This window comes from Streptomyces sp. NPDC050528 (assembly GCF_044457795.1).
GTDB lineage: Bacteria > Actinomycetota > Actinomycetes > Streptomycetales > Streptomycetaceae > Streptomyces.
The window spans coordinates 1-112,146 of sequence record NZ_JBITHH010000013.1; the positions used below are offsets into that span (position 1 = coordinate 1).

At 69.3% G+C, this 112,146-nt stretch carries 106 protein-coding genes and 2 pseudogenes (1 of these 108 only partly in view); 40 read left to right on the top strand and 68 right to left on the bottom strand.

Annotated elements, in window-relative coordinates; all coding sequences use genetic code 11:
• Window positions 1-361, bottom strand: a 361-nt coding sequence (locus tag ACIBK4_RS37275; protein ID WP_399002217.1) for a cation-transporting P-type ATPase, incomplete at its 3' end; no start/stop codon positions are given.
• A 472-nt stretch (window positions 362-833) separates the two neighbouring features.
• Here ACIBK4_RS37275 and ACIBK4_RS37280 point away from each other — a divergent pair.
• Both ACIBK4_RS37280 and ACIBK4_RS37285 read left to right on the top strand, forming a co-directional pair.
• Window positions 834-1,082, top strand: a pseudogene (locus ACIBK4_RS37280) (hypothetical protein); the annotation flags it as partial.
• Between the two features lies 1 nt (window position 1,083).
• Window positions 1,084-1,986, top strand: a complete 903-nt coding sequence (locus ACIBK4_RS37285; protein WP_399002219.1) for an AraC family transcriptional regulator — start codon at window positions 1,084-1,086, stop codon at window positions 1,984-1,986.
• Window positions 1,987-2,090: 104 nt separating this feature from the next.
• Here the strand turns inward: ACIBK4_RS37285 and ACIBK4_RS37290 are convergent, their stop codons facing one another.
• Entirely contained in the window at window positions 2,091-2,309 is a 219-nt protein-coding gene (locus tag ACIBK4_RS37290; protein WP_399002221.1) for a hypothetical protein, read from the bottom strand.
• A gap of 315 nt (window positions 2,310-2,624) precedes the next feature.
• Here ACIBK4_RS37290 and ACIBK4_RS37295 point away from each other — a divergent pair, with 315 nt between their 5' ends.
• Together ACIBK4_RS37295 and ACIBK4_RS37300 are read left to right on the top strand one after the other, a co-directional pair.
• Entirely contained in the window at window positions 2,625-2,759 is a 135-nt protein-coding gene (locus tag ACIBK4_RS37295) for a hypothetical protein (RefSeq protein ID WP_399002223.1), read from the top strand.
• Window positions 2,760-2,837: 78 nt separating this feature from the next.
• Window positions 2,838-5,144, top strand: a complete 2,307-nt coding sequence (locus ACIBK4_RS37300; protein ID WP_399002225.1) for an ATP-binding protein — start codon at window positions 2,838-2,840, stop codon at window positions 5,142-5,144.
• Between the two features lie 70 nt (window positions 5,145-5,214).
• Here the strand turns inward: ACIBK4_RS37300 and ACIBK4_RS37305 are convergent, their stop codons facing one another.
• The gene (locus tag ACIBK4_RS37305) at window positions 5,215-7,146 is read right to left on the bottom strand and encodes a pectinesterase family protein (protein WP_399002227.1); all 1,932 of its coding nucleotides are present in this window, start codon (window positions 7,144-7,146) and stop codon (window positions 5,215-5,217) included.
• A 531-nt stretch (window positions 7,147-7,677) separates the two neighbouring features.
• Here ACIBK4_RS37305 and ACIBK4_RS37310 point away from each other — a divergent pair.
• Window positions 7,678-7,884 (top strand): hypothetical protein, encoded by a 207-nt coding sequence (locus ACIBK4_RS37310; RefSeq protein ID WP_399002229.1) that lies wholly within the window; start codon window positions 7,678-7,680, stop codon window positions 7,882-7,884.
• Window positions 7,885-8,128: 244 nt separating this feature from the next.
• Here the strand turns inward: ACIBK4_RS37310 and ACIBK4_RS37315 are convergent, their stop codons facing one another.
• From ACIBK4_RS37315 to ACIBK4_RS37325, 3 genes are read right to left on the bottom strand one after another with little or no spacing between them, the layout of a single operon-like run.
• Window positions 8,129-8,530: a nuclear transport factor 2 family protein gene (locus tag ACIBK4_RS37315; RefSeq protein WP_399002231.1), complete on the bottom strand. Its 402-nt coding sequence runs from the start codon at window positions 8,528-8,530 to the stop codon at window positions 8,129-8,131.
• Between the two features lie 20 nt (window positions 8,531-8,550).
• Window positions 8,551-9,300 carry a TetR/AcrR family transcriptional regulator gene (locus ACIBK4_RS37320; RefSeq protein WP_399002233.1) on the bottom strand — a complete coding sequence of 250 codons (750 nt, stop codon included), beginning with the start codon at window positions 9,298-9,300 and terminating at the stop codon, window positions 8,551-8,553.
• Between the two features lie 49 nt (window positions 9,301-9,349).
• Entirely contained in the window at window positions 9,350-10,576 is a 1,227-nt protein-coding gene (locus tag ACIBK4_RS37325) for an FAD-dependent monooxygenase (RefSeq protein ID WP_399002235.1), read from the bottom strand.
• Between the two features lie 147 nt (window positions 10,577-10,723).
• On the opposite strand from ACIBK4_RS37325, the gene ACIBK4_RS37330 reads away from it, so the two are divergent.
• The gene (locus ACIBK4_RS37330; protein ID WP_399002922.1) at window positions 10,724-11,098 is read left to right on the top strand and encodes an IS3 family transposase; all 375 of its coding nucleotides are present in this window, start codon (window positions 10,724-10,726) and stop codon (window positions 11,096-11,098) included.
• 84 nt (window positions 11,099-11,182) lie between these two features.
• On the opposite strand, the gene ACIBK4_RS37335 is transcribed toward ACIBK4_RS37330, so the two are convergent.
• From ACIBK4_RS37335 to ACIBK4_RS37355, 5 genes are all read right to left on the bottom strand, one after another.
• Complete coding sequence (locus tag ACIBK4_RS37335; protein ID WP_399002237.1) at window positions 11,183-12,073, bottom strand: NADP-dependent oxidoreductase; 891 nt, start codon at window positions 12,071-12,073, stop codon at window positions 11,183-11,185.
• A gap of 92 nt (window positions 12,074-12,165) precedes the next feature.
• Window positions 12,166-12,567: a nuclear transport factor 2 family protein gene (locus tag ACIBK4_RS37340; protein WP_399002239.1), complete on the bottom strand. Its 402-nt coding sequence runs from the start codon at window positions 12,565-12,567 to the stop codon at window positions 12,166-12,168.
• A gap of 240 nt (window positions 12,568-12,807) precedes the next feature.
• Window positions 12,808-13,227 carry an ester cyclase gene (locus tag ACIBK4_RS37345; RefSeq protein ID WP_399002241.1) on the bottom strand — a complete coding sequence of 140 codons (420 nt, stop codon included), beginning with the start codon at window positions 13,225-13,227 and terminating at the stop codon, window positions 12,808-12,810.
• A gap of 43 nt (window positions 13,228-13,270) precedes the next feature.
• Window positions 13,271-14,221, bottom strand: coding sequence for an alpha/beta fold hydrolase (locus ACIBK4_RS37350; RefSeq protein ID WP_399002243.1), 951 nt, complete (start codon window positions 14,219-14,221; stop codon window positions 13,271-13,273).
• 156 nt (window positions 14,222-14,377) lie between these two features.
• The gene (locus ACIBK4_RS37355; RefSeq protein ID WP_399002245.1) at window positions 14,378-15,142 is read right to left on the bottom strand and encodes a 3-oxoacyl-ACP reductase family protein; all 765 of its coding nucleotides are present in this window, start codon (window positions 15,140-15,142) and stop codon (window positions 14,378-14,380) included.
• A 125-nt stretch (window positions 15,143-15,267) separates the two neighbouring features.
• On the opposite strand from ACIBK4_RS37355, the gene ACIBK4_RS37360 reads away from it, so the two are divergent.
• Complete coding sequence (locus ACIBK4_RS37360) at window positions 15,268-15,861, top strand: TetR/AcrR family transcriptional regulator (RefSeq protein WP_399002247.1); 594 nt, start codon at window positions 15,268-15,270, stop codon at window positions 15,859-15,861.
• A gap of 53 nt (window positions 15,862-15,914) precedes the next feature.
• Window positions 15,915-16,514, top strand: coding sequence for a hypothetical protein (locus ACIBK4_RS37365; protein WP_399002249.1), 600 nt, complete (start codon window positions 15,915-15,917; stop codon window positions 16,512-16,514).
• Window positions 16,515-16,839: 325 nt separating this feature from the next.
• On the opposite strand, the gene ACIBK4_RS37370 is transcribed toward ACIBK4_RS37365, so the two are convergent.
• Entirely contained in the window at window positions 16,840-17,541 is a 702-nt protein-coding gene (locus tag ACIBK4_RS37370) for a TetR/AcrR family transcriptional regulator (RefSeq protein WP_399002251.1), read from the bottom strand.
• Window positions 17,542-17,692: 151 nt separating this feature from the next.
• Between ACIBK4_RS37370 and ACIBK4_RS37375 the strand changes: the two genes are divergently transcribed.
• The 3 genes from ACIBK4_RS37375 to ACIBK4_RS37385 all read left to right on the top strand — a co-directional run bounded on the left by ACIBK4_RS37375 (window position 17,693) and on the right by ACIBK4_RS37385 (window position 20,622).
• Window positions 17,693-18,394 carry an SDR family NAD(P)-dependent oxidoreductase gene (locus ACIBK4_RS37375; RefSeq protein ID WP_399002253.1) on the top strand — a complete coding sequence of 234 codons (702 nt, stop codon included), beginning with the start codon at window positions 17,693-17,695 and terminating at the stop codon, window positions 18,392-18,394.
• A 361-nt stretch (window positions 18,395-18,755) separates the two neighbouring features.
• Window positions 18,756-19,709 carry an alpha/beta hydrolase gene (locus tag ACIBK4_RS37380; protein ID WP_399002255.1) on the top strand — a complete coding sequence of 318 codons (954 nt, stop codon included), beginning with the start codon at window positions 18,756-18,758 and terminating at the stop codon, window positions 19,707-19,709.
• Window positions 19,710-20,253: 544 nt separating this feature from the next.
• On the top strand, window positions 20,254-20,622 hold the full coding sequence (locus ACIBK4_RS37385) for a DUF805 domain-containing protein (protein ID WP_399002924.1): 369 nt from the start codon (window positions 20,254-20,256) through the stop codon (window positions 20,620-20,622).
• Window positions 20,623-21,304: 682 nt separating this feature from the next.
• On the opposite strand, the gene ACIBK4_RS37390 is transcribed toward ACIBK4_RS37385, so the two are convergent.
• From ACIBK4_RS37390 to ACIBK4_RS37420, 7 genes are all read right to left on the bottom strand, one after another.
• A complete protein-coding gene (locus ACIBK4_RS37390; RefSeq protein ID WP_399002257.1) occupies window positions 21,305-21,739 on the bottom strand; it encodes a nuclear transport factor 2 family protein in 435 nt (144 codons plus the stop codon).
• The gene (locus ACIBK4_RS37395; protein WP_399002259.1) at window positions 21,736-22,623 is read right to left on the bottom strand and encodes a hypothetical protein; all 888 of its coding nucleotides are present in this window, start codon (window positions 22,621-22,623) and stop codon (window positions 21,736-21,738) included. Before ACIBK4_RS37395 ends, ACIBK4_RS37390 begins: the two co-directional genes overlap by 4 nt.
• 323 nt (window positions 22,624-22,946) lie before the next feature.
• A complete protein-coding gene (locus ACIBK4_RS37400) occupies window positions 22,947-23,987 on the bottom strand; it encodes an LLM class flavin-dependent oxidoreductase (protein ID WP_399002261.1) in 1,041 nt (346 codons plus the stop codon).
• A gap of 15 nt (window positions 23,988-24,002) precedes the next feature.
• Complete coding sequence (locus tag ACIBK4_RS37405; protein WP_399002263.1) at window positions 24,003-24,641, bottom strand: NAD(P)-dependent oxidoreductase; 639 nt, start codon at window positions 24,639-24,641, stop codon at window positions 24,003-24,005.
• Window positions 24,642-24,666: 25 nt separating this feature from the next.
• On the bottom strand, window positions 24,667-25,038 hold the full coding sequence (locus ACIBK4_RS37410) for a DoxX family protein (RefSeq protein ID WP_399002265.1): 372 nt from the start codon (window positions 25,036-25,038) through the stop codon (window positions 24,667-24,669).
• A 79-nt stretch (window positions 25,039-25,117) separates the two neighbouring features.
• Window positions 25,118-25,798 carry an SDR family NAD(P)-dependent oxidoreductase gene (locus ACIBK4_RS37415; protein WP_399002267.1) on the bottom strand — a complete coding sequence of 227 codons (681 nt, stop codon included), beginning with the start codon at window positions 25,796-25,798 and terminating at the stop codon, window positions 25,118-25,120.
• Between the two features lie 27 nt (window positions 25,799-25,825).
• The gene (locus ACIBK4_RS37420) at window positions 25,826-26,764 is read right to left on the bottom strand and encodes an NADP-dependent oxidoreductase (protein ID WP_399002269.1); all 939 of its coding nucleotides are present in this window, start codon (window positions 26,762-26,764) and stop codon (window positions 25,826-25,828) included.
• A 100-nt stretch (window positions 26,765-26,864) separates the two neighbouring features.
• Here ACIBK4_RS37420 and ACIBK4_RS37425 point away from each other — a divergent pair, with 100 nt between their 5' ends.
• From ACIBK4_RS37425 to ACIBK4_RS37440, 4 genes are all read left to right on the top strand, one after another.
• Window positions 26,865-27,557: a TetR/AcrR family transcriptional regulator gene (locus ACIBK4_RS37425; protein WP_399002271.1), complete on the top strand. Its 693-nt coding sequence runs from the start codon at window positions 26,865-26,867 to the stop codon at window positions 27,555-27,557.
• 638 nt (window positions 27,558-28,195) lie between these two features.
• On the top strand, window positions 28,196-28,873 hold the full coding sequence (locus tag ACIBK4_RS37430) for an SDR family NAD(P)-dependent oxidoreductase (protein WP_399002273.1): 678 nt from the start codon (window positions 28,196-28,198) through the stop codon (window positions 28,871-28,873).
• Between the two features lie 62 nt (window positions 28,874-28,935).
• Window positions 28,936-29,304, top strand: a complete 369-nt coding sequence (locus ACIBK4_RS37435) for an alpha/beta hydrolase fold domain-containing protein (protein WP_399002275.1) — start codon at window positions 28,936-28,938, stop codon at window positions 29,302-29,304.
• A gap of 56 nt (window positions 29,305-29,360) precedes the next feature.
• Window positions 29,361-29,687, top strand: a complete 327-nt coding sequence (locus tag ACIBK4_RS37440) for a winged helix-turn-helix transcriptional regulator (RefSeq protein ID WP_399002277.1) — start codon at window positions 29,361-29,363, stop codon at window positions 29,685-29,687.
• A gap of 341 nt (window positions 29,688-30,028) precedes the next feature.
• Here ACIBK4_RS37440 and ACIBK4_RS37445 read toward each other — a convergent pair whose 3' ends face one another.
• From ACIBK4_RS37445 to ACIBK4_RS37455, 3 genes are all read right to left on the bottom strand, one after another.
• A complete protein-coding gene (locus tag ACIBK4_RS37445; protein ID WP_399002279.1) occupies window positions 30,029-31,546 on the bottom strand; it encodes a glycoside hydrolase family 43 protein in 1,518 nt (505 codons plus the stop codon).
• Window positions 31,547-31,574: 28 nt separating this feature from the next.
• Window positions 31,575-32,999 (bottom strand): cellulose-binding protein, encoded by a 1,425-nt coding sequence (locus ACIBK4_RS37450; protein WP_399002281.1) that lies wholly within the window; start codon window positions 32,997-32,999, stop codon window positions 31,575-31,577.
• A gap of 295 nt (window positions 33,000-33,294) precedes the next feature.
• A complete protein-coding gene (locus ACIBK4_RS37455) occupies window positions 33,295-34,344 on the bottom strand; it encodes a LacI family DNA-binding transcriptional regulator (RefSeq protein ID WP_399002283.1) in 1,050 nt (349 codons plus the stop codon).
• Window positions 34,345-34,621: 277 nt separating this feature from the next.
• On the opposite strand from ACIBK4_RS37455, the gene ACIBK4_RS37460 reads away from it, so the two are divergent.
• From ACIBK4_RS37460 to ACIBK4_RS37475, 4 genes are all read left to right on the top strand, one after another.
• Window positions 34,622-36,364: a cellulase family glycosylhydrolase gene (locus ACIBK4_RS37460; RefSeq protein ID WP_399002285.1), complete on the top strand. Its 1,743-nt coding sequence runs from the start codon at window positions 34,622-34,624 to the stop codon at window positions 36,362-36,364.
• 100 nt (window positions 36,365-36,464) lie between these two features.
• Complete coding sequence (locus ACIBK4_RS37465; protein ID WP_399002287.1) at window positions 36,465-38,141, top strand: ABC transporter substrate-binding protein; 1,677 nt, start codon at window positions 36,465-36,467, stop codon at window positions 38,139-38,141.
• A gap of 13 nt (window positions 38,142-38,154) precedes the next feature.
• Window positions 38,155-39,129 carry an ABC transporter permease gene (locus ACIBK4_RS37470; protein ID WP_399002289.1) on the top strand — a complete coding sequence of 325 codons (975 nt, stop codon included), beginning with the start codon at window positions 38,155-38,157 and terminating at the stop codon, window positions 39,127-39,129.
• Entirely contained in the window at window positions 39,126-40,058 is a 933-nt protein-coding gene (locus tag ACIBK4_RS37475) for a carbohydrate ABC transporter permease (protein WP_399002291.1), read from the top strand. Before ACIBK4_RS37470 ends, ACIBK4_RS37475 begins: the two co-directional genes overlap by 4 nt.
• Window positions 40,059-40,222: 164 nt before the next feature.
• Here ACIBK4_RS37475 and ACIBK4_RS37480 read toward each other — a convergent pair whose 3' ends face one another.
• From ACIBK4_RS37480 to ACIBK4_RS37525, 10 genes are all read right to left on the bottom strand, one after another.
• Window positions 40,223-41,191, bottom strand: a complete 969-nt coding sequence (locus ACIBK4_RS37480) for a helix-turn-helix domain-containing protein (protein ID WP_399002293.1) — start codon at window positions 41,189-41,191, stop codon at window positions 40,223-40,225.
• Between the two features lie 50 nt (window positions 41,192-41,241).
• Complete coding sequence (locus tag ACIBK4_RS37485) at window positions 41,242-41,961, bottom strand: SDR family NAD(P)-dependent oxidoreductase (RefSeq protein ID WP_399002295.1); 720 nt, start codon at window positions 41,959-41,961, stop codon at window positions 41,242-41,244.
• Window positions 41,958-42,995, bottom strand: a complete 1,038-nt coding sequence (locus ACIBK4_RS37490; RefSeq protein WP_399002297.1) for a 2,3-butanediol dehydrogenase — start codon at window positions 42,993-42,995, stop codon at window positions 41,958-41,960. Before ACIBK4_RS37490 ends, ACIBK4_RS37485 begins: the two co-directional genes overlap by 4 nt.
• 123 nt (window positions 42,996-43,118) lie before the next feature.
• A complete protein-coding gene (locus ACIBK4_RS37495) occupies window positions 43,119-43,652 on the bottom strand; it encodes a 2,4'-dihydroxyacetophenone dioxygenase family protein (RefSeq protein ID WP_399002299.1) in 534 nt (177 codons plus the stop codon).
• Window positions 43,653-43,946: 294 nt separating this feature from the next.
• On the bottom strand, window positions 43,947-44,834 hold the full coding sequence (locus ACIBK4_RS37500; RefSeq protein WP_399002301.1) for an SMP-30/gluconolactonase/LRE family protein: 888 nt from the start codon (window positions 44,832-44,834) through the stop codon (window positions 43,947-43,949).
• Window positions 44,835-44,850: 16 nt separating this feature from the next.
• A complete protein-coding gene (locus tag ACIBK4_RS37505) occupies window positions 44,851-45,825 on the bottom strand; it encodes a sugar kinase (protein ID WP_399002303.1) in 975 nt (324 codons plus the stop codon).
• Complete coding sequence (locus ACIBK4_RS37510; RefSeq protein WP_399002305.1) at window positions 45,822-46,442, bottom strand: bifunctional 4-hydroxy-2-oxoglutarate aldolase/2-dehydro-3-deoxy-phosphogluconate aldolase; 621 nt, start codon at window positions 46,440-46,442, stop codon at window positions 45,822-45,824. Before ACIBK4_RS37510 ends, ACIBK4_RS37505 begins: the two co-directional genes overlap by 4 nt.
• A 49-nt stretch (window positions 46,443-46,491) precedes the next feature.
• Window positions 46,492-47,637 (bottom strand): galactonate dehydratase, encoded by a 1,146-nt coding sequence (dgoD, locus tag ACIBK4_RS37515; RefSeq protein ID WP_399002307.1) that lies wholly within the window; start codon window positions 47,635-47,637, stop codon window positions 46,492-46,494.
• Window positions 47,634-48,440 (bottom strand): FadR/GntR family transcriptional regulator, encoded by an 807-nt coding sequence (locus ACIBK4_RS37520; protein WP_399002309.1) that lies wholly within the window; start codon window positions 48,438-48,440, stop codon window positions 47,634-47,636. The genes dgoD and ACIBK4_RS37520 overlap by 4 nt, the downstream gene beginning before the upstream one ends.
• A 19-nt stretch (window positions 48,441-48,459) precedes the next feature.
• Complete coding sequence (locus tag ACIBK4_RS37525; protein ID WP_399002311.1) at window positions 48,460-49,203, bottom strand: SDR family NAD(P)-dependent oxidoreductase; 744 nt, start codon at window positions 49,201-49,203, stop codon at window positions 48,460-48,462.
• A gap of 170 nt (window positions 49,204-49,373) precedes the next feature.
• Between ACIBK4_RS37525 and ACIBK4_RS37530 the strand changes: the two genes are divergently transcribed.
• From ACIBK4_RS37530 to ACIBK4_RS37540, 3 genes are all read left to right on the top strand, one after another.
• Window positions 49,374-50,720: an ABC transporter substrate-binding protein gene (locus tag ACIBK4_RS37530; protein WP_399002314.1), complete on the top strand. Its 1,347-nt coding sequence runs from the start codon at window positions 49,374-49,376 to the stop codon at window positions 50,718-50,720.
• A 64-nt stretch (window positions 50,721-50,784) separates the two neighbouring features.
• Window positions 50,785-51,690, top strand: a complete 906-nt coding sequence (locus tag ACIBK4_RS37535; protein ID WP_399002315.1) for a carbohydrate ABC transporter permease — start codon at window positions 50,785-50,787, stop codon at window positions 51,688-51,690.
• The gene (locus ACIBK4_RS37540) at window positions 51,687-52,616 is read left to right on the top strand and encodes a carbohydrate ABC transporter permease (RefSeq protein ID WP_399002317.1); all 930 of its coding nucleotides are present in this window, start codon (window positions 51,687-51,689) and stop codon (window positions 52,614-52,616) included. The genes ACIBK4_RS37535 and ACIBK4_RS37540 overlap by 4 nt, the downstream gene beginning before the upstream one ends.
• A gap of 1,199 nt (window positions 52,617-53,815) precedes the next feature.
• On the opposite strand, the gene ACIBK4_RS37545 is transcribed toward ACIBK4_RS37540, so the two are convergent.
• Window positions 53,816-54,544, bottom strand: coding sequence for an SDR family NAD(P)-dependent oxidoreductase (locus tag ACIBK4_RS37545; RefSeq protein WP_399002319.1), 729 nt, complete (start codon window positions 54,542-54,544; stop codon window positions 53,816-53,818).
• Between the two features lie 103 nt (window positions 54,545-54,647).
• A complete protein-coding gene (locus tag ACIBK4_RS37550) occupies window positions 54,648-55,559 on the bottom strand; it encodes a helix-turn-helix transcriptional regulator (protein ID WP_399002321.1) in 912 nt (303 codons plus the stop codon).
• A gap of 575 nt (window positions 55,560-56,134) precedes the next feature.
• On the opposite strand from ACIBK4_RS37550, the gene ACIBK4_RS37555 reads away from it, so the two are divergent.
• Window positions 56,135-57,157, top strand: coding sequence for a zinc-dependent alcohol dehydrogenase family protein (locus ACIBK4_RS37555; RefSeq protein WP_399002323.1), 1,023 nt, complete (start codon window positions 56,135-56,137; stop codon window positions 57,155-57,157).
• Between the two features lie 251 nt (window positions 57,158-57,408).
• On the opposite strand, the gene ACIBK4_RS37560 is transcribed toward ACIBK4_RS37555, so the two are convergent.
• The 7 genes from ACIBK4_RS37560 to ACIBK4_RS37590 form a co-directional block, all read right to left on the bottom strand.
• Window positions 57,409-59,562, bottom strand: a complete 2,154-nt coding sequence (locus ACIBK4_RS37560) for an alpha-galactosidase (protein WP_399002325.1) — start codon at window positions 59,560-59,562, stop codon at window positions 57,409-57,411.
• Between the two features lie 34 nt (window positions 59,563-59,596).
• Complete coding sequence (locus ACIBK4_RS37565) at window positions 59,597-59,722, bottom strand: hypothetical protein (RefSeq protein ID WP_399002327.1); 126 nt, start codon at window positions 59,720-59,722, stop codon at window positions 59,597-59,599.
• 95 nt (window positions 59,723-59,817) lie between these two features.
• The gene (locus ACIBK4_RS37570) at window positions 59,818-60,585 is read right to left on the bottom strand and encodes a glucose 1-dehydrogenase (protein WP_399002329.1); all 768 of its coding nucleotides are present in this window, start codon (window positions 60,583-60,585) and stop codon (window positions 59,818-59,820) included.
• A 64-nt stretch (window positions 60,586-60,649) separates the two neighbouring features.
• Window positions 60,650-61,906 carry an MFS transporter gene (locus ACIBK4_RS37575; protein WP_399002331.1) on the bottom strand — a complete coding sequence of 419 codons (1,257 nt, stop codon included), beginning with the start codon at window positions 61,904-61,906 and terminating at the stop codon, window positions 60,650-60,652.
• Between the two features lie 178 nt (window positions 61,907-62,084).
• Complete coding sequence (locus tag ACIBK4_RS37580) at window positions 62,085-62,624, bottom strand: cyclophilin-like fold protein (protein WP_399002333.1); 540 nt, start codon at window positions 62,622-62,624, stop codon at window positions 62,085-62,087.
• Between the two features lie 18 nt (window positions 62,625-62,642).
• Complete coding sequence (locus ACIBK4_RS37585; protein WP_399002335.1) at window positions 62,643-63,308, bottom strand: SDR family NAD(P)-dependent oxidoreductase; 666 nt, start codon at window positions 63,306-63,308, stop codon at window positions 62,643-62,645.
• A gap of 65 nt (window positions 63,309-63,373) precedes the next feature.
• Window positions 63,374-64,390, bottom strand: a complete 1,017-nt coding sequence (locus ACIBK4_RS37590; RefSeq protein WP_399002337.1) for a zinc-dependent alcohol dehydrogenase family protein — start codon at window positions 64,388-64,390, stop codon at window positions 63,374-63,376.
• Window positions 64,391-64,560: 170 nt separating this feature from the next.
• On the opposite strand from ACIBK4_RS37590, the gene ACIBK4_RS37595 reads away from it, so the two are divergent.
• Together ACIBK4_RS37595 and ACIBK4_RS37600 are read left to right on the top strand one after the other, a co-directional pair.
• Entirely contained in the window at window positions 64,561-65,445 is an 885-nt protein-coding gene (locus ACIBK4_RS37595; protein ID WP_399002339.1) for a helix-turn-helix domain-containing protein, read from the top strand.
• Window positions 65,442-66,311, top strand: a complete 870-nt coding sequence (locus tag ACIBK4_RS37600; RefSeq protein WP_399002341.1) for a helix-turn-helix domain-containing protein — start codon at window positions 65,442-65,444, stop codon at window positions 66,309-66,311. Before ACIBK4_RS37595 ends, ACIBK4_RS37600 begins: the two co-directional genes overlap by 4 nt.
• 104 nt (window positions 66,312-66,415) lie before the next feature.
• On the opposite strand, the gene ACIBK4_RS37605 is transcribed toward ACIBK4_RS37600, so the two are convergent.
• From ACIBK4_RS37605 to ACIBK4_RS37625, 5 genes are all read right to left on the bottom strand, one after another.
• Window positions 66,416-67,666 (bottom strand): MFS transporter, encoded by a 1,251-nt coding sequence (locus ACIBK4_RS37605; RefSeq protein ID WP_399002343.1) that lies wholly within the window; start codon window positions 67,664-67,666, stop codon window positions 66,416-66,418.
• Between the two features lie 139 nt (window positions 67,667-67,805).
• Window positions 67,806-69,026: an XdhC family protein gene (locus tag ACIBK4_RS37610; protein ID WP_399002345.1), complete on the bottom strand. Its 1,221-nt coding sequence runs from the start codon at window positions 69,024-69,026 to the stop codon at window positions 67,806-67,808.
• Between the two features lie 169 nt (window positions 69,027-69,195).
• Window positions 69,196-71,391, bottom strand: coding sequence for a xanthine dehydrogenase family protein molybdopterin-binding subunit (locus tag ACIBK4_RS37615; protein WP_399002347.1), 2,196 nt, complete (start codon window positions 71,389-71,391; stop codon window positions 69,196-69,198).
• The gene (locus tag ACIBK4_RS37620) at window positions 71,388-72,368 is read right to left on the bottom strand and encodes an FAD binding domain-containing protein (protein WP_399002349.1); all 981 of its coding nucleotides are present in this window, start codon (window positions 72,366-72,368) and stop codon (window positions 71,388-71,390) included. Before ACIBK4_RS37620 ends, ACIBK4_RS37615 begins: the two co-directional genes overlap by 4 nt.
• A gap of 12 nt (window positions 72,369-72,380) precedes the next feature.
• Window positions 72,381-73,031: a (2Fe-2S)-binding protein gene (locus ACIBK4_RS37625; protein ID WP_399002351.1), complete on the bottom strand. Its 651-nt coding sequence runs from the start codon at window positions 73,029-73,031 to the stop codon at window positions 72,381-72,383.
• A gap of 951 nt (window positions 73,032-73,982) precedes the next feature.
• On the opposite strand from ACIBK4_RS37625, the gene ACIBK4_RS37630 reads away from it, so the two are divergent.
• Window positions 73,983-76,022, top strand: coding sequence for a beta-galactosidase (locus tag ACIBK4_RS37630; RefSeq protein WP_399002353.1), 2,040 nt, complete (start codon window positions 73,983-73,985; stop codon window positions 76,020-76,022).
• Window positions 76,023-76,098: 76 nt separating this feature from the next.
• On the opposite strand, the gene ACIBK4_RS37635 is transcribed toward ACIBK4_RS37630, so the two are convergent.
• On the bottom strand, window positions 76,099-78,147 hold the full coding sequence (locus tag ACIBK4_RS37635; RefSeq protein ID WP_399002355.1) for a glycoside hydrolase family 2 protein: 2,049 nt from the start codon (window positions 78,145-78,147) through the stop codon (window positions 76,099-76,101).
• 162 nt (window positions 78,148-78,309) lie between these two features.
• Here ACIBK4_RS37635 and ACIBK4_RS37640 point away from each other — a divergent pair, with 162 nt between their 5' ends.
• The 3 genes from ACIBK4_RS37640 (at window position 78,310) to ACIBK4_RS37650 (ending at window position 81,506) form a co-directional block, all read left to right on the top strand.
• Window positions 78,310-79,602 carry a cellulase-like family protein gene (locus ACIBK4_RS37640; RefSeq protein ID WP_399002357.1) on the top strand — a complete coding sequence of 431 codons (1,293 nt, stop codon included), beginning with the start codon at window positions 78,310-78,312 and terminating at the stop codon, window positions 79,600-79,602.
• Between the two features lie 261 nt (window positions 79,603-79,863).
• Window positions 79,864-80,682, top strand: coding sequence for a pectate lyase (locus ACIBK4_RS37645; protein WP_399002359.1), 819 nt, complete (start codon window positions 79,864-79,866; stop codon window positions 80,680-80,682).
• A gap of 11 nt (window positions 80,683-80,693) precedes the next feature.
• A complete protein-coding gene (locus ACIBK4_RS37650) occupies window positions 80,694-81,506 on the top strand; it encodes an endo-1,4-beta-glucanase (protein ID WP_399002361.1) in 813 nt (270 codons plus the stop codon).
• A 310-nt stretch (window positions 81,507-81,816) separates the two neighbouring features.
• Here the strand turns inward: ACIBK4_RS37650 and ACIBK4_RS37655 are convergent, their stop codons facing one another.
• The 8 genes and pseudogenes from ACIBK4_RS37655 to ACIBK4_RS37690 all read right to left on the bottom strand — a co-directional run.
• A complete protein-coding gene (locus ACIBK4_RS37655; RefSeq protein WP_399002362.1) occupies window positions 81,817-82,956 on the bottom strand; it encodes an ABC transporter substrate-binding protein in 1,140 nt (379 codons plus the stop codon).
• Window positions 82,957-83,382: 426 nt separating this feature from the next.
• A complete protein-coding gene (locus ACIBK4_RS37660; RefSeq protein WP_399002364.1) occupies window positions 83,383-83,763 on the bottom strand; it encodes a nuclear transport factor 2 family protein in 381 nt (126 codons plus the stop codon).
• A gap of 35 nt (window positions 83,764-83,798) precedes the next feature.
• The gene (locus tag ACIBK4_RS37665; protein ID WP_399002365.1) at window positions 83,799-84,209 is read right to left on the bottom strand and encodes a nuclear transport factor 2 family protein; all 411 of its coding nucleotides are present in this window, start codon (window positions 84,207-84,209) and stop codon (window positions 83,799-83,801) included.
• A gap of 2 nt (window positions 84,210-84,211) precedes the next feature.
• Window positions 84,212-85,018, bottom strand: a complete 807-nt coding sequence (locus ACIBK4_RS37670; RefSeq protein WP_399002367.1) for an MBL fold metallo-hydrolase — start codon at window positions 85,016-85,018, stop codon at window positions 84,212-84,214.
• A gap of 45 nt (window positions 85,019-85,063) precedes the next feature.
• Entirely contained in the window at window positions 85,064-85,672 is a 609-nt protein-coding gene (locus ACIBK4_RS37675; protein ID WP_399002369.1) for a DsbA family protein, read from the bottom strand.
• Between the two features lie 155 nt (window positions 85,673-85,827).
• On the bottom strand, window positions 85,828-86,322 hold the full coding sequence (locus ACIBK4_RS37680; RefSeq protein WP_399002371.1) for a MarR family winged helix-turn-helix transcriptional regulator: 495 nt from the start codon (window positions 86,320-86,322) through the stop codon (window positions 85,828-85,830).
• Window positions 86,323-86,833: 511 nt separating this feature from the next.
• Window positions 86,834-87,349 carry an FAD-dependent oxidoreductase gene (locus ACIBK4_RS37685; protein WP_399002373.1) on the bottom strand — a complete coding sequence of 172 codons (516 nt, stop codon included), beginning with the start codon at window positions 87,347-87,349 and terminating at the stop codon, window positions 86,834-86,836.
• Window positions 87,350-87,411: 62 nt separating this feature from the next.
• A pseudogene (locus ACIBK4_RS37690) lies at window positions 87,412-87,573 on the bottom strand (MFS transporter); the annotation flags it as partial.
• Window positions 87,574-87,751: 178 nt separating this feature from the next.
• On the opposite strand from ACIBK4_RS37690, the gene ACIBK4_RS37695 reads away from it, so the two are divergent.
• Window positions 87,752-88,390 carry an arsenate reductase ArsC gene (locus tag ACIBK4_RS37695; RefSeq protein ID WP_399002375.1) on the top strand — a complete coding sequence of 213 codons (639 nt, stop codon included), beginning with the start codon at window positions 87,752-87,754 and terminating at the stop codon, window positions 88,388-88,390.
• 107 nt (window positions 88,391-88,497) lie between these two features.
• Here ACIBK4_RS37695 and ACIBK4_RS37700 read toward each other — a convergent pair whose 3' ends face one another.
• The 5 genes from ACIBK4_RS37700 to ACIBK4_RS37720 all read right to left on the bottom strand — a co-directional run bounded on the left by ACIBK4_RS37700 (window position 88,498) and on the right by ACIBK4_RS37720 (window position 94,598).
• Entirely contained in the window at window positions 88,498-89,949 is a 1,452-nt protein-coding gene (locus ACIBK4_RS37700; protein ID WP_399002377.1) for a hypothetical protein, read from the bottom strand.
• Window positions 89,949-91,439 carry a DUF4365 domain-containing protein gene (locus ACIBK4_RS37705; protein WP_399002379.1) on the bottom strand — a complete coding sequence of 497 codons (1,491 nt, stop codon included), beginning with the start codon at window positions 91,437-91,439 and terminating at the stop codon, window positions 89,949-89,951. The genes ACIBK4_RS37700 and ACIBK4_RS37705 overlap by 1 nt, the downstream gene beginning before the upstream one ends.
• Before the next feature lie 234 nt (window positions 91,440-91,673).
• Window positions 91,674-92,615, bottom strand: coding sequence for a hypothetical protein (locus ACIBK4_RS37710; protein WP_399002381.1), 942 nt, complete (start codon window positions 92,613-92,615; stop codon window positions 91,674-91,676).
• Between the two features lie 27 nt (window positions 92,616-92,642).
• On the bottom strand, window positions 92,643-93,443 hold the full coding sequence (locus tag ACIBK4_RS37715) for a hypothetical protein (protein WP_399002383.1): 801 nt from the start codon (window positions 93,441-93,443) through the stop codon (window positions 92,643-92,645).
• Between the two features lie 342 nt (window positions 93,444-93,785).
• Complete coding sequence (locus ACIBK4_RS37720) at window positions 93,786-94,598, bottom strand: DUF2637 domain-containing protein (RefSeq protein ID WP_399002385.1); 813 nt, start codon at window positions 94,596-94,598, stop codon at window positions 93,786-93,788.
• 465 nt (window positions 94,599-95,063) lie between these two features.
• On the opposite strand from ACIBK4_RS37720, the gene dhaK reads away from it, so the two are divergent.
• From dhaK to ACIBK4_RS37735, 3 genes are read left to right on the top strand one after another with little or no spacing between them, the layout of a single operon-like run.
• Window positions 95,064-96,056 carry a dihydroxyacetone kinase subunit DhaK gene (gene dhaK / locus ACIBK4_RS37725; RefSeq protein ID WP_399002387.1) on the top strand — a complete coding sequence of 331 codons (993 nt, stop codon included), beginning with the start codon at window positions 95,064-95,066 and terminating at the stop codon, window positions 96,054-96,056.
• Window positions 96,057-96,102: 46 nt separating this feature from the next.
• The gene (gene dhaL / locus ACIBK4_RS37730) at window positions 96,103-96,717 is read left to right on the top strand and encodes a dihydroxyacetone kinase subunit DhaL (protein ID WP_399002389.1); all 615 of its coding nucleotides are present in this window, start codon (window positions 96,103-96,105) and stop codon (window positions 96,715-96,717) included.
• Window positions 96,710-97,120 carry a PTS-dependent dihydroxyacetone kinase phosphotransferase subunit DhaM gene (locus ACIBK4_RS37735; RefSeq protein WP_399002391.1) on the top strand — a complete coding sequence of 137 codons (411 nt, stop codon included), beginning with the start codon at window positions 96,710-96,712 and terminating at the stop codon, window positions 97,118-97,120. The genes dhaL and ACIBK4_RS37735 overlap by 8 nt, the downstream gene beginning before the upstream one ends.
• A 318-nt stretch (window positions 97,121-97,438) precedes the next feature.
• Here the strand turns inward: ACIBK4_RS37735 and ACIBK4_RS37740 are convergent, their stop codons facing one another.
• Window positions 97,439-98,089: a TetR/AcrR family transcriptional regulator gene (locus tag ACIBK4_RS37740; RefSeq protein WP_399002393.1), complete on the bottom strand. Its 651-nt coding sequence runs from the start codon at window positions 98,087-98,089 to the stop codon at window positions 97,439-97,441.
• Between the two features lie 151 nt (window positions 98,090-98,240).
• On the opposite strand from ACIBK4_RS37740, the gene ACIBK4_RS37745 reads away from it, so the two are divergent.
• Complete coding sequence (locus ACIBK4_RS37745) at window positions 98,241-99,002, top strand: SDR family NAD(P)-dependent oxidoreductase (RefSeq protein WP_399002395.1); 762 nt, start codon at window positions 98,241-98,243, stop codon at window positions 99,000-99,002.
• Between the two features lie 27 nt (window positions 99,003-99,029).
• Here ACIBK4_RS37745 and ACIBK4_RS37750 read toward each other — a convergent pair whose 3' ends face one another.
• Window positions 99,030-99,734 (bottom strand): glycoside hydrolase family 75 protein, encoded by a 705-nt coding sequence (locus ACIBK4_RS37750; protein ID WP_399002397.1) that lies wholly within the window; start codon window positions 99,732-99,734, stop codon window positions 99,030-99,032.
• 414 nt (window positions 99,735-100,148) lie between these two features.
• Here ACIBK4_RS37750 and ACIBK4_RS37755 point away from each other — a divergent pair, with 414 nt between their 5' ends.
• From ACIBK4_RS37755 to ACIBK4_RS37765, 3 genes are all read left to right on the top strand, one after another.
• Window positions 100,149-101,105 (top strand): fibronectin type III domain-containing protein, encoded by a 957-nt coding sequence (locus ACIBK4_RS37755; RefSeq protein ID WP_399002925.1) that lies wholly within the window; start codon window positions 100,149-100,151, stop codon window positions 101,103-101,105.
• 855 nt (window positions 101,106-101,960) lie between these two features.
• Window positions 101,961-102,563, top strand: coding sequence for a hypothetical protein (locus tag ACIBK4_RS37760; protein ID WP_399002399.1), 603 nt, complete (start codon window positions 101,961-101,963; stop codon window positions 102,561-102,563).
• A gap of 257 nt (window positions 102,564-102,820) precedes the next feature.
• Window positions 102,821-103,366: a hypothetical protein gene (locus ACIBK4_RS37765; protein ID WP_366430376.1), complete on the top strand. Its 546-nt coding sequence runs from the start codon at window positions 102,821-102,823 to the stop codon at window positions 103,364-103,366.
• A gap of 74 nt (window positions 103,367-103,440) precedes the next feature.
• Here the strand turns inward: ACIBK4_RS37765 and ACIBK4_RS37770 are convergent, their stop codons facing one another.
• Entirely contained in the window at window positions 103,441-104,397 is a 957-nt protein-coding gene (locus ACIBK4_RS37770) for an alpha/beta fold hydrolase (RefSeq protein ID WP_399002402.1), read from the bottom strand.
• Between the two features lie 145 nt (window positions 104,398-104,542).
• Between ACIBK4_RS37770 and ACIBK4_RS37775 the strand changes: the two genes are divergently transcribed.
• Window positions 104,543-105,184, top strand: coding sequence for a TetR/AcrR family transcriptional regulator (locus ACIBK4_RS37775; protein ID WP_399002404.1), 642 nt, complete (start codon window positions 104,543-104,545; stop codon window positions 105,182-105,184).
• Here the strand turns inward: ACIBK4_RS37775 and ACIBK4_RS37780 are convergent.
• Together ACIBK4_RS37780 and ACIBK4_RS37785 are read right to left on the bottom strand one after the other, a co-directional pair.
• Complete coding sequence (locus tag ACIBK4_RS37780; protein ID WP_366430373.1) at window positions 105,147-105,683, bottom strand: PadR family transcriptional regulator; 537 nt, start codon at window positions 105,681-105,683, stop codon at window positions 105,147-105,149. The two genes, ACIBK4_RS37775 and ACIBK4_RS37780, sit on opposite strands and share 38 nt — an antisense overlap.
• A 30-nt stretch (window positions 105,684-105,713) precedes the next feature.
• Entirely contained in the window at window positions 105,714-107,729 is a 2,016-nt protein-coding gene (locus ACIBK4_RS37785) for an FAD-dependent oxidoreductase (RefSeq protein ID WP_399002406.1), read from the bottom strand.
• Window positions 107,730-107,947: 218 nt separating this feature from the next.
• Between ACIBK4_RS37785 and ACIBK4_RS37790 the strand changes: the two genes are divergently transcribed.
• Window positions 107,948-108,703 (top strand): hypothetical protein, encoded by a 756-nt coding sequence (locus tag ACIBK4_RS37790; protein ID WP_399002408.1) that lies wholly within the window; start codon window positions 107,948-107,950, stop codon window positions 108,701-108,703.
• A gap of 328 nt (window positions 108,704-109,031) precedes the next feature.
• Here ACIBK4_RS37790 and ACIBK4_RS37795 read toward each other — a convergent pair whose 3' ends face one another.
• The gene (locus ACIBK4_RS37795) at window positions 109,032-109,832 is read right to left on the bottom strand and encodes a putative protein N(5)-glutamine methyltransferase (protein ID WP_399002410.1); all 801 of its coding nucleotides are present in this window, start codon (window positions 109,830-109,832) and stop codon (window positions 109,032-109,034) included.
• A 288-nt stretch (window positions 109,833-110,120) separates the two neighbouring features.
• On the opposite strand from ACIBK4_RS37795, the gene ACIBK4_RS37800 reads away from it, so the two are divergent.
• Window positions 110,121-110,522, top strand: coding sequence for a MarR family winged helix-turn-helix transcriptional regulator (locus tag ACIBK4_RS37800; RefSeq protein ID WP_399002927.1), 402 nt, complete (start codon window positions 110,121-110,123; stop codon window positions 110,520-110,522).
• A gap of 48 nt (window positions 110,523-110,570) precedes the next feature.
• Here ACIBK4_RS37800 and ACIBK4_RS37805 read toward each other — a convergent pair whose 3' ends face one another.
• Window positions 110,571-111,293, bottom strand: a complete 723-nt coding sequence (locus ACIBK4_RS37805; RefSeq protein WP_399002412.1) for a GNAT family N-acetyltransferase — start codon at window positions 111,291-111,293, stop codon at window positions 110,571-110,573.
• Window positions 111,290-112,146: the 3' portion of an NADP-dependent oxidoreductase gene (locus tag ACIBK4_RS37810; protein WP_399002414.1), read on the bottom strand. Its footprint extends 70 nt past the window's final position; 857 of the gene's 927 nt are visible here — the last part of the coding sequence; its start codon lies beyond the right edge, outside the window; the stop codon is at window positions 111,290-111,292. Before ACIBK4_RS37810 ends, ACIBK4_RS37805 begins: the two co-directional genes overlap by 4 nt.

The window sequence follows — 112,146 nt, forward strand, 5'->3', positions numbered from 1 at the left end:
GGAAGGCCGCAAGTGCCTCCACGGCCCGCTCCGCCTGTACCTCCTGGAAGAACGCGAAGCCCGCGTTGAGCACGATCACCGCCGTGATCGCCACCCCCAAGGTCGGGCTCCCACTGACCCACGCCAGTACCGCGGCCACCGCGAGGACCAGGGCCAACGGATGGGTGAACTGCCGCGCGAGTTCCGCGGGCCACCGGGTCCCGCCACGGCGGACCAGTTCGTTCGGCCCGTAGACCTGCGCCCTCCGCACCGCCTCCCGCTCCGACAGTCCCCCGGCCGAACTGCGCAAATGCTGCAGCAACAGGGTCAGCGGCTCCAACGGATCGGCAAGCCGTGACCCGGCCCCGTCGCGTTCCGCCACAGGTTCACGTACGACATGCTCAGGGACCACTGGACCCACCGCCTCCGGAAACGGGCAGCACGCCGGACTCCAGCCGCAGAAGACGTTCCTCCCCGGCCCAGCGGCGCGCTGCTGATGTGCCGCGGCTCGTGACAACTGCCATACGGGCCGCGCTCTCCGTCTCATTGACACGCGGGACCCGGCACGCCGGACAGGGGCCACTCGGTCATGGGAAGGGCCGCCTGGTCCCGCCGTAGTCACCGAGACCGGACCTTCGAGGTTTTCGACGTGGTACGCGACCGACGACGTGCTTTTCACCCCACGACGGCGGCGATCTGCCGGACCGACGGACCCTCACCGTGGTCGCGCTCCAGCGCCGCTCACCGCGAAGATCTCGCGGTCAGCGGCGAGGCAGATGACTCCGCTCCGGCTGGAATACCCCCGTGGCCGTTTCGATTGCTCCCTGTGTACCGATGGCGGGAGGGGGACGCTGGTGACCGACCTGATGCTGTTTCGGCAGGATGCCGACGGCCGGGACGTCGAGCTTCAGGGGTCGACGGTAGCGCTGGAGGTGGAGCTGCAGCGTCGAGTGGAGGCCGGGATGGAGTCGATGCTGGGGATCCGGTTCCTGGCATCGGAGTACCCGACCGGGCCGTGGCACCGGGGCCGGATCGACACGCTGGGGCTCGACGAGAACAACACCCCGGTCGTAATCGAGTTCAAGAAGGGGGCAAACGCCGGGGATGAACTCTGCGGATCTTGGCGAGGCTGGTCCTTCCCGGGGCGGCGGCATCCCCCGGCTGGACTTCAACCCGCCCGAGGAACGGATCCCCGGCTTCGAGATCATCGATCTGTCCACCCTGCACGAGCGGCGCCGGCGCAGACGGCCGGATGCCGTGCACCGGGTGGATTTCCACACCCTCACCCTCATCACCGAGGGCAGTGGCGAACACGCCATAGATTTCGTGAGCTACCCCTGTCGCCCGGGCACCTTGCTGTGGATCCGCCCCGGACAGGTGCAGCGCTTCGTGCGACCGGGCACCGCAAACGGCACCCACCTGTTGTTCACGCCAGCCTTCCCGCCCCACTCCAGCAGCGCCGACCGACTGGTCAACGAGTGGTATGGGCCGGCGTGCTGGCAACTGGGCGCGAGCCCCGACTACGCAGTGCTGTCCACCCTGCTGGGCCAGTTGCGGGCCGAGTACGGCCGGCCGGAACAGACCGTGTCGGCGGAGATCCTCCAACTCCTGCTCGCCACCGTGCTGTTGCAGATCGACCGACTCCCCCACCCCGACGGCGGCGGCGACCCGCACGCCGGCGGGGAGGTCTACACCCGCTTCCGCACCGAGCTGGAACTCTCCTACGCCACCACCCGCCGCGCCGCCGACTATGCCCACCGCCTCGGATACACCGTCAAGACACTCACTCGCGCCTGCACAGCCGCCACCGGACAGCCCGTCAAACACGTCATCGACGGCCGCGTCGCCCTGGAGGCCCAGCGACTGCTCGCCCACACCGACGAACCTGTGGCGACCATCGCCCGCCGCCTCGGCTTCCCCGAACCCACCAACTTCGGCAAGTTCTTCACCCGCCACACCGGCCTCACCCCCGGTGCCTTCCGTCTGGCCCATCAGGGCCAGCAGTGAGCCCGACGCCAGGCCGTGCCGACGGCCGGCCTGGCACTTGAGCGCAGCCTGGTCGGTGGGCGGAGCGAGAGCGGGAACGGAATGCCGCCGAACCGACGCCGACGTCACGGCTTGTGCAGGTTCGCCAGGCCCATGATCGCGAGACGGTGAACCCGTTGCTCGGGCGGATCGATGCCAAGCCGGGGGTTCGCACCAACCCCGGCGGAGCTGTTGCCGCAGAGGCTCGCAGCAATCATCACGATCTCCGCATGTCCTCGTTTTACCACGCCGTGTCCTCTGCACATCTCGTGTGTGCACGGCCTGGCGGCGAGGATGGAGGTCATCAGGGCGATGCAAAGCCGCCCATGCTGTAAGGAGCGTCCATGCACGGTACTTCCACGCAATCGCCCAGCTGATCGAGGCCCGGGCACGGATCTCGCGATCGGCGCCCGGCCGAACCCCGTCCACGGCCGCCCCCGTTCGCTGAAGGCGCGCCCCGCTCCGACAGACTGCCGGGCGGCCTGGTCGTCCCAGGCGCCGAGGTGCTCGACGACGTCCCTCTCGTGTTCGAGGCGCTTGCCGCAATGAGCTGTCGCCGACGAACTGATCGTCGCGCTGTCCGGGCAGGGCGTGCTGTCCGGTGGCAACAGACGGTCCACGTGCCGGCTGCCGGGCTCGGTCACGACACGGCTCTCGCGGACCGCGACCTGCCCGCCGGCCCAAAAGCCGACGAGGAGATCCGCAGCTGCCTCGCCGACGCGCACAACCCGCCCGGAAACGACGGCGAGGCGTAGTCGCACCGAATGATCACGCCGGACGAGGGCGAGACCGGCGGCGAGCTCCGTGGGTGTTCCCCGTGGCAGGAGGATGGAATGAAGGACAATCCGGTGCGAACGGGGAACCTGCCGGCGGCATTCACCAGCTTCGTGGGCAGGCAGGACAAGGTCGCCGAGATCTGGAGACTGCTGAGGTCGGCTCGGTTGCTGACGCTCATCGGGGCGGGTGGGGTCGGCAAGACCCGGCTGGCGCTGGAGGCGGCCACCGTCTCGGCGAAGGCATTCCCGCACGGAGCGTGGCTGGTGGACCTGACCGCGGTGCGGGAGCCGGAGGCGGTGGCAAGTACGGTCGCGACCGCGCTGGGGGTGCCGGACCTGGGTGTCCGGCCCGCCGAGGAACAGCTCGCCGGGTACCTGGCCGAGCGGCGGGCGCTGATCCTGCTGGACAGCTGCGAGCACCTGGCCGACGGCTGCGCGCAGCTGGTCAAGATTCTGCTGTCGGCCGCCCCCGAGTTGCACATCCTGGCGACGAGTCGCCGTGTGCTGGGCATCACCGGCGAGCACGTCCTCACCGTCCCGCCCCTGTGCTCGGAGGATGCGGTCGCCCTGTTGCGGGACCGAGCCGCCGCTGTCAGGACGGGGTTCCAGGTCAATGAGGCGAACCGGGACCAGGCAGCCCGGCTGTGCGCAGATCTGGACGGGCTGCCGCTGGCGATCGAGTTGGCCGCGTCCGGGCTACGAACCTTCACCATCGAACAGCTGGCGGACCGGCTCGAAGACCGGTTCGCGTTCCTGACCGGGGGCAGCCGGAGCGCACCGCGTCACCAGCGGACCCTGCGCGGAATGATCGAGTGGAGCTACGAACTGTGCTCCCCGGCGGAGCGGCTGCTGTGGAGCCGGCTGTCGGTCTTCGCAGGCGGGTTCACCCTGGACGCGGCCGAGGCGGTCTGCGGCGGCGAGGGCATCGCCCGGCGCGAGGTGCCTGATCTGCTCGACCGGCTGGTCGCCCAGTCCGTCGTCCTGACCTGTGAGATGGAGGGCATGCCGCGCTATCGGTTGCTGGAACTCGTCCGGCGCTACGGTCGGGAACGGCTCACGGGCTCCGGGGAAGAGCACCGACTACGAGTGTGGCATCAGGACTTCTTCCTGGACGTGGCCGAGCGCGCCAACCGGGGCTGGTACGGACACGGCCAGGTGAAGAGCCTGGCGATGTTCCGTGCCGACCACACCAACCTGCTGGCCGCACTTGAATGGGATTCCGATCCTCAAAAGCGGCTCCGGCTGGTGTCGGCACTCAGCTTCCACTGGTGCGTGGGAGGTTTCCTCAGTGAGGGGCGCCACCGCTTCGAGCAGACACTGGCGGCCGGCTCCCAGCCCACGTCCGAGCGTGCCTGGGCTCTGCTCGCCGCGACCTGGGTGGCGCAGAACCAGGGCGACCTCACGGTGGCCGACCGCTGGCTGGACGAGGCGGAGCGACTGGGCGAGGCGTTGGACGACCCGGCGGTTCGGGCTATGGCGTCGGGGTTTCGCGGGGTTTCGGCACATTACCGGGGACGGCCGGAGGAGGGCATCGGCCGCTACGAGGCGGCGCTGGCCGTGATGACGGCGCTCGGCGACGAGCGCGAGGCGACCTCCTGGCTGCTCGCTCTGGCCTGTGCGCAGGCTTACGCCGGTGATCCCCGGGCACCCCAGAGCAGCGACCGGCTGATCGCCTCCAGCGAAGCGAGCGGCGAGCGATGGGGCCGTGGGCAGGTGCTCATGGCTCTGGGGCACGGCGCCTGGGACCAGGGCGACCGAGAGGCGGCCGAAACGATGGCCAGGTCCGCGCTGGAGTGCATGCGTGGCTTCCACGACTACGCGATGGTCGCGCGGATGCTGGAACTGCTCGCCTGGGCCACCGTCGCAGGCGGCGCACCCGCCCGGGCGGCCGGACTGCTGGGCTCGGCGGATGCGCTGTGGCTCGATGCCGGCACCTCGATCGCCGCGTTCGGTCCGCAGATGGCCGGACATCACATGCGCTGCGAAGAGGCGGCCGTCGAGGCTTTGGGCCGTACGGCCTACGCCGCGGCGTTCGCGGAGGGCGGCCTGCACGGCGCCCCCGGCCGGGCCGTCGACTTCGCCCTCGCCGCCGAGGAGAGTTCCGGCGCCGACATGGTCATCGCTGTCAGTGGCGGCGCCCTCATCGTCGGCACCACCGACGCCGACTGCCTGCTGTCCCGCCGGGAGCGGCAGGTCGCGTCGCTGGTGGCCAAGGGGTTGAGCAACCGGCAGATCGCCGCCGAGCTGGTGCTGTCACCACGTACGGCCGACCGCCATATCGAGAACATCCTCGGCAAACTCGGCTTCCGGTCACGGGCGTCGGTCGCGGCCTGGTGGACGGAGAAACAGGCTTCTGCGTCGTAGGCGTCGCACGGCAGGGGCCCGGAAACTCCGGGCCCCTGCCGCTCTGGCAGTCACGTCTTCTGCGGTGCGGTCAGTTCGAGGTGAAGACCGGGGCCCAACCGTCGGTGCCCGCCAGGTACTTCACGGCGGTGTAGTCGGCGGCCTCGGAGGCGGACATCTGCGGGGCGTTCGCGCCCGTGCCCGCGCCGGGTCCGGTGTTCTGGTACTCCTTGAATCGGGCCTGCGTCCAGGAGTAGTCGGTGGTCATGTCGGTCCATGGGTGCGCGGCTGTGATGCCGGAGTTGATCGTGGTGTTGCGGATCACCGCCTGGGGGGAGGCGTCCGCGGTGTTGTGCCAGGGCCGGCCCAGGTACATCGTGTTGGCCGGCACCCCGTTGGTGTAGATGGTGCTGTGGGTGATGAGCATGCCGTACTTCTTGCTCTGGTCGGTGTTCGGAGCCAGCACCGTGCCCCCGGCCCAGTTGAGCATGGCGATGTTGCAGGCGTCGAACACTGCGGTGGCGTTGCCGAAGATGAAGTCGATGTTCCCCTGGATGTAGCTGCCGACGAAGTACTGCCGGTTCTGGGCGGTGGGGACGGGCGACTTCGCGAGGACGGTGTCCTGGCTGCTGATGATGCGGTCCTGGGTGTAGGTCTGCCGGTCGCCCTCGGCTGCCAGCGCGACGGCCTGCGTCTCGTACGGGCTGATCTCCGGGTGGGCCTTGGGATCGAAGGTGTTCTGAATGGTGAGGTTGGCGACGGTGACGTCGTGGGCCTTGATGGTGGCCACAGCGCTGCCCTCGGTCCCGTAGGGCGTGCCGTCGGGCTTGAGCATGCCGTGCGCCCGGTCGCCGGTGATGACGACCTCGAAGGCGTAGTCGCCGGCGCCCCGGAGCATCAGGTAGGGCTTGCTCGGCGGCACGGTGATCGTCTCGTGGTACGTGCCCGGCTCGATGGAGATCGTGTACGCACCCCCGTCCGTGGGCAGCGCGTCGATCGCGCCCTGCACGGTGTCGTAGTCGCCGGAGCCGTCGGAGGCGACCATCAGGGTCTCGCTGTTCGCGAGGTGCCGCCTGCTTGAGTACCCGGGGTAGCCGTTGGCGACCATCATGATGCGGGCGTATTCACTGGCGAGGTTGAGCGAGAGCTCGACGATGTCGCCGAAGCCGTTGCGGAACCAGCCCGTCAGCGGGATGGGCGTCTGGTCGCTGCCCACGAGCTGCACCTGCCGGAGCCGCTCGCTGAGCTGGCCCCAGTCGGTCTCCTGCTCGACGAGACGCGGGTCGAGCCTCGTCTCCACGGAATACGAGTCGGCGCCTGTGGAGCTGAACCCTGCCTGGGCGATCGTGTCCTGGATGCCGCGGAACCTGGCGGCCTCGGAGATGAACTGCGCGAAGTACACCAGCGCCGCGGACATCGCCACGTTGTTGGTGGACTTCCACAGGCTCAGGGCATGGGCCTGGGTGGTGACCCTGCTGAACACCATGGTCGTACGGTCGACCTGGCCCTCGCGTTCGAGGGTGCCGTAACTCGACGAATTGACCAACTGCACCGCGTTGGTGCCTTGGTCGCCCGGTATCCGCGCTTCCGACGCCGGACCGATGTAGCGGTAGCGGCCGGTGCTGTCGTACCAGCCGACCAGGTACAGGTCGCTCGTGCGGAACCGCAGGCGGAGCTCGTGTCCGTCCTCGGTGTGGATGACGGCCTCGGTGGAGCCGACAGCGTTGGGGTTGGTGTGGTCGATCAGGTCGGTGGAGTTCGCGACCTCGTTGTTGACATCCTGAGATACGAAGTCGACGTTCTCGCGGAGTTGGGCGAGGAAGGCCAGGTAGTTGGCGGTGGTGGCGCCGTTCTCAGTATCGAGCCGCAGGATGGGTGTGGCGGGCGCCGCCATGGCGGGCTGGGCGGCGACCAGGGCACCGCCCAGGGCTCCGGCCAGGAGGGCGGCGGACGTCACCGCGGCGACGAGGGCCAGCACCCATCTGGGTCTGCTGCGGGCGGGGCCCTGGAGGGTGGTGGTCATCGGACCCCCTGCATGTCATGGGCAGCCATGGGCCTTTGCTTTCCTTCGGCGTTCCGAGAGGGAGCCGCTCTCACGAGAGAGCGCTTTCTCCGTAGAACGTGTGGTGGGTGGGAACGCAAAGAATCTCGTGATCATGCGAGGGTCGGCATGCGTGAAATCACCCATTCCACTACCCACGACGAGGCGAGCGCCGGCCGACGGACTACCTGGCGAGCGTCTCCGCGAGTTGGAGCCGGTGGCTCGGCCTTGTGGCCGTAGGCCGTCTTCTTCAGCCGCTCGCGTTCCGAGGCCAGCAGGGCTGTCGGAGACACTGAGGCAACGGGCAGGGAAGACAGCCGATCACGGTAAGTGGATCACGGCAGGCAGCATCCTGCCGCAATCGCGCACCCGGCGGTCCGCAGGGATTCCGCTGTACCCACGCCCTCGGAACACACGCGGTTCCAGCTTGAGCTGTACCTGAATATGCACGCCCAGACCGCCTGGCTGTAACTGGCCGGCCTGCGCGTCCGTCACCGGGCCCAGTACTCCCACGTGGAACGCGAACTGACCGGCGGCGGGAGCCTCATGCAGATGCGCATGCGCTACCACGGCACTGCGAGCCGTTGGAGCTTCGCCCTGCACGACCCGGCCGGCGACCGCTGTCAGGACGCCCTCCTGCCCACCGGCGATAGCAGCCGCACCCCCGAGGACGCGCTCGACACCGCCTGCCGTCTCCACCTCACCGGTCTCGGCACCTGACCGCGAACACGCCTGCAACCAGTCCGAAGTCAATCCCCGAAGGGCCTACGACGCAGACCACCAAAGTCGCCGGCTTTGATCGCCTTCCGGATCGTGGTGTATTCAGTTGCCGTACGACGGACATGTGTGACGACGCCGCCTCACCGCAGGAACTCCTCCGCAGCCGCCCTGAGCAGGGAGCTGTCCGCCGCCGGGAACCGGAGTTCATGTTCACGCACTTCGGCCGAAGAAGCGGGAAGCCTTCTCAGGACCAGCTGGCCATGGGCACCATACGGTTGCTCAGGTGCGTGATCTGCCCGTCTGCGTTGACGGTGGCGTGCTCGATTCCGCTCTGGCCGGCCAGGCGGCCGTCGGTCCCGCGGCCGGCCTGGACCCAGTGGCACTCCAGCCTGCCGTCGTCGAGCTCCGTGACGGTCCAGAAGTGTTTGCTGTCGACCATGGCCTTGGTCAGCTGCCTGTATGCCGCCGTGATCGCGGGCATGCCGGTCACCGGTTCCATGTCGCCGTCGAGCTCGACGGTGGCGTCCGGTGTGAAGATCGACTCCAGCTCCGTCAGGGCCTCGGGCTCGTACACCGTACGGTCGACGATCCTGATGTAGCGGTCGATGACGGTCTCATTGGCGGTTGTCACGGTCGTCCGGGTCATGACACTTCCTCCGTCTTTCCTCAACTCGAACCGGAGCGCTCCGGTTCCTGACTGTGTTTTGTTCCGGGGTAGGTGGTGATCAGGGCGAGCATGGCGTCGCGTCGTTCGCGCAACAGCCGCAGACCTTCTTCGGTGACTGCGCGGACCTCGGCGGGGCCGGCTTCTTCGGGGTCGAGCAGGGCCGTCACCGCGGCGGCCATGACCTTGTCGGGGTCGTCGACCGTGACGCTGCTCGGGGTCGGTGGCCGGGTGAGAGCGCCGAGGAAGCCGGTCATGAGCGCCTGCAGGGCGTAGGCCTGTTCATCAAGGGGCCAGTCGGTTCGTACGAGCCGGTGCTCGCGCCACACCGGCAGCACCGAGTGGACCACCGTGGCGGGGCCCAGCCTGCCGAGGAGTTCCACGCTGCGCGGATGCTGGCCGAAGGCGCCCAGCCGGTCATCATCGCCGGTTTGCATCGCTCGTACGATCGGGTAGCTCAGGGCGTTGCGGGCTACCCGCGGACAGAGCCGGTGTGGGCGGCCGGCCTCAGGGTCGGCGTCCAGCGCTTGGATCTCGCCCTCCAGGAAGGTCAGGAAGTCTCTGGCGAACAGTTCGAACAGGAGATCCTGCTTGGTGCCCCAGTACAGGTACGCCGTGCCCTTGCCGACGTGCGCCTTCTCCGCGATCTCGGCCACCGTCAGACCCTTGACGCCGCGTTTGAGGATCAGTTCCCTGGCCGCGGCGAGAATCCGGGCCGCGGTGGCGGAGTCGTGTTCGGCCAGTGCTGCCATCGTTGCTTCCTTGCCTGTCCTGAGCGGGCCCGCGGGCGCGGAGCCGGCCTCATGCTATGGCGAGGTCACGGTCCTTGAGCCGGCCTGCCTTGTTGCTGGTCTGCATGCGCTTCAGCAGGTGTGAGGCCCCCGGGGTCCGCATCCCCAGGTTGATGACCTTGCGCAGAGCGAGTTCCTTGTTGTTGGCCGGCACGAAGATCATGCGCTGCTGGATGCCGTTCTGCTGGAACACGTCCACGTGGGGCCGCAGGGTCTGTTCCCAGACGGCCAGGGCGCGGCGCACATCGGCGGGGTGGCGGTCCAGCATGGTGCCGAGGAGGTCCGCCCCGGTGATCCCCATCGAGACGCCCATGCCGGCGTAGAGGCTGACGCACCAGGCGGAGTCGCCGACCAGTACGACCCGGCCGCGATGCCAGGTGTCCATCCGTGCCTGCTCTACCGAGTCGAACAACAGGTCCTTGACAGTGTCCAGCGCGTCGAGCACCTCGCCCAGGAGGCGGCCGGTGGGCTCGGGACCGAACGCCGCGCGTACGCGCTGGGCCGGCGGCTCCTTGAACTCGGCGTCCACGTCGGCGGTGTGGTAGCTGAGCAGTACCGTCTGCGGACCACCGCGGAAGGGGAAGATCCACATCGACCGGTTGGCCTCCATCAAGGTGGCGCCGTCCTCAGGATGGAGTTCGCTGAGGGGGCCGGGAAGTTCGTAGGCGACCGCCATGTAGTTCAGCCGGTGCAGGTACTTCTTGTGCGGTCCGAACACGAGGGACCGCACGGTGGAGCGCAGCCCGTCCGCGCCGACCACCAGATCGAACCGCTCGGTGACCGAGGTGTCGTCCACGGTGTTGGTCATCGTGACGTCCACACCGTCGGCGTCCTGTGCGATGTGGGTCGGCACGGTCGAGTAACGGATCTCGACATCGTCGGGGAGCGCCATGAAGGCAGCTTCCTCGACCTTGCCGCGCACCGTCATCCAGGGAGTGCCGGGCAGGTCGCCGTAAGCGAGGGCGCCGGGCCGCCGGTTCCCCGCGCGGTCGAGGTCGTACTGGACGGTGCCGGCAGGGGTGCGGTCGCTCAGGTTGTCGAGGATGCCCAGGCGCTGCGCCGGCTGCCGACCGCCACCGAACAGTGCGATGAAGTACCCGCCGGTGCGCCGGGCCGGGGACCGCTCGATGACGACCGGCGTCCATCCGCTCTGTCGTAACCGCACTGCGGTTGCGATTCCGCTGATACCAAGCCCGACCACGAGGGCCCGGCGTTCCTTGCTGCTCTGTGTCTCCATGCCCTCCAGAATAGAGGAACTGACCAGATTCATCATTTGGTCAGTTCGTGAACTGTCTCACACAGGAAAGAGCTGAGAAGGGTCCGCCAGGCAGGGTCGAGGAGTCTCAGCCGTCCCGTGGGTGCCGGGCGCGTGCTTTGGTGGCCGGTGGCCGGCCGATGGAGAGTCCGACCGTCGTCGACCTGTTTCGCCCGCGAGAAGCGGCCGCAGTCCGCCCGCCGGCTCCGCGACGAACAGCTCATGCCGTTGATCGAGGGGATCCATCGCCGAGTCCGGGCCGTCTATGACACCCGGCGGCTCACCCGCGCACTGGGGCACGAGGGCCTAGACGTGGCCCCGTGCACGGCCGCGTGGCTGATGCACGAGTTGGGCCGTCAAGGGCGTCACTGCCGTCGGCGGCGCCGCACCACGGTGCCCGAGCCGTTACAGACTCCGGTCCCGTTCACCACTGCGCCCGCAGCCGCGAGGCTTCTGAGGGGAACCAGCACACGGCCCTCATGCGATTCGTTCGCGCGACCGTGATCGTCGGATTGCCTGCGTATCAGAGCCGCAAGGTCACTTCCGTGGGTTGTGCGCGAAGACCCACCCACGGAAGTGACCTCGGGGCTAAGGGAGGATGATCGTCTTGCCCGCTGCGTGCCCTGCGGCGCTGTGTTCCTGGGCAGCTCCGGCCTCGGCGAGCGTAAAGCGGCGCTCGACAGGCAAGCGGAAGGCCGGCAACGCAGCTGCCTCGGCCCAGGCCTTGCGGTGATCCGATGGTGCCGTAGACACCTGCGCTCCGAGTTCGAGCGCCGCGAAGTCGGCGATCGAAAGGACCCGGGAAGGATCCCCGACAATCTCGATCAGGTCGGGCAACACGCCGGCACCGGAGAGATGAAGGGCTCCATCGATGCCCGAGGGCGCCGCTGCCGCGACGCGCGCTACGAGGCCGTCGCCGTAAACGACCGGAATCGCTCCCAGGGACGCGAGGTAGTCCTGGTTCTGCGCGCTTGCGGTGCCCACCACCGAAATCCCGCGGCCGACGGCGATCTGGACAACCGCGGTTCCCACGCTTCCCGAGGCGCCGCTGACGAGCACGGTCTGTCCCGCGGAGAGCCCGAGCTGGTCGAGAACCCGTACGGCCGTCTCGACTGCCGCTCCCCAGCCGGCGGACTCCTCGACGCTCACTCCCTCCGGCACCGGTGCCCACGAGGTAAGAACCGCCTCTTCGGCGTACGTCGAGCGGCCCACGCCGAACACCGGTTCCCCGACCACCGCGTCGATGACGCCTTCACCGAGCGCGATGACCGTACCTGCCGCGTCGGCGCCGGTCCCGGCCGGAAAGTCGACGGGGATGATGCCTTCCATCTGCCCCGAGCGGATCTTCCAATCGATCGGGTTGACGCCGGTGGCCGCCACGCGGATGAGGATCTCGCCCGGCTGCGGCGTTGGAGCCGGGATGTCGACGAGGTCTAGCTTCTCTGCGCTGCCGTAGCTGTTGAACTGGATCGCCTTCATGGCACTCCCTTGGTTCGAGTCCGACCGCATGACGCGAATGACTCGTGATCTTTGAACGGTCTCACCACGCGTGTGAGACCGGGTCGCTCTTCTTACACCCCGGCCTCGGCGAGCACATCGGTCGCGCGGGAGTCGTAGTACTCCTCCAGCCTGCTGATCAGGCCGTCGGAACTGAGCTCGACGCGCATGAAGGCAGGAAGCCGGAGCCGACTGCCCGTGAGGAGATCGGCCGTCAGGGTGTGCTGGAGGAAAACCTGCTGGTCTACCGCTGTCATGCGGCGGTCCTCGTAAGCCACCTTCGAGGACGCCGGACCCAGCAGCCTGATCCTCTGGAGGCACGTGTCCACGTCCTGCTCGACCTCGTCGTCCGCATGCCAGATGACGGCATCCGGCGCGAAACACGTCAGGAGCCGCTCCATGTCACCATCCTCGGTGGCGGTGTACATCCTGTCGATTGCCTCATAGCCGTTGGGGCCGGGGGCCTGTTCCGCCATGTGTTCCTCAGCTTTCATTCTGTTGTGAATGGCCTGCTTGCCTGGCACGTTCTGTTGCGGTAGGCGACGAATGGAGCGAGCGCCTCCGATATGTCGTCAGACGGCCTTCAGGAACCGAAGGGGCAGCAGCGTGAGCCATGAGAACCCCGGCGAAGGGTCTATGGGCGATCAATTTCGGCTCTTCGCCAGGGGGCCTTGTCTGGTCAGGTCATGCCGCGCTGCTGCGTCCCTGCTGCCGTCTCAGTCGGTGAGTTGCATCTGCATCTGCAGTTGCAGCAGTTCCTCGACGTGCCGGACCTCGACGATCCTGCCGTCGACCACCCGTGCGATATCGATGCCGGAGCAGGTCACGTCACGGCCGGTCGCGGGCAGTCCGAACCACGGGCCCGTGTGGGTCGCTGTGATCACCCACTGGGAGACGACCCAGCCGTCGTCCGTCTCGGCCTGGTAGACGACCTCGTGGTGAGGGTTGGTGAACCCGTCGCGCATGGCAGCGACCATCCCCTTCATCCCCTCGATCGCCGAGGGAGCCCCTGGGGGCAGGTTGTGGTCGATGAGATCGGGCGAGACCAGGGTGTCCAGCGCAGCGATATCGCCCGCATCGAAGGCGGCGAAAAGGCGGGTGGGGACATCGCGGGCGGAAGTGGGTTGGCTGTTCATCAGGGGGTTTCCTCTCACCTCGGGGTGCGGGCTCAGAAGTTGGTTACTGGGTGGGGGTGGGGTAGAAGGCGTTGATCTCGGCCAAGACGCGGTCGGGTGCTTCGTGGAGGAGGAAGTGTCCGGCGCCGGGGACGTCGGCGGAGGTGGCGTGGGGGGCGGCGTCCTGGAGGGGCGGCAGGACCATGTCGGCGAGGCCGGCCTGGGTGATCATGCGGACCGGGATGGTCAGCGGGGTCTCCTGCAGCTTGGTGTTATCGGCCTCGTCCTGGATCTCGGTCCGGTAGAGCTCGAAGCCGGCGTGCAGGACCTGGGGGCGGGAGTACAACCGCACGAACTCGGCCAGTTCGTCGGCGGACAAGTTCTCGCCGGCGGTCTTCATCCCCTGGAAGAAGTGCGTGAGGAAGGTCTCGACCCGGCCGGTGACCAGCTCCTCCGCGAGCGGACGCTGCTTGTTGAAGGAGAAGTGCCAGAACATCGACTCGATGGCGGCGAACTTCAGGTTCTTGCCGGTCAGGCCGTAGTCCATGAGGAAGAGCCCCGACACCTGCTCGCGGTACTGGGCGGCCAGCGGGTAGGCGACGCTGACGCCGAAGTCGTGCGCGACGACCTGCACATTCTCGCGGTGACCGAGGTGGACGAGGAGCTTGTGGACGTACGTGGCCAGAACCGTCTTGACCCTGGAGGACGGGTTCCCGGTCGAGTCGCCCAGGCCCGGCAGGTCGATGGCGATGACGGTGCGGCCCGGCAGCAGCGAGGGCATGACCTGGCGGTACTCGTACCAGCTCTGCGGCCAGCCATGCAGCAGCACCATGACCTGCGGGCCGTCGCCACCGATGACGTAGTGCATCTGCAGGTCTTCGATGGTGGCGAAGCCGTGCCGGAAGAGCTGGTTGAACTCGGCATCGTCCTTGGTCGCGACGTCGTAACCGGGGCTGAGCGGCTCCTCCGACCCGACCGCCAGGGCGATCGTGGAGGCTGTGGTGGAAGCGTTCATGATGGTGATACGTCCTTATTTTTAGGGGGTGCAATAGCGGGCGTCGCCGTACCCAGTGGTAAGGCCGGAGGCCGGTGACCGGCGTCGACCGAGAACGCTCTGCCGATCGCGGGCACCGGGATGCCCAGGTGGATTGCGGCCGCCCGGGGCGGGCGGTCAGACAGAGGAGCCGCCGTCGACGTTCCAGGTGCTGCCGGAGACGAAGTGGGCTTCGGGGCTGGCGAGGTAGGCGACGGCGCTGGCGATGTCGGCGGGCTTGCCGTAGTGACCGACCGTGGTGAGCTGTCTCATCCATTCCGCGGCCGGGCCGGAGTCGGGGTTCATGTCCGTGTCGGTGGGACCGGGCTGCACGGTGTTGACGGTGATGCCGCGCGGACCGAGTTCGCGGGCCAGGCCGCGGGTGAAACCGGCGACGGCGGCCTTGGTCAGGGCGTAGACGCTTATGCCGGGCTGGGGGGCGCGGTCGGCGCTGACGCTGCCGACGGTGATGATGCGACCCCCTTGGCCGAGGTGGGCGGCGGCGGCCTGGACGGCGCTGAACACGCCCCGGACGTTGACCGCGATGATCCGGTCGAACTCCTTGAGCGTGAAGTCCTCGATCGGCGCGGCATAGGTGACGGCGGCGTTGTTGACGAGGATGTCCAGTCCTCCGAAGTGCTGGGTGGTGCGGCTGACCGCGGCCCAGACGGCTTCATGGTCCGCGTTGTCCGCCTGGATGGCCAGGGCGCCCGTGGCTTCGGCCACGGTGTCGGCCTGTTCCTTGGCGTTGGTGTAGGTGAAGGCGACCTGGGCGCCGTCGGCGGTCAGACGACGCACGATCGCGGCACCGATACCCCGGGCCCCTCCCGTAACCAGGGCGGTCTTGCCGTCGAGGAGCCGTACGCCGGACTGAGTGGTGCTGGGGGCGTCCTGGGTGCTCATGGCATGTGCTCCGAATTTCTTCCACTTACGAACCGAACCGCTCGGTTACTATAACCATGACGACACTAACCTGAGCAAGCCACGGATTCATTCCGCGGCGGCGAACTTTTCTCAAGGAGGCTTCGATGCCCAGCACGGGACGGCCCCGGTCCTTCGACACCGACGAGGCGCTGGAGGTGGCGATGCGGGTGTTCTGGGCCGAGGGCTACGAGGGCGCCTCGCTCGCCGCGCTGACCGAGGCCATGGGGATCAACCGGCGCAGCATCTATGCCGCCTTCGGCAACAAGGAGGAGCTGTTCCGCCGGGCCGTCGACCGTTATGTGGAGGGCCCGGGAGCCTTCGTGGCCCCGGCTCTTGAGCTGCCCACCGCACGGCAGGTCGCCGAGGCGATGCTGCACGGAGGCATCAACGCCCACACCCTCCCCGACTGCCCGCGCGGCTGCCTGCTGGTGCAGTCCGCGCTGGCCGCCGGACCCGAAAGCGAACCGGTCCGCCGCGACCTGGCCGAACGCCGCGAGGCCGGAGTCGCCGCCCTGCGCAAACGCTTCGAACAGGCCCAGGCCGAGGGTGACCTGCCCCCCACCGCCGACCCGGAGACCCTCGCCCGCTATGTGCACACCGTCGGACAAGGCCTCGCCGTGCAAGCCTCCGGCGGCGCCAGCCGAGAAGAGATGCACCGCGTCGCCGACCACGCCCTCAGCACCTGGCCGAGCTCCTGAACCTCGGTTCCGGCTGCCGGTGATGATGCGACTCGCGCCTACTCGACAGCCTTGTGATCGCCTCCGCGATCAGCGAGAACGAGAGCGAGAGCATGTTCCCCGCGTTCCTGCCATCTCCGGCCTCGACGCTGAAGCAGGTCCACGACTTCCAGAACGCGCACAGGGAGGAGGCAGGTCAGACGACAGCCTGCTTGTCGGAGGAAAGAAGCCGCGACGCGAACAGAGAGGCATCGCTCATGAGCCGGCCGACGACCACAACTGCCTTGCCGAGCGACACGAAGGTACTGTCCATCGGCCTGCATCCCAGTGCGCCCGACTACAGCAGGATGCTCGACGGTTTCGACAATGAGGCGATTCTCACCGCCCGGATAGAGGCCGGGATCGCGGCGCTGCGCAAGGCGGGCTTCGATGCCGTCCCCTGCTTGATCGACACCTCTCCGGACCGCGCCGAAGCAATCGTCCGGGAACTTCTCCAAAAGCATGCGTTCGGCCTGACAGGGATCGGCGGCGGCGTACGCATGGTGCCGGAGAACACCCTGCTGTTCGAACGGCTGGTCAGCCTCCTCACCGAGGAGGCCCCCGGGATCCGGCTGTGCTTCAACGCTTCGCCGGAGAACACAGTCGAGGCGCTGAGCCGGTGGATCCAGACGTAGGCGGCCCTTCGTCCTGCACCGGTTCTGCACCCGGGCGACGACGCTGCATCAGCCAACGTGTCCTGGCCATCACGGCGGGAAGACGCGTACGGCGCTCGTTGTCCGAGAGCCGCATCTGCTTGCAGCCCCCGGCCGACACCGGGACCTTCAGCAGAGGCTGCGGCGTTCCATCCACACGAAGAGAACCAGGCCTACCTGTCGTTCCCACGGATGCCGACCAGCAGGGCAGTAGGCACGGGTCCGACGTGAGATCGACCAGCCGCGAGCCCAGATCACGGCGAACGCGGCGCGGAGTGGAGCACCGCGAGACAGCTCCAGCCCCAGGTCAGCTGTCACCCGCATCCGGTTCCGACGCCACAACAGCCGCCGGACCGGCGCGGAGCATGGCCCTGTAGAGGGCGTCGTGCTCGGGTGAAGCGGGCAGGGTGCCGCGGGCGGGGGCCTCGAAGGACTGGATGAACAGGGCGACGACGCGGCGCCAGGCGTCGGGGGCGGCGTCGCCGGTGGCGTTGACGACACCGGCGTTGGCCATGTGCAGGAGCACCAGGTCCGAGGAGTCGAAGTCCTCGCGCAGCCGGCCCGTCGCCTTGGCCCGGCCGATAAGCTCCACCATGCCCTCGTAGGCCTCGTTGCGGCGCCGCTCCAGGGCCTTGGCGGTGGGGAAAGTCGTGATCAGGACGTCGGCGAAGCCGCTGTCGGCGGCCTGCATCGCGCAGGCGGTCTCGATGTAGCCGACGAACCCGTTCCAGGGGTCGGGGTCGTCCAGGCCGACGGCAACCGCATCGGCGTAGGCGTCCATGCGGTCGATGAAGACGGCGTCGACCAGCTCCTCCTTGGTGGGGAAGCGGCGGAACATGGTGGCGATCCCCACCCCCGCTTCACGGGCCACGGAGGCCATCGAAGCACCCAGACCGTCACGCGCGAACACTTTGCGCGCGGCGGCGGCGATCCGCTCACGGTTGCGCTCGGCGTCGCTGCGCAGAGGCTGGGCGGCCGGGCCGTCGGGACGCTGGGTGCCAGGGGTCATACCGGGGAGTCTAGCAATCGGATTGCCTTATCCATTTTTGGTGGTACGGTGGCAACAGTGATCCGGTAAGGCCTATCCGGATCTCGATACGGATAGGCCTTGCCGGATGCCCGTTTCCTTCGACTAACTAGCTGCTTTGGAAAGGATCGCTGTGACCAGCATCGCCATCGTTGGAGCCGGCCCCCAGATGGGCCTGGCCATCGCCCGCACCTTCGGCTCCAAGGGCTTCGACGTCGCCCTGATCTCCCGTAACCGCGAGAAGCTCGACGGTCTCGTCGGCAAGCTCACTGCCGACGGCATCACCGCCGCCGCCTTCCCCGCGGACGTGCTCGACCCCGACGCGCTCACCCGGGCACTCAAGGACGCCGCCGCGCGGTTCGGCGGGATCGACGTCCTGGAATACTCCCCGGTGGGGTCGTTCGGTGTCATCAAGCTGACCGCTCCGGCCGAGACCGAGCCGTCTCATGTGGAGTTCGAGATGAACTTCCAGTTGTACGGGGCCATCGCTGCCACCAAGGCGGTACTGCCCGCGATGCGGGAGGCCGGCACGGGCACCCTGCTCTACACCACCGGCGCCGGCTCGATCTGGCCCGACCCGCGGGTCGCCAACGTCAACGCCGCCGCCGCCGCGCTGCGCAACTGGGCGATGAACCTGCACAAGGAGCTGGACGGCACCGGCATCCAGGCAGCCCACGTCGGTATCGACTCCTCGATCGGCGTCTCCGTCATCCCCGGCGTGGAGGCGGCCAAGCCCGAGCAGATCACGCCCCTCTACTGGCAGTTGCACACCACCAAGCGCGACGAGGCCGAGCTCGTCTTCAAGCTCGATGCCGCAGGCTTCCCCCGCGCCTGACACCGCGTCGACTCTGCTGACTCGGCCCCCTCGTCGAACGCCGATCGCGTCGCGGCGTCCCAGCGCCGCGACGCGACCCCGAAGAAGGCTCCGCTCTGACGAACGTGTGCCTGTGGCCATCCGGCTGATCCTCCCAGCTGCCCTGAACATCGCCACGGGGCTCACTCCACCGGCCTCGCGATGATCATGATCCTGGCCATAGGCCTCCGCACCCGCCGCAAGGAGCCCGGCCATCGCGTTCAACGTGGACCCGCTCAGCCTCACGTCCATCTCCTGGGCATCCACCAACACCAGTGACGCGACACCAAGCACTGCCAGATCGCCCACCGGACCCTCACCCGACCCCAACCGAGAAGGCTTCATGGCCTACGCCTACGACCCCGAGATCACACCCTGGTTCGGGATGCTCCCGAGCGGGCCGTTCGCCGACTTCCGTGAGCTGCGCGCCATGGGTGAGGCAGCGGTCCGAGCCGGCCTGCCGACCTACGAACCGGACGTCGCGATCAGCATCCACGACGTCACCGTCCCCGGACCCGACGGTGCACCCGATGTGCTGGTCCGCGTCTACGCACCCTCCGAGCACGACGGCCCGCTGCCCGGCCTGCTGTTCCTCCACGGCGGCGGGTTCATCATGGGCAGCGTCGAGCAGTTCGATGCCACCGCCACCCGCATCGCCGCGGAGGTCGGCACGGTCGTGGTCTCCGTCGAGTACCGGCTCGCACCCGAACACCCCTTCCCCGCCGGGCTGGAGGACTGCTACGCGGCCCTGGCGTGGACCGCGAAGTCGGCGAGCGAACTGGGCATCGACCCCGACCGCCTTGGCATCGCAGGGGAGAGCGCTGGAGGCGGCCTCACCGCCGCGGTGACCCTCCTCGCTCGCGACCGTGGCGGGCCCGCACTGTGCTTCCAGTACCTGGGCGTCCCCCAACTCGACGACCGCCTACAGACACCGTCGATGCGCACCTACGACGACGTACCGCTCTGGAACAGCCGTACAACAAAGATCAGTTGGGACTGCTACCTCGGCGAGGGCCGCCCGGGCACCACCGACGTCTCTGCCTACGCCGCACCGGCCCGCGCCGAGGACCTGTCCGGGCTGCCTCCGACGTTCATCTCCGCCTGCCAGTACGACGCGCTCCGCGACGAGGACATCGACTACGCCCAGCGCCTCGCACACGCCGACGTCCCCACCGAACTCGTCCTCTACCCGGGGGTCCTGCACGGGGGCCTCATCCCCGAGTCTGCGGTGGGCAAGCGCGTACTCGCCGACATGCTCGCTGCGCTGCGCCGCGGCCTCGGCGCACAGGGCAGTTGACGGCACGCCTCCGGGCTCCTGATGGCATCGGCGACGGCACCGATCGGATGGATCTGCCCGCAGTGTCGGCCGATGCCCGCCGAGGAGAGTTCCGCGATCTGTCGGCCCGACCGAGCCACCGCACCGGATCCCGGCGCTCCGCCGCAGTCGCCCGGCCCCGCCCGACGTCAACCGTCTCTGCCGCCACCGCCGCCGGCACAGCAGGCCGTACGCGTAACTGCGGACCGAGCCAGGCCGGTTCCTCGCCGTGAAGTCCCGGGGACACCGCTGGATCGGGTCCGCCCGTGTCCGCATCCTGCACCTGCCCGGCCTTGCCGGTCGCGTGTCCGGCGACTTCCTCGCACCCCTGGAAACACTCCGGCGGTCGTGCGGTCAGGAGAAATGGAGACCTCTGTCCGGGTCACCGAGCGGATTGCGCTGCCCAGGCCGGACCCGGCCGTAGGCCCACACCGTGGAGGCGGTGGTGCCGGCACGGCCGCGCTCTCGCCGCCCGATCCACTGTGCCCCCCTGTGACACTTCTACGAAAGGACCGCTGTGACCAGCATGTCGTTCACCGATGCGGCACGCACGTGCCTCACCACCAAGTTCGCCACCTTTGCCGGTCGCGCACGGCGCGCGGAGTACTGGTGGTTCTCCTTGTTGTACATGGGCGCCGCCGCCGTAATCGCCGGAGGCAGCTTCGTTATCGGGGTTCCGTTCCTCAGCGTCTTCCTGGTGCCTTTCATCGTGCCGATGCTGAGCGTCTCGGTCCGCCGGTTGCACGACACCGGCAAGTCCGGGTGGAGAATGCTCATCGCCCTGATCCCGGCCGTCGGCCCCATCCTCTACCTCGTGGGCATGACGGTGGACAGCGCACCAGGCACCAACCAGTACGGCCCCTCCCCCAAGGCCACCGGCCAGCCCGTCGGCTGAGCCGGCCATGATCCTGTACCAGAGCCCAGCCGCAGCCGCCCGGCTGCGCCGCGTTCGCGAGCGGCAGGCGCGCAGGCACCCGGCCGGTGTCATTCACCGTGCCCGCTGCGGCCCTCAGCCCTAACTCAGTGACGCCGCCGCCATGGTGCACCGCGTTGCTGACCAATTCGGCCACCACCGGCAGCACCGCGTCCGCCTGCGCGCCGCCCTCGGGTGAGTGCACGGCCAGAAAGCCGCGCGCCATGTCTGTGATGCGCTCGGTGGGCTGAGGGCCGACACGTTCCAAGGGGCCCATCGCCGTCGGGTGAATGAACTACTGCACACTCCGCGGTGTGAAATCGCCATCGGTTCCATGCCTGCCCCAAAGATCGGATTCATCCCCCGACGGCCAGAGGCGCGGATCGAACGGGTTACTCGCGCAGGCCGGCGCCGGGTACCGCGCGGCTGAACGGCTGGAGGTCTCCCTTCCAGGTGCCGATTGAGCGCGCGGGTTCGCGGAATCCTGGAGGCCCAGGGTGGGCGAACCCGCGCGCGGACGCGAGCCGACCGTCCGTTCCTGTGCCGGTTCGGATGGTCCAGCAGCGGTCGGGGCGTGGCCTTCGGGTTCAGTGGGCGGCCACTCGTCAGCGGTAACGACCACGCCGGTTCCCGCCGACGAGACACGGCTACACCGTAGGGGTGATCAGGCGGAGGCTGGTGCGAGGATCACGTGGGCAGCGCGGCGGGTGACCTTCCAGTGCCCGTTGTCGAGCCGGTAGTGGTCGTTCAGTTCGACAACGTGTCCGGCGTTCTCGGCCGGATAGCGGGCGGGGTCCTCGTCAGCGGGGGTGGGCCCGGCGTAGGCGAGCAGGGAGACGGTGCCCTCGGCCGTCCGGTCCCTGATGTTGTGGAAGTGCTGGCTGGTGACGAGGTGGCGGATCGTCATCTCGGGTCCGGGACGGGCGTTGAGCACGTCCCGGATCTCCGCATGACCGCGCAGCTTGCGTCCATGGACCTCGTACAGGGTGTCCAGAACGAACAGTTCGAGCAGCTTGTCGTACTCGCGACGGTCGTAGTGGTGGAAGAAGGCCGTGTTCAGCCGGGCCAGCGACCAGGCCGTGGCCTCCTCGGGAGTCATGCCCTCTCCTCCTTCGGGGTGATGGTGTCCGGGCTGGTGCGGGTCTTGAGGACAAAGTCGAACTCCATGGTTCGGTACGGGCCCTGGAAGCCGTGTCCGGCTATGTCCTCGGGGTCCTCGTGCAGTGTGGTGTCCGCTTGCAGGGCGGGGTGGGCCAGCTTCGAGCCGACGAAGTCGACGGGGATGACGGGGTCTCCCTTGAAGTAGATCTCGCCGAACCAGGGGCTGATCAGGTCAGGGTGGTGGACCTCGTAGTGGATGTGGGCCGGACGGTAGAGGCTCCGCCCGAGGGCCGCGGCGGCCTCGACGACGCTTTCGATCGCACTGGCGTTGGCATCGGCGTATGCGACGGGGGTGACGGTGGTGAAGGTGTAGCAGCCCTCGGCGTCGGTGAACAGGTGCCCGCGCAGGTTGTACTTGGGCACTCCGTCGTCGTACAGACCGGAGTAGTTGCCGTTGTTGGCGGCGTGGTAGATCTCCAGCTTGGCGCCCGCTAGCGGCTGACCGTGGCCGTCCAGAACGTGGCCGGACACGACCAGCGGGACGCCGGGCTCGTCCGGCCGCATCGGCAGGGTGCCGGGGTTGTCGACACGCGGGGAGCCAGCGATGACGGTGGGGCTCTTGACATCCTCGGAGGGGGTGTAGCCGTCCCGACCGCCCTGGAAGAGCTCGCTGTACAGGGGCATGGCGGCCAACGCGAGGGGGGCGCCGGTGACCTTCTGGATCTGCTGCAGCACGTCGGTGACGGCGTTGAGGTCGTCGAAGGTCAGTCCTTCCTCGTCGCGAAGGCGGAGCAGGGCGTCCTTGAACGCCTCGACAAGACGTATCGTGCGGGGGTTGATCAGCGCTGGGTCGACGTAGGACGGATCGGTGGTCGTGGTCATTCCGGTCTACTCCTTCATGGTGGGGGATCGCTGAGGGCGGGCATCAGCCGCCTGGGGTGCGAGGCGAGTCGGAGGGGCACGCGCGCGTAAGCCGGTGGCGGCGGTCTGCGCGCCGCGGTCACTTCGGGCGGCGGGGCGGGTTTCCTGCGGACGGCGGAGGCGGCTTCGGGGGCGCGGAGTCCGACGGGTTCGTCGACGGTTGGCGGTAGGGCAGATCGCTGGGCCCGCAGACGCTTCACCCACTGGTCGGAGGCGCGCCGAGCCGGCCGTACGGCGGAGATCGCGAGAGGGTAGGTGGTCTCCGTGGCGGGGGCGGCGACGGCTCACGGTTTCGCCAATTCGGCACGGATCTGGGGGAGCACTTTCGTACCCAGGAGTTCGACGGCGCGCAGGAAGTCGCGCTGTGGCATACCGCCGACGTCCATCTGAAGGATCTGGCGGGTGTGACCGAGCAGCCCGTGCAGGTGGAGGATGCGGTCGGCGACCTCGTCGGGGCTGCCGACGAAGACCATGCCACCGGGGCCGTAGTTCGCGGCGCGGTCGGTGCGCGAGGGGGCCGGGCGGCCCAGTTCGGCGAAGCCCTCGGCCATCATGCGGTGCTCGTAATCCAGGTACGCCGATCGAGCCTGGGTCCCGGACTCGGCGACGAACCCGTGCGCGGAGACCGCGATGTCGGCCCGCTCTGCGGGATGGCCGGCCCCTTCCCAGGCTGCGCGGTAGGCGTGCCCGTAGCGCGCCCAGTGCTCGGGAGTGCCGCCGAGGACGCCGAGGAACATCGGAAGCCCCAACTCGACAGCGCGGAAGACCGAGTCCGGGCTGCCGCCGGTGCCCAACCAGATCTTCAACGGCTGCTCGGGGCGGGGGAAGACGGTGACGTCCAGCAGCGGCCGTCTGCGGTGCGGGCCGCTCCACGTGACGTTCTCGCCGGCGTTGACGGCCATCAGCAGGGCGAGTTTGGAGGCGTACAGCATGTCGTAGTCGTGCTCGTCGTGGTCGAACAGCGGGAACGTGATCGTCGACGAGCCGCGTCCGGCAACCAGCTCAATGCGTCCGGGAGCCAGGGACGCGGCGGTCGCGAGCTGCTGGAACACCCGGATCGGGTCATCGGTCGACAGGACGGTGACCGCAGTGCTGAGCTTGATCCGGTAGGTGGAGGCCGCGGCGGCGTTGACCACCGAGGTGGGTGAGGACAGCGGCATCGCCCGCATGTGGTGCTCGCCCACCCCGAAGAAGTCCAGTCCCACCTCATCGGCGAGCTCGATGGCCTCCAGCACATCGCGGAGGGCCTGGGCGGTGGGGCCGCGGCTGCCGTCCGCAAGGCGCGGGGTGTTGCCGAAGGAGTAGACGCCGAGTTCGAAGGTCATGGCGGGGTCCTGGCTTCAGTTGCTGATGGCGGGCATGGCCCGCCGGTAGCGGGCATCGGTGAGCTGCGAGACGAGGAACGCGGCGATGTCGGCACGGCTCATGGCGGAACCGACCCGGTCGTGGCCGAGGAAGCCGGAGCGGATGCGGTCGGTGGCGGGTTTGTCGGTCGGATTGGTGATGCGGGCGATCGTGTAGTCGAGATCGGAGCCGGTGACGGCCACGGTCATGCCCTTCAACTCGGCCAGCGCGTTGGGGAACATCAGCCCGGCCAGCACGGGCAGCACCTTGTGCTTCCAGTGCGGCTTGTCACGCGGATCGGCCAGCGAGGGCGTGGCCAGGCCGACGAAACGGGTGATCTTCTGCGCCTCCATGGCCCGCACGATGATGCGGGTTCCGTCGGTCACCTGGGTGCCGGTCGTGGACCGTTTCAGGGAGGGGCCGAGCGCGCTGATTACCGCATCGGCGCCGCTGACTGCCTGCTCGACAGCATCACGGTCGGACAACTGCCCGGTGATGACCGTGAGTTGGGAGTGGGTGAGAGCGAGCTTGGCCGGGGTGCGGACCAGGGCAGTGACCTGGTGCCCTTGGTCCAGGAGCCGCAGGACGGCAAGGCGGCCGATGCCGCCGGTCGCGCCGAAGACGGTGACACGCATCAGGGATGGTTCCTTGCGGTGGGGGTCAGAAGCTGTAGGGGCCGAAGCGTCCCCAGGCGACCAGCGCGGCCAGGATCAGCAGGACGGCATTGAAGGCGATCGCGGAGGGTTCCTTGCGACGGGCGTGGGTGATCGCGGCCAGCACCATCACCACGATCAGGCCGGTCGCGGCCAGTGGGGTCAGGACAGGGGCGATGTCGGTGGCCGGGGGCAGGATCAGCCCGAGGGCTGCGGCGAACTCCACGATGCCGATGAAGCGGACGGTGCCCTGCGAGAAGTCGGCAGTCCAGGGCAACTGACCGGCCAGCTTGTCCGTGGGCTGGATGGACTTCATGACACCGGCCATGGCGAACATGGCGGCCAGCACGGCCTGGACTATCCACAAGAAGACGTTCACGTACGGATTCCTTGCCAGAGGGGGACGGGACAGGAAGGGAGCGGATGGCCCCCTCCCAGGAGCGGGGTGGGCCGGCCGGTCAGGCGTTGAAGACGGCCTCGGAGCGGTCACGGTTTTCGTGCAGCTCCCAGTACAGGGGGGCGATCTGTTCGGGCGTGGCCGTCGGGAAGCCCTCCGGGCCGCCCTCGCCGATCCAGACATTGATCGCCACGTGGGCGGCGTGCACGCCCCTGCCGGCCAGCTCTTTGTTCAGGTTGATGACCCAGTTGCGCAGGGCCGCACCGGCGGCGTTGACGTTGCCGAGCATGGGGACGGGATCCACCGAACCGCCGCCGGTGGTGAACAGCAGGGTCCCGGCCCCTGCCTCGCGCATAGCGGGCAGCACTGCGCGGGCGGCTGCGACGGCGCCGTAGAAGATGTACTCGATCTGCGGCTGCAGATCGTCCACCGTGGCTTCCGAGGGAGCGGCCAGGGTGAGGCCGGGCACTGGGGAATGCGCGGCCGGCGAGTACTCCAGTACGTCGATGGCGCCGAAGCGGACCTGCACGGCGTCCAAGGCGTCCGTCAGTGAGGCACGGTCCAGCACGTCGGCGGGGAACGCGGCAGCCGTGATGCCTTCCTGAGCGAGCTGGTCGACCAGCGTCTGAAGCTTGGTCTTCGTGCGGGAGACCAGGGCGACGTCGAAGCCGCGGCTGCCGAAGGTGCGGGCGATGGCCAGGCCCATACCGGGGCCCGCGCCGACGATGGCAAGAGTGGGCACGGACGTTCCTCCTCCGTTGGACGTGGGTCAGGAGCAGGAGACGGCGATCTTGCCCGGGGTGCTGGCGCCGAAGGCGGCGAACGCCTCCGTGGCTTGCTCCAGCGGGTAGGTGGCGGTGACCGGCACACGCAGCGCACCGGAGGCGACCTGCTCGGCCAGGGAGGCCAGGATCTGGGCGTCGGGGTTGGCCATGATCGTGTGGACAGTGACGTCGTGCCCCTTGACGTCGTCCTGGCTCAGGCCGGTGGCGGAGGCGAGCTGTCCGCCCGTCCGCAGCAGAGCGGCCAGCTGGATGCCGTCGCCCGCCAGGTGCAGCACCGCGTCCACACCGTCAGGGGCGATCGCGCGGACCTGCCCCTCCAGGTCACCGGTGAAGTCGACCACGTGGACATCTGCGCCGGTCAGGCCGGTGACGAAGTCGGTCTGCGCGCCGGGGCGGGCGGTCGCGATCACCTTCGCGCCACGGGCGGCGGCGAGTTGCACCGCCAGCGAACCCACCCCGCCGGAGGCCCCGGAGATCAGCAGCGTCTCGCCCTCGGCCAGGCTCACCACGTCCAGGCTCACCAGGGCAGTGGGCCCGGCCACGCCCAGCGCGCCCGCGTCCCCCACCTTCAGGCCCGCGGGGATGTGGGCGACGCCGTGTCCGGCGGGCACGGTGACGTACTGGGCCAGCGACCCGGCGCCCAGGAACGGCTTCATCACGACACCGAAGACCGTGTCACCGACCGCGAAGCCCTCCGCGCCCTCGCCGAGCGCCTCGACGGTGCCCGCGAAGTCCTGGCCGAGGACCAGCGGGAAGCGGTGCTCCATAAACGCTTGCGTGTAGCCGGCGGCTGTGGCGAGGTCGATGCCGTTCAACGAGGCAACGGCCACATTGACCAGCAACTCCCCGGCCCCCGGGCGAGGAGTGTCCACCTCCGTCACGGCCGGGGCCGAGGGAACGGATTCGAGCGTGACAGCGCGCATGGCAATACCCTTCAACTAAGTGGACCATGCGGCCCACTTCCATTGCCGCCCACGGTACATCAAAAACGGACCACCCGTTCCACTTGGATAGACTGGGGGGATGAGCTCCCTGCCTTCCGACCAGACGTCGGACCAGCAGCCCAGCACGGGACTGCGCGCCGACGCCGAGCGCAACCGCTGCCGCATCCTGGCCGCCGCCCGCCGCCTCTACGCCACCGAAGGGCTCGGCGTCTCCATGGCCTCCGTCGCCCGCGAGGCAGGCGTCGGCAAAGCCACACTCGGCCGGCGCTTCGCGACCCGGGAGGATCTCGTCAACGCGGTCTTCGCCGACCGCATGGAGGCCTACGCCGACGCCGCCACCGAGGCCCTCGCCGACCCCGACCCCTGGCACGGCTTCACCGGCTACATCCACGCCGTCTGCACCATGCAGGCCGCCGACCGCGGCTTCGCCGACGTCCTGACCATGACCTTCCCCGCCGCCAAAGCACTGGAAGCCCGCCGCAACGAGGCCTACAACGGGTTCCTCGAACTCATCGCCCGCGCCAAGAACGGCGGACACCTCCGCGACGACTTCGTCTCCGAGGACCTCGTCATCCTGCTCATGGCCAACGCCGGCGTCATCGCCGCCACCGGAGATGCCGCACCCGACACTTGGCGCCGCCTCGTCGGCCACATGCTCCGCTCCTACGCTGCCCCCGGCGCACCGATTCCCGCCGTGCCCGAAGCTCCTAGGCCCACCGCTCTCTACCGCGCCATGGTCCGCCTCTCACGAATCGGCCCTGACACCGTCTAATGGAGCGGCGATGGCCCGTGGTCCGCGTTCGCGCCATGGCGGACGTCTGCCGACACAAAGGACCGCCTTCTCCGCCCGCACGCAGGCGATGGCGCGGTGGGTACCGAGACGACCCACGGCCCGAGAGGGGCTGACGGCGGCAAGGAGGGTGCCGACTCAAGCACGGACCGGCGCGGGGTCACACCGACGGCGGTGACGGGCGGGCCCAGCTGGCGTCGCACACGGGCCACCCGGCAGCGGTCGGCGCCCGGGGTCGGATTGATTCCGTCAACGGCGGAACCGACCTTCTCCGCGCAGGCTCCCTTCCCAGCCGGGACCCCCCACGCGTCATTGCCGCATACACGAACCAGCCGCAGCCGACCGCCTCGCGCCCGTTGCAGAAGCTGACGAGGCCCGGCTCGGAGCCCAGGAGGAACGGCCACCGAAGGTGTTGATGATTCCGGAAGGCTCTCCCTCGAAAGGAAAACGGTGCCGTCCCAGCCGGTGCGGGCGATGGCCTGGTCCACCGGTCGCCAGGAGACATACCGACCACCCCTGCAATCGGATAGCCCTATCCAATTTTCTGTTAGACTAACCAGGAGAACCGGAATTCCCTATCCGGATCATGAAATGGATAGCTCTATCCAAAAAGGATCGCCGTGAGCAGCATCGCCATCATCGGAGCCGGCCCGCAACTGGGCCTGGCCGTCGCCCGCACCTTCGGCTCCCAGGGCTTGGACGTCGCCCTGATCTCCCGCAACCGCACCAAGCTCGACGAACTCGTCGGCATGCTCACTTCCGAGGGCATCACCGCTGCCGCCTTCCCCGCGGACGTCCTCGACCGCGCGGCCCTCACCCAAGCCCTCAAGAGCGCCGCCGCCCATTTCGGCGGGATCGACGTCCTGGAGTACTCCCCGCTGGACCAGCTCAACGCCACCGACCTGACCACTCCGGCCAACACGGACCCCTCCCACGTGCAGCATGAGCTTGAGTTCCAGCTCTACGGAGCCATTACCGCCACCCGGGCGGTACTGCCGGCCATGCGCGAGGCCGGCACCGGCACTCTGCTGTTCACCACCGGCGCTCGCTCCGTCAACCCCCAGCCGCCGACCGCCAACATCAACGCCGCCGCCGCGGCGCTGCGCAACTGGACGATCAACCTGCACAAGGAACTGGCCGACACCGGCATTCAGGCCGCCCACATCGGCATCGACGCGACGATCGGCACGCCCACCTTCTACGGACAGGCACGGGTTACGGCCGACCGGATCGCGCCCGTCTACTGGGACCTCCACACCACTCACCGCGACCAGGCCGAGCGCATCTTCAGGGCCTGACGCTGCACCAGCCGACCAGCAATCCCCACGCTTTCCCCGCATCTGGCCGCCGAGGAGACGCCATGGCCTACGCGTACGACTCTGAGATCACACCGTGGCTTTCGGCGCTCCCGAGCGGGCCGTTCACCGACGTCCGAGCGTTGCGCACACCGACTACAGCTCGCACCTACGCACCGGCCGAGCGCGACGGCCTGCTGTCCGGCCTTCTCCACGACCCCGGGATCGTGATGGACAGCCTCGATCAGTTCGACGCCACCGCCACCCGCATCGCCGCGGAGGCCGGGACGGTCGTGGCCTCCGCCGAATACCGGCTCACCCCGGAACACCCCTGCCCAGGGATCCCGCACGGCGGCCTCATCCCTGAGTCCACAGCAGGTAGACGCCTCCTCGCCGACACCCTCGCGGCACTACGCCCCGGCCTCGGCGTATGAGACGGCTTACGCACTCGGCCCCGCCCGATACGGGCCGTACCCACCCGGGGCCCCGCATGGAGGTCGACGCCGGCATCGCGCTCTTCTTTCAACTGTTCGGAAAGCGCTGGACCGGCCCGATCGTGTCCGTACTCACTGCGGGACCTGCGTACTTCGCCGACCTGCGCCGGGCGATCCCCGGGATCAGCGAGCGCATGCTCTCCAACCGCCTCACCGAGCTCGCCGCCGCGGAACTGATCGTGCGTGAGGTGGACGAAGGACCGCCGTTGCGAGTGTCCTACCGGCTGACGGAGGCGGGCACGGCGCTGAAGCCCGCGTTCAACGGGCTCGCGCAGTGGGCGCAGACCCATCTGCCGGAGTCGGGAGGGCCCGCCGACTGCTGAGGCCGTCCGTCCAAGGACGGCGGCGCGGCGCCGAACATGCTCATCCCGCGCCGTACGCACTCCACGCTCAGTTCGGCGACACCGCTCTCGTCCGCGACGCGGTGAGCGACTGATGAGACGGGGTGCCATCGAGTTGCTCTCAGGGCGTTCGGCAACCCGGTGGCAGTGCCCTTTCTTGCGACGCCGGCTGATCATCGGGGCCGCAGACCGTCCGCACCCCGTGCTCCCTGACCCCGACGGTCTGCCGCGCCGTCCGAGCTCATGACTGCCTGGGGCCCAGCGGACAAGCGCCATGTCTGTCGGGCCCGGAGCAATGCGGAACCGGCTGAGTACAGGCCGTGTCAGCGTTCGACCGGCTCGTACTCGAACCAGTCGAAGTGGACGGAACCGGCACCCGCGAACATGCCGATCACCCGGCCGGTGAAGCCGCCTGCGACCTCCGTGGAGAGGTACTTCCCGTCCAAGGAGGCGAGCTCGACGAAGGTGCCGTCCGCCTCCTCGATGCCGATCGTGACGGTGTCCGGGCCGGTGCGCGCATCGTCCACCGCGTGCACGGCGGTCACCTCGATGCGGAGAACCACAGGTCCGGGGGGTGTCGTACGGGACGCAACGACGGTGCTCAACGGGCCGATACGGGCCCGCACTTGAACGTTGCCGGCCGAGGCCTCGATGTCGTAGTGGTGCTGTTCGTCGAGGCGGACGGCCACGCCGCCGCGGCCGTCCGTGACATCGACCAGGGCTCGCACGCGACAGGACACGTGCTGCTGTCGTCGGCCGACGAACGTCACGTCGGGCTCGTCGAGGGATTCGCCGTGTGCCTGAAGAGTGAGCCAGCCGGGCCTTTCCTTCGTCGTGCACACCTCCGGCGATCGGTGCCGCAGCGAGATCCAGTGCGGGGCCAGCTCGCTCAGGTCGAAGTCGTCCAGGCCGGGGACGGCGGCGTGCGGGTGTAGCGGCCAGGGGGGCGCGGGCATGGAGGTCGACAGTTCGCCGACGACCGGCCAGCCGTCGGCCCAGTCGACCGGCACCAGGAACGTCTCCCTGCCGAGCACGTGCCACCCCGGGGTGCCGCCGCCCGGCCGCACGCCGAGCAGCACCATCCACCACGAGCCGTCCGGTGCCTGCACCAGGTCGGCGTGGCCGGTGTTCTGGATGGGGTGGTCGGTGCCCCGGTGGGTGAGGATCGGGTTGGCCGGGCACGGCTCGAACGGGCCCGTCGGTGTACGGCCGCGGGCGATGGAGACACCGTGGCACCGCTCAGTGCCACCCTCGGCGATGAGCAGGTACCAGTAGTCGCCGATCTGGTAGAGGTGCGGTGCTTCAGGCGCCTTGGCACCGGGGGCGCCGGACCAGAGCCGGCGCGACGGGCCGAAGGTCTCTCCGGTGCGCGGGTCGATACGGATCTGTCCGACTCCGGCGGTGGTGCACCAGCAGTTACCGTCCTCGTCCCAGGCGAGGTCCGGGTCGATGCCCTGTACTCCGGGCAGGCGGACGGGATCGGACCAGGGCCCGGCCGGATCGGTGGCCGTGAAGAGCAGATTGCCGTCCCCGCTGACATTGGTGACGATCAGCCAGAAGCGGCCGTCGTGGTAGCGGAGGGTGGGTGCGTAGATGCCGCCCGAGGAGCGGGTGTCAGGTGGCAGGCGCAGTTGGCTCGGACGGTCGAGCGCGTTGCCGATCTGGGTCCAGTGCACCAGGTCCCGGCTGTGGAAGACGGGTACCCCGGGGAAGTACTCGAAGCTGGAGCAGGCGAGGTAGTAGTCCTCGCCCGCCCGGCAGACGGAGGGGTCGGGATGGAAGCCGGGGATCACCGGGTTGGCGATGGTGTTGGCCTTCTCGGGCTTGCTCGACACCCTCATCGAATCCTTACGTTGTAGGTGGGTTGGTTCAGCGGTGGAGCTGGACGACCACGATCGAGTAGGCCGGTACCGTCTGGCTGGTCGCGCTGCCCGTGGTCGTGGAGCCGATCGACGTGGCGTTCTTCAGGTACGAGTACACGGTCGGAGTGGCAGCGGACGGGCTGAACCCGCTGTACGACAGCGTGACCGTCGCGGCGTTGACGGGGTCCTTGTTGATGAGCATGACGCTGAGGTCGCCGTTGGCCCGCCGAACGGCGTGCGCGGAGACCAGGGGGTTCGAGCCGACGGCCCGGACCAGCGTGTCGCCCGGCGCGCCCACCTTCGTGATCATCCGGGTGCCGTAGTACGGCGGGAAAGGCGTGTTCAGGGGCGGCTCGCAGGAGGCGCCGCTGGACAGGATCCCTCCGTCGTCGTAGTCCGTGGCACCTTCGACCGTGGTCACGTGAGAGCAGTCCGTGCCGTTGTGCAGGTTCCACCAGGCGACGGTGAACGCGCCGTTCTCCACCCAGGTCAGATACTCGTCCGGTGCGAACAGGCCGTTCGGGGACGTGTCCTTGTAGGCGTTGGCGTTGACCTCCGTCACCGCGATGCCCACGTTGGGCGCGTTGCTCCCGGCGTACTGGTTGATCAGCGAGCGCAGGGTGGCGGCCATGTTCGGGATCTCCGACTGGGGCTTGCCCAGCAGGTCCGCCTGACTGTTGCCGATCGGGTAGTGGTGCACGATCACGAAGTCGATCTTCGATCCGGCGATCGACAGGACCGTGTGGTTCCAGTCCGTCGAGTCACCGGCTCCCGTGATGCCGTCCGGCCAGGCCCTTGGGGTGGTCAGCACCGCGCCGATCTTGACGGTCGGGTCGACGGCCTTCATGGCGGTGGCGTACTGCACGAGGTTGGTCGCGTATGTCGTAGCGGACTTACTGGCGTGGTGGTCGGTTTCCCAGGTGGCGCCGTAGAGACCGTTGCCGTAGACCTCGTTGCCGATCTCCCAGTACTTCGCCCCGTAGCCCTTGGTCACGTTGGCGTACCGCACCCAGGCCGCGGCCTCCTCGGGGGTGCCCGAGCCGTAGTTGGCGGTGATGATCGGCTGTGCCCCGGCGGCGCGTACCGTGCCCATGAACGTGTCGAACTCCGTGTTGGGCGCGACGTAGCCGCCCTCGACGGTGTGGGTCTGCCAGTGGTAGCCGTCGGCGTAGCTGCCGCCCGGGTAGCGGACCATCCCGGTACCGGCGTCCTTCAACAGCCCGGGGACGGCGGAGTGGTTCATGTTGCCGTCGTAGACAGCAACGTTCATGCCGACACCAGTCGCCGGGATTCCTGCCAGCACCCGGCCCGCATCGACCGTCACCGAGGCGCTGATGGTGGCAGGAGCAGCCACCGCTGACGGTGGGGCAGCCATGGCCAGGGACACCGCTGCGGCCAGCCCGACCAGGCGGGCGCCATATCTGTGGACCAACCTCCGCATGAGCTCCTCCAAGGGGATGCGACCGAGGTGGGTGGAGAGGGACGGGGTTCATGGTCGGGCGGGTCGCGGGCTTTCACTAGCCTCACGAATGGAGCGAAACTTTCGCTCCACAAGGTCAGATAATTTCCTGGCCGAGATTAGTCAGCGAACCCCTGTTGGTCAACGGTCGCGCAGCCCGCTCCCGTCACGGGAAGCCTCGGACACACCAACTCGCCCGCTGCCGACGGGTTGTCGACAGCGGGCGTCTGGGGAGCTGAAGCGCGAAGCGGCGCGTGACCGCTCAGGGTCAGCCCTTGGGCGGAGCCGTGCTGCCCCGGACCGTGAGGGTCGTCGCGATCTCCACCCCGACCTGGGGTGCCGCTTCACCGCGACCGAGCGTGAGCGCCAACTCGGTGGCGGCCACGGCCATCTCGGTGAGCGGCTGGTGGACGGTGGTCAGGGGCGGGTCCACCCAGGCCACGACCGGCAGGTCGTCGAAACCGACGACGCTCAGATCGTCCGGGATCCGCAGGCCGGCCTCGCGCGCCGCCTGGTAGACGCCCAGCGCCTGCAGGTCGTTGGCGGTGAAGATCGCGGTCGGGCGCTCGGGCATAGCGAGCAGGGAACGGGCCGCCGCGCGGCCGTCCTCGTGAGTGAGCGTTGCGTGCACGACGAGTTCCGGATCGACCGGCAGACCCGCGGCGTGCATCGCGGAGCGGTATCCGTCCAGCCGGGCGCTGCAGTACAGCTGGTCCTCGGGGCCGCCGATCATGGCGATGCGGCGGTGCCCGAGTTCGGTGAGGTGGCGGGTCGCGGCCCGGCCGCCGGACCAGTTGGTGGCGCCCACGAACGGGACGTCGTCGGGCAGTTCGGTGGCGGGGTCGAAGACGACGAACGGGATGCCCTTCGCCGTCAGTTGCTCGCGCTCGGCCTCGGAGAGCTGAGCCACGGACAGGACACAGTTGGGACGTCTGGAGACGGTGTCGTCCCAGGTGGGCTCGCTGGTGTCGTGCAATCCGAACTCGGAGACCATGAGGCCGACCCGGTGCTGTCGGGCCACCCGCTCCACGCCCCGGATGATCTCGACCGCCCACATGTGCTGGAGCTCGCGGAACACGAGCTCGACGACGTTGTTCCGGTTGGCTCCCGAGGGCTTGCGGTAACCGTGCTCGTTGACCAGCGCCTCGACCCGGGCACGGGTGTCCGCGGAGACCCCGGACTTTCCGTTGATCACCTTGGACACGGTAGGGACGGAGACCCCCGCGGACTCGGCGATGAACGCGATGGTCACCGGGCGGGACGTGTCGCTCCGCCCGTCGCCCTGGCCCGCCGGTCCGTCAGCTGCGTTGTCCGTCAAGGTCGCCTTCCCGGTCATCGAATCGCTCGCACCAGGCGGAGCTGGATGCGGGAGACGGTTGAACAGTCCTGTCTGGGTATGCCCGGCCATTCTGGCATCTCTTGCCGACGAACCTGTGGCCTCAAGCACATCCCCATGTTAACTTCTCCGCCGAATAGAGAGAAAGTTTCCTTGTCCAAGGCGCGACTCGGTCGCGACGAGGCCGATCCCCATGTGTCGAGTACGTCCGACAGGGACCCTCCAGGGTCTGCGCCGCCCCAACCGGAAGGTGCACGCGATGACGAGGAGACTGACCCGGTTTCTCCCGCGACGGCGGCGGCCGTCGCGCCCTCCGCGGAGACTGACGGCGTTACTCCTGGCGATCGTCCTGCTCCCGCTGTTACCCGCCACCGCCCGGGCCGACGATTCGCCCGCCCCGCCGCCGAGCGCCCCGGCCGCCCGCAGCGCGGTGGCGGCCATGCAGCCCGGCTGGAACCTGGGCAACACCTACGACGCCATCCCCGACGAGACGTCCTGGGGCAACTCGCCCGTGACCAGGGCACTGCTGAAGAAGGTCAGGTCGCAAGGGTTCAAGAGCATCCGGCTGCCCGTCACCTGGGGCGTCCACCAAGGCTCCGCCCCCGACTACACGATCGACCCGGTCTGGATGGCGAAGGTCCGGCAGGTCGCCGACATGGCGCTGGGCGAAGGTCTGTACGTCCTGCTCAACATGCACCACGACTCATGGATGTGGGTCAACAACCTCTCGACCGACCATGACGCCGTCCTCACTCGCTACAGCGCCACCTGGACCCAGATCGCGGCGGAGTTCCGCGACGAACCGTCGAGGCTCGTCCTCGAAAGCATCAACGAGCCGACGTTCAGCGGCACTTCAGGCGACGACGAGAACTACCGGCTGCTGGCCGAGCTCAACCGGGCCTTCCACACCGTCGTCCGCGACTCCGGCGGCGGGAACGCCAACCGTCTGCTCGTACTGCCCACCCTGTACACGAACGCCGACCAGGGCCGGCTCGACGCACTGGCCGCCGAACTGACCTCCCTGCGCGACCCGATGATCGCCACGACGGTCCACTTCTACGGCTGGTGGCCATTCAGCGTGAACATCGCCGGCTACACCAGGTTCGACGCCACCGCGGAGCAGGACCTCACCGGAACCTTCGACCGCGTCTACAACACCTTCGTCGCACGCGGCATCCCGGTCATCATCGGGGAGTACGCCCTGCTCGCCTACGACCACAACCGCCCCGGCATCATCGAACGCGGTGAGCAGCTCAAGTACTTCGAGTTCCTCGGCGACTACGCGCGCCGGCGGAAGCTCACCACCATGCTGTGGGACGCCGGTCAGTTCCTGAACCGCGCCACCCTGCAATGGCGGGACCCAGAGCTGTTCGCCCAGATCAAGTCGAGTTGGACCACACGTTCGGGAACCGCCTCCAGCGACATGGTGTTCCTCGCCAAGTCGGATGCCATCACGAGCCAAACGCTCACTCTCAACGCCAACGGCACCGACTTCCAGGGCCTGCGCCACGGTTCCCGCAACCTCGTGCGGGGCAAGGACTACACCGTCTCCGGCGACCAACTCACGCTGACGGCAGCCGCGCTCGGCGAACTGGCGGGCGACCGGACGTACGGGGTCGACGCAACGCTGGAGGCCCGGTTCTCCCGCGGTGTCCCATGGCGGATCGACGTGATCACGTACGACCTTCCGGTCCTGTCGAACGCCTCGGGAATCGCCACTGGCCTGAGCATCCCCACCGAGTTTCGCGGGGACATGCTCGCGACCATGGAGGCCAGGTACGACGACGGGAGCAACGCGGGCCCGGCGAGCTGGACTCCCTACCAGCAGTGGGACACCGCCTTCTCGGCGTACACCAGTGACTCGATCAAGCTGACGTCCGAGTTATTCACCTCGCTGAGGGACGACTCCCGGGTGACGCTCACCTTCCACTTCTGGAGCGGCGCCTCAGCGACGTACTACGTCACCAAGTCCGGCAGTTCCGTCACCGGCACGACCGCCTGACCTCGTCCCTCGCGGTTCCGCCCTTCCAACAGGCCGTCGTCGAAGCGCTGCGCCGACGGCACAGCCCCCAGCACATCTCATCGGCGAAAGCAGCCCACCCATGACTTTCGACATGAACCGCAGAACCCTTCTCAGCACAGCCGCGGCCGTTGCCGGCACCGCCGCGATGGCGCCGCTGCTGTCCGCGTGCGGCGACGGTGGACAGAGCACCGGCGGAGCCAGCACGAAGAAGGGGCTCAAGGCCGCGCTCCCGTCGTTCGTGCCCAACAAATCACTCAAGCCGGACATCCCGTCCGTCGTCGGCGGCGCCGACATCGCGACCGACCCCGGCTTCCTGACCTACCCCGCCCAACAGGCCCGGACCGTAGAGGGAGTTCCGGGCAAGGGCGGCCACTACTCGGCCGTCACTCCGCTGTGGGGAACTGTCCCCTCCCCCGACAACTCCTTCTACCAGGCCATGAACAAGGTCCTCGGGATCGACCTCACGATCAAACCCACCGACGGCAACAACTACCTGACCATCATCCCCACGATGACCTCGGCCAAGAAGCTGCCCGACTGGATCCAGCTGCCGGCCTGGTGGAACTCCGGCTTCAACACGGGCGGCCTGGCCGACACCCAACTCGCCGACCTCACACCGTACTTGGCCGGCGACAAGATCAAGAAGTATCCGAACCTCGCCGCCATCCCCAGCGGCGCCTGGCAGGCGGGCGCCTGGGGCAACAAGATCTACGGCATCCCGTCCTACTCCAGCAGCTGCGTCGTCGCGGGCACCACCTTCTACCGCCGCGACGTCCTGGACGCCAAGGGCATCACCGCCGGCGAGATCACCTCGGCGGCCGACCTGTTCACGCTGGGCAAGGAGCTGACCGACGCCAAACGCGGGGTCTGGGCGTTCGACGACGTGTGGACGTACCTCTTTCCCTTCTGGGGTGTGCCCAACAAGTGGAAGGTCGAGGACGGCAAGCTGATCAACAAGTACGAGACCCCGGAGTTCCTCGACGCCCTCGACTGGCACTACAAGCTCGCCAAGTCCGGCTCCATGCACCCCGACGCCCTCGCCGGGCAGGAAGCCTCCGGCAGCACCCGCTTCTACTCGGGGAAGGTTCTCATCTCCGGTGGTGGCACCGGCGCGTGGAACCTCACCGACCAGCAGTCCGGTTCGGCCGCAAACAAGGACTACCGGCGCGGAGCCTTCGGCATCTTCGCGGCCGACGGCACGTCCAAGCCGAGCCTGTTCCTCGGCAACTCCACCGGCGTCATCAGCTACCTCAACCGCAGGCTCGGCAAGGACCAGATCGAGGAACTGCTGTCGGTGGCCGACTACTTGGCCGCTCCCTACGGTTCGGCCGAATACACCATGGTCAACTTCGGCGTCGAGGGCGTCCACCACACCATGGTGAAGGGAGTCCCCACCTTCACCGACGCGGGCAAGAAGTACGTACAGCCCCAGACGTACTCGTTCCTGGCCTCGTGCCCGCAGGTGATCAGCAACCCCGGAACCGACCAGGTGACCAGGGACTTCACCGCCTGGCAGGCCGCCAACGTCAAGTACCTCTACAAGCCGGTGTTCTGGAACATGAATATCTCCCTGCCCTCCTCCCTGGCCACCGCGGACGCCGCGCAGTCCGTGGAGGACACGATCAAGGACTGCTGCCACGGCAAGCAGAAGGTCTCCGACGTCCAGGCCGCGATCGCCGCCTGGAAGAGCAGCGGCAACCGGCTCAAGAACTGGCTGACGACGAACGTCCTGGAGAAGTACGGCACCGGGCAGTGAGGACAGCACAGACGTGACCACCATCATCGGGCCCAAAACCGAGACGCAGACGACGAGGAAGCCGCCTCAGGCGCACGTCAAACTCCACTGGCGGATCCGGCTGCGCCGGGACAAGTCCCTGGTCATCATGACGATTCCGGCCATCGTGCTGCTCGTGGTGTTCAACTACGCGCCGCTCTTCGGTCTGATCACGGCCTTCCAGTACTACGACCCGCTGGTCGGGGTCTGGCACAGCCCGTGGGCCGGGCTGGAGCAATTCGCCACCCTCGTCCAAGACCCCTTGTTCTGGAGTGCGTTGCAGAACACGCTCTACCTCAGCCTCGTCCAGCTGATCCTGTTCTTCCCGATCCCGGTCGTCCTCGCCCTGCTGCTCAACACCGTGCTCAGCGAGCGACTGCGCAACCTCATCCAGTCGATCGTCTACCTCCCCCACTTCTTCTCGTGGGTGCTGACGATCACGGTCTTCCAGCAGATGCTCGGCGGGGCAGGCGTGCTCAACCAGTTCCTGCGCCAGCACGATGCCGGCACCTGGGACATCATGACCAACTCGAACACGTTCGCCCTGCTGGTCACCTCCCAGGCGGTCTGGAAGGAAGCGGGCTGGGGCATCATCGTCTTCCTCGCCGCACTCGCCGCGATCGACACACACCTGTACGAGGCCGCCGCCGTGGACGGCGCCGGGAGTTGGCGCCGCATGTGGCACATCACCCTGCCCGGGATGCGCGGCGTGATCGTACTGATGCTGGTCCTGCGCCTCGGCAACGCACTCACCGTGGGTTTCGAGCAACTCCTGCTCCAGCGCGCGGCCGTGGGCCACAACACGGCCGACGTGTTGGACACCTTCTCCTTCTACTACGGCATCGCCACCAACAACTACAGCTACGGAGCTGCGGCGGGGCTCTTCAAGAGCGTCATCTCGCTGCTGCTGATCTGGGGCGCGAACAAGCTCGCGCATGCCTTCGGAGAGGACGGGTTGTACCGCGGATGAGCACTGCCGTTCCGCTGCGACAGCGCCGCAGCGACAAGCGCCCGGTCTGGGAAGAACCACCGTCGGCGGCCACGACCACGGGCAAGAGCGCCGCTCTCGCCCTGGTCGTCGCGGTCGTGCTGGTACCGCTGTGGATCATCGTGGTCACCAGCTTCTCCACCCAGGCCGCCGTCAACCGGGCCGGCGGCCTGGTCATCTGGCCCGACGGACTCACCGTGTCCGCCTACCGCGAGATGCTCGCCGACCCCACGGTGCGCACCGCCGTGCTGGTCAGCCTGGGCATCACGCTCGTGGGAACAGCCGTCTCTATCGCGGTCTCCGTACTGTGCGCCTACGGACTGTCCCGCGCCCGCTCCTACGGTCACCGGCCGATCCTGACGCTGCTGGTCATCACCATGTTCGTCAGCGGCGGCCTGATCCCCACCTTCCTGGTGGTCACCGGTCTGGGCGGCTACGGCCGGTACTGGGCCCTCATCCTGCCCAGCGCGGTGTCGGTCTTCAACATCCTCGTGCTGCGCTCTTTCTACGCCGGCACATCGGCAGAACTCATCGACGCCGCCCAGATGGACGGAGCCGGCGACTGGCGGACCCTGTGGTCGGTGGTCCTGCCCACGTCCCGCGCCGTCACCGCAGTCATCACGCTCTTCTACGCCGTCGGCTACTGGAACGCCTTCTTCAACGTCATGCTCTACATGCCCACGGAGAGCCAGAAGTGGCCCCTGCAGTACGTGCTGCTGACCTACGTGAACCGCGGCAACGGCCTGCCGGGCTCCGTCAACAGCGGTTTCGGCAACGCCCACGCCGAGACCGCTCCGCTGTCGTTGCAGATGGCCGTGGTTGTACTGACCCTCGTCCCCCTGCTCGTCGTCTACCCGTTCATGCAGAAGCACTTCAGGACCGGCGTGCTCACCGGAGCGATCAAGGGCTGACGGAGTTTCAGCGTGGGCCGCGCCAGGAGCAGGCCGTCGCGCATGCGAGCCCTCAAGCAAGACCGCAGCCCTGCGAACGACTACGGAGAGCCATATTCGCATCTGACCGTACGTGGGGAATTCCTCGGGGCCGCCGTCACCCTCACACCCCTCGTCCACGTGCGTTACTTCGTCGCCTCCGCCCGGGCATCGCTTGGCGTGAGGCCGAACCTGGAGCGGAAGAGACGGGCGAAGTGGGCCTGACTGGAGAATCCCCACCGGTGCGCGACGTCGGCGATCCTGGTCTCCCGCGCCCCCGGTTCGGTGAGTTCTTGATGCGCCCTGAGCAGGCGCCGTTCCACGATGTGCCGTGCCGGAGACGTGCCCGTCGATTCGAAGATCCGCCCCAGGTGGCGTACCGAGATGCCCATCACGCCGGCCACCTGCGCGGCCCCCAGACAGGGGTCGTACAGATGCCGGTCGATGTAGTCCTCGGCCACAAGGAGCTGCGACCGGTAGGCGTCGGGTCCCGGCCGCCCGCTCGTACGTTCCTCGGCTAGTCGCCTCAGCAGGCCGAGCACGGCCCCCTCGGCGTCGGCGGGACCCGGCGGCCCGCCACGCAAGGTGGCCAGCCCGCCGAGCAGGGAGTTCAGCGCGGCCACGAGCGCGCCCTCCCGCGCCGTTCCCCGTCCGAACAGCATCGGCCCGGGCAAACCGCCTCCCACGCCCGCCTGCCCGAACAGGTCGTGCGGCACGTCCACCAGGATCTGCCGCATCGAGGAGGAGAACCCGAACAGATAGGGCCTTCGGGTGTCGTAGACGAGCAGCTCGCCCGCCGTGGCCGCGAGGCAGCCGTTCTCGTGCAGGAACACAGCGTCTCCCTTGAGCAGCAGGGTCGCGAACACCGAGTCCTTGGGCGCCGACCTGACCGTCTGCGGGCTGCGTTCGACGGCGTGGGCGTTGCCGGCGATCTCTGCGAGGCGCAGTGCGCCCAGCTCGGTGTTGGTCTGGCTGGCCAGCAGACCCTGCTCCGAATAGGAGGTGCAGGACAGGCCCACCAGCGCCTTGCGGTTGTAGTCCTCCCAGTAGTGGACGCGCTCGGCGGGTGCGATGTGCTCGGTGGTCGCCCGGGAGATCACGGAGGGGACGGACACGTGACCTCCCACGGTCATGCGGTCGGGATGCCCTGAGCCTAGGTGACATGTCACACGGCCAGGTAGCCTCCGTCCACAGGGACGACCGCTCCGGTGACGTACGAGGCCGCCACCGAGCACAGGAATGCCACCACCGAGGCGACCTCGTGCGGCTGCCCCAGGCGCCCGGCCGGAATGCGGGCCAGCACCTGGGCCGTGGCCTCGGGGTCGTCGAGCACCCCCCGGGCCAGCGGGGTGACCACGAAACCGGGCGCGACGGCGTTGACCCTGATGCCGTCGGCGGCGTACTCGGCGGCCAGCGACTTCGTGAGCTGGGACACTCCGCCCTTGCTCGCGCTGTAGGCGGGCCGGTCCCTGCTGCCGAAGAAGGCGAACATGGATGAGACGTCCACGATGGCGCCGCCGTTCTCGGCCAGGGCCGTGCGAGCGGCCTGACAGGCGGCCATGGTGGCGGTGAGGTTGATCTCGATGACCCGCTGCCAGCGGGCGAGGTCGTACTCCTCGCGATCGTGGCTGACGCCCGCGCAGTTCACGAGGGCGTCCAGCGGCTGCTCCGCGGACAGCAGAGCAGTCAGGCCGGCGCGGTCCAGCACGTCGTGTTCCACGACGTGGACGCGGGGGTGGTCAGGCAGTTCGGCTGAATCGGCGGGTGGCAGGCCGAGCGCGGTCACGTCGGCGCCCAGCTCGGCGAGGAGGACGGCCGTGGCCGCGCCGATCCCCGAGGTCCCACCGGTCACGAACGCCCGCCGCCCGGCGAACTCGCCGCTCACGGACGCTGATCCCTTGGTCGTACCAGCACTTTGACCTGCTCCTCTCCCCGCAGCAACGCCTCGAATCCGTCACGTACGACGTGCTCCATGGCAATGGTGGACGTGACGATCCCCGCCAGGTCCACGCCCTCCTCGGCCACCAGGCGGATCAGCTCGGGATAGGCGTCGCGATATCCCACGCTGGTCGTGATCGTCTGCTCGTTGTTCACCAGCGCGAAGGCGTCCAGGCGGACCGTACCGGTCAGGCCGAGGAACATCACCCGCCCGCCGCGTCGGGTGGCGGCCAGGCAGGCACGCAGGGTGTCCTCCGATCCGATCGCTTCGAACACCACGTCGGCTCCCTCGCCGCCGACCACGTCGGCGAGGTCAGCGCCGGTCTGGGTGGCCCCCAGGCGCAGCGCCAACTCGCGGCGGGCCGAAGACCGGTCGGCGGTGACGATGCGTCTGGCGCCGCAGCGGGCCGCTAGCTGGGTCACGAGCAGCCCGATCGGGCCCAGGCCGAGGACGGCGACGGTCTCGCCAGGGCGTATCCCGGCCCGCCGTACCGCGTGCAGGGCGACGGCGGCCGGCTCGAACACCGCCGCCTGCTCCAGGGAGACCGACTCGGGCAGCCGGTGCAGCATGTACGCGGGCACAGTGGCGCGCTCGGCCAGCCCGCCGTGGCCCATGAGTCCGGCGAACCCGAAATGCCGGCAGATGTTGTACTCCCCCGCGAGGCACCGCGGGCAAGCACCGCACCGGTAGTGCGGCTCCACCGCCACTCGGTCGCCCGGGGCGACACGCGTGACATCGCCGCCCACCTCGGCGACGATGCCGCAGAACTCGTGCCCCAGGACGATCGGAGCGGCCACGCCGGACTCCGGGTGCGGGTCGCCCACGGGAAGGGCGTGCGGCCCATCGGTGTACTCGTGCAGGTCGCTGCCGCAGATCCCGCAGTAGGCGACCTCGATCGTCACCTCGTCGGGGCCGGGTGGTGTCACCGGCACGTCCTCGACGCGTACATCCAGGGCTCCGTACCAGACGGCCGCCCTCATGCGAGGTACCCGGCGGTCGCGAAGAGGGCGAGGGAGCGGATCTCGTACCGGTCGGCCGTACGGATGTCCCGCACGGCGGTGGTGTAGTTCATGGAGATCTCGATCGGTCGGGGGCGCCGCGGCTCAGCGGAACAGGGAGTTGACGTAGTCGGCGCCGATCCCGACCTTCTCGTAGTGCTCGCGGCACATCTTGATGTAGTCGTGCACGTCGAAGAAGCCGTCGGGCTCGCCGTTCTCGTCCAGCCAGATGAGCGGGCCCTTGACGATGAAGAACGCCTTCATCGGCTCGGCGCTGTCGTAGGCGACCAGCGTGTGCCCCTCGCCCGGGGCCTCGTAGACGAAGTCACCTGCGGTCGCCGTCCAGGGCCGCTCCAGGTAGCCCCACTTGCCGGAGATCGTGTACGCGAACACCTCGTGCGGGTGGTAGTGCCGGTTGACCAGCCCCGCCTCCTTGGCCCGCAGAATGTCGGCCCAGGTGTTGTCCTTGACGTTGATCCACAGCGGCCGTGAGCTGACGGTCTCGGTGAACGGCACGTAATAGCGGTCGTCGTCCGTGGCCACCTTGGACAGGTAGACCTCGGGGAGGGCGTCGGGGCGGAAGGAGTTCTCGATCGGCCTGAGGTCCTTCCAGAACTCTCCGGCGGGCATGTCGGGCATGTGGACGGCCTCTTTCGTCGTGGACTTCCCGGAGTGAATCCCGAAGGGACCGTTGACGTCTTTCCCGTGGCAGACCTCAGCGTTTGCAGATTCCGGACATCCGCCGGTGGTGGGCACGATCAGGCTCGCGCCCACCTGGGACGGCCGCGGCGTCGGTAAGGCCGGATTCAAGGACCGGACACGACCGGCTCCTGCTGACGCCCGCACTCGCCGAACGCCCCCGCGTCGACGAAACGCATACCTGGGCCACTTGGTTTTCGACCAGTCCCGACATGCCGGGTGAAGGAGAGGGTTTCAGCGTTGGCCGCGCCAGGCGCAGGCCGCGGTTCCCCTGACCGGTACGGGGACGCTGAGCACCGCGCCGGAAGTGGCGGTCGGATTCGTCACCCCGTACCGGGCCGTGGTGACGAGGAGACGGTTGTCGCCGGGATGCAAGCACACCGACGTGGGATGCGGGGCGGGGACGGTCACTGTGTGGATCAGGCGGCCGTCGGGGTGGTACCGGCGGACCGCGCCGGCGCCCCACATCGCCACCCACAAGCAGCCCTCGGCGTCGACCGTCATTCCGTCGGGGCTGCCCTCGCCGTCGCGCAGTTGGGCGAAGGTCTCCGGGCCGCCGACGAGGTCGCCGGAGACGGGATCGACCCGGCAGCGGAAGATGGTGCCGGCGGCCGTGTCGGCGAGGTACATGATCGCGCCGTCGGCGGTGAAGGCAGGCCCGTTGGCGATGGTCAGGCCGTCGAAGACGCGTACGACCGTGCCGTCGTGGTCCGTCCGGTAGAGCGAGCCCGCGCCGTGGGTGCCGTCGTAGGCCATGCTGCCCGCCCAGAAACGGCCGGCGGGGTCGGCGACGCCGTCGTTCATCCGGCTGGGGACCGGGGTGCGGTCCTCGGGGCGGTCCAGCCATTCCAGTGCGCCGTCGGCGGTGAGCAGCGCGATGCCGGTGCCGGCGGCGGCGATCCATGTGCCCGGCCGGTCGCCGACCGGCGCGACGGCTCCCAACGGGACGTCGAGCCGGGCCAGTTGGTGCGCGGCCGGCCCATTGTCGTCGCGCAGTTCGAAGAGCCGGCCGCTGAGGATGTCGACGTACACGTACCGGTCGTCGACCCAGCGACCGCCCTCGGCGAGTTCGTACGCTCCGTCGACGACGACCGACGCCGGTACTGCTGCCGTGGATGTCATGATTCGGTCCTCCCGGTCAGCGAATGGTCGTGCCCTCGGGCTGGTCGAACAGGCCGAGTTCGTCCCGCGTCGGCAGGCCCTCCCAGTCGCCGCGGGTCGCGACGGCGAAGGCCGCGGTGGTGACGGCCCGGTACAGACGGGCGGGGATGTCCGCGCCGTGGAGGTGTCCGGACAGGTATCCGGCCACGAAGGCGTCGCCCGCTCCGACCAGGTCGACCGCGCCGACCTCTCGCGCGGGGCAGTTGGCCGCGCCGTCTGTGGTGAAGGTGGTCGCGCCACGTGCGCCGCGTTTGATGACCACCTCGGTCACGCCCGCGGCCAGGATGTGTTGCACGGCGTCGGCTTCGCCCGTTCCGGGCCGTTCCAGCATCAGCGGCAGCTCGTCCTCGGAGGCGATGAGCAGGTCGGTGTGGGTCAGCAGCGGTCGGAGGGCCGCGCGGGCGTGGTCCGAAGTCCACAGCCGGGAGCGGTAGTTGACGTCGAGGCATACGGTGATGCCGGCGTCGTGGGCGGCCGTGGCGGCGGCCAGGGCGGTTTCGGCCGCCGACGCGCTGAGCGCCGGTGTGATGCCGGTCAGATGCAGGATGCGGGGTCCCGAGGCCAGCGCGGGCAGGACGTCGGCCGGTGAGAGGGCCGAACCCGCGGAACCGGCGCGGTAGTAGTTGACGCGGGTGAGCGTGCCCAGCCGGGGTTCGGTCAGCAGCAGTCCTGTGGGCCGGCGGGTGTCGTCGGTGACCGCGTGGCCGGTGTCGATGCCCTCGGCGCGCAGCGTGCGCAGGACCAGCGCGCCGAGTTCGTCCGCGCCGACCCGGCCGACCCAGCGCACCCGGTGCCCGAGCCGGGCGAGACCGATGGCGACGTTGGACTCGGCGCCCGCGACGGACAGCCCGAGATTGCCGCCGAGCCGCAGGGCGCTGTGGGCGCGCAGCGCCGCCATCGTCTCGCCGAAGGTCACCACTTCGGGCGGGGTCTGGTGATCCGGTGTCGTCACAGCGTCTCCCCCTCTGCGACCTTGCGGAACACGGCCGCGCGGGCTCGGAGTTGGTCCAGGTCGCCGCCGTCGGCCGCGTCCCCGACGAGGGGTGAGCCGACGCCGACGGCGAGGGCGCCCCGGTCCAGGTAGTCGCGGGCGGCCTGTGCGTCCACTCCGCCGACGGGCACGAAGGGCACCTCGGGGAAGGGGTCGCGCAGGGCCCGCAGGTAGCCGGGGCCGCCGAGCGTGCCGGGGAAGAGTTTGATCGCGGCGGCGCCCCGCGCGAGGGCGAGTTCGATCTCGCTCGGGGTCAGGGCTCCCATCAGCACGGGTATGCCGTAGGGCTCAAGACCGTCGACCAGTGCCGGGGTGACGAGGTAGGACGCGCCGGCGTCCACGGCGCGGGCGGCGTCCGCGGCCGAGCGTACGGTTCCGGCGCCGACCAGTGCGTCGGGGCCCAGTTCGGTGCGCGCCTGCCTGATCACGGTCAGGGCGTCGGCCGTGGTCAGGGAGACCTCGACGGCCGCGATGCCCTCCTCGGCGAGGGTGCGCACGGTGCGCAGGGCCGCGGCGGGATCCTTGCCGCGGACGATCGCCAACAGGCGGTGGGCTCGAAGCGATTCCACCAGGTTCATGGAGCAGGCTCTCCTTGTGCAGGGGGTGCGGGGAATGGCCTGATGACGGTCACCATTCGGTGAACGCCCCGTCGGGGCCGCGCCATACGGGATTGCGCCAGCGGTGTCCGACCTCGGCGGCGCGGCGTACCGCCTTCTCGTCGATCTCGACGCCGAGACCTGGGCGGGTCGAGGCGACGGCGTATCCGCCCTGGAACCGGAAGGGTTCGGGATCCATGACGTAATCCAGCAGGTCGCACTGCTGGTTGTAGTGGATGCCCATGCTCTGTTCCTGGATGAGGAAGTTCGGTACGGAGAAGGCGATCTGAAGGCTCACGGCCAGGGCGATCGGCCCGAGGGGGCAGTGCGGGGCCAGGGCGACGTCGTAGGTCTCGGCCATGGCCGCGATGCGGCGGACCTCGGAGATGCCGCCGGCGTGCGAGAGGTCGGGCTGGGCTACGGCGATGCCGCTGGTCATGACCTCGCGGAAGTCCCAGCGGGAGTAGAGGCGTTCGCCGGTGGCGAGGGGAATACTCGTGGACTCCACGAGGCTGCGCAGGTGGCCGGAGTGTTCCGGCGAGACGGGTTCCTCGACGAACAGCGGGTGCAGCGGCTCCAGTTGGGGCAGCAGGCGGCGTGACATGGCGGTGGAGGCGCGGCCGTGGAAGTCGACGGCGATGTCCCGCTCGTCGCCCAGCACTTCACGGACGGCCGCGACGCGGGCGACGACCTCGGCGGTGCGCGCCGGGGTGTCGATCGGGGCGAGTTCGGCCGAGCCGTTCATCTTCACGGCGGTGAAGCCCGCCTTCATCTGTTCCTCGGCCAGTTCCGCGACCTCGCTGGGGCGGTCCCCGCCGATCCATGCGTACATCCGGACGCGGTCGCGTACCGGGCCGCCGAGAAGACGGTGCACGGGAACGCCGTACGTCTTGCCGGCGATGTCCCACAGTGCCTGGTCGATGCCGGCGACGGCGCTGGAGAGGATGGGGCCGCCACGGTAGAAGCCGCCCTTGGTGAGCACCTGCCAGTGGTCCTCGATGCGCAACGGATCCTGGCCTACGAGGTAGTCGGCCAGTTCGTGGACCGCGGCGCGTACGGTCTCGGCGCGTCCCTCGATCAGTGGCTCGCCCCAGCCGGTGACGCCCTCGTCGGTGGCGATGCGCAGGAACAGCCAGCGCGGAGCCACGAGGAACGTCTCAAGTCCGGTTATTTTCAAGGAGTTTCCTTCGGCGGCGTGTCGGTCGCGACGTCGGCGGCGCGGTCTTCCTTGTCTTTCCGTGCCTGTACGGCTGCCAGGTCGTCGGTGGCCTGGGCCAGGACTGACTCGACGGCGGCCACGGCGGCGTCCGGGTCGCCGGCTTCGACGGCGTCGAGCAGTTTCTGGTGCACGGGGATGGAGTCGGCGAAGTGCCGGGCGCCGTGGACGATCTGGTCGCGCACGCGCAGGCCGGCCTCGATGACGACCTCCATCCGGCTGAGGAGTTCGTTGTGCGCGGCGTCCAGCAGGCCGCGGTGAAAGGCCAGGTCCGCCTCGACCATCGCGTCCGCGTCCGTGCCCGCCGCCGCCATCGCGTCGAGCGCCTGGCGCAGTGTGTCCAGGTCGGACGGCGTTCGGCGGGTGGCGGCGAGCCGGGCTCCGGCGGGCTCGACGATCGCGCGGACCTCGGCGAGGTCCCCCAGGAAGCCGTCGGTGGGAGCGCTGCTGCCCTGCCAGCGCAGCAGGTCGCTGTCGAGCAGGTTCCAGTCGGCGCGGGGCCGGATGGTCGTGCCGCGTTTCTGCCGTGATTCGAGTAGGCCTTTGGCGGCCAGCACGCGCAGTGCTTCGCGCACCACGGTCTGGCTGACGCCGAGTTCGGTTTGGAACTTGGCCGGGTCCACCACGGTGCCCGGGGGGTAGTCGCCGCGCATGATGCGCCGGCCCAGTTCTTCCACCGCTTGGCCGTGCAGCCCCCTACCGGGTTGGCTCACCAGGTTCTCCGTTTCCGTCTCGGTGCTGTTCGCGGAGGCCTCGTACGGCATACCGCGAGGTGCGCGGCGCTCACGAGGACTCCTTCATGACGCTCCATCCTCCGTCGACCACGAGGCTCGCTCCGGTCACGTAGGAGGCGTCCGCCGATGCGAGGAAGGCGACTGCGGCGGCCACCTCCTCCGGCTGTCCGAAGCGCTTGGCCGCCGTGGCCGCCACGCTGCGCGCCCGCTCGGACTCCGGGATCCCCTCCCATGCGGCGGTGAGGATGGGTCCGGGCAGCACCGTGTTGACCCGGATGTCCGGGCCGTACTCGACGGCCAACTGCCGCCCCAGTGAGCACAGCGCGCCCTTCGCGGCGGCGTAGGCGGCATGACCGGGGATGCCGATGACCGCGTGCACCGAGGAGGTGAGCACGACGGATCCCGACGCCTGGCGCAGCATGGCCGCGAAGGTCTTCATCCCGCGCCAGGCCGGCTTGAGCAGCACGGCCATCTGACCGTCCCACTCGTCCTCGCTCAACTCGTGGGCGGGCTTGTTGAGTTGGGCGAAGGCGTTGCTGTGCAGCACGTCCAGCCGGCCGTGACGCTCGCCGACGTGGCGGGACAGGTTCTCCCAGTCGGCGGCGGAGGTCACGTCGCACCGTACGTACTGCGCGCGCCCCCCGCTCTCCTCGATGCCTGCGGCGAGTGACTTGCCCGCCGTGTCGTCCACGTCCGTGACCACGACGGTCGCGCCCTCGTCCGCCAGCCTTCGGGCCGTGGCGGCGCCGATTCCATGCGCGGCGCCGGTGATCACCGCCACCCGCCCCGCCATTCTGCGGCACTCCGTCATCGCGTGCGTCTCCCCTCTGATGGCTGCTGTGCGCACCCACCATAGCTGTTTCAATTAATTATGAATATATCTTGACGAGATGGCGATGGCGCTCCAAGACTGACCGGCAGCAAAAGGCACGTTCAGTACGAAGTGAGGAAGGACCTCCTCCCATGAGCCGCACCACACACCTCCGCAGAAGCCGGGGCGCACTCGCAGCGACCCTTGCCGCCACCGCCCTGGTGATCTCCGCCTGCGGAGGTTCAAGCAACTCGCAGGACAAGGGAATCCAGGCACCTGTCAAGGCCGGTCAGAAGGTCGACCTGCGCTTCTGGTCGTGGGTTCCCGGTGTCGACAAGGCTGTCGACAAGTGGAACGCCACTCACCCGGACATCCAGGTCAAACTGGAGAAGATCCCGGCAGGCAGCAGCGGCGGCTACGCCAAGATGCGCGCCGCGCTCAAGAGCGGCAACGCGCCCGACCTGGCACAGGTGGAATACCAGGAGATCCCCTCGTTCCTGCTGGAGAACGGCCTGGTGAACCTGTCCAAGTACGGCGCGGACAAGGACCGGTCGAAGTTCGTGGACTGGCAGTGGCAGCAGGGAGTCTTCGACTCGGCTGTCTACGCGATCCCCCAGGCGTCCGGCCCGATGGGCCTGTTCTACCGCTCCGACCTGTACAAGAAATGGGGCATCAAGCCGCCCGCCACCTGGGACGAGTTCGCCCAAGCCGCACAGAAGATCCACGACGCCGACCCGAAGGCCTACATCAGCACCTTCCCCGCCGGCAACTCCGCCTGGTTCACCGCCCTCGCATGGCAGGCCGGCGCCAAGTGGTTCGGCGTGAACGGCGACACCTGGTCGGTGAACATCGACTCCCCGCAGACCCTCAAGGTCGCCGCCTTCTGGGACAAGCTGCGCAGCAAGAAAGTGATCAAGACCGAACCCGACTTCGCCAACGGCTGGTACAAGGACCTGCAGACCGGCGCCATCACCTCGTGGGTCAGTGCCCAGTGGGGCGACGCCATCATCAGCGGCAACGCTCCTCAGACCGCCGGCAAATGGGCGGTCGCACCCATGCCGCAGTGGACAAAGGGCTCGAACGTGTCCGCGAACTGGGGAGGCTCCTCCACGGCCATCCTCAAGGGCGCCAAGCACATCCCCGAGGCCCTGAAGTTCGCCGAATGGCTCAACACCGACCCCACCAGCGTCGACCTGCTGCTGCAGGGCGGATACGGCTGGCCCGCGGGGGCCGACGCGTACAAGGGCTCCTCGCTGGACAAGCCGTCGAAGTTCTTCGGAGACCAGAAGTACAACGAGGTCTTCGCACAGGCGGACAAGAGCGTCGACAACTCGTGGAAGTGGATACCGACGATCGACGCCACCTACCAGCACCTCAACGACGGCTTCCAGGCCGCCCTGGCCGGCAAGGGCACGTTCGTCTCGGCGGTCCAGCAGGCACAGAAGCAGACCGTCGAGGACCTGAAGAGGAAGGGCCTGAAGGTTTCCACCGGCCAGTGACCACCTCCGGAGGGCGCGACACGGCCGCCGCCGTTCTCCCCTCCGGACTCCAGAAAGAACCCAGATGCCCACCCGAGCGCCCCGCCGCCGCAGAAATCTGGCGCCCTTCGCCTTCGTCGCGCCATTCCTCCTCCTGTTCCTGCTGACCTTCGCCGTCCCCATCGGCTACGCCGTCTACCAGAGCGTCATGGATGTCGAGCACACCGGAGCCCTCGGGCTCGGCGGCAGCCGTACCGTCTTCGTAGCGCTGCGCAACTACTCCGACGCGTTGTCCGATCACGCCTTTCTGCGCAGCATCGGTCGCGTACTGCTGTTCGCCGTCGTCCAGGTGCCGGTGATGGTCGTGTTGTCCGCCGGGCTCGCCCTGTTGCTGGACAGCGCCTCGGCAAGAGGCGTGCGCTTCTTCCGCGCCGCCTTCTTCCTGCCCTACGGCGTTCCGGGGGTCATCGCGTCCATCCTGTGGGGCTTCTTGTACGTTCCGGGAGTCAGCCCCCTCGTGGACGGCATGCGCCACCTCGGGATATCGGTCGACCTGCTCGGCGGAAACACCGTTCTGTGGTCCATCGCGAACATCGTCACCTGGGAGTTCGCCGGCTACAACGTCCTGGTTCTCGTCGCCCAGTTGCGCACCATCCCCGCGGAGCTGTACGAGGCCGCCCGCATCGACGGCGCCAGCGCGTGGGCGACGGTCCGGCACGTCAAACTGCCGCTGCTGCGCCCGGCGTTGATCCTCACCACGGTCTTCACCATCATCGGCACGCTGCAACTGTTCGCGGAACCGCTGGTGCTCAAGCCCGTCTCATCGAGTATCGACAGCGCCTACACCCCCAACCTCAGCGCCTACAACGAGGCGTTCACCAACGACAACTACCACCTCGCCGCCGCCGAGGCGGTACTGCTCGCCCTCGCCGCGTTCGTGCTCTCCTTCGGTTTCCTGCGGCTGATCAACAAGAGAGGTGGGGACGCGTGAGTCTCCAGACACCGGCCCGCACAGTCCCACCAAGGGGCGAGACGCCGGCCTCCGACGACGGCACGACGCCGCGCGGCGGCATCACCGGGGTCACCACGCGCAGTCGCATCCTGGTCACCGGCCTGCTCGTGGCAGCCGCCGGCTACTTCCTGCTCCCGGTGTACTGGCTGGCGGTGGCGTCCACCAAGTCCACCGGCGACCTGTTCGGCAGTTTCGGGTTGTGGTTCTCCCATCCCCGGTTCCTGAGCAACCTGCACCAGGTGGTCACCTACGACCATGCGATATACCTGCGCTGGGCCGCCAACAGCCTGCTGTACGCGGGCGTCGGCGCAGGCGTGGCGACACTTCTGGCCGCGATGTCCGGCTACGCGCTGGCCAAGTTCTCCTTCACCGGCCGGGACACGATCTTCAACATCGTGCTGGGCGGCGTCCTGATCCCTGCCACGGCGCTGGCGCTGCCCATGTACCTGCTGTTCAGCAAGGCAGGCCTGGCCAACACCTACTGGGCCGTACTGCTGCCGAGCTTCGTCAGTCCCTTCGGCGTGTACCTGTGCCGGATCTACGCCGCGGCATCCATACCGGACGAGTTGCTGGAGGCGGCCCGCATCGACGGTGCGGGAGAGATCCGTATCTTCACGGTCGTTGCTCTGCGCATCATGACCCCCGCCCTGGTGACGATCTTCCTCTTCCAGTTCGTCGGCATCTGGAACAACTACTTCCTGCCGCTGGTCATGCTCTCCGACTCCAAGCTGTACCCCATCACCCTCGGCCTGACGTCGTGGCAGTCCTTCGCCGACCGCCAACCACAGCTCTACCAACTGACCGTCGGAGGCGCCTTTGTCTCCGTCGTCCCCCTGATGATCGCCATGGTCGCCCTGCAGCGCTTCTGGCGCAGCGGTTTGACCGAGGGCAGCGTAAAGGGCTGAACACCGCCGGACCGGAGGTCCTGCCCCTTGCCGCGGGCGGAGGTGCCGTCCCACTCCAGGTTTGACCCGATATCGAGGGAGGGTCGCCACCCTTGAGTGGCCACGTATCGGTGCTCGCACTGGCGTCGGCGATGTCCGACGGAGCAGCCCGCGTGGTTTCGTGGTGCTGCCCGAGCGGCGGATCGTCGAGCGCCAACTCGCCTGCCTGATAAGCGACTTCGAGCGGCGCACAGTGGTACTCGACGAGGCTGCCTGTACAGCTGCCGTCGGCCCGGACCACGGTCGGCCGACGGCACGCGTCGGCGACATGCCGCAGCAGGACCCGGGCAGCGCTGCGGTCGCCAGTGTCCGCCAGCGGTAGCCATCACGCCCAGCAGCAGACGCACCACGTGGAGTGTGTTGCGATCCTTGAACCGGTGGCCAAGCTGTCCTGACCTGCGATTTTGTCAGTGCGCGTTATGTGCGATGTGGGCGTTACGGGCGATATCTTGACGCTGAAATGACGCTCGTGACGCTCATTTGACGCTCGCTCTGATGGCATGTCAGGCGTGTTGGGATGCTGGTCATCGCCTTCGACGAGCTCTACCAACGGGCCTGCTTCATCGTGGAGGACCGCTGATGCACACCTGACCGCACCAAGGCGGGAGCCTGTTCACGGCTGGCTCCCGACATTGGTTGCAGCCATGGTGCATGGACAGCGGCGAGTGCAGCGTCCGCTGTCAACGCTCGTTCCGTTCCAGAGCAACAAGGCCCTTCCGTAACGGAACATGAGGGCCGCACGGAACGAGCCGTGAGCGTTTACCGAGTGAAAAGGCTGACGCCTCCATCGATGGGGGTGGAAGTGGGCTACCGAGCCCACCTGCGCGCTGTCCGGTGAACAGCCCGACATCACCCGATCAAGTTCAGTAGTGCCCGCCGATGCTCGGGTGAAGGCCAGCGGTTGGCCGGCGGAGTCGGTGAGGGCGATGAAGGCTCGGAAGATGGATGCGGTCGTCGTGGACGCGGATCACGAAGACCCGGTCCAGGCTGTCGGCCGTCGCATGACTTGCACGGTTCGACATCAACCGGCGCGCCCCTCGATGTGTCGGTGACCGACGACACGCTGCGCAGGCTCGACGGAATCTGGCCCGGCCCTGGCGGCGAAGGCCGGAAGCCAACGCCTGGTAGACGCGCCCCGGGGTGAGACGACCGCGTCGCGTTCAGTCGAGCGCGACGCCCGTCTCCGCGGCCAACGCCTGCATCAGGCGGTCCTGGAATGCCTCGTCGTGGACGGCGGGGTGTGACTGCTGTATCCGGCGGTGGTACCAGTACCCGCCGGTGGTCCGGGCGTCGGGTTCGTCGCTGACGGCGAGCCACTCCTGGGTCTGATGGCCGAGTTCGAGATCGTCCGGTGCGTCCGGACCGCCCATCCTGGTCGGCACCCAGCCCGGATCCACGGCGTTGCTCAGCACCTCGGGCCGTCGGCGGGCTACCGCGGCCGCGAGCGTGGTGACGAACAGTTTGCTGTCGGGGTACGAGCCCGCGTTTGCGCCCCGCCAGTTCACCCCGGCGAGTGAGGGGCGCCCGCTGAGGTGCGAGCTGCTGCTCAGATACACCATGCGGCGCGGCCCGGGCAGCAGGGCCGTCAGCAGGTACGGTGCGATGACGTTGACGGGCATGACGGCTGGACCGTTCCATACCCCGGCGTTGTGGATGACCGCGTCGAGCGGGTCGGCGTCGTTCAGCCGGGCGGCGAGGTACCGAACGGCATCCGGGTTGGCGAAGTCGCCCACCACCAGCTGCGCCCCACGGTTGACCAGGAAATTGAGGGCCGCCGCCCGCTCCTGGTTTCGGGCGTGCACCACCACATCGTGCCCTGCGGACAGCAGCGCATCCGCCGTGGCGCGGCCAAGGCCGTCTGCGGAACCGGTCACAAGGAGCCGACTCACGATTGCTCCTCCCTCTGTTACTTCTTGCACGATCTCGCGTAGCGGTCCGCACCGGCGAGGTCAGCACGTCACGTGATCTTCGTCGAGTGCCGGAGTCCTACCTTCAGGGCGGCTCCCTGCCGCTGGCGGGTTCTGCTTCCCGGAGTCGGGTCGCTGCCCAGCTGGCGAGGAGTTTGAGTCGGTCCTCATCAGGGGTGCCCGGCTCGGCCGTGCAGATGGTCAGCGAATGTGCTTCACGGGGGGAAATGGTCAGGTCCAACGGCTGGTAGACGAGTTCGAGAGGCCCGGCCTCAGGGTGCTGGAAACGCTTGACCCCGCCGTGGTGGATGCGCACGTCGTGGGCGGCCCAACGGGTACGGAACTCGGGGCTTACCGTGCACAGCTCACCGACCAGTTCGCGCAATGCCTTGTCGTGTGGATATCGTCCGGCCTCGGCGCGCAGCAACGCAACGGTGGCGCCGAGGGCGCCGTCCCAGTCGGCCACGAAGTCGGGTGCGCCGCGATCGAGGAACCAGTACCGCGCGAAGTTCGGACGCCTGCGTTCGTCCGTCGTCTCGCTGTTGAACAACGGCGCGAAAAGGGCGCGGGCCAGCGCATTGGTGGCGACGATGTCCAAGCGGCCGTTGGTGACGAACGCCGCGGACAGTGTCATGGAGTCCAGCAGCCACTGGACGCGGGGCGGTATCTCGACGGCTTTGCGGCGGCGCGGCGCGTGGCTGGGAGGCTGTGCGGCCCTGGCCAGATCGAACAGGTAGATGCGTTCGTCCTCATCCAACTGCAGTGCGCGGGCGACCGCGTCGAGGACATCTTCGGAGACGCCGCCGATGTGGCCCTTCTCCAACCGTGTGTACCACTCGGTGCTCACGCCGGCGAGGACGGCGACCTCCTCGCGCCGCAGCCCCGGAACCCGGCGCCGGCCGCTGGTGGGCAGCCCCACCTGCTCCGGAGCGATCTTGGCGCGCCGGGTGGCGAGGAAGTCACGGATGTCGGCGCGGTTGTCCGGGAGGCGTTCCATGCCTTCCACGCTACGGCCCGCATCTCCGGGAAGGGAGGTTGAGCTTGTCCCCCCCGATAAACGCAGCCTGTCACGCCTGCGCAAGACGCGATTTCGTGGGATGCGCACCCCGATCTCGACCCGCAGCGGAGAGGAAGCATGACCACGCGAGGAGATACCCTCCACGCCCCGCCGACCTGCGGAGCAGTAGCCACGGGCAGCCGCCCTCCCGGCTTCCGCTCCTCGTGTACGTCCTGGCCCTGGGTACGTTCCTGATGGGCATGACTGAGTTCGTGGTGGCGGGCCTGCTGCCGGAGATCGCCGGTGAGCCCCGGGCCCTGCCGCGATCGGCACCGTCAGCGCCGCTCTCACGCTGATTCCCACGATCGCCATCGCGCTCACCCAGCGCCGCCGCCCGGCGGCGCACACCCCAGCCGCATCGGCGGCGGGAAGGCCGAGCCCGGGGCCGGACAGGTAGGCCCCTCAAGCGGACTCGCCGGCGTGCAAGCCCTCCAAACCGAGCCGCGGCACTGCCGTGCCTTCCTGAACACGAACCGGCGTCTCAGGCGCCGGCACAAACAGCAAGGAGACCCACCATGCGTGGAGTAGTCATGCACACCGCCGGCGACGTCCGGGTGGAGGAGCGCGAGGATCCGAAGATCATCGAGCCCACCGACGCTCTCGTGAAGCTGACGGCGACCTGTATCTGCGGTTCTGACCTGTGGCCGTATCGCGGCATCGAGCCCGCCGATCACACGCTCATGGGCCATGAGTACGTGGGCGTGGTCGAAGAGGTTGGCGCTGCGGTGAAGACGGTCAAGCCCGGGGACTTCGTGGTCGGATCGTTCGTCATCTCCGACAACACGTGCGAGATCTGCCAGGCCGGGTTCCAGTCCAAGTGCGTGCACGCCGAGTTCGTCCACGCCGGGATCGGCACCCAGGCCGAGAAGGCTCGTATCCCCTTGGCCGACGGCACCCTGGTCGCCACCCCGGGACAGCCCGACCCCGAGCTGGTCCCCGCGCTGCTCGCCGCCTCCGACGTGCTGGGCACCGGCTGGTACGCCGCCGTCGCGGCAGAGGTCGGGCCCGGCAAGACCGTCGCGGTCGTCGGTGACGGCGCAGTCGGCCTGATGGCAGTCCTGGCCGCCAAGCAGTTGGGCGCGGAACGTATCATCGCCATGTCCCGTCACCCTGAGCGGCAGAAGCTGGCCCGCTACTACGGCGCCACCGACATCGTCGAAGAGCGCGGCGACGAGGGCGTCGCCAAGATCAAGGAGCTGACGAACGGGCTCGGTGCGCACTCGGTGGTCGAAGCGGTCGGCACGCAGGAGTCGTTCATGCAGGCCGTCGGTGCCACCCGCGGCGGCGGGCACCTGGGCTACGTGGGCGTGAACTACGACGTGTCCATCCCCGGGATCCAGCTGTTCTTCGCCGGCATCCACACGCTGGGCGGGCCGGCCCCAGTGCGCCGGTTCCTGCCGGAACTGATCCAGCTCATCTGGGACCGCGAGATCGACCCGGGCAAGGTCTTCGACCTCGTCCTGCCGCTGGAGCAGGCCCCGGAGGGCTACAAGGCGATGGACACGCGCCACGCCACCAAGGTGATGCTCACCTTCTGACCTGCCTGCACATCCCTCCCCTCTCGGCCCGCCCCGCGTCCCCGCAACAGACGGGGCGGGCCCGGGGCGTGGCTCCCCAACTCCTCGGCACGCCGCCATGGCCTCGGCACGCGCATGCGTGACCTCAGTAAGCGGCGAGCGGCCCTCTCCGTCCTGGTACAGGTAGTCGTACCTCGGCCGCTGGGCGCGATTCCGATTGGCTGCTCAGCGACGGCGGGCAGTCCCATCGGCTTCGAGCCAGGCGGTGAGGCTCAGCGGCTGGTGAGGTGGAGCAGGATGAGTTGTTCGGGGTGGAGTGTGGGGATCTGGATGCCGACGTGTTCCAAGACGCTGCCGGGCAGGGCGATGCCGTCCTTGGTGCACCACGCGGGGGTTCCGCGTTCCATACCGGGGGCCTGGTCGGCCGGGGGTAGCGGGCGCAGGTGGTAGGTGATGTCCGGGTCGAGGCCCGGCAGCCGCAGCGTGCCGGGGTGGGCGGCGACCGGGGTGGTCATGGAGGCGAGGGCGAAGACGGCTTCGGTACGGTCGGAAGAGATGACGCCGTGGGCCCACAGGGCCGGGTCGGGGTGGTCGACGCGGACGACGCGTCCGGCGTGCAGCAGGTGGCGGAGCTGCTTGTGGAGGGTGATCCAGCGGGTGAGTTCGGCGCGTTCGCTCTCGCTCGCGCGGGTCAGGTCCCATTCAATGCCGAGGTGGCCGAAGAGCGCGGTGCCGGCCCGGAAGGCGAGGTCGTGGGTGCGGCCGGTGGTGTGGGAGCGGGCGGCGCCGATGTGGGAGCCGACGAGTTCGGGCGGCAGGAGCAGACCGGTCCAGCGGTTGATGGACTGGCGTTCCAGGGCGTCGTTGCAGTCGCTGGCCCAGACGCGGTCGGTGTGTTCGAGGATGGCGAGGTCGACCCGTCCGCCGCCGCTGGAGCAGGATTCGATCTCCAGGCCGGGGTGGCGCTGCCGTAGTTCGTCGAGCAGGGCGTAGACGGCGAGGGTCTGGGCGTGGACGGCGGGTTCGCCGTCGGGTGAGTGGCCGGCGTCGACGAGTTCGCGGTTGTGGTCCCACTTGAGGTAGGCGATGTCGTACTCGCTGAGCAGGTTGTCGAGCCGCTCCAGGATGTAGGCGTACGCCTCGGGGTGGGTGAGGTCCAGGACCTGCTGGGAGCGGCGGTCGGCGGGGGTGCGGCCGCCGGTGGCCAGGATCCATTCGGGGTGGGCGCGGGCCAGGTCGGAGTCGGGGTTGACCATTTCCGGCTCGACCCACAGGCCGAACTCCATCCCGAGCGCGCGGACCTGGTCGATCAGCGGGCTCAGGCCATCGGGCCAGACGGTTTCGTCGACGTACCAGTCGCCGAGTCCCGCCCGGTCGTCACGGCGGTGGCGGAACCAGCCGTCGTCCAGGACGAAGCGTTCCACGCCGACCTGTGCGCCTAGATCGGCGAGGTGGGCGAGTTTGTCGAGGTCGTGGTCGAAGTAGACGGCTTCCCAGGTGTTGAGTACCACCGGGCGGGGCCGGTGCGGATGTCCGGGGCGGCCGCGCAGGTGGTCGTGGAAGCGGGCGGACAGTCCGTCCAGGCCCTGGTCGCTGTGGGAGCCGTAGAGCCACGGGCCGGTGTACTGCTCGCCGGGGCCGAGGATCGCCTCGCCCGGAAGCAGCAGTTCACCGGCGGCGACGACCGGGCGGCCGGTGGGCAGTCGTTCGGCCATGATGCGGTGGTTGCCGCTCCAGGCGATGTGCAGGCCCCACACCTCGCCGTGGCCGAAGCCGAAGCCCGGTGTGCCGGCTGCCATGACCAGGGCGGCGTCGGGTCCGGTGCGCCCGCTGCGGGTCTCGCGCAGCCAGGTGCCGGCATGGAAAGGATGGCGTTGCGGGGCGCGTTCACGGCACCAGCGGCCGGTGAGGTCGAGCAGTTCGGTGGCGGTATCGGGGACCGGCAGCGCGAGCATCAGGCCGTCGAGCGTGTACGGCCTTTCCGTGTCGTCGTTGCGTACGGCGGCTCGTATCCGCACTAGCCCGGAAGGGGTGAGTCCGGCTTCCAGGAGGAGAGCAAGGCGGGCGTTGCGGTCGGTGGCCCGGATGCGTACCGAGGCGCTCTCACCCTCGACCGAGTCGAGGGTGAAAAGAGGTGACCAGTCGGCGCCTTGGCGGTGTCCGGTCAGACCGGGCTGTCCGGGCCATCCGGTTCCGTGTTCGGGCAGTAGCGAGACCCGCGGCACGGCGTCGTCGAATCCCGGCATGTTCGGCAGGGTGACGGCCTCGGCCAGCTGCGACAGCTCATGCTGTGTGAGGTCGCCGAGATCGGTGCCCCAGTGGAGCACGGTGGGCAGGCCGGTGCCCCGCAGGTCGAGGACCAGGCTCACGCCTGCGGCCCGGAGATGGATGAGTCTTTCGGCGGCGGCATCGGCGGGGGTCTTCATGGCACAGATCGTCCTCAGCGTGTCAGGGTCGGGATCAGGAGGTGGCGTGCGGCAGTTCGCGCGTGTGAGGGCCGTTGTACTGCTGGTCGGTGACCGGCTTGGCCAGGTGGGTTTTGGTGCTGCCGTCGCCCTTGGCCTCCCACAGGGCGAGGCGTTCCATGAACCGGTCGGGGACGGCTCTTCGTGGCGCCTTTCAATCCGGTGCGGAGGGCCGGGGTGTGGGTAGCCGCTCGTTGATCATGTCGTGGCCCGTCCCTATCGGGCGACGTAGCCTCCGTCGACGGGGAGGGCGACGCCGACGACGAAGCCGGCCCCTGGGCTGCACAGCCACAGAACGGCCTGGGCGATCTCCTCGGCGGTCCCGAGCCGGTTGATGGGCTGGTTGGCCTCGGCCTCGGCGCGGTCCAGCTCGCCCTTGGCGATCATGTCGCTGACCATGGGGGTGTCGATGGTGCCGGGGCAGACGGCGTTGATACGGACGCCGCGCGGGGCGTACTCCAAGGCGGCGCTGGTGGTCAGGCCGATGACTCCGTGTTTGGAGGCATGGTAGGAGGCGCGGCCGGGGAGGCCGACCAGGCCGCCGAGGGAGGAGCAGTTGACGATGGCGCCGCTTCCCTGGGCGCGCATGTGCCGCAGTTCGTGCTTCATACAGGCCCACACGCCGCGCAGGTTGACGGCGTTGACGCGGTCGAAGTGTTCGGCGGGCTCGTCGGCTGCGTCGCTGGGCGGGATCTGGATGCCGGCGTTGTTGTAGGCCATGTCCAGGCGGTCGAACGTCTCCACCGTGCGGTCGACGGCGGCGGCGACCTGGTCCTCGTCGCTGACATCGCACGGGACGGCGAGGACCCGGTGGCCGGCGACGGTGAGTTCCTTCGCGGCGGCGTTCAGGGCCGCTTCGTCGATGTCGGTGAGGGCAACAGCGGCCCCGGACGCGGCGAAGGCGCGGGCGGTCGCCAGGCCCATGCCCGCGCCGGCCCCGGTGACGAGGGCCACCTGGCCGGTGAAGTCGTAGGCGGGGTTCATCGTGGATCCTTCCGGTCGGTGCGGCGGCGACACGGCGTCGGCTCATGGCGGACGCCGACCGGGCTCAGTGATGCGACGGCGTCCGTGCGGGTCGGTCACTCGGCGCGTGGGCCGCAGCGGTGCGCCGAGCCACGATGCGGCTCTTGGCGGAGGCGCCGCGGACGGCGAGGGCGATGAGCGGGAACAGGGTGAGGGCGGCGATGACGGTGCCGACCAGGGGCGGGCCGGTCACGCCGAGGGAGGAGTCCAGGGCCGCACCCGCGATGAAGGAGCCGCTGGCCACACCGACGTTGAAGGCGGAGGTGGTCAGCGCGGACGTGAGGGTCGGAGCGTCACCGGCGAACCGCATGGCGAGCGCTGTGACGACCGGGTTCACCGTGAAACCGCTCAGGCCCATGAGGAAGACCAGGATCGTGGCCGTGACCGCGTTGGTGGACAGCGGGATCAGCAGGAACAGGACCAGGGCGGTGGCCGCTGCGGCGGTGAGGGTGGTGCCCATCGGACGGCGCTCACCCAGACGGCCACCCGTGGTGGTGCCGCCCAGGGCACCGACACCGAAGGCGATGAGGACGAACGGCACGGCGCCCGCCGGGATCCCGGCACGGTCGGTCAGCAGCGGGGTGACGTAGCTGTAGGTCGCCAGCACCCCGCCCATGATGAACACGGCTGCGCTCAGCGCCAACCACAGCCGGCCCTGGCGCAGGGCACCGAACTCGGCGCGCAGCGAAACGGTCGCGCGTTGTTCCTGGGTGGGGATGAAGCGGCCGATGAAGACGGCGGCGAGCGCGGAGAGGGCGGCCAGTGCCCAGAACGGGCCGCGCCAGCCGACGAACTGGCCGGCGAAGGAGCCGATGGGCACGCCGACGACGTTGGCCAGAGTCAGCCCGCCGATCATGACGCCGGTCGCGCGGGTGGCCCTCTGCGGGCCCGCGGCGGTGGTGGCGACGACGAAACCGACGGACCAGAACGCCCCGGTGGCCAGGGCGGTGACGACGCGGGCGGCGAGGACGACGGTGAAGGAGGTGCTGAGGGCGGCCACCACGTGACCGAGGCTGAAGACGGACAGAGCCAGGATGAGCGTCTGGCGCTGGGGCAGGCGCAGGGTGGCCATCGCCATGGTCGGTGCTCCGATGATCATTCCGACGGCGAAGGCGGTGATCAGCAGCCCGGCCCGGGAGGTGCTGACACCGAGGCCGGTGGACAGTTCGGGCAGCAGACCGGCGATGACGAACTCGGTGGTGCCCATCAGGAACGTGCCTGCGGCCAGCACCCAGACGACGATCGGGAGCTTGCCGGGGGTGGTCCCGGATGTGGAAGGCATACGGAAGGTCTCTCCTTGAGCGGAAGGAAGGAAGCGGAATACGGGCAAGCCAGGTGGGCGACGCGGAAGGCCGCCGGAGCGGACGGCAATCGCCTCTTTCACCGTTCCACGGCTGAAGAAAGGGGAGGACGTTTCCCCTGGGGCACCGACCGGATGCTTGCGGTGGCTGCCGGCAGGGTCAGGGGGCCGTTTCGATGGTGATGTGCTCGGCGTTGGCGAGCCGTTCGGTGTCGCGGTCGTCGATGTGGCCGAGGATGATCAGGTCGGCGGAGGCGGAGTCGCCGTCGCGGTAGAACAAGGCCAGGTTGCCCCAGGGCGCGTAGTAGGCGAGGTCGCCGGCCTTCGGTGCCGCCGGGTCCGGGGCGCCGGCGGTGCCCAGCCTGCGCGGCGGATAGGCGATCCGCTCCGTCTGGTGGAAGTCCTCCAGATCGAGGCTGAGCGGGAGCAGGGAGGCGAAGTCGCGGGCTACGGCGTGGTCGTTCAGGGTGGCGTCGACCGGTTGGCCGTCGATGGTGACCTGGATGTTCATGGCGGCGTTCCTGTCGGCCGATGCGGTGGATGCCGGGCGGGCAGGCGTCTGTTGCCGTCCGGAGGGGGACGACGCGGACGAGGCGGCGGGCGAGGTACCGGGCGAGGTGTCGGTGCAGGCGGTGACGGCAAGCAGCAGGGTCGCGGCTGCGGCGCCACGGGCCGCCAGGGCGGGAAGGGCGGTCGGCATCACGGGGCGTCCAGGTATTCAGTCGGGCAGGGGCTCGGAGTAGTGGCGGAAGCCGTCGCGCTCGGTGTGGATGTCGTACAGGCGCCGGGCCAGGGCGTCGGGGCTGCTGTGTTCGGCGTCGGGTCGGATGGCGCCGGGGACGATCAGCTGGGCGGCGTGGATGTTCTGCGGGGCGAGGGTGTCGTGGAGCATGCGGGCGTAGGCGCTCTCGGCGGCGAAGGCGATGGAGGTGCCGGCGACGTTCGGGTTGGGGCGTACGGCGCTGGAGCCGTTGACGAACAGCAGCGTGCCGCGGCCCAGTTCGCGCATGCCGGGCAGGACGGCGTTCACCGCGGCGACGGGGCCCTTGACGGAGAACGCGAGGGGAGCGTCGAGGTCGTCGGCGCCGGTGTCCAGGACCGGCTTCATGAAGTCGGCCCGCGGCACGGGGCTGTACTGGAGGATCTCGACAGTCCCCAGCGAGGTACCGGCCGCGTACAGGGCTGCGTCGAGGGACTCGATGTCGAGGACGTCGGCGGCGAAGCCACGGGCCTCGATGCCGTCGCGGGCCAGTTCGGCCGTGAGGTCGTCCAGGCGCTGGGTGTCGCGGGCGATGAGAGCGACGCGGTGGCCCGCAGCTCCGAAACGGCGGGCGGCGGCGAGCCCGAGACCGGGGCCGGCGCCGATGAGGGCGAACGTGGTCACGATGAGTCCTTGTTTGGGAGGGGCCGGACAGAGGTGCCCGGCCCCGATGGCGGAAGGGTTTGCAGTCAGGGCTTCAGGAGGGCCTTGATGGCGCGGCGTTCGTCCATGGCCTTGTAGCCCTCGGCGACCTGGTCCAGGGGCAGGGTGAGGTCGAAGACCTTGCCCGGATTGATCCGGCCGGACAGGACCCGGTCGATCAGATCCGGCAGGTAGCGGCGCACGGGGGCAGGGCCACCGCGCAGGCCGACCTGGGAGAAGAACAGCTCCTGGCCGTCGACGGCGACTTCGTGGGGGACGCCGACGAAGCCGACGTTGCCGCCGGGGCGGGCGGAGTGCAGGGCCTGGCGCATTGACTCGGGGGTGCCGACGCATTCCAGGACGCTGTCGACGCCGATGCCGCCGGTGAGGTCCTTGACGCGGGCGATGCCTTCGTCGCCGCGTTCGCTGATGATGTCGGTGGCGCCGAATTCCAGGGCGAGCTTCTGCCGGGAGTCGTGGCGGATCATCGCGATGATCCGCTCGGCGCCGAGTTCCTTGGCGGCGATGACACCGCACAGGCCGACCGCTCCGTCGCCGACGACGACGGCGGTGGAGCCGGGCTTGACCTCGGCGGCGAGGGCGGCGTACCAGCCGGTGCCCATCACGTCGGAGACGGCGAGCAAACCAGGGACGAGGTCGCCCTCGGGGGGCTCGTCGGTGGCGACGAGGGTGCCGTGGGCGTTGGGGATGCGCACGTAGTCGGCCTGGCAGGTGGACATGAACTCGCGGTGCAGGCAGGAGGACTGCCAGCCGTTACGGCAGTTCGCACACGTGTTGTCCGAGGTGGCGAACGACCCCACGACGAACTGGCCCGGCTTGACGTTGGTGACCTCGCTGCCGACCTCCTCGACGATGCCGACGTACTCGTGCCCCATCGGGTGCGGGTCATCGATCGGTTCCGCGCCGCGGTAGGGCCACAGGTCCGAGCCGCACACGCAGGTGGCGACCGTGCGGATGATCGCGTCGGTCGGCCGGCTGATCTTCGGGTCGTCCAGGGTCTCGAAGCGCACGTCGCCGGGGGCGTGAATGACTGCTCCGCGCATGATGGTGCTTCCTTCGGTACGAGGTTTGTGAGCCGCAGCCAAAGGGAGGAAAGGCTGCTCGAAATCGAGCCTCACACGCGAGGGCGGGCGGGAAAAGCGGAGGAATCTATCCAGGGAGAGGAACATCCAGGGAGGAAATTCTCCCCCCTTAACCCGGTGCGATCGATGCCATGCTGGGAAGCATGACCAGCAATGTCACCCTGAATGAACTGGGAGAATTCCTCAAGAAGCGCCGCTCCGAACTGAGCCCGCGCACGGTCGGGCTTCCGTCGACCAGTCGGCCGCGCCGGGTGGCCGGGCTGCGCCGTGAGGAGGTCGCCCAGCTCGCTTCCATCAGCACGGACTACTACACGCGGCTTGAGCAGGGCCGCATGCAGGCGTCCGCTCCCGTGCTGGACACTCTCGCCCGCGTTCTCCGCATGGACGAAGACGAGCGCGGCTACCTGTTCCAGCTCGCGGGCAGGACCACCGTGCGCACGCGGCGCCGTGGCGTGCAGAAGGTCCAGCCGCAGCTTCAGCGGGTGCTGGAGGACCTCGCCGCCGTCCCGGCCATCGTGCAGGGCCGGCGCGGAGACGTCCTCGCGTGGAACGCGCTGGCGGCAGCCCTGGTCACCGACTTCTCCCGCATTCTCGAGAAGCACCGCAACTACCCGCGGCTCATCTTCACGGATCCGGCGATGCGCAGCATGTATGCCGACTGGGAGACGGCTGCGCAGGTGACGGTGGCGCAGCTGCGGATGGAGGCGGCGAAGTATCCCGAGGACCCGCGTCTGATCGCGCTCGTGGGTGAACTGTCCATGCGCGACCAGCAGTTCGCCCAGTGGTGGGGAGACCACCGCGTCGCCGCCCGCACTGTGGGCACCAAGACCCTGATCCATCCGGTCGTGGGTGAAGTCACCCTCGACTGCGACACCCTCACAGCCAACACGGACCCCGACCAGTACATGACGGTCTGGACCGCCGCCCCGGGATCCCCCGCGCACGACCAGCTGCGCATCCTCGCCTCCTGGGCCGCCGACCAGAACCTGCCGGCCTCGTCAGGATGGGAAGCATGACCAGCAATGTTCCTCTCAATGAGCTGGGCGAGTTCCTCAAGAAGCGCCGCTCGGAGCTGGGTCCGCGCACGGTCGGGCTGCCGGAGACCGGCGGACCCCGCCGGGTGGCCGGACTGCGCCGTGAAGAGGTCGCCCAGCTCGCCTCCATCAGCACCGACTACTACACGCGTCTTGAGCAGGGCCGTATGCAGGCGTCCGCTCCCGTGCTGGACACCCTCGCCCGCGTCCTCCACCTGGATGACGACGAGCGCGGCTACCTCTTCCAGCTCGCTGGCAAGACCACCCCCCGCACCCGGCGCCACGGCAGGCAGAAGGTCCAGCCCCAGCTGCAACGCGTGCTGGACGACCTCACCGCCACCCCGGCCATCGTGCAGGGCCGACGCGGGGACATCCTGGCGTGGAACGCGCTGGCCGCCGCACTGGTCACGGACTTCTCCCGTATTCCGGAGAAGCACCGCAACTACCCGCGGCTCATCTTCACCGATCCGGCGATGCGCGACCTGTACGCCGACTGGGAGGGCTCGGCGCGGATCGCCGTGGCGCAGGTGCGGATGGAGGCGGCGAAGTATCCCGAGGATCCCCGTCTCATCGAGCTGGTCGGTGAACTGTCCACGCGGGACAAGCAGTTCGCCCAGTGGTGGGGCGATCACCGCGTCGCGGCGCGCACCGTGGGCACCAAGACCCTCAACCATCCGGTCGTCGGAGAACTCGTCCTGGACTGGGACACCCTCACCGCCAACACCGACCCCGACCAGCACCTGACGGTCTGGACCGCCGCCCCCGGTTCTCCCACCCACGAGCGGCTGCGCATCCTCGCCTCCTGGGCCACCGAGCAGCACCTGGCGCCCTCTTCTCCCCTCCGCTGACCGGTGACGCACCCACACCGCCGATGGCTTCCGCCGCGCGTGCCCCGCATACTCGGTCGGTCCGCGAGCGTGACCTGCTGCTCGCGCGTAGGACGAGCACCGCGTCAGCCGATGTCTTGAGTGCCGCCCCCGATCCTCTGGTCTGCGGCTGCTCGGGGCTGAGCCGGGGGCGTCTCGGAACGGGTGGCGCGCATCAGCGCGAGTGCGGTCAGCGGTAGAAGGGTGAGGGCAACCGCCACGGTGCCGACCAGCGGGGGCCCTGCCTGCTCCAGCGGTGAGGTCAGAGCGATGCCCGCCGTCCAGGAGCCGATGGCGATGCCAACGTTGGGCGCCGAGCCGCTGAGGCCGGAGACGAGGGTGGGCGCGGAACGGGAGAAGCGCAGGGCCAGCGCGCCGAGCACCGGGGTCGCGGCGAAGCCGGTCATCCCCATGAGCGTCACCAGGACGACGGCCGCCACCGGGCTCGGGGAGAAGAAGGTCAACAACAGCAGGACCAGCGTGGTCGTGACGGAAGAGGTGATCAGCGTGGCAAGGGGGCGGCGATCGCCCAGGCGCCCGCCGACCGTGGTACCCAGCAGGGCGCCCAGGCCGTAGCCGGTCAGAACCAGGGGCACGGCTCCATGGGGGATGCCGGCCCGTTCGGTGAGCAGGGGTGAGACGTAGGTGTACGTCGCCAGGACGCCGCCCATCAGCAGCGTCATGGAACTCAGCGTCAGCCAGACCCGGACATCGCGCAGCGCGGCGAACTCGGCCCGGACGGAAGGCGCTTCGCTTCGCTCATCGGCGGGGATGTACCGGCCGATGACCGTCGCCGCGGCCGCTGACAGCGCGGCCAGCACCCAGAACGGCCCGCGCCAGCCCGACAACTGCCCCAGCCACGCGCCCAGCGGTACGCCGGCCACATTGGCCACGGTCAGACCTCCCAGGAGCATGCCCAGAGCCCGTGACGTCGCCGCCGGTCCCGCCGCGGTCGTGGCCACGAGCGCGGCGACGCACCAGAAGGTCCCGGTGGCCAGCGCGGTCACCACGCGGGCCGCGAGCACGAGCGCGAACGACGAGCTGAGCGCGGCGGCCAGATGGCCCAGGGAGAAGACGACGAGCGCGAGGATCAGCGTGGAGCGCCGGGGCAGGCGCAGCGTCGCGATCGCCATTACCGGCGCCCCGACGATCATGCCTGCCGCGAACGCCGTGATCAGCAGGCCCGCGTGAGACACGCTGACATGCAGATCGTCGGCTATCTCGGGCAGCAGGCCCGCGATAACGAATTCGGTGGTACCCATGAGGAATGTCCCGGCGGACAGCACCGAGACGACGAAGGGCAGTTTGCGACGTCGGCCGTCGGTCGTGGATGGCATTCGGTGGCATTCTCTTTTCAGGGCGATGTGCGAGGAGGATGAATTTCTCCGGAATTGGCAGGCGGTGTGCCGGCCGCGCCACGTGTGGGAGGGGCCACAGAGCAGCGGCACCGCCGGCGCCCTGGGCCGTGCCCTGCGGCTATGGAAACGCCGCCTCCGCAAGCCGTACATTCCCGTCGCGCCGTGTCGGCCGTTGGCCGGGATCCACCGCTTCTTCCCTCAGCCGGACGGGGTCGGACCTCAGTGGAGGGAGCGGCCGGTGGATCGGTCCGGTGACCCGGGACAAGGACAGGCCCGTGCCCTGGTTGATGTGGGCGATGATCTCCGCGGTGATGGAGACGGCCGTCTCTTGGGGGGTGCGGGCGCCGAGGTCGAGGCCGATCGGGGAGTGCAGGCGGGCGACTTGTTCCTCGGAGACGTCGGCCTCACTCAGCAGCCGGAGCCGTTCGTCGTGGGTGCGCCGGGAGCCCATCGCGCCGACATAGCCCACGGGCAGGCCGAGGGCGAGCTGAAGCAGCGGGATGTCGAATTTGGCATCGTGGGTCAGGACGCAGACGGCGGTGCGAGAGTCCACGGCTGTCTGTGACAAGTAGCGGTGGGGCCAGTCGACCACGACCTCGTCGGCGTGCGGGAAGCGGGCGGGCGTGGCGAAGACGGGGCGGGCGTCGCACACGGTGACCCGGTAGCCGAGAAAGCGACCGGCCTGGCTGAGCGCGGCGGCGAAGTCGACGGCGCCGAAGATCAGCATGCGGGGTCGGGACGCGTGGACGTGGACGAGGACGGTCAGCGGTTCGGGGCAGCCGTCCCCGTTCCCGCCGACCGTGACGCGGGCGGTGCGTCCGGCCCGCAGCAGGGCCCGCGCCTCCTCGGCCACCAGTTGGCCCGTCGGACCGCCGTCCAGGCTGCCGTAGGTGACGCTGCCGCCGGCGAGGACGCTCAGGGTGGAGCCGTTGAGGCCGCTGGGGCCGTCGACCACTTGGGCCATGGCAACAGGACGGCCGTCCACGATGTCGGTGAGGGCGGCGGTGAGGTGCGGATTGGCGGTGGGATCGATGCGTTGGACGAGGACGTCGAGTTCGCCGCCGCAGGTCAGGCCGACGGCGAAGGCGTCGTCGTCGGAGTAGCCGAACCAGGCGCGCTGCGGGGCGTCCCGGTCCCGGAGGACCTGTTGGCACAGGTCGTAGACCGCGCCCTCGACGCAGCCGCCGGAGATGCTGCCGACCGCGTTGCCGTCGGCGTCCACCGCGACCGACGTACCGACCGGCAGCGGTGCGCTGCCGGTGACGTCGACGACGGTGGCCAGGGCGAAGGGGCGTGCCTCGCGGCACCAACGGTGCAGTGTGTCCGCGATGTTCAGCATGAACGGTTCCTTCGTGCCGGGGGTGAGGGGCCGCCATCGCGCCGTGAGGGGGAGCGTCTTCACGCGGCGGCGGCCGTGGAGGGTCCGGCAGCCGGACGGGGGCCCGGCTGCCGGACGAGGAAGGAGTGCCCGGGCCGCTGGCCGCTCCGCAGCGGCCCGGGCACTCGGCTCAGAGCAACGCCTCGGCGGTGATGGGCAGTTCACGGACCCGGCGGCCGGTGGCGTTGAAGACCGCGTTGCCTATCGCCGCTGCCACACCCACCTGCACGACCTCGCCGAGCCCCTTCACCCCCAGCGCGTTGCCCGCGTTGTCCTCGCCGTCCAGGTAGATCGCCCGGACCTCGGGGATGTCGGCGTTGACGGGCACCAGGTAGTCGGCGAGATTGGCGTTGACGATCCGCCCGTCATGGTGGTCGGTGACCGTGTGCTCCAGCAGGGCCGTGCCGATGCCGCCCACGATGCCGCCGAACGCCTGGCTCTCGGCGAGCTTGGGGCTGATGATCCGGCCTGCGTCGTACACGCCGAGCATCCGCCGCACTCGCACCAGCCCCAGCGTCGCGTCGACGGCGACCTCGGCGAACGTCGCGTTGTAGGCGTTGTAGGAGTCCCGTTCGGGGGTTGGCGGCCCGGCGTAGTTGCCGCGTGCCTCCAGGTGGGAGCGGTCCTGGCGGCCCAGCAGGCTGCGGTACGTCTCGCCGCGCGCCGGGGTGTCCTGCACGTGCAGCCGTCCGCCGCGTACGACCACATCGGCGGGGTCCACGCCGTACAGCGGCGACTCGCGGTCCTCGACGGCCAGTTTGATCGCCTGCTTGCGCACCTGGTTGCAGGCGTCGACGACGGCGGAGCCGACGCTGGCCATGGTCGACGAGCCTCCGTGCGGGCCGGTCTGCGGATACAGGGAGTCGCCGAGCTTGAAGGTCACCGTGCGCATGGTCAGCCCGAGCGCGTCGGCGGCCACCTGGGTCTGGGAGGTGTATGTGCCCGGCCCCATGTCGGTGGTGGCCGCCTCGACCACCGCGGTGCCGTCGGCATCGAGTCGGGCCTTGGCCTGCGCCGGATAGCGCCCGGGATCGTAGACCCCGGCGGCCATCCCCATGCCGACCAGCCAGTCCCCGTCGCGCGTCGAACGGGGTTTGGGGTTGCGGCGGTTCCAGCCGAACTCCCGGGCGCCGACGGTGTAGCACTCCCGTAGCCGCCGGGTCGAGAACGGCAGGTTCTTCCCCTCGTCCTCGGACGGCTCGTTGCGCCGGCGCAGCTCGATCGGGTCGAGCCCGAGCCGGTGGGCGAGCTCGTCCATGGCTGACTCGATCACGAAGGACGCCGATGCGAAGCCGGGACCGCGCATCCAGATCGGCGTGTTCACATCCAGCGGCACCTGCCGGTAGGTCTGGCTGACGTTCGGCATGCTGTAGAGCATCTGCCCGGGCGCCATGACCCCCTCGGTGAACGTCTCGTACGACGAGGTCTCCGCGTCGATCTCGTGGATCGCGGCGGACAGCCGGCCGCGCCGGTCACTGCCCAGCCGCAGCCGGTACTCGTAGGAGGGCCGGAAACCGGTACCGAAGTACATCTGCCGGCGGCTGAGCACCAGCTTGACCGGGCGCTTCGTGTCCCGCGCGGCCACAGCGGCGACGATCGTGTGCGGCCAGCAGCGCAGCCCGCTGCCGAAGCCGCCGCCCACGAACGGGTTGATGACCCGCACCGCATCCGCGGGCAGGTCGAACACGGCGGCGATCTCGTCGCGGGTGCCCATCACCCACTGGGTCTTGTCCCAGACGGTGACTGTGTCGCCTTCCCAACGGGCGATCGTGGCGTGCGGCTCCATCGGGTTGTGATGGTTGCGCGCCAACTCATACGTCAGGTCCAGGCGTACGGCCGCGTCGCTCAGTCCGGCATCCGCGTCGCCGCGTGCGTAGGCCGTCGGCTTCCCCGGCTTCCCCTCGTGCAGGTCGGTCGAGGGCTGTTCGGCGTCGTACTCGACCTCGACCAGGCTCGCGCCGTGCTGGGCGGCTTCCAGCGTGGTGGCGACGACGACGGCGACCGGCTGGCCGTGGAAGAGCACCTGGTCGTCCTGGAACACCCGCAGCCTGCGCCCGGGCGGATTGTTCGAGCCGGAATTGTCGCGGTACGGCAGCTTAGGCGCGTTGCGGTGGCTGATCACCCGCAGCACGCCCGGGTGCTGTTCGGCGTCACGAGTGTCGATGGAGGTGATGCGGCCGCGGCCGATACTGGCATCGACGATGACCGCGTGCACCGCGCCGTCGACATCGAACTCGGCGGCGTACAGCGCCTTGCCGGTGACTTTGAGCCGGCCGTCCACCCGGGACAGGGGCGCGCCCACGGCTGCCTGCGGCTGGGGACTCACGTGGTACCTCCTACGATGCGCAGCTGACGTTCCACGGTCCGCTTCAGCAACTCGACCTTGAAGCGGTTGTGCCGGAGGGGACGGGAGCCGTCCGCGGCTCGCTCGGCGGCGGCCGCCCACAGTGACTGTGAGGGACGCTCACCGACGAGGTGCTGTTCCACGGCGGGCAGCTTCCATGGCACGGTCCCCACGCCACCGACGGCGACCTTCGCCACCTGGATCACCCCGCCCCGTACGTGCAGCGCCACGGCCGCCGACGTCAGGGCGAACTCGTAGGACTGCCGGTCGCGTACCTTCAGATATCCGGACTTCAGCGGGCGCGGAAGTGCGGGAACCTCCACTGCGGTGATCAACTCGCCCCGCCGCAGGGCCTGTTCACGATTCGGAGTGTTGCCCGGGCGCAGCAGGAAGTCGGCGAAGGGGATCTGGCGTTCCCCGTCCGGGCTCAGCAGATGCACTCGGGCCTCCAGCGCGGCGAACGCCACGGCCGCGTCGGAGGGGTGGGTTGCCACGCAGTCCTCGGAGGTTCCGAGGATGGCGTGCGTACGGTTGAAGCCCTTCAGCGCGGCGCAACCCGAGCCAGGCTCGCGCTTGTTGCATTCGGCGGTGACGTCGCGGAAGTAGGTGCAGCGGGTGCGCTGCATGATGTTGCCGCCGATGGTGGCCATGTTCCGCAGCTGGGCGGAAGCGCTCAGCTCCAGCGCCTGGGAGATGACGGGGTACAGCGAGCGCACCTTGGGATGGGCGGCGGCCTCGGTCATGGTCACCAGCGCGCCGATGCGCAAGCCACCGCGCTCGGCGACCTGGACGTCATGCATCGGCAGGTCACGGATGTCGACCAGGGTTTCGGGACGCCCGACGGTCTCGCGCATCAAGTCGACGAGGGTGGTACCGCCGGCGATGTAACGGCCGCCGTGGCGGCCCGCATCGAGGGCCTCACGGGTGTTCGCGGCCTTCGTGAAGGAGAAGGGATACATGTCAGCGGCTCCTTAACTCCGGCCAGCGGCCTGCTCGATGGCTCGCACGATTTTCACGTAGCAGCCGCAGCGGCAGATGTTGCCGCTCATCCACTCCCGGATCTCCTCCGGCGAACCGGTGTGCCCCTCCTGGATGCAGCCCACCCCGGACATGATCTGGCCGGGGGTGCAGTAGCCGCACTGGAAGGCGTCCTGGTCGACGAACGCCTGCTGCAGCGGGTGGAGTTGGTCACCGTCGGCCAGGCCCTCGACCGTGGTGACCTGGGCGCCCTCCAGGCGTACCGCCAATGTGAGGCAGGAGTTCACGCGCTGCCCGTCGACCAGGACCGTGCACGCTCCGCAGGCCCCGGCGTTACAGCCCTTCTTGGAGCCGGTCAGTTCGAAGTGCTCGCGCAGCAGATCCAGCAGCGAGGTGCGGTTGTCGACGGTGACCTTGCGCCGGGTGCCGTTCACCGTCAGGGACACACGGCTGGAGGGCGACGTATCGGCAGCGGCCGCCTCCTGCGGGCCGAGCAGGTTTGTCCCCCCGATCACACCGCCCGCGACGACGGCACCGCCGACCGCGCCAGTGGTGGCGATGAAGGTACGCCGACTGGGGGCCGGCGAGGACTCGCCGGCCCCGGTGGGGGGTGGAACGGCGGACTCGGGGACTTCAGTAGACATGGGTACGCCTTCGCATCGCGGACGGATCACGCCGCGCACAGCGGCACGGCAGGAGGCGGGACCGTCGTCGCCGCAGGACCTGGACGACCGTGCGGATCAAGCCGCGGCCGGTCATGCCCGGCAGTCTGGCATCGCCAGTGACGCCCGTGGCAGGGAGACTTTTCTCCCCCGATCCTTCTCTCCCCCCAAGAGCCGAGCCGTGGATACGTCCACTGCGGCGTGGGTTTTGGGGTAAGCAGGACAGCGCTTCCCCGCCGATGACGCGTGCGTCACTGGACCAGGCGCTGCATTGCCCGAACGAGGCGCACCCGACCGTGTGGGTGCGGCGGCACCTGGACGTGGACGGGCACGTCCTGCCGACGGGGTTCCAACTGATGGTCTTCGCCGAGGGACGGCGCTACCGGCCGCAGAGCCCGAACTGGTCGACGATCGCGGCTCCGGCTTCGCTCCGCCTCCCGCGGAGCCGGAACCTCAGTTGGTGTTCGAAGAGTTCGCGGTGGTCCGTCTGGCCCGCCTCATACTGTTCAGAGAGCCGGAGTGCATGCCGGCCGGCGTGACGTGGCGGCGGCGCTGAGTTCGTGAGATCCGGCCCCGCCAGGGCGGCGCGAGGTGCTGCTGGTATCACGGCACCGACTGGCACTCGGTCAGCGCGATGGCCCTGGACATCCTGGAGCCGGCAGACGGCCTTGGCCACGCTGTTCAGCCTCGCCGACGCAATCCAGCCCTGCAGCGGCCCGGGTTTCATCAACCGCCAGCACCGGGCCCAAGAACTGCTGGAGACGGGGGTGTCTTCCTGGCCACGACCACCGCCCCATCGGCCGCGGGTCCGCGAGCCGTGGCCGCGCCGATTCCGCGTGCGGTCCCGCTGGCACTCACCCCCACCCTCGGATGTTTCAATTAATTATGAATATATCTTGACGAGGTGGCGATGACGCTTCAAGACTGACCGGCATGCAACAGGCATCCTCAGTACCGATCGACAACCGGCGGCACCTGCGCCCGGCCGGGATCGCCTTCGGCGGCGACTACAACCCCGAGCAGTGGCCCGAGGAGGTGTGGGCCGAGGACGTCGCGCTGATGAAGAAGGCCGGCGTCTCCATGGTCACGGCCGGGATCTTCTCCTGGGCCAAGGTGGAACCAAGGCCCGGGGAGTTCGACTTCACCTGGTTCGACCGGGTCATGGACAACCTCGCCGGGGCCGGCGTGGCCGTATGCCTGGCCACCATGACGGCGTCCCCGCCACCCTGGCTCTCCCGGCTGCACCCCGAGATCCTCCCCGAGACCGCCGACGGCCGACGGCTGTGGCCCGGCGGACGCCAGCACTACTGCCCCTCCAGCCCCGTCTACCGCGAGCATGCCGCCCGCCTGGTGGAGCGGCTTGCCACCCGGTACGCGGACCATCCCGCGCTGGAGATGTGGCACATCGGCAACGAGTACGGCTGCCACACCCCGCAGTGCTGGTGCGACGAGTCGGCCGCCGACTTCCGGCGCTGGCTGTCCGAGCGCTACGGCGACGTCGAAGCCCTCAACGACGCCTGGTCGACGGCCTTCTGGGCCCAGCACTACGACACCTTCGACGAAGTGTTGCCCCCGCGGCTCGCACCGACCTTCCCCAACCCCGCCCAGCAGTTGGACTTCGCCCGCTTCTCCGACGACGCGCTGCTCCAGTGCTACCTGACTGAGAAGGAGGTCCTGCGGCGGATCACCCCGGACGTGCCCGTCACCACCAACTTCATCGGCGTACACAAGCCCGTCGACGCCTTCCGCTGGGCCGCCGAGGAGGACGTCGTCTCGGTCGACGTCTACCAGGACCCGCACGACGAGGACACACACGTCGCAGCGGGGTTCATCTTCGACGTCACCCGCTCCGCCCGCGCCGGTCAGCCGTGGATGCTGATGGAGCAGGCGCCCAGCGCGGTGAACTGGCGTGAGCGCAACGGGCCCAAGCCGCCGGGCCGGATGCGGCTGTGGAGCTGGCAGGCGGTCGCCCAGGGCGCGGACGCGGTGCTGTACTTCCAGTGGCGCCAGTCCCGGGGCGGCGCCGAGAAGTACCACTCGGCGATGGTCCCGCACGGCGGCACCGACACCCGGATCTTCCGCGAAGTGCGCGAACTGGGACGCGAGTTGGCCTCCGTGCCGCAGATCGCCGGCACCCGCTCCACCGCCCAGGTCGCCCTGGTACTGGACTGGAACAGCTGGTGGGCCCTGGAGCTGGACTCGCACCCGTCCACCGCGCTCAGCCAGATGGACATCGCGCTCGCCCACTACCGTCCGCTGTTCGAAGCCGGCATCGCCTGCGACGTCGTACCCCCCGACCGCGACCTCTCCGGCTACCGGCTCGTCGTAGCACCCAACCTGTACCTGCTGAAGGAACGCGACGCCGAACGCCTCACCGAGTTCGTACGCGGCGGCGGCCACCTGCTGGTGTCGTTCTTCTCCGGCATCGTCGACGACTGCGACCGGGTGCACCTGGGCGGATACCCAGCCCCACTGCGCAAGGTGCTCGGCCTGCGCGTCGAGGAGTTCTGGCCGCTCGCGGAGAACGAGACGGTCGGCGTCCGGCACGCGGACGGCACGGTCAGCCGCGCCGACCTGTGGTCGGAGGCCGTCATCCCCGAAGGCGCCCAGACAGTGGCCGAGTTCGGTTCCGGGCAGCTCGCAGGGCAACCGGCCGTCACCCGGCATTCCTTCGGCGAAGGACAGGCCTGGTATGTCGCGACGCGTCTCGCACCGGAGGCCATGCGGGCCCTGACCGACGAGGTGTGTCGTACGGCATCCGTGGGTCCCGTACTCCCCGGGCTTCCCGAGCACGTCCAGGCAACCGTGCGCGAGGGCGACGGCGGGCGCTTCGTCTTCCTGCTGAACCACGGTCAGGAGGAGGTCGAGGTCGGACTCCCCGAGCCGATGACCGACGCTCTGACCCCAGGGGGGACGTTCATCGACCGCGTCACGCTGCCCGTAGCCGGAGTAGCCGTACTGACCGAGCCGTAAAAGACCGAACAAGCCGCAAACACAAGGGGAGGGGCAGTTCGCCCCTCCCCTTGTCACCGGCCTCCGTTCCGCAGGGTCACCGGCCCTTCGGACGGGCGGCCTTGCGGAACGCGTCGTAGACGAGCTTGGGCCGCTCCCCCGCGAAGGTGAGCAGGCCCATCACGGAAATACCGTTGTAGGCCTGGTTGTAGCCGGCGCGCTCCTTGTAGTCCTTGAGGACCCAGTAGGTGAAACCGGCGACGAACTCGCTGCGCGCGGCCACCTGCGCCCAGTGGGCGGTGAAGCTCGCCGCCTGCCATTCCTCGGTGCCCTGCGTGGTGCTGGGGCCGTGGGTGCCGGCCTCCGACCAGGTGCCGTTCTCGGTGATCAGGATCGGCTTGTCGGGATACTTCGCGTGCACCGCGTCCAGCGTGGGGCCGAGGTCGGCGTCCTTGCCGTAGAAGTAGCCGAAGTACTCGTTGAACCCGATCACGTCCGCGAGGTCGAAGGCGGGGTCGTTGCTGGTGTTGGAGGCCCAGGTCACCGGACGGGCGGTGAGGTCGACCGCCTTCACCGCCGCCTTCAGGTCGGCGAGCCAGGCCCGGTAGACCGGGGCGCCGTCGGCGTCGATCTCCGACTCGTTCTGCAGCCCCCAGAGGATCACCGAGGGGTGGTTGTGCTGGTTCCACGCCATGGTCAGGGCCAGCGCGCGGGCGAGGCCGTAGCGCTCGGTCTGGAGCTTCTCCTGGGCGGTGTTGAGCCACATGGTGTCGATGTCGTCCATCACCACCACGCCGTGCGCGTCCGCCCAGTCGTAGACGTAGGGGTGGCGGTTGTAGACGCAGTTGCGGATGAAGTTGGCGCCCAGTTTCGTGATGTGGCCCAGTTCGCGGTCGTACTCGGCAGGCGTCATCGCCCTGCCGTGGGCGGCCGTCTCCTCGTGCCAGTTGAGGCCCTTAAGGAACAGGGGCTTGCCGTTCAGCCTCAACTGCGCGTTACTGACGGTCAGTTCGCGCACACCGTAGACGGTGGTCAGCGTGTCCACCCGCGGGCCCGAGTGCCTCCCGGCGGTCAGGGTGGCGCGGGCGGTGAGCGTGTGCGGCGAGGCCGGGCTCCATCGTGGGGCGCCGGGTACGTGGAGCACGACCCGTACGACGCCTGCCGACCGGGCCGCGATCCGGGCCGCGACCGTGGTGGGCCGGCCGCCGCTCTCCCGGCCGGGATCGAGGGTGACCTGGCCGTCGAAGGCGTAGTCACCGTGGTTCTCGACGACCGCGTGTGCCTCAAGGCGCCCGTTCGCGGCGGACACGAGCAGTTTGGCGATGGTGACCTGCGGGACCGCCTCGATCCAGGCCGACCGGGTCAGTCCCGCGTAGGGCCAGTAGTCGACGGGCTTGTACGGCAGCTCGTACTCGTCGGTGACCGGCTGGGGAGTCGAGGCCGTGTAGTCGGTGTAGCTCGCCCGGCGGAAGACCCGCACGGCGATCGTCTGACGCTTTCCCGGCCTTAGCGCCCCTGCCACCGGCAGCGCAAAGGGCGAGTTGGCGCCTTCGTGCTTGCCGAGGTGCGTGCCGTCGAGCCAGACCTCGGCGCTGTAGCCGGCGGCCAGGAAGGCGATGCGTACGTGCCGGGCGCGCCAGGACGCGGGAACGTCGACGGTGGTGCGGTACCAGGCGTAGCCGTCGTTGAACGCCGTGCCCTTCGCGAACGGGGCGGTCTCCGAGCCGAATCCGGGTGTGTCCAGGAGGTCCCAGGCCGCCGGGACGCCGATGAGGCCCCAGGCTCTGTCGTCGTGGTGCGGGGACTGCCATCCCTCGCTGAGCCCCTGGGCATCAGGGTCGAAACGGAAGCGCCACCGCTTGTCCAGGGACAGGTAGTCGCGGGTGGGCTCATGGGTGCGCCAGCCGTCGAAGGCGGGGAGCACCGTGCCGTACTGGAAGACGACGTTGGTGCCGCCCACGTCGCGCACATGGGTGCCGGAGGGCTCGGTGGCCGGGTGGGTGTCGAGCACCGGGCCGTTCGCGGTGGCCACGGTCGTACCGTCTGCCGCTTGCGCCGTCTGGGGCCACGCCGGCAGGGCGACGAAGGCGGTCGCGCCGAGTGCCGTGACGACGGTGCGCCGGGACGGATGGATGGATTCGGTCATGGCAGGCGGCTCCTTGATGCACGTACGGGTTCGTCCGCCCCACAGCCTGGACAAGCGCGCCACCCTCGTCAAGGATTATTCATAAATAATGAATTGAGCTAGCGTGATGCCGCCGAACCGCCGACGGCGGCGTCCTACCGCACAAGAACGACGGGTGCCCTCATGACCACCGCACAGCAGCAAGCCACCACGCCCGGGAGCACGGGCCGACTCACCATCACCCTGTGGGACTTCAGCTGGTACACACAGGCCGGACCCGGCGAACCCTTCGCCGACCTCGACCGCGCCTTCACCGAGGCGGTGGAACGGGGCTTCAACACCGTGCGCATCTGCGCCATGCCCTTCCTGCTGTTCTCCGGACGGGTCCACTCCTCGGAGTCCGTCCAAGTCCGAGGCCTGGGCGAGCAGTTCGGACAGCGCACCCGCTGGTACAACGTGCGCGGCGGCTACCCGCTGGACGGCCGCCGACGGCTCGTCGAACTCTTCGAGGCAGCCGCCCGCCATGACTGCATGGTGATCGTGTCCTCGTGGGAGTACCAGCAGTCCCCCAGCTTCGCGGACACCGACACCTGGCACCGCGCCCTGGCCGCCGTCCCCGGCCCGGACCGCGCCGAGGCCGTGGCCGAAGCCCTCGCCGCGCTGCTCGACTTCCTCACCGAGCGCGGACTCGCCGACCGCATCGCCTACGTCGAGGTGCACAACGAGGTCGACAACTGCTCCCTCGTACCGGCCGACGGCACCGCCGGCCACTACGCCCGGTTGCGCGGCCCCCTCGAACGGGCCGTCAAGCTGCTGCGGGCCCGCCACCCCGACATCCCCGTCAGCTACTCGCTGGGCGAGCCCTGGCCCGGCGAACTCGACGACCTGCCCGAGCAGGCGCAGATCGCACACTTCCACTTCTACGTCTACGGCGTCCTCGGCGCGCTGTACGAGGCGGTCGGCCTGGGCCACGGCACCGAAGCGGCGCCCGAGACGGCCACCTGGCCCACCCCCGCGCTGGCCGCCATGCTGCGCCCCGACGCGCCCGCCTTCTCCGACTACCAGCCGGACGAACCCTGGCGCCTGGCCGCCACCGGCATCCCGCGCGAACTGTTTTACGCGCACGACTGGGTTGATCCCGACCGCTGGGACCTGTGGCTCTACGAGAACTATCCGGCACACCGGCAGGCCATGCGGGAGACGCTGGCCGGGTGGGTCGACTCCGTCGCCGAGTTCGCCCGCCTGCGCGGCATCCCAGCCGTCCTCGGTGAGAGCGTCGTGGGATACACCCCTCTCCTGACCCGCTTCGAGGAGGACGCCGTCGGCAAGGACATCGCGGAGTTCGTCGTCGACCGCTGCCTCGCGGCAGGCTTCCAGGGCGTCGTGCTGACCTCCAACGCGGCCCCGCACCACCCCATGTGGCACACCGACCGGGACTGGATGCGGCGGGTCAACGCCCGTGTCACCGCGAGCTGAACACGATCCCGCCGCACCCCGAATGCAGACGACAAGGCAAGGACTATCGGCCCAGGAGATACATTCCGCAGGACGGACCGGGCCGTCGGACAGGCGGCCGGAGGGCAGCCACAGGACGCCGGCGGCCATCGGATTCCAAGTGTCCGGCCAGGTCTCGGTATCCGTCTCAGAGCAGGAACGGGACGCCCGTTCGAGGGTTACGGCCGTACGTTCGGCCGACACCGCGCGCGCCGGAGCGGAGTCTCTGCCAACGATCCGACTATGCACAGCCGAAAACGCATCATGCTGCCGCTCGCCGCCCTCGCGGCCGTGGCCCTCGTCACCTCGCTCCCCACCACCGTCGCGGCAGCCGACCACCCGGCCCCCGCCACCAACTCCGCGCGGCCCGCCGCCGACTGGCCGGCCGCCAAACGCGTCCAGCAAGTACGCGCCACCATCAAGGTCACCGGCAACCGGGACTTCGACCTCACCCGCTTCGCCGGCGCCGGCGCGCTCGCCGGCGGGGACCAGGCCGAGAACCAGCCGCCGATCCTGGAACTCGCCGACAAGGCCACCGTCTCGAACGTCATCATCGGCTCCCCCGCCGCCGACGGCATCCACTGCCGGGGCACCTGCACCCTGAAGAACGTGTGGTGGGAGGACGTCGGCGAGGACGCCGCCACCTTCAAGGGCACCGCCGCCAGCCAGACCATGACGATCGACGGCGGCGGCGCCCGCAAAGCCGCCGACAAGGTGTTCCAGCAGAACGGCCCCGGCACCTTCGTCATCAGGAACTTCAAGGTCGAGAACTTCGGCAAGCTCTACCGCTCCTGCGGCAACTGCAAGACCCAGTACCAGCGCCACGTCGTCCTCGACAACGTCACCGTGAAGTCCCCCGGCCTCGACATCGTCGGCATCAACTCCACGCCCTACGGCGACACCGCCCGGCTGACCCGCATCACCATCCAGGGCGACCCGGCCCGCAAGATCGTCATCTGCCAGAAATTCCGCGGAGTCACCTCGGGCGAACCCACGAAGGCCGGATCCGGCCCCGACGGCCGCAACTGCATCTACAAAACCTCCGACATCACCTACAAGTAGGAGCACCGACGATGTTCACCGCCAGAGCGCTCAAGGCCCTCACCGCGTCGGTCGCCGCCGCCGTCGCCGCCCCGCTCCTGCTCGCCCCCTCCGCACAGGCCGCCGACAACTGCACCGCCTTCAACACCGTCAAGGCGTCCCCGTACTACCTCAACAACAACGTCTGGGGCGCCAGCGGCGCCACCGGCAAGCAGTGCACCTGGCTCAACTCCTACCGGGGCGGCAAGGCCAACTGGGAGACGTCCTTCGACTGGTCGGGCGGCAACCCGACCGGCGTCAAGGCCTACGGCAGCATCGTGCTCGGCTGGCACTGGGGCTGGAAGGACACCACCACCAAGCTGCCCGTCCAGCTCAACAGCCGCCGCAAGATCACCTCCAACTGGACCTTCAACATCACCCAGAACACCCCGTCCGTCATGAACGTCTCCTACGACGTCTGGTTCCACCAGAAGTCCAACCCCAACTGGGCCGACCAGCCCCACGACGAGATGATGATCTGGCTCAACCACCAAGGCGGAGCAGGCCCGTTGGGCACAAAACGCGAACGGGTCACCCTCGGCGGCACGGCCTGGGACCTGTACGCCGGGAAGATCGTCAACAAGGATCAGGCGGGCCGCGTCACCAGCAGCTGGAACGTCTACTCCTACGTCCGCGTCGCCAACACGAACTCCGCGACCACCGACATCACCGCCATGGCCAACGCCCTGGTCCAGCGCAGACTGCTGGCCAACAACGCGTACCTGACCAGCGTCGAGGCCGGCACCGAGGTCTTCCGCGGGAGGGGCAAGCTGAGCAGCAGCTCGTACTCGGTCAACGTGGGCTGACCCGCCTGCATCCAGGGGTGTCGTGCGGACCGCCTCGAACCCACGGGCAATCCACACGACACCCCTGGTCTCAACGGGCCAGTGGTGCTGACGACGAGCCGCGCGGTTCAGCCAGGTGACACGGGGTCAATATCGAGCTGGCCGACCCGTCGCGTATCAGCGCGAGCATCCCGGCCGACGACGGAAGGGCCGTCCCTTCCGAGATGGCAACGTGCAGCTTGGTCACTTCGACCCTCGTCCGCCTTGGTGCGCTCTCGGCCGTGCGGGACTTCAGCAGGCACCACCTGCGAGCGACCCGGCCTGGGAGACCTCAGGCTCCCGGGTGCAGCCCGAGGGAGCCCGGCGACGGGTCTCCCTTGACCTCTCCGAAGTAGAGAGCAAAGGTCTGCTTCCAGCGCTCGATCGCGGCACGCTCGGCCATGAAGCGGGGGAATCCGTCGAGGTTCCCGTTCCGGTACTGCCAGATGGGCTTCAGCCCCGCCGGCGGCGTGACATCCGCGCGAACCGACCAGCCGTTGGCGGCGGCCTGCTGCTGCTCGGTGGACAGCCGCCAGTTGAGGTAGAGCTTGGCCGCGGTCGGGTTCTTGGCCTGCTTCAGGATCGCGGCCCGCTGTCCCCAGGACATGAACGGCGTCGCCTCATCAGGAAGCACCCACTTGACGGGCCCGGTGGCCAGGGCCGCGCCGGAGCCGCCGACGCCGATCGCCTTCTGGCCGCTGGTGACGGCGTCCCTGGGGGTGTAACTGCCGCGCGCGAACTGCACGTCCTGGGCGGCCAGTCGCGCCAGCCAGTCCCAGCCGTACTTCTGCACATAGAGCGTGTAGAGATAGAGCACCGCGTCGTCGTCGTGCGGATAGGAGGAGGCGATCCTCCCCTTCCACTTGGCGTCGACGAGTTCGAGCGGGCTGGTGGGCACGTCCGAACCGACCGCCGCCGGGCCGTACATGAAGCTGAAGGCGCTCACCTGCACGGCGACCCAGGCACCGCGGGGGTCCTTGAAGGGGGCGTAGACCTTGGAGAAGCCGGCCGGCTTGTAGGTGAGCAGACTTCCCTGCTCGTTCCAGCGTACGAAGTCCTGGACGGTCTGCAGCTGTACGACGTCGGGCACGAGGGTGTCGGTGGCGAACTGGTTGTCCACGCGGACGTCGTGGTACTTGCTGTAGTCGACGACAACCGTCAGATCGATCCCGGGGAAACGACTCCTGAAGCCGGTACGAAGGCCGTCCGCCTGCGTCGAGACGTCACCCCCCGCGTAGATCACGAGCTTTCCGCCCTCCGCCAGGGCGGCCTGATAGAGCTCGTCGAGTGTGCGGGTCTCCTCGGCGCCTCCTGTCCCCCGGTCAGTGGCGGATGCCGCGGCGGGGGAGGCTGTGGCGGCGGCTGTACCTAAGCCGAGCGCGGCACCCGCGCCGGTGGCGAGTAGACGGCGTCGGCTGGGAAGGCTGGTCATGTGGAGGGCCTTTCTCATCGGAAAAAGAGGCACTGGTTCGGCGTCGCGCGGGGTGCTGCGCGGTGCTAACAGCACGAAGGACGGCTTCGGTCAGAGCGGCCATGTCCTGGTCAGGATGTGGCAGATGCCGTGAGCGGCCGAAGGCCATACGGATGCGAGGCACGGCCCGAGCGCTTACGCCCCGTGGGTGTCCGGCGGCAGGGCCCGCGTCCTCGGTCGCCACCAAGCGACTGCGCGGAAGGCGAGTCGGAGCAGTGCCGAATCCCTCGGGAAGGGCGGGCGGGCCCCGCCCGCTGCTGATCGACAAGTGTCGGCCGTGTGCCGCGACATGTGCCGCGACACACGGCGGGGTGGTGCGGAGGTTGACGGCGCGGGTCGCACGACCCGTGAGGCGAACCGGTCCCGGCCCGGATGCGGGCGCGGACCTCAGAACATGGTGTTGTCGTTGGCGCTCTTCTCGGGCACTTCCTGGATCACGTCCCAGTGTTCGACGATCCTTCCGTCGGCGACGCGCCAGAAGTCGGCGACGGCCATGCCTCGGTCGCCGGGCTTGAGGTGCAGGTTGCTGTGGGTGACGACCAAGTCCCCTTCGGCGACAGCCCGCTTGATGTCCAGGCGCAGTTCCGGGAACTGACCGCGCAGCCAGTGGACATAGCCGACGAACGCCTGCGGACTGTCCTGCGCCTCCGGGTTGTGCTGGGTATAGCTCTCGCCGAGATGCGCGGCGGCGGCCTGCTCCGGCTGGTAGTCGTTGAACGCCTGCTCATAAAACGCGATGACGAGCGCCTTGTTGTCGGCAGCGGACACGAGCTTCTCCTGTTCTCTTGGTGCTGGGGCGTGCGTCAGAGGGTCATGGCGTCGCGGACGAGCGCGGTGTCGACGAACTGCTCGAAGCGGACGATGTGTCCTGCGCGTACGACGAAGTGGTGGGCGACGCGGACGTCGATCGGCTTCCCGGTCGCCTTGTTGGTCGCGGTGTAGCGGGCGAGGACGACGACGTTCTCACCGTCGACGACGTAGGTGTCGTCGTGGGCGGTCCAGCCGTCCCAGTCCTGGCCCAACTTCTCCATCACGCCGGCGGTGACGCCGTCGGGGGTCCGGTACGTGCCGGCGAGGGGGAAGCCGGCCATCTCCGTCCACTCGACGTCGGGGGCGAGGGTGGCCCGAAGCGCCTCAAGGTCACCTGCCGCGGAGGCGAGGTACTGGCGGCGTACGACGTCGGCGGGGGCTGTGGAGGTCTCGAACTCGGCCATGGTCAGCCCCACTTCATTTCACCCTTGGCGACCTTCGCGCCGATCTGGGCGGCGATCAGCATGCCGTTGTCGGGGTAGCGCTTGACCAGAGCCTCGGTCAGCGCGGCGCCGTCGGCCGCCTTGCCGAGCTCCTCCTCGAAGGCGACGAGGTAGTCGCGGGTGGCGGTGATCGCGGACGTGTCCGCCGCCGTATCGGGCAGACGGTGGCCCGGCACGACCAACTCCGGCTGCAGCGCGGCCATTTCGTCCAGCAGGTCGATCCACGCGGCGCGGTCGCCCGGGGTGGGGGTGTCGGCGACCCAGACGTGCTCCTGCTGGAAGAGCAGGACACCGCCGAGGAGGGCACGCTGCTCGGCCTGCCACAGGTAGTGGCGGTCGGGCAGCGCGGCCGGGCCGCCCTTGAGCTCGAAGCGGTGGCCCTCCAGGGTGAGGTCACCGGTCAGCGGGGTGAGGTCGACCAGGCGGGTGGGCAGGTTCGGGCCGAGCGCGGCCCACGCCTTGAGCTTGCCCTCGTAGGAGTGCTGGATGTGCTCGATGACGAGCGGGGTGGCCACGAACGTCGCGTCGGGGAAGGCGTCGGCGATCACCTCGGCACCGAAGTAGAAGTCGGGGTCGGCGTGGCTGACGAAGACGGTGGTGAGCTTCTTGCCGGAGTCGAGGATCTCGGCGGCGAGGCGGTGGCCGTCGGCGCGGGTGAAGGCGGCGTCGACCAGCAGGGCGTCGTTCTCGCCGGTGACGAGGGTGGCGGTCTTGTTCTTGCTGCCGGCCGGGAAGTCGAGGTCGAGGACCTTGAAGGAGAGGGTGCTCATGCGGGGGCTCCTTTGCGCGAGGGATGGAGTGGGGACAGGGGAAGGTCAGTGGGCGGCGAAGCGTGCGTCGACCTCGTCGGCGGTGGCTTGGCCGTAGGCCAGCGGGGTGACCAAGTCGCCGTCGACGGCCAAAAGCGTGGGGAACCCGGTGACGCCGAGCTGGGCCGCGCGGCGGAAGTCGGCGTGGGCCGCGGTCTGTGCGTCGGGTGCTTCGAAGGCGGCGACGACGGCGTCCGCGTCGAGCCCGGCGGCCTGGGCGACCTTCCGGTAGGTGGCCGTCTCGGACAGGCTGCGTCCGTCGACGTAGAAGGCGGCCTGCAGGGCCGCGGCCAGCTCCGCCGCGCGGTCGGGGGCGGCCTGGCGCAGGGCGGCGACGCCGCGGGCGGCGGCCTCGGAGTCCATCACGAACGAGCCGTCGGCGATCAGCTGGTCGTAGGCCGCGCCGAACTCGGCGCCGGTCAGCTCGGCGATCTTGGCGTTCGCGCCCTGGACGTAGCCGAACCGGCGGACGGGCACCCGCCGCGATCCGGTGAACAGGCCGCCGGAGACGACCTCGACCGGCAGTTCGGGGTGACGGGCGGCGACCTCGCTCAGTGTTCCGGCGAACCCGTGCGACCAGCCGCAGTAGGCGTCGAAGACGTAGACGAGCTTCATCGAGGACCTCGGCAGAGATGTGCGCCCGCGGGTTACGAGCGATTCACCTGACAGAACAGTAACTGACGCCTCAGATATTTCAAGGTTCGTGTGAGGTGAGGCACACGGGTGTGGCTGACCACGTCATTACACCAGCGCGGCCGCCGGCCCGCAGGTCAGGGCAGGCGGGGCAACAAGTCCCGGGCCGCGTGGCTGAGGATGCGGAGATCCTCCGCGAACCGCTTCCGATCCGCCGCGGGCAGCGGGTCCACGAGATACCGCTTGATGTTCTCCAGGTGCACCCGGGACGCGCGCACGACCGTCTCCTCGCCCAACGGCGTCAGCCGCACCAGCTTCCCGCGCCGGTCATCGGGGGAATCCGCGCGCGTCACGAAACCCGCCGCCTGCATGCGATCCACCAGCCGGGTGGCACCACCCGTGGTCAGCACCTGCTCCTGGGCGATGGCCCGCATCGACAGCCCCGGCTCACCCGCACGCCCAAGGATCAGCAGCACCTCGAACACCAGATGACTGATGCCGCACTCCACCTCCAGCGCCCGGCCGAGGATGTACTCCAGCCGGTTCGCCGCCCCCTGCAGCCGCCCGAACGCCAGGATGAGCTCGTGATCCGCGGCCTCCTTCGCCGTCCTGATCCCAGCTTCCTCACCCACGGCAGCGCCGCCCCTCTCGTCGTCCCGGTACCACCGTACCGATCATGCAGGAACCAGATGGGGCGGCCGAGACACCCTGACCGGTCGAGCGACAAGCAGCGGCAGTCATTTCTGCAGGGGGGTGAGGTCGGTGCGACATCAGGGCGGCCTCCAACACCGGTGTGTGCCGGGGTGAATACAGCGTGGCTCGGGCGGTTCGCGGCGGCCCCACGCGGGCGGCTACAACTGGGCCCACTTGCTTGACCGTTGAAGGACGGTTTCAAATGGCCCCGCTCCCGAGCTGCGGAAATGGCCAGGGTGGGGCCACTTCTGGCCACCCTCGAACGCGTGGCGGAGCCAGCGCGAGCCGCCCCGGTGGGGCCCGCTGTAACCGCCCGAGCCATACAGCGCTCGCGGTCGTCGCGGATCGCCCGTCGCCGACGCCAGGGCGTGGAGCGGAAACGGCCGGTTCGGTGTGAGCGAATGGTGGGCTCGGGCGGCGCTTTTGGGCACCGCCCGAGCAATGGCGTGACTATTCGGGCAGAGGCAGGTGCCCGATCACCTTCTGGCCGACGAACGCGGACATACGCAGGGCGTGGTAGGCGTAGTCGCGCATGGCCTGCTCGTATCCGGCGATGCCGGCGAGGAGCGGCTTGTCGCCGGAGGCGACGGCGAGGAGCTGACCGCCCAGGGTGTGCGCGTCGCGCAGTGCGGTGTTGGCGCCGATGCCCAGGGCGGGGCTCATGGCATGGACGGCGTCGCCCATGACGGTGATGGTGGACGGTTCCCAGGCGTCCACGGGTACGCAGCTGCGGCACTTGAGGGCTTGCACGGTAGCGGTGTCCCACAGCCGGACGGTGTCGACCAGGGCCGGGTGCCAGCCGGCGCCGGGGTAGTACGCCTTGTGGTCGTCGGGGCGGCTCGCGGTGGTCGCCGGTGTCCAGCCCCGTCCGGCGTCGGCGGCTTCGTGGTCGCGCAGGCCGGTGCGGGGCGTCAGCGGGCGCCCAGCATCCGGCGCTGTACGTCGAGGTGGTGCTCGTTCATCCACGCCTGCGCGGCGATCTGGACCGCGTCCCAGGGTGAGCCCAGGGGCGGGGTGTAGGAGAGGTCGGCCAGGGTGTTGGGCATGAGCATCGCGCCGAAGAGACCTTGCACGGCGCGGAAGGCGATGACGCCCTCGACCGAGCCGGCGAGGCCGATCGCCACGGACTCGACGGTGAATCCGACGACGCCGACGAGGTAGAGCGTGCGGCGCCCGAAGCGGTCGCCGAGAGCGCGGTGGCGACGGACGAGATCATCGCCCAGATACCGACCGCCATGCCGAACTCGCCTGTTCCGGCGAGTCCGGCGGGCTCGGTGGCCCAGTGGGAAGGGGGAGCCAGTTGACCCGACGGCCAGCCGGTCGATCCGGTTGGCGAGGTCACTCAAGGCGGCGGCGAATGCTTCGTCGGTGCCAGTGCGGGTGGGGTCGGGGACCGACCAGTGCAGACCCGCCGCCACCCACCTGCGCCGCCAGTTCGACGGCACCTTCGGCGAGGAGACCATCGAGCGGTTCCTGCACTCCAGCTACGACCAGTTCGCCAACCGCAGCACCATCCCCAACTACCTCCCGCTCCTCGCCGAACGCTTCGCCCGCCAGCGACTGCACGCCCTGGCCAAGGTCGAAGGCCACATCACCGACGGCAAGCCCGTCGTCCTCTTCCTCTGCGTCCACAACGCCGGCCGCAGCCAGATGGCCCTCGGCTTCTTCCAACACCTCGCCGGCGACGGCGCCGTGGCCTGGTCCGGAGGCTCCGAACCAGGCAACGAAATCAACCCGTCGGCGATCGACGCGATGAGCGAGCGCGGCATCGACATCTCCCGCGAGTTCACCAAGCCCTGGACCGAGGAGATCGTCCGCGCCGCCGATGTCGTCGTCACCATGGGCTGCGGCGACGCCTGCCCGGTCTTCCCCGGCAAGCGTTACCTCGACTGGACCCTGGACGACCCCGCGGGCCAGTCCGTCGACGACGTCCGCCCCATCCGGGACGAGATCGAGCGCCGGGTCCGCGGGCTGCTTGACGACCTCGGTGTAGCGGCACAGCACTGACCTCGGACACGGGGACAGCGGCCTGCCCACGGCTCGAAGTTCTCCCGATCCCGGCCTCAAGGCGTGCCTGCCTGGGACGGCGGACAGCGAAGCACCCAAGCGGCTGACTACATGTAGTGGGCGTAGCGGGTGGCGACGGCTTGGTCGGGCGGGCAAAAGCGCAGGACGGATTTAACCTGGTTGGCCGTCCGCAAGGTGACGGGGAGTCGTCCGTCCAACCGGGTCTGATTCCAGTTCATCTTGGTCAAGGCAAGGACTTCGGCGGCAAGTTCACGGGGGTTGCGGGTGGGAGTCACGGGCCTGATGCCGATCGGGTGCGGAACGTACATGCCTGGGTAGGTCCGGTAGAACTCGATGCTGCCGGTGGCGTACAGCGCGAGTTCGCGTGCGCCGAGAGCAACGAGGGTGCCGCGCAGGGGCGGTGCGTCGCCGGGACGGTAGACCGCGGCTCCCTCGCTGCTGGTGATCCAGCTCATCTCCAGCGTGTCGATGAACCGTTCGTCCGCAGCGTCCTGGAAGCCGCCGGCCTCATCGACGGTGAAGGCCGAGGTCTTGTGCAGCACGATGCGGGCGGGTGCGGTGTGGTGTTCGCGCCGGTATGCGTCCAGGGCGTGCAGCAGGAGGGCTTGTGCGTCGGCGCGGGCCAGCTGGGGCTGGCGGTCGGTGCGGCTGATCCGCGCCGGTCCTCCGCGCACGATCACCCCGTCCCCGCGCTCGTTGAAGACCTGCGCAACGGAGGTGCTCAGAGAACCGTCGTCGTCGCTGCGGTAGAAGGCCACGCCGACGTAGCAGGTCGTGAGGTCAGCGGGATTGCGCAGGAGGCGCCATGGGACTCCACCGGCCTTGTAGTAGAGGGCGACGTGCAGGTTCCAGGCTCGGCTGGCCTCGTCCTGGCGGCTGTGGCCCTCGGGAGGCCGGGTGGCTTCGTCCCAGGTACTGCGGCGGATGATCTGGATGGGCTGGCGCAGGTGCAGCAGCCGGGCTTTGAGCAGGTCGTGGAAGTTTGCGAACTGGGCCGGGGCCGGCTCGTCGGGCGTGCCCTGGACTGGAAGGTCGCTGAATTCGTTCAAGTGGCGGGCCGATCGGGCGGCGGTGTCGATGAGTTGCTCGGGTCTGGCGACCAGGAGTACGTCGACGCGGTTCTCGTCAGCCAGTGTCCTGATCTCTTCCGCGTAGATGCTCACGGCCTTGACCAGGGCTGCCGGTTGATCAGCGGTCTCGATGGCGCGCAGGTCGCGGCTGCTGATCACCCGCGTGTTGCGGTCGCTGAAGACCAGGGTGGTGTGCAGGCCACGGTCCGTGTCACAGCCGGGGAACTCGGGAAACAGATGCGGGTACTTCTCGTCCTTGGCCGCGAGGGGCTCCCGGCAGCGCTCCAGCCATCGGCGCAGCCCGTCGAGTTGGTCCGCGGGACCGACCAGACCGACGCGGATCGCCCGAGGGGCGTCAGCAGCACCGAGATCTGCGGGGCCGTAGTTCGTGATCCCGAATCGCGGATCGATGTGTCGGGCCGCTCCGCCGAATTCCAGTTCAGGTTCGTCAAGGATCACCGAGTGCATCACCGGCCTCGCCTCTCGCTGTTCGCCCGTCCCTGACGTGGTGTCCGCAGTCCTGCGGACCTGGCCTTGCTTCCGGGGTTTCTTCGTCGGGGAACGCCGGTGTCGTCATCGCCGGCTTGCAGGAGGCCGAGAAGGTCCTGAGCATCCGTGTCCGCGACAGCCAGAGCTGCGTCCAGACTTTCCTGCCCCGCAGCAGCCGATTCCTGGTCATCCTCAGGCGCAGCCCCGGAGGGCGCAGGCCCCCAAAATCGGTCGTCGATACCGCGGTCGACCGTCATGGTGGCGAGTTCCCCGAATTGCACGGGCCGTGCTGCGGTGAACAGATCGGCGTCCTGGCGTAGGTAGTTGGCCCACATGCGGGTCCAGCCCCTGACCGCCGGGTGCCGGTCGAGGCGTTTGATCCCTGCAAGGAGTCGGTCGGCGTAAGGGTGCTCCGTGTACCCGTCGGTGGTGAAGCAGTAGTCCGGTTCCAACTGGCAGTACCAGACTCCGTCCAGGCGACGGAATCTGGAGCGCAGCGCCGCGTGGTGGTAGTAACCGACGCGCTGCGGGTCGGACTTGGAGATGTGCGGAGCAAACACGGCCCGACCGCGTGATCCGGGGCCCCTGCCGGCCTTGCGGGCTTGCAGGTTGGAGGTCGCGCGAAAGTGCATGTGCTTGCGGTCCTTGTGCCAGCGCAGGTCTCGATAGGAGTCCTGAACGGTCCGGGAGAGCAGATCAGCGAAGCGGTGCTGGGTGTCGAGGTCGTCGCTGTCCGCCCACTCCCTGGTCTCGTGCCGCTCGGGATCTCCGTCGCAGAGCACCCGCAGAGGTGAGTCCCGCAGGTCGTGGAAGGACAGGATCAGTTTGTCCCTCAGGATCCAGCCGGACTCGCGCTGCCCCTGCGCCTCCAATGCAGCACCGGCCGCGCGGTAGCTGGTGAAGGGTGTAGAGGCCAGATACACGGTCGGCGGCATCTCGTTGACAGGTAGCAGGTTCGTCGTCAGCACTTCGGTGATCGGCGCGGGCCGCAGATACAGGCCCGTCGTCCGTGGCATGGCCAGGTGCAACAGTGCCTGGGCTGCGTCGCGGTCGAACCGCTGAGTGTGTTTGTCGATTTCCACGCGCCGAGCAGCACGGCTGACAGCGTCCGGGAACGCCGCCCGGACCTCCACCCACCACGCCTCGTGGCTCTCAGGGTGGGAAAACACCAGGATGACCGGCGAGTTGCCGGACAGCCAGTGATCAAGATCGCGCTGGTCGCAGACGTAGTGGAAGCCGTCGTCCGTCTCTCCGGAGAAGCGCCGGTCCTGCGCTTTGCTCTGGACCAGCAGGGTCAGGTTCAGCACGGCTTGACTGTCGGGGTCGACCAGATCGATGTGCCCGTCGATGCCGTGATCGACACGCCGGGGATGGAAGAGGTGGCCCATCTCCAAGCAGCGCCGTTCGATCAGGGCGATGCCCTTCTCGCCGATGAACGTCTGGCGCGTCACGGTCTTGCGATCAGCCATCGCCCTACCCTTCTCGCTGGACACGGCACGGCGACATTTAGCCAACCGAGGTGCTCATTCAGGGTATGTGGCACCACTGACAGTCGGTCTTGGCCGCATCCTGCGCCCCGCTGATGAGCAGCCGAAGCGAATGCGTGTCCAACTGCTCAACGGATCGAGTCCCAGGCCATCGCCCAGGCAGTTCCGTTCCGGGCGATCACGCCAATGCCGAAGCGTCCTTTGTGGTCGCCGTTCTCAGTTCTCGGCCATGGAGCCTTTGACCCGCTCCAACTCGTCGGGGGACAGTGGTCGTCCCCACAAGGCCAGCGTCCATTGCCAGTTGCCGTCCTGCCAGCGGTGGACGAAGGCTTGTGGGTCCGCGACCCAGCCGGGCTCGAAGGGCGCGGTGTCCGGCTGCTGCCTGATGAGCACCGCCATGGCGGGCGTCTCTTGCGGTGCCCCGTCGTTGTACAGGTCGATCGCGAGTGCGCCGGTGGCGAGGTCGCCGTCGAACACGTGCGGTTCGAAGTGGTCGCGGCCGCCGGGCCAGAAGGCCGGAATGGGCAGCGCCTTTTTGCGGTAGTGCGCGGCGAGTTCGTCGCGCCGGCGCTGGTGGGCTTCTTCCTCCTCTGCCATGGCATCGCTCCATTGGAAGCGGCTGTCCGGCAGCTCTCCGGGAAACTCCAGTTCCGACAGCTCTTCCCGGTAGCCGGCCTCTTTGACCTCGGCCGCCAGGAGGATGCCGGTCCGGGCATCGACGACTACGTGCAAGGGGTGGGGGACGGAAGGAGTGGTCAGAGTGACCGCCCAGGCATCCCGTCCGTCGTGGCGTACCGCCGTCGGCTCGCCCTGGTTCGTCGCCGCTGTCAGCGCCGAACCGGGCACGGGGGCGATCAGACGGGCCGGCTCGGGGACCAGGTCCCACGGGAAGTCCGCACCGAACTCAAGCCCGCGCACCGCATCTTCCTCGCGGGGATCCTCATCCGGTTCCCGCACGTCGAGGGAGATGTCTCCATTGCCGTGGTCGAGGAACCAGTCGTTGGGCGGACGGTGCGCGAAGCGTGTGGAGGTACGAACCACGCTGGCGGGAGGCCAGCCACGTCCGTTGTCACGCCGGGGCTGGATCGAGGTGTGAAGGCCCACTACGGCGGGCTTGGGCGAGCGGGTCAGCAGGTCCCGCAGCTCGGTCCAGTTCACTGTCTCTGTCCTCCGCCGTACACCGGCTCAACTGCCGTCGCCGGTACTGTGGCACAGCTTCGTGGTCGTGTTGGTCACGCAGACGTCCCAGCCGCGGAACTTCTCTCCGGACTTCCCATCGTCGCCGACCGCGTGCGAACCGTCCGCGAAGGTCACGAACATATTGATCATGGGGAACCTGGTCACCACAGCCGTACGGCCGAAGTTCTTCACGATGTGCTGGTTGTTCACGGCGACGCCGGAACCATGGCCCTGCGCTCCGTCGCTCTTCCACGTCGAACAGGTCTCGTCCGAGGCGTTGGGGATGTTGACACCGCACTCGTAGAGGTAGTCCATGTGGAACTGGGACGGCCCCGTCCAGCGGCTGCCGTAGAAGGTGATCTCCCAGTACTTCGACGTTCGCCCGCGCACGTACTCCTTGATGGCGACCTTGACCTGCTGAACGGGGCGACACCCGTTGGAATCGCAGTTGGCTTCGATGGCGTACACGTCCGCCGACTTGTACACGTAGTCCGTGCTGCGCGAGCCCTTGCGCAGCTTGTAGCCATCAGGCGTATCAGCCTGCGGCGCCACGACACCACCGCCCGCCAACTGCCGTTGTACGGCGCCCGGAAGCCGCGACACGGGTGTGACCTCGCCTTCCGGCAAAGGCTGATCGGAGAAGTAGCCCACGGTCTTGTTGTCCCCGGCCAAAGGCTCGTAGGAGAAGTAGCCGACCTTCGTGCCCGGGGAATCCTGAGGCTTCGTGGTGTCTGCCGAAGCGGCGCCTGCAAGACCGACGGCAACCGCAGCCACCACAACTGCGACACGTACCTGCCTGAACACCATCACGTCCCCCTGGACACTTCACGCCATCGGTCGCCGACTCCCGGTCGTGGAGATGGCGAAGGATCTACCGAGCGTGCCATAGCCGGTTCACAGCTCGCACACGACGCGCCCGGCACATCACACACGCGCATCGCGGCCGGAGCCGCAGGGCAACATTCCACTCGTACTAGGGGCGGTGCCACGACGCTGTCCCGCTCGGCACAATCCTGCCGTCAAAGGAGACCGCCCCATTCGTCCGCATCAAGCACGGCTGAGTCGCTGGTCGACTCTGGTGGCGACGAGACCGGGTTCACCCCAACCAGCGCAAGCAGCTGGCCCCCTCGCCATCGCACGGCCAAGGACCTACTGGTGAGTTCCCTGCGTCCGCTCAGGCCCGGGTCTCTCCGTGGCCATCCCGAGGCTGCGGCCACCCCGCACAAGAGCCGCCAACTGCCGCGATCGCCTGGCTCCAACTCTCAACTCCTTCCGCAGAGTTTCGGCCGACGCGGGGCGCTGGTGAAGCTCCCGATGCCGGGCATCAAGCAGCCGAGCCTGCACCAGCAACGGGTCGTCGTCATCATGCAGCCGCTTGATCTTCGCCTGCCCCCTTCGCCCTCCCCGCTCCCCTTGAAAACCATCTGGGCGGTGCACCAGCAACTCCACCGACAACAGCAGTGCCACCGGAGGCCACCCGGCGACCAACACCGGCTTCCACTCCAAAGCCGGGGCCGCCGCAACGTTCGCAGCCAGGGAGACCGCGATACCCAGAAGGAACGCCGACCACACCGCGCCTCGGGCGCGGCGAGTGTGGGCCCCGGAAGGCTTCAGCAAGCCGACCGTGGCCAAGAGCAGAAGGCCGTCCACGGACAGCGGCCACAACGAGGCGCTGACCGTGTCCGCCCCACCCTGCAACGCGAACTCCCGCTGGTGAACATATGAGGCGTAGGCCGCGACCCCGGCAACCACCAGGGCACACAGAGGACGGATCCACGCATCGAGATCGACGCCTCGGCTCCCGGTCATTCCCTCCCGGGAGTCGGTGACATCACTCATCAGACCCACCGCCGGAACAGCATCCCAGTGCACAACGCGTGCACACTTCCACGGGAACTTCCGGGAACTCGCAGGTAGAAGCGGGAAGCCCCCAGACACGGAAAAGGGCCCCGACCAAGCCATAAGACCAGGTCAGAGCCCTGCCGACAGACGAGCCGAGCTGTACGCCGGGTTCTGCCCCTGGGCTCACCGCATAGCCCGAGTGGTTCAAGCGGTTTGTTCCTGAACCTCACGGCAGAACTCCTCCCCCTCACTGACGCATCGAGTCGACACGTACCGCCCATCATTGCGACCTGCCGCAGAGCGGAGCCGGCAGAACAGTCCCAGACACCCCATGAGCGTCCCAGCCCGTGACCTTCACTGCTGCAAGGTCGATACTTGCCGCAAGGGCACCCCAGCCACCCTCGTCCGACCAACTCCAGAGACCTGACACCCCATCACCAAAGTCAGCATTAAGTCAGCATCAGCCCCGCCAGAACCCGCTTCCGACCGCCATGAACCGCCAAGATCGATGACCGACACAACCCCTCTCTGACCAGCAAAGGCGCAGGTCAGGGGCACATCTGCTAGCGTTGCCAGGAGGAACCGATGAGGATGCTGATCAACGTCGCGGAGACCGTGGTCACGGACGCGCTGCGCGGCATGGCCGCCGCCCACCCCGAGTTGACCGTGGACGTCGAGAACCGGGTGATCGTACGGCGGGACGCCCCCGTGGCCGGGCAGGTGGGGCTGGTTTCCGGTGGGGGGTCGGGGCATGAGCCGTTGCACGGGGGGTTTGTCGGGCCGGGGATGTTGTCGGCGGCCTGTCCTGGTGAGGTGTTCACCTCGCCGGTGCCCGATCAGATGGTGCGGGCCGCGGCCGCTGTGGACAGTGGGGCCGGGGTTCTTTTCATCGTGAAGAACTACACCGGCGACGTCCTCAACTTCGACATGGCGGCCGAGCTCGCCGAGGACGAGGGCATCCGGACCGCCAAGGTGCTGGTCAATGACGATGTGGCCGTCACCGACAGCCTCTACACCGCGGGGCGGCGCGGCACCGGCGCGACGCTCTTCGTGGAGAAGATCGCCGGGGCCGCGGCGGCCGAGGGGCAGCCGTTGGACCAGGTGACGGCGATCGCCCGGCAGGTCAACGAGAACTCGCGCAGTTTCGGTGTCGCGCTGAGCGCCTGCACCACCCCGGCCAAGGGCAGCCCCACCTTCGATCTGCCGCCGGGTGAGCTGGAGTTGGGCGTCGGTATCCACGGCGAGCCGGGCCGGGAACGGCGGCCGATGATGACCTCCGGCGAGATCGCCGACTTCTCCGTCCACGCGATCCTCGAAGACATGTCGCCGCGCAACCCGGTCCTGCTCCTGGTCAACGGCATGGGCGCGACCCCGCTCCTGGAGCTCTACGGCTTCAACGCCGAGGTCCACCGTGTGCTCGCCGAGCGCGGGGTCGCCGTCGCCCGCACACTGGTCGGCAACTACGTCACGTCCCTCGACATGGCGGGTGCCTCGGTCACCCTGTGCCAGATCGACGAGGAACTGCTGCGGCTGTGGGACGCGCCGGTGAAGACGCCGGGGCTGCGCTGGGGCATGTGACCCGACGGCGTATCCGGCCAACTCGCCCACCACGCAAGGAGATCCCGTGCTCGACGCCGACTTCTTCCGCCGTTGGATGACGGCGACCGCCGCCTCCGTCGCCCGCGAGGCGGAACGGCTCACCGACCTCGACTCCCCCATCGGCGACGCCGACCACGGCGCGAACCTGCAGCGCGGGTTCACCGCGGTGACGGCCGCCCTGGAGAAGGAGGCGCCGGACACCCCGGGCGCCGTCCTCATCCTCGCCGGCCGCACGCTCATCTCGACGGTCGGCGGCGCGTCGGGCCCGCTCTACGGCACGCTGCTGCGCCGTACCGGCAAGGCGCTCGGGGACGCGGCCGAGGTGAGCGAGGAGGAGTTCGCCCTCGCGCTGCGCACCGGAGTCGAGGCGGTCATGACCCTCGGCGGGGCCGCGCCCGGCGACAAGACCATGATCGACGCGCTCGTCCCGGCACTCGACGCGCTCCCGGACGGCTTCGCCGCGGCACGGGCCGCCGCCGAGGAGGGCGCCGTGGCCACCACCCCCTTGCAGGCCCACAAGGGCCGGGCGAGCTACCTCGGGGAGCGGAGCATCGGGCACCAGGATCCGGGCGCCACCTCCTCGGCACTGCTGATCGCCGCGCTCCAGGAAGCCGCGACCACGGAGGCCACCGGTGAGTGACGAGAAGCTCGTGGGGATCGTGCTGGTGTCCCACAGCGCCGAAGTCGCCGCCTCCGTGGCCGAGTTGGCGCGCGGGCTGTCCGGCTCGGGCACCTCAGTACCGCTCGCTGCCGCCGGCGGTACCGAGGGCGGTGGGCTCGGCACCAGTTCCGAACTCATCGCCGCGGCGGCCGCGTCCGTCGACCGTGGCGCCGGGGTCGCCGTCCTCACCGACCTCGGCAGCGCCGTACTCACCGTGAAGGCCCTCCTCGCCGAAGGCGACGAACTCCCGACCGGCACCCGCCTGGTGGACGCCCCGTTCGTCGAGGGCGCGGTGGCCGCGGTCGTCACGGCGTCGACGGGAGCGGACCTGGACGCGGTGGAGGCGGCGGCTGCGGAGGCGTACAGCTATCGGAAGGTGTGAGGCAGGGCGTAGCGGAAGTCGCCGAGCGGACGGCGTGCGGCGCGATAAGGGAGCCAACCCGTGTCCGGCGCTCGGCGCTCGGCGGCAGCCATGGGCCGGTCACCCCGGCCAAACCCACCAGCCTGACTCATAGGCCGACACTGCTGGCCCGAGCCCCGCACCGAACCGCCCGGCCGCGCTCCACCCACCGACACCGCCTGACCAAGCACGCCGGTACTCCCGGGCCAAGCCGCAGTCGCGCCCGCCCTCGCCCCGGTCCTGCCCCGCCCCGCCCCGAGGCACCCCGAGGCACCCCAAGTCCCACACCCCCTACGGCACCTAAGAAACCCCCTCCGCCGCAATCACCAACGCCGAGCGCAGCGTCTCCGCCACTTCCGCTTCCCCCACCGCCAGGTCCTCCGCAGTACCCGTCACGGACTCGCCCACACTCCACGCGAACCGCTCCACCGCCGCGCGCAACGCCGCATTGAGCATCGCCGCCTGGATCATGGGCCGCAGGTCGTCGTGCGGTAGGCCGGCCCGGTCGGCCAGGGCTCGGGCGAACGCCGGTTCTGCCTCGTCGTAGGTCTGGAGCCAGATCGCGCGCAGGCCCGGTTCGGTGCGGGTTAGGCGGACCAGGGCGCTGCCGGTGGCGCCGTCGGGGCCGGTGGCGGCGAGGAGGCCGGTCGCGAGGGTCGGGTCGAAGAGTTCGGAGAGGGGGTGGCCCGGCTGCCACTCCCGCAGGCGGGCGGCGATCACATCGATACCCGCCGAGAAGAGCGGTCGTACGCAACTCTCCTTGCTCGGGAAGTAACGCCACACCGTGCGGGCGGAGACGCCGACCGCCTGGCCGATCTGTTCGCCGGTGGTCGCCGCGACGCCCTGGGCCACGAACAGCTCCACCGCGGCCCGGGCGATCTCCAGGCGGATCTCGGCCTTGCGTGCCTCGGTGAGAGGCGGTCGTCCCGTGCGTCCGCTGGATGCGGTCATCAGTTCCCCTCCGACTGCGGTCGTGACCTCCGGGGATTCTCCACCATGACTTTATGTCACTCGACGACATTAAGTCGTATGGTGGGGAGACCCCGGGCGGCGCAGAGCCCTCGCGCTGCGGAGCCCCTCGCACCCAGGACAGGAGCAACCCATGACCAGTGGACTCGACGGACGCGGCGTCATCGTCACCGGAGCGGGCTCGGGCATCGGCCGTGCCGCCGCTCTGGCCTTCGCCGCGGAGGGCGCCAAGGTTCTGGTGGCCGATCTGAACGCCGACGGCGCCGACGCGACCGTCAAGGAGATCGAGCAGGCGGGCGGCACCGCCGTCGCGGTCACCGGCGACCTGAGCGAGCAGGCGGTCGTCGACGAGGTGGCGGCGACCGCCGTGGAACGGTTCGGCGGGATCGACGTGCTCGTGAACAACGCCGGGATCATGGACCGCATGTCGGCACTGGCGGACGTGGACGACGCGGAGTGGGAGCGCGTCATCCGGGTCAACCTGACCGCTCCCTTCCTGCTCACCCGAGCCGTGCTGCCGCACATGCTGGCGGCGGGCCGGGGCGCGATCGTGAACACCGCGTCCGAGGCGGGCCTGCGGGGCAGCGCGGCGGGCGCCGCCTACACGGCCTCGAAGCACGGGGTGGTCGGCCTGACCAAGAACCTCGCGGTGATGTACCGCAAGCAGGGCATCCGCGCGAACGCCATCGCCCCGGGCGGCACGGCGACCAACATCTCTGTGGACGCCGACCGCGAGGCGCTCGGCCCGGCGGCGCTCGGCCCGCACTTCGTCAATGTCGGCCGCCTGGCGCAGCCCGAGGAACAGGCCGCCGCCATCGTGTTCCTCGCCTCGGACGCGGCGAGCAACATCAACGGCGTGATCCTGCCCGTCGACGACGGCTGGTCGGCGGTCTGACGGCCCCGCACTGCCCGGACGCGGGGTTCAGTCGGCGGCCACGAAGAGCCGCGCCAGCCGTTGCCCGGTCTCCACGGCCGCCGCATGATCCTCGATCGGCTTCACCTGCGAGTCTTTGAACACGATGTAGGTGACCCCGGCGTCCGTCCCGCCCCCGCGCGGGTCGGTGCGGATGCCGAGGCCCTTGGCCGTGGCGTACGACGCCTCGCCGATGATGTCGTGCGGCCCGACGTCTCCTACGACGGCGTACTGCACCCGGTCCCGGTAGACGACGGCGGCGACGGAACCGCCGCGGACGCCGTGGTCCCGGTGGTTCCAGAGGGCGCTGGCGGCGGGGACCACGATGTACGGGAGCCGTTCGGCGTTCAGATAGCGGCCGTCGGACTGCTGGTACGCCGTCATGGAGGAGAAGAGCGGGTCGGTGCGCGCGTTGCAGCGGGCGCCCGCCTGACCGTCGCAGTCGATGTCCAGGTCGGCCTTCCAGTAGACGGCCTCCTTGGTGCCGCAGACCGGGATCGTCGCGCGCTCCCCGTCGTCACTGCGGTACCGGCCGCGCGAGACGGGCACGCAGTCACGCACCTTGGCGAGCAGATCGGCGGCGCGGACGTCGCCCTCGCGCAGCGCCACCGGCCCCGCCTGCGGGCGGACGTACGCGACGGGTGTGGCGGGCAGCGTGGTCGGGGCGAGCAGGGCGGCGCCGGCCGCGGCCAGCGTCAGCGACTGGACACGCACGATAGGGACCCTCTCCTGGGGGATCTGACGGACACTCAGCCCACCCTGGTACCGGCCCGATCGAGCCGCCACCGGTAGGGGGCCGGACGGTGCACGCCCAAACTCCCGACGGGGGCCGGGGACCTGAGCCCGTGTCGGCTCCGGTCACCCGGCCGCCCGCGCCGGCGCGGGATCAGCGACGACAGCGGTCCGCGCCACCGGCATGAACTGCCCACCAACAGGGGCGAGTTCAGCCGTGAGGACTTCAGCATACGTAATGCCCCTGACCGGTCGGCGGCGGCGCCCCTCTTGATGCGGTCGCACCAGCCGGGCCATATTGGTCCGGACCTTTACCGTCGGCTGGTGCCCACGCAATGCCGGGGAGGCAGAATCGTGCGACGCGTCCGTGCCGCCTCAGCTCTCCCCCGTACGGCGATGGTCTGCGCCGCGCTCCTCCTGCTCACGTCCTGCGGCACGGGCGACGAGGAAGACGGCCACGCTCCTGGCGCCCCGGCCGGAGTCACGGCCGCGGCCGGCAGCGCGACCAGCGTGCACGTCATGTGGGACGCGGTGACGGCGAACCCGGCCGTCGGCACCTACGAGATATATCGGGGCGCTACGAAGGTGAAGGAAGTGGCGGGTTCCGAGCACATGGTGGACGTCACCAGGCTCCGACCCGCCACCGTCTACTCCTTCACGGTGCGGGCCAGGGACACCGACGGCCGCCTGGGCCCACGCAGCCGGGAGGTCCGGGCGAAGACACCGGTCGCCGTCGCGGCGGACCACTCGGCACCCACCCGCCCGGGCGCACCGCAGGGCCGCGTCATCGGCAGCCGAGCGGTCCAGCTCTCCTGGAGCGCCTCGAAGGACGACCGAGGCGTGGTGTCGTACGACGTCTATCAGGGCGGCGCGAAGATCCACAGCGTGGGCGGAGCCCAAACGGCGACCGTGGTCACGGGGCTGCGGCCGAGCACGCGGTACTCCTTCACCGTGCGAGCGCGTGACGCCGCCGACAATCTCTCGCCGGCGAGCACAGCCGTTCCGCTGACCACCGCGCCAGGCACCGACGACGGAAGCGGCACGGCCCCCACGGACTTCCGCGCGACGACGCACAAGGGCGACGACGGGGCGTACTACATCGACCTGTCCTGGGTACCGCCACGCACGGACGGGTTGGTCCCGGAGTACCAGATCCACCTCGACGGACAGCCGGCCACCTCCCTGGTCTGGGGCGGGAGCGCACCGCGCGATCACGCGAAGTACAGCTTCTACGTCGGCCGGGATGCCAGGGTCAGCCATCGGGTGCGGCTGAGGGCGCGGTTGCCGGACGGTACGTGGGGTGGGTTCTCGGCGGAGCGGACCGTGACGACGGGCGAGGCAGCCACGCCGTAGGTTGCATCACGGTTTCCCCAAGAGTCGTCTACCGGTTTTTCTCCCGCTTTAGCCTTGCAACTGGGGATCTAACGGGATGTTCAACCTGTACGAGGACGAACGCAGTTGAGCGGGGGACTGCTGGTGTTCGATGATCAATGTTCGAGCCAGCCTGAGAAGGACGCCGAGCTCGGTCATGCGACCGTCATTCACGCACTCATGGGCGCCGAGGTCTCCAGCGAGCGGACGATCGGCCGACTCTCCGCAGCGCTGCCCGGGTCCGACCGCCTCGCGTTCGTGACCCGCAGCGGGCGATTACGCGTGATGTCCCTGGCCGCAAGCGGCGGCGGCGCGATCGTCCGGCGTCTCACCTTCTCACCGCCCGGACGCGCGACTGGACCCGCAGCATGGACAAGCGCGTACCGGTGCTCTTCCCCGACGGGACCGGACGGCGGACGGCTCCTCAGTCGGACGACTGCCCCGGACCGGTGCTTCACCGCCGTGGCCGCACCCGACGGAGCGTGGCCGGCCGACTTCACCGAGGGCGCGGTGACCTTCCCGGGCGGTACCCACGGCCCGGCGATGAAGTGCGCCGTAGACCCCCGGGGGACATGGGTCGCGGTCAGGTGTGATGGGCCACGGCGACGGCAGTGCCATCGTTCAGAAGGGGCCGGGTGAGCACATGGAACCAGGCCACCGGCATGCTCCACCGCAGCCGGCTCCCCTGCGGTGCCCAGGTCTCCTCGTGCCGTCTCAGTCCTGATGGCGCCACTGGCGTCCCCCCACGCGCCGCATCGCATGACCACGCAAGAACAGCACGGGATCGGGGAACTGATGAATGACTGGTACTGGCAACAGTCGGACGAGGACCGGAGGATGGCGATTGCCGCGGGAGACCGGCTGGCCGACGGACTGAGTTCGGGCTGGCGGCCGCCGGAGATGCGGGCGCCGTTCCACCTGGGGCCGAACGAGAGCTGCTACAGCCAGGAGAACACCCAGGTCCTCCAGTACCTGGAGGGCGACGGGATGTACACGCACACCTCCGCCTCCGGATCGGGCGCCATCGGTATCGCCCTGGTCGTGGGCAGCATGATCGGCAACCACGCCCGTCGTCAGCGGGCGGCGTCGGAGGCCGCACCGCGCTTCCGCGTTGTCGACGGCGGCCGCATGTACCTCACGAATCGCCGGTTCTCGGTGCAGGGGCAACACCAGTGGATCGATCTGTGGTTCGAGGACATCCGGATGTCCAGCTGTGACGGGGCCTCGGTGTACCTCACCATGGGGAGCATTCCCGCGGTCGCCCTGCGCGTCTGGCCCGCTCCGTACCACTTCGCCCTGTTCCGCTGGCTGGCCCACGGCGAGATCGTCCGCTCGTCGGGGTCTGTCCCACCGGCGCAGCCCATTCCACCGGCGCAGCCCGTCCCACCGGCGCAGCCCTGGCTGCCTCCCGTCCTGGGCCCCGACAGCGGCGAGGTGTGAACCGGCGGACGGTGAGCGCGTTCTCGGGCTGCGCGCAGTGGGCAGCCCGCCACGGGATCCTCCGGTCCGGCGCCGCCGCCCACCCCTGACAGGGCATCACCCCTGCGCCGGACGAAGGAATCCGTCACCTGCCCGGTCCCCGTCCGCGTGCGGGACCGCCCGGGAACACGTTGGCTTCCTTGGAGGCAGCACGGCCGTTTCCCGATCCCGGCGGCGCAAGGGATGTTCCGCCAACCGTGCCGCCGGAGGGCAGTTCCATGCGCACTTTTCAGCTACTACTCCGCTCCGGCCTGACCGTGACAGCCGCCGCCGCTCTCCCCCTCGCCCTGACCGCCGGAACCGCCGGCGCGGCGTCCGGGATCTCCGTGAGCACGACCGGGACCACGGTCTCGGTCACAACCAGCGCGTGCTCCCAGAACCGGACCACCGGCGTCTGGGGCACCGGCTCACTCCTCACCAGCAGCCAGGGGAGCTTCGCCGAGGGACGGAAGGCGACCCTGGCGGGCACAACCGTCAGCCAGTCCACCGCCTGGACCAACGTCACCCCGGGCACCTACACCATCATCGTCATGTGCCAGAACGCCAGCACACCCGCGGGCACCCAGTCCGTGATCGTGTCCAAGGCAACCACCCCCACGGTCACCGCCACGGCCTCCCCCACACGCGGTGTCATGGGCGGCCTCGGCGGCGCCACCAAGGACTACGGCCCCCTCACCCTGGCGGCGGGCGGAGGCCTGGTCGGAGTCGGCGTCATCGCGACGGCCTGGTTCCTGCGCAGGCGCGCGAAGCCGTACCGCCTCTGATCGTCCACGCTCAGGAGGGGCCTCCCCATCGGCGGCCCCTCCTCCATGTCACCGCACCGCCGCGGGCAACTCGGTCAGGCGCCCGAGGCCGCGCCCGGCGGGTCGACGTCATCCACGTCCACGTCGTCCATGAAGCTCAGCATCTTGGCGTCGAGCAGCTCCGGGTGGTCGATCGCGGGACCGTGCCCGGTGTCGGTGATGACCTCGACGCGGGCCCCGGGGACCAGGCGGGGCACCCGCTCCCGTTGGCGTTCGGGGTGCACCAGCAGGCTGCGCTTGCCGAGGACGAGGTAGAGCGGGGTACGGATGGTCCCCAACTCCCCCTCGGTCAGGGGCAACGGCGCGGGACGGCGTATCCGGAAGGCGCGGACGCTCGCCCTGACCATCGCGCGCAGCTCGGGTACGACGAGGACCGGCTGTTCCAACCACGCGGCGAGGCGAGGGCGCAGCGCCTTGGGGGCGAACGTCGCGAAGAGGCTGATGAAGATCCAGGTGTAGAAGCGCAGGCCCACCTTCTCCAGGCCGCCGGGGTCGAGCAGGGTGACCGAGGCGAGCCGGCCCGGTCGGCGGTGCGCCTGGTTGAGCGCCAACCAGCCGCCGTAGGAGGAACCGACGAGGTGGACCCGGTCGAGGCCGAGCCCGTCGAGTGCCTCGTCGAGCCACTGGGCCGCGCGTTCGGGCTGCCACATCGGTTCGCGCTGGACGCTGCGTCCGGGGTCGCCGGGGGTGTCGAGCGCGTACACGGGGCGTTCGGCGCTGAGCCCGGGGGTGTTGGGGTACCACTGGGCGGAGCAGCCCCCGGAACCGTGGATCAGCACGACCGGCGTGCGGGACTCGGCCGCGGGGTCCACGGGGCCGTACCGATAGACATGCGTCGTCCCGAAACCCGTCTCCACGTCCGTCTCGAACCGGGCCGGCGCGCCCATGGCGTAGAGGGCGTCACACGCGGCGAAGTACCGGTCGCGCAAGGCGTCGTTCACATACCGGCCGACATCGCGACGCGGGCCGGCCAGGGCGGTGTTCGCTGGCACCGAGGGCACCTCCGGGAGATCCGTTCTTCGTGATACGACCGTACCATGATGATGATACGGCGGTACCATAAAGGCCACCGAGGCCAGGAAGGGGTTCCGGGGACCTGCACCCCGAACCCACCAACGACGGGCGGAGACACGACCCATGCCGAAGCGCGTGGACCACGACGAGCGGCGCACCCAGATCGCCGAGGCCCTCATCCGCGTGGCCGGCCGACGCGGACTGCACGCCGTCGGCATGCGAGACGTGGCAGCCGAGGCCGAGGTGTCCCTTCGGCTGGTGCAGTACTACTTCCAGACCAAGGAGAAGCTGCTCTTCTACGGCCTCCAGCACCTGACCGACCGCTTCACCGCACGCGTCGACGCCCGCCTCCGCGACACCGGAGGAACCCCGGGCCCCCGCGCGACCGTCGAGGCGCTGCTCCTGGCCTCGCTCCCGACCGACGAGGAGTCCCGTACCTTCCACCTCCTCTACACCTCGTACGCGATCCTCTCCGTGACCGACAAGGCACTCGCCGCCGAGCCCTTCGTCGACCGGCCCGACGCCGCCGAGAACGCCCTGACCGACCTCCTCCGCCAGGCGCAGGAAGCCGGTCTGACGGACCGCGAGGTCGACACCCGCAGGGAGGCGATCAGCCTCCTGGCCATGACCGCGGCCATGGGAACGAGCATCCTCGTGGGCCAGCGGACAGCGGAGTCGGCGATGGGGGTGCTGCACCACCACCTCGACCGGATCTTCACGGCCAGTCCTACGGCAGCTCGGCGAACTCCTCGATCGCGTGGGTGAGCCACTGCGTCCAGAAGGTCTCCAGGTCGATGCCGGCGCGCAGCACGAGGTGCTGGAGCCTGTCCTGGGCGCTGTCCCGGCCGGGCGGGAAGTCGCGCTTCTCGATCTCCTCGTACTCCGCCAACTGCCGCTGGTGCAGGGCGAGATGGCGGCGCAGGTCGTCCTCGATGCCGTCCGTGCCGACGACCGCCGCCGCGCGCAGCCGCAGCAGCATCACGTCGCGGTGCGGCTTGGGGTCCTGGGAGGACGCGGTCCAGCGGGCCAGTTCGGCGCGGCCCGCGGGCAGGACCTCGTAGCGCTTCTTCTGGCCGCGGGCGGGTTGTTCGGACGCGAGCGCCCTGATCTGACCCTCGGCCTCCAGTTTTCCCAGCTCGCGATAGATCTGCTGGTGCGTCGCCGACCAGAAGTAACCGATCGACCGGTCGAAGCGCCGGGTCAGTTCGAGACCTGAGGACGGCTTCTCCAGAAGGGCGGTGAGGATCGCGTGCGGGAGTGACATGGAGGTCATCCTAGGGACGGGCCCCGGGCCTCAGAGGGCGGCCGCGACCTCGGTGCCCTGCTTGATGGCGCGCTTGGCGTCGAGTTCGGCGGCCACGTCGGCGCCGCCGATGAGGTGGACGGTGCGGCCGGCGGCGGTCAACTCGTCGTAGAGGTTGCGGCGCGGGTCCTGGCCCGTGCACAGGACGACCGTGTCGACCTCCAGGACGGTGGAGCGGCCGTCGACGGTGACGTGCAGTCCGGCGTCGTCGATCAGGTCGTACTGGACCCCCGGGACCATGGTGACGCCCCGGTGCTTGAGTTCGGTGCGGTGGATCCAGCCCGTGGTCTTGCCGAGGCCGGCGCCGACCTTGGTCGCCTTGCGCTGGAGGAGGTGGACGCTGCGGGGCGGGGCGGGGCGCTCGGGGGCGGTGAGGCCGCCGGGGGCCGCGTAGTCCATGTCGACGCCCCAGGCGCGGAAGTACGTCGCCGGGTCCTCGCTCGCCTTGTCGCCGCCGTCCGTGAGGAACTCGGCGACGTCGAAGCCGATGCCGCCCGCACCGAGAATCGCGACGCGGTCGCCGACGGGAACACGGTCGCGCAGGACGTCGAGGTAACCGACGACGCTGGGGTGGTCGACGCCGGGGATGTCGGGGGTGCGCGGGCTGACGCCGGTGGCGACGACGACCTCGTCGTAGGCGCTCAAGTCCCCTGCCGCCACAGGCGTGTTGAGGCGCACGTCGACCTCGTGCTCGTCGAGCCGCGTGCGGAAGTAGCGCAGCGTCTCGTCGAACTCCTGCTTGCCCGGGACCTGTCGGGCGACGTTGAGCTGTCCGCCGATCTCGCTCGCGGCGTCGTACAACGTCACCTCGTGACCGCGTTCGGCGGCCGAGACCGCGCACGCCAGACCGGCCGGGCCCGCACCCACCACCGCGACGCGTTTGCGCAACCGCGTCGGTGCGAGGACGAGTTGGGTCTCGTGGCAGGCGCGCGGGTTGACCAGGCAGGAGGTGATCTTGCCGCTGAACGTGTGGTCGAGGCAGGCCTGGTTGCAGCCGATGCAGGTATTGATCGCGTCGGAACGGCCGGCCGCGGCCTTGGCGACGAAGTCCGGGTCGGCGAGCATCGGGCGGGCCATCGACACCATGTCGGCGAACCCGTCGGCGAGCAACTGCTCGGCGATCTCAGGGGTGTTGATGCGGTTCGTGGTGACGAGCGGGATCGAGACCGCGCCCATCAGCTTCTTGGTCACCCAGGTGTACGCCCCGCGCGGCACCGAGGTCGCGATGGTCGGGATGCGGGCCTCGTGCCAGCCGATGCCGGTGTTGATGATGGTCGCCCCGGCGGCCTCAACCGCCTTGGCCAGCCTGATGACTTCGTCGAGCGTGGAGCCGCCCGGCACCAGGTCCAGCATCGACAGCCGGTAGACGATGATGAAGTCCTCGCCGACCGCCTCGCGCACCCGGCGCACGATCTCGACGGGGAAGCGCATCCGGTTCTCGTACGAGCCGCCCCAGCGGTCGTCGCGGTGGTTGGTCTGTACGGCGATGAACTCGTTGATGAGGTAGCCCTCGGAGCCCATGATCTCGACGCCGTCGTACCCGGCCTGCCGGGCGAGGCGGGCCGCGCGGACGTAGTCCTCGATGGTCTGCTCGACCTCGTCGTCCGTGAGCGCGCGGGGCGGGAAGGGGCTGATCGGCGCCTGGAGGGCGCTCGGCGCGACGAGGTCCTGGTGGTAGGCGTAGCGCCCGAAGTGCAGGATCTGCATCGCGATCCGCCCGCCCTCGCGGTGCACGGCGGCGGTGATCTCGCTGTGCTGCGCGGCCTCGGCGTCGGTGGTGAGCTTGGCGCCGCCCTCGTAGGGCCGGCCCGCCTCGTTGGGTGCGATGCCACCGGTGACGATCAGGCCGACTCCGCCACGCGCGCGTGCGGCGTAGAACTCCGCCATGCGCTCGAAACCGCGCTCGGCTTCTTCCAGGCCGACGTGCATGGAGCCCATGAGGACGCGGTTGGGCAACGTGGTGAAGCCCAGGTCGAGCGGGTTCAGCAGGTGCGGGTAACGGCTCATCGGGCCCTCCATGCGCGGTGTCGTGCCTCTGTTGTAGAGGACGGGGAGGCGATTATGCAACTAGTTGCATAAAGGCCGATGGAGGAGAGCTGAGAGTGAGACGGGTCCACGGGCCCGGGATTCACAGGGATTTATTACCGGTTCTTTATCGGCCGCCCCGGAGAATCACAGACAGGCGTGCCGGTGGGATGCCGCGCGCGGGGCCTAGGGAGCGAGCCGTGACGCACGATCCTGAGCACGAAGCCGACGACAGTTCGGCGGCAGTACCTCCGATGCCCGACCACGCGCCCGAGTGGGAGGTCCTCACGGGCCCCGGCGGAGCGGAGCGCGAGCCCGTAGGCATCGACCGGCTGTGGCACCGGCGTTCGCGACGGGCCCGCGCGGTGATCGCCGTGGCCACCGTGGGCATACTGGCGCTCGGCGGGACCGTCGCCTACGCGGCGACCTCGGGAGGTTCGGGCGACAACGCCGTACCGGCCGCCGCCGGGACCCCGTCGGGACTCCCGTCGCCCGGCGGACCCGGCTTCCGGCACGGCGGGGGCTTCGGCCTCGGCGGCGCCGCCGTCCACGGCGAGGCCACGGTCAAGGACAGCACCACCGGCAAGTGGGTCGTCCGCATCTGGCAGCGCGGAACGGTCACGAAGGTCGACGGCGACCAGATCACCGTCAAGAGCGACGACGGCACGTCATGGACGTGGACGGTGGGCTCCGACGCCACACCCAAGGGCACCGCAGCTCTCAAAAAGGGCGAGACGGCTTCCCTGACCGGCACCCGCTCCGACACCGGCACCCGCACGGCCGACCGAGCCTTCAAGGGCATCATCGACCGCAAGGGCCCGGGCGCCGACCGCGTCGGACCGGGCGCCCGAGGCCCGTGGGGCCGCGGCGACCAAGGCCCGAACGCCTCACCCAATCCGTCCAACGGCGCCCCGAGCCCCGCGCCCAGCCCATCCGGCGGCGGCGCTACAACCTGATCGGGCTCGCCCTGTCGCCGACGCCGCACCGGCGACAGGGCTTCTCCACGCGCACAGTCGACCGCGAGGGCCCCAGAGGCGGCCCGAGCGACCGCGCCCCGAGCCCGGCGCTCAGCCCATCCGACAGGGGCGCTACAACCTGGCCGACATCCGAACCGCCAGCCGAGCTTTCATCGGCACCTTCGACCACAAAGGTCCCGGCGACGGACGGGACAGACCGGGCAGCCGAGGCCCCGGCCCCCTGGGGACGCGGCGACCACAGCCCAAGCGCCGCAGCCAGCCCGCCCGCCCGCATCCCGAGCCCCACACCCCAACCCCGCCCGCGGCATTACGCCCCAACCGCCCCCACCCTCACCCCCCTGACCCCGATCACAACATTCGCGTACAACTCCTCGGAGTAAGCCGACCGCGTCTCCAACCCGGCGCTCGTGAACGCCCTTACCGCTGAAGGGAGTTGACGTTCGCTCGTCTCGACAAGAAGGCAACCGCCGGGCGCCAGCCAGCCGGGCACCCCCGTGGCGACCTCGCGGAGTATGTCGAGGCCGTCGGTGCCGCCGTCGAGGGCGACCAGGGGTTCGTGGTCGCGGGCCTCGGCGGGGAGCAGGCCGACCTCGTTCGTGGGGACGTACGGCACATTGGCTGCGAGGATGTCGACGTGGCCGCGCAACGTGGCGGGCAGCGCCGTGAACAGGTCGCCCGTGTGGACATGGCCGCCGTAGGGCGCGATATTGCGGCCGGCGCAGCGCGTGGCGGTGGGGTCGATGTCGGCGGCGTGCAGTTCGACCCCGTCGAGAGCCGCGGCCAGCGCCGCACCGACCGCGCCGGAGCCGCAGCACAGGTCCACGACGACGGACGCGTCCGGGGCCTGCGCGAGGGCCTGTTCGACGAGGAACTCGGTGCGGCGGCGGGGCACGAACACGCCGGGTTCCACGGCAATGCGCAGACCGCGGAACTCGGCCCAGCCGACGACGTGTTCAAGGGGCAGCCCCGTGACGCGGCGGTCCACCATCACGGCGAGTTCGTCCGGGGTGCGCGCGGCCGAGAGGATCAGTCGCGCCTCGTCCTCGGCGAAGACACAGCCCGCCGCACGGAGCGCGGCGACGACGGAGGCGGGGGAAAGAGAGGGCATGAAAGCCGAGGGCCTTTCGGGAGGTAACCGAAGGGCGCTCTCGCGGTCACCTACTGGCGGCGATCCGCGTTGTCCTGAGATGAGAGCACCCGACCTGACACAGCGGAAATGGGACTCACCTCCCGGGAGTTCAGGGCCGCGACCGTCCGCGACCGGGAAGAAACACTACCCCAAGCACCGAGCCCGCGAGGGGCCGGTCACCCCGCTGAGTTGTACTCTGCAACAACCAGGACAGCGAGGGAGATCCCAGTGCGAGCGGACCAGGCCGTGGAGACCATCCAGCGCGAGATGACGATCTTCGCCCGGCGCGCCCGGGCCTCGGCGGGCCGTCTGCACCCCGAGCTGTCCCTGGTGTCGTACACCTTGCTCAGTCACCTGGAGGAGCGCGACGGCCGCCGGGCCACCGACCTCGCCGCGCACTACGCCCTCGACAAGTCCACGGTCAGCCGTCAGGTCGCCGCGCTGGAACGCGCCGACCTCATCGAACGCCGCCTCGATCCCGAGGACCACCGCGTCCAGGTCCTGCACCTCACCGACGCCGGCCGCCGGATCTTCGCCCAGGTCACCGAGAACCGCCAGGCCGCCTTCCGGGAGCGGCTCGCGGACTGGCCGGAGGAGGACCTGACGCGGTTCGCCGGCTATCTGGAGCGCTACAACGCATGGCCGGGCGAAGCCACGGCCGACGACTGACGGCCGCCCCTCCCATCGGTTCCACGACAGGTTCTACGACACCCCGTTCTACGACACCCCCACGGCCCGCGTCTGGGTCAGGTGCTCGGGCGCCCGCGCCAAGAGGAACGCGGTGGTCCGGCGCAGCCGGAAACCCAGGGACTCGTACAGCCGGATGGCATTGGTGTTGCCCGCGCCGGTGTGCAGGAACGGGGTCTCGCCACGTTCACGGATGCCGTGCGCGACGGCCAGGATCAGGCGGCTCGCAAGGCCCTCGCCGCGGACGGCCGGGTCGGTGCAGACGGCGCTGATCTCGGTCCAGCCGGGGGGATGGAGCCGTTCGCCGGCCATGGCGACGAGGGCGCCGCCTCGGCGGATACCGAGGTAGGTGCCGAGTTCGACGGTGCGGGGCAGGAAGGGGCCGGGCCGGGTCCGTTCCACCAGGTCGAGCATCTCGGGGACGTCGGCGGGGCCGAGGAGGACCGCCTCCGGGTCCGGCCCCGCGGCCAGCCCGTCGTCGACCATCTGCACGCCGTCCATGTCGAGGGTTATCTCCCAGTCGTCCGGGACCTGCCCCCGGAAACCGAAGAGCGCGATCTCGGCGCCGGGTCCGGCGAGCGCGGCCACATCCGCCCAGTCCTCGACGTCGGGCTCGTCGGGCAGGGCCAGCCACGGGGTCACGTCGACCGGGTAGCGCAGGACCCGGCCGCGCCGCTCCGCGAAGTGGGCGTGCGGGCCGGTGAGGGCGCCACGGGCGGGGTTGTCGAGGACACGTTCGTCGGACGTGCTCATGCGGCGACCTCGATCACGATCTTGCCGCGGGCGTGACCCTCCTCGACGGTGCGCAGGGCCTCGTCGGCCTGGTCGAGCGGGAAGGTCCGCGTCACGTGCGGGTCCAGCTTGCCGTCGACCACGAGTTCCGCGAGCGCGTCGAGGACGGCGGAGTTGCGGGCCCGCTCGACCCGGGCGCCGCCGAGCTTCTCGACCTCGGGGGCCGGGGCACCGGCGGTGACCAGTTTCGTGGGGTCGGTGAGGAGGGTCGCGGCCTCGGCGAGCACCTCACCGCCGACGAGGTCGTAGGCGCCGTCGACGCCGTCGGGCGCGACGGCCCGTACCCGTGCGGCCAGGTCGGGTCCGGAGGGGACGTGCACCGCGCCCAGCGACTCCACGAAGTCCTTCTTGCCCTCGCTCGCCACACCCACGGCACGCAGGCCCAGCGCGCGGGCGATCTGCAGGGCCGCGGAACCGACACCGCCGCCCGCGCCGGTGACCAGCACGGTCGCGCCGGCGGGCAGGGCGAGCTGGCGGATGCCGTCGTACGCGGTCGCGGCGGCGACGGGCAGGGTTGCGGCGTCCGTGAACGACAGCTCGGCGGGCTTCTGGGCGGTGACCGCGACGGTCAGCAGGGCGTACTCGGCGTATCCGCCGGCCACCGTGCTGCCGAACACCTCGTCGCCGACGGCGAACCCGTCGACTCCGGCACCGATCTCCCGTACGACTCCGGACACCTCCTGGCCGAAGACCGCGGGGAACGCGCGCGAGCCGGTCTCGCCGGGCCGCCGGTAGCCGTTGCGCTGCTTCCAGTCGACCGGGTTCACCCCGGCCGCGCGCACCGCGACGAGGACTTCACCGGGGCCGGGGCTCG

Bases quoted from the DNA above. Each gene is read 5' to 3' on its own strand.
- ACIBK4_RS37285 (WP_399002219.1), top strand. From the start codon at position 1,084: ATGAACTCTGCGGATCTTGGCGAGGCTGGTCCTTCCCGGGGCGGCGGC.
- ACIBK4_RS37290 (WP_399002221.1), bottom strand. From the start codon at position 2,309: ATGACCTCCATCCTCGCCGCCAGGCCGTGCACACACGAGATGTGCAGA.
- ACIBK4_RS37300 (WP_399002225.1), top strand. From the start codon at position 2,838: ATGAAGGACAATCCGGTGCGAACGGGGAACCTGCCGGCGGCATTCACC.
- ACIBK4_RS37305 (WP_399002227.1), bottom strand. From the start codon at position 7,146: ATGACCACCACCCTCCAGGGCCCCGCCCGCAGCAGACCCAGATGGGTG.
- ACIBK4_RS37315 (WP_399002231.1), bottom strand. From the start codon at position 8,530: ATGACCCGGACGACCGTGACAACCGCCAATGAGACCGTCATCGACCGC.
- ACIBK4_RS37320 (WP_399002233.1), bottom strand. From the start codon at position 9,300: ATGGCAGCACTGGCCGAACACGACTCCGCCACCGCGGCCCGGATTCTC.
- ACIBK4_RS37325 (WP_399002235.1), bottom strand. From the start codon at position 10,576: ATGGAGACACAGAGCAGCAAGGAACGCCGGGCCCTCGTGGTCGGGCTT.
- ACIBK4_RS37335 (WP_399002237.1), bottom strand. From the start codon at position 12,073: ATGAAGGCGATCCAGTTCAACAGCTACGGCAGCGCAGAGAAGCTAGAC.
- ACIBK4_RS37340 (WP_399002239.1), bottom strand. From the start codon at position 12,567: ATGGCGGAACAGGCCCCCGGCCCCAACGGCTATGAGGCAATCGACAGG.
- ACIBK4_RS37345 (WP_399002241.1), bottom strand. From the start codon at position 13,227: ATGAACAGCCAACCCACTTCCGCCCGCGATGTCCCCACCCGCCTTTTC.
- ACIBK4_RS37350 (WP_399002243.1), bottom strand. From the start codon at position 14,221: ATGAACGCTTCCACCACAGCCTCCACGATCGCCCTGGCGGTCGGGTCG.
- ACIBK4_RS37355 (WP_399002245.1), bottom strand. From the start codon at position 15,142: ATGAGCACCCAGGACGCCCCCAGCACCACTCAGTCCGGCGTACGGCTC.
- ACIBK4_RS37360 (WP_399002247.1), top strand. From the start codon at position 15,268: ATGCCCAGCACGGGACGGCCCCGGTCCTTCGACACCGACGAGGCGCTG.
- ACIBK4_RS37370 (WP_399002251.1), bottom strand. From the start codon at position 17,541: ATGACCCCTGGCACCCAGCGTCCCGACGGCCCGGCCGCCCAGCCTCTG.
- ACIBK4_RS37380 (WP_399002255.1), top strand. From the start codon at position 18,756: ATGGCCTACGCCTACGACCCCGAGATCACACCCTGGTTCGGGATGCTC.
- ACIBK4_RS37385 (WP_399002924.1), top strand. From the start codon at position 20,254: ATGTCGTTCACCGATGCGGCACGCACGTGCCTCACCACCAAGTTCGCC.
- ACIBK4_RS37390 (WP_399002257.1), bottom strand. From the start codon at position 21,739: ATGACTCCCGAGGAGGCCACGGCCTGGTCGCTGGCCCGGCTGAACACG.
- ACIBK4_RS37395 (WP_399002259.1), bottom strand. From the start codon at position 22,623: ATGACCACGACCACCGATCCGTCCTACGTCGACCCAGCGCTGATCAAC.
- ACIBK4_RS37400 (WP_399002261.1), bottom strand. From the start codon at position 23,987: ATGACCTTCGAACTCGGCGTCTACTCCTTCGGCAACACCCCGCGCCTT.
- ACIBK4_RS37405 (WP_399002263.1), bottom strand. From the start codon at position 24,641: ATGCGTGTCACCGTCTTCGGCGCGACCGGCGGCATCGGCCGCCTTGCC.
- ACIBK4_RS37420 (WP_399002269.1), bottom strand. From the start codon at position 26,764: ATGCGCGCTGTCACGCTCGAATCCGTTCCCTCGGCCCCGGCCGTGACG.
- ACIBK4_RS37425 (WP_399002271.1), top strand. From the start codon at position 26,865: ATGAGCTCCCTGCCTTCCGACCAGACGTCGGACCAGCAGCCCAGCACG.
- ACIBK4_RS37435 (WP_399002275.1), top strand. From the start codon at position 28,936: ATGGCCTACGCGTACGACTCTGAGATCACACCGTGGCTTTCGGCGCTC.
- ACIBK4_RS37440 (WP_399002277.1), top strand. From the start codon at position 29,361: ATGGAGGTCGACGCCGGCATCGCGCTCTTCTTTCAACTGTTCGGAAAG.
- ACIBK4_RS37445 (WP_399002279.1), bottom strand. From the start codon at position 31,546: ATGAGGGTGTCGAGCAAGCCCGAGAAGGCCAACACCATCGCCAACCCG.
- ACIBK4_RS37460 (WP_399002285.1), top strand. From the start codon at position 34,622: ATGACGAGGAGACTGACCCGGTTTCTCCCGCGACGGCGGCGGCCGTCG.
- ACIBK4_RS37465 (WP_399002287.1), top strand. From the start codon at position 36,465: ATGACTTTCGACATGAACCGCAGAACCCTTCTCAGCACAGCCGCGGCC.
- ACIBK4_RS37475 (WP_399002291.1), top strand. From the start codon at position 39,126: ATGAGCACTGCCGTTCCGCTGCGACAGCGCCGCAGCGACAAGCGCCCG.
- ACIBK4_RS37490 (WP_399002297.1), bottom strand. From the start codon at position 42,995: ATGAGGGCGGCCGTCTGGTACGGAGCCCTGGATGTACGCGTCGAGGAC.
- ACIBK4_RS37495 (WP_399002299.1), bottom strand. From the start codon at position 43,652: ATGCCCGACATGCCCGCCGGAGAGTTCTGGAAGGACCTCAGGCCGATC.
- ACIBK4_RS37500 (WP_399002301.1), bottom strand. From the start codon at position 44,834: ATGACATCCACGGCAGCAGTACCGGCGTCGGTCGTCGTCGACGGAGCG.
- ACIBK4_RS37510 (WP_399002305.1), bottom strand. From the start codon at position 46,442: ATGAACCTGGTGGAATCGCTTCGAGCCCACCGCCTGTTGGCGATCGTC.
- ACIBK4_RS37520 (WP_399002309.1), bottom strand. From the start codon at position 48,440: ATGCCGTACGAGGCCTCCGCGAACAGCACCGAGACGGAAACGGAGAAC.
- ACIBK4_RS37525 (WP_399002311.1), bottom strand. From the start codon at position 49,203: ATGGCGGGGCGGGTGGCGGTGATCACCGGCGCCGCGCATGGAATCGGC.
- ACIBK4_RS37530 (WP_399002314.1), top strand. From the start codon at position 49,374: ATGAGCCGCACCACACACCTCCGCAGAAGCCGGGGCGCACTCGCAGCG.
- ACIBK4_RS37535 (WP_399002315.1), top strand. From the start codon at position 50,785: ATGCCCACCCGAGCGCCCCGCCGCCGCAGAAATCTGGCGCCCTTCGCC.
- ACIBK4_RS37550 (WP_399002321.1), bottom strand. From the start codon at position 55,559: ATGGAACGCCTCCCGGACAACCGCGCCGACATCCGTGACTTCCTCGCC.
- ACIBK4_RS37555 (WP_399002323.1), top strand. From the start codon at position 56,135: ATGCGTGGAGTAGTCATGCACACCGCCGGCGACGTCCGGGTGGAGGAG.
- ACIBK4_RS37560 (WP_399002325.1), bottom strand. From the start codon at position 59,562: ATGAAGACCCCCGCCGATGCCGCCGCCGAAAGACTCATCCATCTCCGG.
- ACIBK4_RS37565 (WP_399002327.1), bottom strand. From the start codon at position 59,722: ATGGAACGCCTCGCCCTGTGGGAGGCCAAGGGCGACGGCAGCACCAAA.
- ACIBK4_RS37570 (WP_399002329.1), bottom strand. From the start codon at position 60,585: ATGAACCCCGCCTACGACTTCACCGGCCAGGTGGCCCTCGTCACCGGG.
- ACIBK4_RS37575 (WP_399002331.1), bottom strand. From the start codon at position 61,906: ATGCCTTCCACATCCGGGACCACCCCCGGCAAGCTCCCGATCGTCGTC.
- ACIBK4_RS37580 (WP_399002333.1), bottom strand. From the start codon at position 62,624: ATGCCGACCGCCCTTCCCGCCCTGGCGGCCCGTGGCGCCGCAGCCGCG.
- ACIBK4_RS37590 (WP_399002337.1), bottom strand. From the start codon at position 64,390: ATGCGCGGAGCAGTCATTCACGCCCCCGGCGACGTGCGCTTCGAGACC.
- ACIBK4_RS37595 (WP_399002339.1), top strand. From the start codon at position 64,561: ATGCTGGGAAGCATGACCAGCAATGTCACCCTGAATGAACTGGGAGAA.
- ACIBK4_RS37600 (WP_399002341.1), top strand. From the start codon at position 65,442: ATGACCAGCAATGTTCCTCTCAATGAGCTGGGCGAGTTCCTCAAGAAG.
- ACIBK4_RS37605 (WP_399002343.1), bottom strand. From the start codon at position 67,666: ATGCCATCCACGACCGACGGCCGACGTCGCAAACTGCCCTTCGTCGTC.
- ACIBK4_RS37610 (WP_399002345.1), bottom strand. From the start codon at position 69,026: ATGCTGAACATCGCGGACACACTGCACCGTTGGTGCCGCGAGGCACGC.
- ACIBK4_RS37620 (WP_399002349.1), bottom strand. From the start codon at position 72,368: ATGTATCCCTTCTCCTTCACGAAGGCCGCGAACACCCGTGAGGCCCTC.
- ACIBK4_RS37625 (WP_399002351.1), bottom strand. From the start codon at position 73,031: ATGTCTACTGAAGTCCCCGAGTCCGCCGTTCCACCCCCCACCGGGGCC.
- ACIBK4_RS37630 (WP_399002353.1), top strand. From the start codon at position 73,983: ATGCAACAGGCATCCTCAGTACCGATCGACAACCGGCGGCACCTGCGC.
- ACIBK4_RS37635 (WP_399002355.1), bottom strand. From the start codon at position 78,147: ATGACCGAATCCATCCATCCGTCCCGGCGCACCGTCGTCACGGCACTC.
- ACIBK4_RS37640 (WP_399002357.1), top strand. From the start codon at position 78,310: ATGACCACCGCACAGCAGCAAGCCACCACGCCCGGGAGCACGGGCCGA.
- ACIBK4_RS37645 (WP_399002359.1), top strand. From the start codon at position 79,864: ATGCACAGCCGAAAACGCATCATGCTGCCGCTCGCCGCCCTCGCGGCC.
- ACIBK4_RS37650 (WP_399002361.1), top strand. From the start codon at position 80,694: ATGTTCACCGCCAGAGCGCTCAAGGCCCTCACCGCGTCGGTCGCCGCC.
- ACIBK4_RS37655 (WP_399002362.1), bottom strand. From the start codon at position 82,956: ATGACCAGCCTTCCCAGCCGACGCCGTCTACTCGCCACCGGCGCGGGT.
- ACIBK4_RS37665 (WP_399002365.1), bottom strand. From the start codon at position 84,209: ATGGCCGAGTTCGAGACCTCCACAGCCCCCGCCGACGTCGTACGCCGC.
- ACIBK4_RS37670 (WP_399002367.1), bottom strand. From the start codon at position 85,018: ATGAGCACCCTCTCCTTCAAGGTCCTCGACCTCGACTTCCCGGCCGGC.
- ACIBK4_RS37675 (WP_399002369.1), bottom strand. From the start codon at position 85,672: ATGAAGCTCGTCTACGTCTTCGACGCCTACTGCGGCTGGTCGCACGGG.
- ACIBK4_RS37700 (WP_399002377.1), bottom strand. From the start codon at position 89,949: ATGCACTCGGTGATCCTTGACGAACCTGAACTGGAATTCGGCGGAGCG.
- ACIBK4_RS37705 (WP_399002379.1), bottom strand. From the start codon at position 91,439: ATGGCTGATCGCAAGACCGTGACGCGCCAGACGTTCATCGGCGAGAAG.
- ACIBK4_RS37715 (WP_399002383.1), bottom strand. From the start codon at position 93,443: ATGGTGTTCAGGCAGGTACGTGTCGCAGTTGTGGTGGCTGCGGTTGCC.
- ACIBK4_RS37720 (WP_399002385.1), bottom strand. From the start codon at position 94,598: ATGGCTTGGTCGGGGCCCTTTTCCGTGTCTGGGGGCTTCCCGCTTCTA.
- dhaK (WP_399002387.1), top strand. From the start codon at position 95,064: ATGAGGATGCTGATCAACGTCGCGGAGACCGTGGTCACGGACGCGCTG.
- ACIBK4_RS37740 (WP_399002393.1), bottom strand. From the start codon at position 98,089: ATGACCGCATCCAGCGGACGCACGGGACGACCGCCTCTCACCGAGGCA.
- ACIBK4_RS37745 (WP_399002395.1), top strand. From the start codon at position 98,241: ATGACCAGTGGACTCGACGGACGCGGCGTCATCGTCACCGGAGCGGGC.
- ACIBK4_RS37755 (WP_399002925.1), top strand. From the start codon at position 100,149: ATGGTCTGCGCCGCGCTCCTCCTGCTCACGTCCTGCGGCACGGGCGAC.
- ACIBK4_RS37760 (WP_399002399.1), top strand. From the start codon at position 101,961: ATGGCGATTGCCGCGGGAGACCGGCTGGCCGACGGACTGAGTTCGGGC.
- ACIBK4_RS37765 (WP_366430376.1), top strand. From the start codon at position 102,821: ATGCGCACTTTTCAGCTACTACTCCGCTCCGGCCTGACCGTGACAGCC.
- ACIBK4_RS37775 (WP_399002404.1), top strand. From the start codon at position 104,543: ATGCCGAAGCGCGTGGACCACGACGAGCGGCGCACCCAGATCGCCGAG.
- ACIBK4_RS37780 (WP_366430373.1), bottom strand. From the start codon at position 105,683: ATGTCACTCCCGCACGCGATCCTCACCGCCCTTCTGGAGAAGCCGTCC.
- ACIBK4_RS37785 (WP_399002406.1), bottom strand. From the start codon at position 107,729: ATGAGCCGTTACCCGCACCTGCTGAACCCGCTCGACCTGGGCTTCACC.
- ACIBK4_RS37795 (WP_399002410.1), bottom strand. From the start codon at position 109,832: ATGCCCTCTCTTTCCCCCGCCTCCGTCGTCGCCGCGCTCCGTGCGGCG.
- ACIBK4_RS37800 (WP_399002927.1), top strand. From the start codon at position 110,121: ATGACGATCTTCGCCCGGCGCGCCCGGGCCTCGGCGGGCCGTCTGCAC.
- ACIBK4_RS37805 (WP_399002412.1), bottom strand. From the start codon at position 111,293: ATGAGCACGTCCGACGAACGTGTCCTCGACAACCCCGCCCGTGGCGCC.